The 115,343-nt window shown below is 43.6% G+C and carries 75 protein-coding genes (2 of these 75 running past the window's edge); 21 read left to right on the top strand and 54 right to left on the bottom strand.

Annotated features, from left to right (window positions below; all coding sequences use genetic code 11):
• Window positions 1-564: the start of a Gfo/Idh/MocA family oxidoreductase gene (locus tag NQ564_RS15845; protein ID WP_008156013.1), read on the bottom strand. It extends 873 nt beyond the left edge of the window; the window shows 564 of its 1,437 coding nt (coding positions 1-564); its start codon is at window positions 562-564; its stop codon lies beyond the left edge, outside the window.
• 302 nt (window positions 565-866) lie between these two features.
• Here NQ564_RS15845 and NQ564_RS15840 point away from each other — a divergent pair, with 302 nt between their 5' ends.
• Window positions 867-3,683 (top strand): M16 family metallopeptidase, encoded by a 2,817-nt coding sequence (locus NQ564_RS15840; RefSeq protein WP_129650232.1) that lies wholly within the window; start codon window positions 867-869, stop codon window positions 3,681-3,683.
• A gap of 94 nt (window positions 3,684-3,777) precedes the next feature.
• On the opposite strand, the gene NQ564_RS15835 is transcribed toward NQ564_RS15840, so the two are convergent.
• From NQ564_RS15835 to NQ564_RS15750, 18 genes are all read right to left on the bottom strand, one after another.
• Window positions 3,778-4,677, bottom strand: coding sequence for a YitT family protein (locus NQ564_RS15835; protein ID WP_008146834.1), 900 nt, complete (start codon window positions 4,675-4,677; stop codon window positions 3,778-3,780).
• Between the two features lie 100 nt (window positions 4,678-4,777).
• The gene (locus tag NQ564_RS15830) at window positions 4,778-5,914 is read right to left on the bottom strand and encodes a glycoside hydrolase family 43 protein (RefSeq protein ID WP_039848041.1); all 1,137 of its coding nucleotides are present in this window, start codon (window positions 5,912-5,914) and stop codon (window positions 4,778-4,780) included.
• Between the two features lie 10 nt (window positions 5,915-5,924).
• Window positions 5,925-6,809: a hydroxypyruvate isomerase family protein gene (locus tag NQ564_RS15825; RefSeq protein ID WP_008146832.1), complete on the bottom strand. Its 885-nt coding sequence runs from the start codon at window positions 6,807-6,809 to the stop codon at window positions 5,925-5,927.
• 26 nt (window positions 6,810-6,835) lie between these two features.
• Window positions 6,836-8,611: a hypothetical protein gene (locus tag NQ564_RS15820; RefSeq protein ID WP_008146831.1), complete on the bottom strand. Its 1,776-nt coding sequence runs from the start codon at window positions 8,609-8,611 to the stop codon at window positions 6,836-6,838.
• A gap of 13 nt (window positions 8,612-8,624) precedes the next feature.
• Complete coding sequence (locus NQ564_RS15815) at window positions 8,625-9,437, bottom strand: alpha/beta hydrolase (RefSeq protein ID WP_008146830.1); 813 nt, start codon at window positions 9,435-9,437, stop codon at window positions 8,625-8,627.
• A gap of 223 nt (window positions 9,438-9,660) precedes the next feature.
• Complete coding sequence (locus tag NQ564_RS15810) at window positions 9,661-10,929, bottom strand: polysaccharide pyruvyl transferase family protein (protein WP_008146829.1); 1,269 nt, start codon at window positions 10,927-10,929, stop codon at window positions 9,661-9,663.
• Window positions 10,930-10,935: 6 nt separating this feature from the next.
• Window positions 10,936-12,759 (bottom strand): FAD-dependent oxidoreductase, encoded by a 1,824-nt coding sequence (locus NQ564_RS15805; RefSeq protein WP_129650230.1) that lies wholly within the window; start codon window positions 12,757-12,759, stop codon window positions 10,936-10,938.
• A 70-nt stretch (window positions 12,760-12,829) separates the two neighbouring features.
• On the bottom strand, window positions 12,830-14,515 hold the full coding sequence (locus NQ564_RS15800) for a RagB/SusD family nutrient uptake outer membrane protein (protein WP_008146824.1): 1,686 nt from the start codon (window positions 14,513-14,515) through the stop codon (window positions 12,830-12,832).
• An 18-nt stretch (window positions 14,516-14,533) separates the two neighbouring features.
• The gene (locus NQ564_RS15795; protein WP_008146823.1) at window positions 14,534-17,785 is read right to left on the bottom strand and encodes a TonB-dependent receptor; all 3,252 of its coding nucleotides are present in this window, start codon (window positions 17,783-17,785) and stop codon (window positions 14,534-14,536) included.
• Between the two features lie 183 nt (window positions 17,786-17,968).
• Window positions 17,969-19,018, bottom strand: a complete 1,050-nt coding sequence (locus tag NQ564_RS15790) for a FecR family protein (protein ID WP_008146821.1) — start codon at window positions 19,016-19,018, stop codon at window positions 17,969-17,971.
• A gap of 56 nt (window positions 19,019-19,074) precedes the next feature.
• On the bottom strand, window positions 19,075-19,557 hold the full coding sequence (locus tag NQ564_RS15785) for an RNA polymerase sigma-70 factor (protein WP_008156029.1): 483 nt from the start codon (window positions 19,555-19,557) through the stop codon (window positions 19,075-19,077).
• 280 nt (window positions 19,558-19,837) lie between these two features.
• Window positions 19,838-19,981 (bottom strand): hypothetical protein, encoded by a 144-nt coding sequence (locus tag NQ564_RS15780; RefSeq protein WP_008146818.1) that lies wholly within the window; start codon window positions 19,979-19,981, stop codon window positions 19,838-19,840.
• A gap of 456 nt (window positions 19,982-20,437) precedes the next feature.
• Window positions 20,438-21,460 carry an MBL fold metallo-hydrolase gene (locus NQ564_RS15775; RefSeq protein ID WP_227963171.1) on the bottom strand — a complete coding sequence of 341 codons (1,023 nt, stop codon included), beginning with the start codon at window positions 21,458-21,460 and terminating at the stop codon, window positions 20,438-20,440.
• A gap of 89 nt (window positions 21,461-21,549) precedes the next feature.
• A complete protein-coding gene (locus NQ564_RS15770; protein ID WP_008146812.1) occupies window positions 21,550-22,683 on the bottom strand; it encodes a metallophosphoesterase family protein in 1,134 nt (377 codons plus the stop codon).
• An 87-nt stretch (window positions 22,684-22,770) separates the two neighbouring features.
• The gene (locus tag NQ564_RS15765; protein ID WP_008146811.1) at window positions 22,771-24,663 is read right to left on the bottom strand and encodes a RagB/SusD family nutrient uptake outer membrane protein; all 1,893 of its coding nucleotides are present in this window, start codon (window positions 24,661-24,663) and stop codon (window positions 22,771-22,773) included.
• A gap of 31 nt (window positions 24,664-24,694) precedes the next feature.
• Window positions 24,695-28,111 carry a TonB-dependent receptor gene (locus NQ564_RS15760; protein WP_008146808.1) on the bottom strand — a complete coding sequence of 1,139 codons (3,417 nt, stop codon included), beginning with the start codon at window positions 28,109-28,111 and terminating at the stop codon, window positions 24,695-24,697.
• Between the two features lie 286 nt (window positions 28,112-28,397).
• Window positions 28,398-29,378 (bottom strand): FecR family protein, encoded by a 981-nt coding sequence (locus tag NQ564_RS15755; protein WP_008146806.1) that lies wholly within the window; start codon window positions 29,376-29,378, stop codon window positions 28,398-28,400.
• Window positions 29,379-29,449: 71 nt separating this feature from the next.
• Window positions 29,450-30,034, bottom strand: a complete 585-nt coding sequence (locus tag NQ564_RS15750; RefSeq protein ID WP_021862279.1) for an RNA polymerase sigma-70 factor — start codon at window positions 30,032-30,034, stop codon at window positions 29,450-29,452.
• 543 nt (window positions 30,035-30,577) lie between these two features.
• Here NQ564_RS15750 and NQ564_RS15745 point away from each other — a divergent pair.
• On the top strand, window positions 30,578-31,165 hold the full coding sequence (locus tag NQ564_RS15745) for a DUF417 family protein (protein ID WP_008153470.1): 588 nt from the start codon (window positions 30,578-30,580) through the stop codon (window positions 31,163-31,165).
• A 176-nt stretch (window positions 31,166-31,341) separates the two neighbouring features.
• Here NQ564_RS15745 and NQ564_RS15740 read toward each other — a convergent pair whose 3' ends face one another.
• The 6 genes from NQ564_RS15740 to NQ564_RS15715 form a co-directional block, all read right to left on the bottom strand.
• The gene (locus NQ564_RS15740; protein WP_008146800.1) at window positions 31,342-31,920 is read right to left on the bottom strand and encodes an FKBP-type peptidyl-prolyl cis-trans isomerase; all 579 of its coding nucleotides are present in this window, start codon (window positions 31,918-31,920) and stop codon (window positions 31,342-31,344) included.
• 4 nt (window positions 31,921-31,924) lie between these two features.
• The gene (locus tag NQ564_RS15735) at window positions 31,925-33,469 is read right to left on the bottom strand and encodes a glycine--tRNA ligase (protein ID WP_008146798.1); all 1,545 of its coding nucleotides are present in this window, start codon (window positions 33,467-33,469) and stop codon (window positions 31,925-31,927) included.
• A 519-nt stretch (window positions 33,470-33,988) separates the two neighbouring features.
• Window positions 33,989-35,332, bottom strand: a complete 1,344-nt coding sequence (gene lpdA / locus NQ564_RS15730) for a dihydrolipoyl dehydrogenase (RefSeq protein WP_008146794.1) — start codon at window positions 35,330-35,332, stop codon at window positions 33,989-33,991.
• Between the two features lie 10 nt (window positions 35,333-35,342).
• Window positions 35,343-35,723: a hypothetical protein gene (locus NQ564_RS15725; RefSeq protein WP_008146792.1), complete on the bottom strand. Its 381-nt coding sequence runs from the start codon at window positions 35,721-35,723 to the stop codon at window positions 35,343-35,345.
• A 19-nt stretch (window positions 35,724-35,742) separates the two neighbouring features.
• Window positions 35,743-36,162, bottom strand: coding sequence for a PH domain-containing protein (locus tag NQ564_RS15720; protein WP_008146791.1), 420 nt, complete (start codon window positions 36,160-36,162; stop codon window positions 35,743-35,745).
• A 135-nt stretch (window positions 36,163-36,297) separates the two neighbouring features.
• Complete coding sequence (locus tag NQ564_RS15715; protein ID WP_008146790.1) at window positions 36,298-36,999, bottom strand: TapB family protein; 702 nt, start codon at window positions 36,997-36,999, stop codon at window positions 36,298-36,300.
• 202 nt (window positions 37,000-37,201) lie between these two features.
• Here NQ564_RS15715 and nadB point away from each other — a divergent pair, with 202 nt between their 5' ends.
• Together nadB and NQ564_RS15705 are read left to right on the top strand one after the other, a co-directional pair.
• Entirely contained in the window at window positions 37,202-38,776 is a 1,575-nt protein-coding gene (gene nadB / locus NQ564_RS15710; RefSeq protein WP_008146789.1) for an L-aspartate oxidase, read from the top strand.
• Window positions 38,777-38,884: 108 nt separating this feature from the next.
• Window positions 38,885-40,426: a sulfatase gene (locus NQ564_RS15705; protein WP_008146788.1), complete on the top strand. Its 1,542-nt coding sequence runs from the start codon at window positions 38,885-38,887 to the stop codon at window positions 40,424-40,426.
• 7 nt (window positions 40,427-40,433) lie between these two features.
• On the opposite strand, the gene NQ564_RS15700 is transcribed toward NQ564_RS15705, so the two are convergent.
• The 8 genes from NQ564_RS15700 to rbr all read right to left on the bottom strand — a co-directional run bounded on the left by NQ564_RS15700 (window position 40,434) and on the right by rbr (window position 56,663).
• Complete coding sequence (locus NQ564_RS15700; protein WP_008146787.1) at window positions 40,434-41,147, bottom strand: hypothetical protein; 714 nt, start codon at window positions 41,145-41,147, stop codon at window positions 40,434-40,436.
• A 69-nt stretch (window positions 41,148-41,216) separates the two neighbouring features.
• Entirely contained in the window at window positions 41,217-46,055 is a 4,839-nt protein-coding gene (locus NQ564_RS15695) for an efflux RND transporter permease subunit (protein WP_008146786.1), read from the bottom strand.
• On the bottom strand, window positions 46,052-49,222 hold the full coding sequence (locus NQ564_RS15690; RefSeq protein ID WP_008146785.1) for an efflux RND transporter permease subunit: 3,171 nt from the start codon (window positions 49,220-49,222) through the stop codon (window positions 46,052-46,054). Before NQ564_RS15690 ends, NQ564_RS15695 begins: the two co-directional genes overlap by 4 nt.
• Window positions 49,219-50,277 (bottom strand): efflux RND transporter periplasmic adaptor subunit, encoded by a 1,059-nt coding sequence (locus NQ564_RS15685; RefSeq protein ID WP_008146784.1) that lies wholly within the window; start codon window positions 50,275-50,277, stop codon window positions 49,219-49,221. Before NQ564_RS15685 ends, NQ564_RS15690 begins: the two co-directional genes overlap by 4 nt.
• 1 nt (window position 50,278) lies before the next feature.
• The gene (locus NQ564_RS15680) at window positions 50,279-51,754 is read right to left on the bottom strand and encodes a TolC family protein (protein ID WP_008146783.1); all 1,476 of its coding nucleotides are present in this window, start codon (window positions 51,752-51,754) and stop codon (window positions 50,279-50,281) included.
• A 37-nt stretch (window positions 51,755-51,791) separates the two neighbouring features.
• Entirely contained in the window at window positions 51,792-55,064 is a 3,273-nt protein-coding gene (locus NQ564_RS15675) for a golvesin C-terminal-like domain-containing protein (RefSeq protein WP_008146782.1), read from the bottom strand.
• 16 nt (window positions 55,065-55,080) lie between these two features.
• Entirely contained in the window at window positions 55,081-55,974 is an 894-nt protein-coding gene (locus NQ564_RS15670) for an ABC transporter ATP-binding protein (protein WP_008146780.1), read from the bottom strand.
• Between the two features lie 110 nt (window positions 55,975-56,084).
• The gene (gene rbr, locus NQ564_RS15665; RefSeq protein WP_008146779.1) at window positions 56,085-56,663 is read right to left on the bottom strand and encodes a rubrerythrin; all 579 of its coding nucleotides are present in this window, start codon (window positions 56,661-56,663) and stop codon (window positions 56,085-56,087) included.
• 679 nt (window positions 56,664-57,342) lie between these two features.
• Here rbr and NQ564_RS15660 point away from each other — a divergent pair.
• A complete protein-coding gene (locus NQ564_RS15660; protein WP_008156053.1) occupies window positions 57,343-57,873 on the top strand; it encodes an RNA methyltransferase in 531 nt (176 codons plus the stop codon).
• On the opposite strand, the gene NQ564_RS15655 is transcribed toward NQ564_RS15660, so the two are convergent.
• Window positions 57,865-58,470, bottom strand: coding sequence for a DUF4294 domain-containing protein (locus NQ564_RS15655; protein WP_008146773.1), 606 nt, complete (start codon window positions 58,468-58,470; stop codon window positions 57,865-57,867). The genes NQ564_RS15660 and NQ564_RS15655 overlap by 9 nt on opposite strands.
• Window positions 58,471-58,790: 320 nt before the next feature.
• Here NQ564_RS15655 and NQ564_RS15650 point away from each other — a divergent pair, with 320 nt between their 5' ends.
• From NQ564_RS15650 to NQ564_RS15635, 4 genes are read left to right on the top strand one after another with little or no spacing between them, the layout of a single operon-like run.
• Window positions 58,791-58,970, top strand: a complete 180-nt coding sequence (locus tag NQ564_RS15650) for a hypothetical protein (protein ID WP_008146771.1) — start codon at window positions 58,791-58,793, stop codon at window positions 58,968-58,970.
• Window positions 58,971-59,004: 34 nt separating this feature from the next.
• Window positions 59,005-59,811: a hypothetical protein gene (locus NQ564_RS15645; RefSeq protein WP_008146769.1), complete on the top strand. Its 807-nt coding sequence runs from the start codon at window positions 59,005-59,007 to the stop codon at window positions 59,809-59,811.
• Between the two features lie 12 nt (window positions 59,812-59,823).
• Entirely contained in the window at window positions 59,824-61,851 is a 2,028-nt protein-coding gene (locus tag NQ564_RS15640) for a ComEA family DNA-binding protein (protein ID WP_008146767.1), read from the top strand.
• A gap of 36 nt (window positions 61,852-61,887) precedes the next feature.
• Window positions 61,888-62,667: a radical SAM protein gene (locus NQ564_RS15635; RefSeq protein ID WP_008146765.1), complete on the top strand. Its 780-nt coding sequence runs from the start codon at window positions 61,888-61,890 to the stop codon at window positions 62,665-62,667.
• An 89-nt stretch (window positions 62,668-62,756) separates the two neighbouring features.
• Here the strand turns inward: NQ564_RS15635 and NQ564_RS15630 are convergent, their stop codons facing one another.
• Window positions 62,757-65,558: a T9SS type A sorting domain-containing protein gene (locus NQ564_RS15630; RefSeq protein WP_008146763.1), complete on the bottom strand. Its 2,802-nt coding sequence runs from the start codon at window positions 65,556-65,558 to the stop codon at window positions 62,757-62,759.
• Window positions 65,559-65,734: 176 nt separating this feature from the next.
• On the opposite strand from NQ564_RS15630, the gene NQ564_RS15625 reads away from it, so the two are divergent.
• Window positions 65,735-65,905: a hypothetical protein gene (locus NQ564_RS15625; protein WP_008146760.1), complete on the top strand. Its 171-nt coding sequence runs from the start codon at window positions 65,735-65,737 to the stop codon at window positions 65,903-65,905.
• Between the two features lie 105 nt (window positions 65,906-66,010).
• On the opposite strand, the gene NQ564_RS15620 is transcribed toward NQ564_RS15625, so the two are convergent.
• On the bottom strand, window positions 66,011-67,687 hold the full coding sequence (locus tag NQ564_RS15620; protein ID WP_008156074.1) for a SulP family inorganic anion transporter: 1,677 nt from the start codon (window positions 67,685-67,687) through the stop codon (window positions 66,011-66,013).
• Window positions 67,688-68,284: 597 nt separating this feature from the next.
• Between NQ564_RS15620 and nadA the strand changes: the two genes are divergently transcribed.
• Window positions 68,285-69,271, top strand: coding sequence for a quinolinate synthase NadA (nadA, locus tag NQ564_RS15615; RefSeq protein WP_008146756.1), 987 nt, complete (start codon window positions 68,285-68,287; stop codon window positions 69,269-69,271).
• 102 nt (window positions 69,272-69,373) lie between these two features.
• On the opposite strand, the gene porZ is transcribed toward nadA, so the two are convergent.
• The 4 genes from porZ to leuS all read right to left on the bottom strand — a co-directional run bounded on the left by porZ (window position 69,374) and on the right by leuS (window position 76,108).
• Window positions 69,374-71,701, bottom strand: a complete 2,328-nt coding sequence (gene porZ, locus NQ564_RS15610; RefSeq protein ID WP_008146755.1) for a type IX secretion system anionic LPS delivery protein PorZ — start codon at window positions 71,699-71,701, stop codon at window positions 69,374-69,376.
• A 13-nt stretch (window positions 71,702-71,714) separates the two neighbouring features.
• Window positions 71,715-72,296, bottom strand: coding sequence for a non-canonical purine NTP diphosphatase (locus NQ564_RS15605; RefSeq protein ID WP_008146754.1), 582 nt, complete (start codon window positions 72,294-72,296; stop codon window positions 71,715-71,717).
• Between the two features lie 85 nt (window positions 72,297-72,381).
• Window positions 72,382-73,260: a YitT family protein gene (locus tag NQ564_RS15600; RefSeq protein ID WP_008146753.1), complete on the bottom strand. Its 879-nt coding sequence runs from the start codon at window positions 73,258-73,260 to the stop codon at window positions 72,382-72,384.
• A 10-nt stretch (window positions 73,261-73,270) separates the two neighbouring features.
• Window positions 73,271-76,108, bottom strand: coding sequence for a leucine--tRNA ligase (gene leuS, locus NQ564_RS15595; protein WP_008146752.1), 2,838 nt, complete (start codon window positions 76,106-76,108; stop codon window positions 73,271-73,273).
• A 561-nt stretch (window positions 76,109-76,669) separates the two neighbouring features.
• Between leuS and cas9 the strand changes: the two genes are divergently transcribed.
• From cas9 to cas2, 4 genes are read left to right on the top strand one after another with little or no spacing between them, the layout of a single operon-like run.
• On the top strand, window positions 76,670-80,959 hold the full coding sequence (cas9, locus tag NQ564_RS15590) for a type II CRISPR RNA-guided endonuclease Cas9 (protein ID WP_039848039.1): 4,290 nt from the start codon (window positions 76,670-76,672) through the stop codon (window positions 80,957-80,959).
• Between the two features lie 13 nt (window positions 80,960-80,972).
• Window positions 80,973-81,806 carry a BRO-N domain-containing protein gene (locus NQ564_RS15585; protein WP_008146744.1) on the top strand — a complete coding sequence of 278 codons (834 nt, stop codon included), beginning with the start codon at window positions 80,973-80,975 and terminating at the stop codon, window positions 81,804-81,806.
• A gap of 48 nt (window positions 81,807-81,854) precedes the next feature.
• Window positions 81,855-82,784: a type II CRISPR-associated endonuclease Cas1 gene (gene cas1, locus NQ564_RS15580; RefSeq protein ID WP_008146742.1), complete on the top strand. Its 930-nt coding sequence runs from the start codon at window positions 81,855-81,857 to the stop codon at window positions 82,782-82,784.
• Window positions 82,785-82,786: 2 nt separating this feature from the next.
• Window positions 82,787-83,119 (top strand): CRISPR-associated endonuclease Cas2, encoded by a 333-nt coding sequence (gene cas2, locus NQ564_RS15575; protein ID WP_021862581.1) that lies wholly within the window; start codon window positions 82,787-82,789, stop codon window positions 83,117-83,119.
• A gap of 583 nt (window positions 83,120-83,702) precedes the next feature.
• Here cas2 and NQ564_RS15570 read toward each other — a convergent pair.
• Entirely contained in the window at window positions 83,703-85,148 is a 1,446-nt protein-coding gene (locus NQ564_RS15570) for an arylsulfatase (RefSeq protein WP_008146738.1), read from the bottom strand.
• Window positions 85,149-85,299: 151 nt separating this feature from the next.
• On the opposite strand from NQ564_RS15570, the gene NQ564_RS15565 reads away from it, so the two are divergent.
• Both NQ564_RS15565 and mutS read left to right on the top strand, forming a co-directional pair.
• Complete coding sequence (locus tag NQ564_RS15565; RefSeq protein ID WP_008146736.1) at window positions 85,300-88,086, top strand: glycoside hydrolase family 2 protein; 2,787 nt, start codon at window positions 85,300-85,302, stop codon at window positions 88,084-88,086.
• Between the two features lie 198 nt (window positions 88,087-88,284).
• A complete protein-coding gene (gene mutS, locus NQ564_RS15560; RefSeq protein WP_039848038.1) occupies window positions 88,285-90,924 on the top strand; it encodes a DNA mismatch repair protein MutS in 2,640 nt (879 codons plus the stop codon).
• 235 nt (window positions 90,925-91,159) lie between these two features.
• On the opposite strand, the gene NQ564_RS15555 is transcribed toward mutS, so the two are convergent.
• The 11 genes from NQ564_RS15555 to NQ564_RS15505 form a co-directional block, all read right to left on the bottom strand.
• Window positions 91,160-92,590 (bottom strand): L-fucose/L-arabinose isomerase family protein, encoded by a 1,431-nt coding sequence (locus NQ564_RS15555; RefSeq protein WP_039848037.1) that lies wholly within the window; start codon window positions 92,588-92,590, stop codon window positions 91,160-91,162.
• 11 nt (window positions 92,591-92,601) lie between these two features.
• Window positions 92,602-95,361, bottom strand: coding sequence for a family 78 glycoside hydrolase catalytic domain (locus NQ564_RS15550; protein ID WP_233426960.1), 2,760 nt, complete (start codon window positions 95,359-95,361; stop codon window positions 92,602-92,604).
• 105 nt (window positions 95,362-95,466) lie between these two features.
• Complete coding sequence (locus NQ564_RS15545; protein WP_008146730.1) at window positions 95,467-98,580, bottom strand: glycosyl hydrolase; 3,114 nt, start codon at window positions 98,578-98,580, stop codon at window positions 95,467-95,469.
• 60 nt (window positions 98,581-98,640) lie between these two features.
• Entirely contained in the window at window positions 98,641-100,167 is a 1,527-nt protein-coding gene (locus NQ564_RS15540) for a RagB/SusD family nutrient uptake outer membrane protein (RefSeq protein ID WP_008146729.1), read from the bottom strand.
• Window positions 100,168-100,202: 35 nt separating this feature from the next.
• Window positions 100,203-103,313 (bottom strand): SusC/RagA family TonB-linked outer membrane protein, encoded by a 3,111-nt coding sequence (locus NQ564_RS15535; RefSeq protein WP_008146728.1) that lies wholly within the window; start codon window positions 103,311-103,313, stop codon window positions 100,203-100,205.
• A gap of 414 nt (window positions 103,314-103,727) precedes the next feature.
• The gene (locus tag NQ564_RS15530) at window positions 103,728-104,222 is read right to left on the bottom strand and encodes a DUF4252 domain-containing protein (protein ID WP_008146726.1); all 495 of its coding nucleotides are present in this window, start codon (window positions 104,220-104,222) and stop codon (window positions 103,728-103,730) included.
• Between the two features lie 4 nt (window positions 104,223-104,226).
• Entirely contained in the window at window positions 104,227-104,628 is a 402-nt protein-coding gene (locus NQ564_RS15525) for a hypothetical protein (RefSeq protein WP_008146725.1), read from the bottom strand.
• Window positions 104,618-105,136, bottom strand: coding sequence for an RNA polymerase sigma factor (locus NQ564_RS15520; protein WP_008146724.1), 519 nt, complete (start codon window positions 105,134-105,136; stop codon window positions 104,618-104,620). Before NQ564_RS15520 ends, NQ564_RS15525 begins: the two co-directional genes overlap by 11 nt.
• The gene (locus tag NQ564_RS15515) at window positions 105,126-105,578 is read right to left on the bottom strand and encodes a DUF4252 domain-containing protein (protein WP_008146723.1); all 453 of its coding nucleotides are present in this window, start codon (window positions 105,576-105,578) and stop codon (window positions 105,126-105,128) included. Before NQ564_RS15515 ends, NQ564_RS15520 begins: the two co-directional genes overlap by 11 nt.
• Window positions 105,579-105,701: 123 nt before the next feature.
• A complete protein-coding gene (locus tag NQ564_RS15510) occupies window positions 105,702-106,604 on the bottom strand; it encodes a DMT family transporter (protein WP_008146722.1) in 903 nt (300 codons plus the stop codon).
• Window positions 106,605-106,622: 18 nt separating this feature from the next.
• The gene (locus tag NQ564_RS15505) at window positions 106,623-107,882 is read right to left on the bottom strand and encodes an MFS transporter (RefSeq protein WP_008146720.1); all 1,260 of its coding nucleotides are present in this window, start codon (window positions 107,880-107,882) and stop codon (window positions 106,623-106,625) included.
• A gap of 265 nt (window positions 107,883-108,147) precedes the next feature.
• Here NQ564_RS15505 and NQ564_RS15500 point away from each other — a divergent pair, with 265 nt between their 5' ends.
• Both NQ564_RS15500 and glsA read left to right on the top strand, forming a co-directional pair.
• Window positions 108,148-109,587: a glutamate decarboxylase gene (locus tag NQ564_RS15500; protein ID WP_021862259.1), complete on the top strand. Its 1,440-nt coding sequence runs from the start codon at window positions 108,148-108,150 to the stop codon at window positions 109,585-109,587.
• A gap of 2 nt (window positions 109,588-109,589) precedes the next feature.
• Window positions 109,590-110,555: a glutaminase A gene (glsA, locus tag NQ564_RS15495; RefSeq protein WP_008146716.1), complete on the top strand. Its 966-nt coding sequence runs from the start codon at window positions 109,590-109,592 to the stop codon at window positions 110,553-110,555.
• Window positions 110,556-110,860: 305 nt separating this feature from the next.
• Here the strand turns inward: glsA and NQ564_RS15490 are convergent, their stop codons facing one another.
• Complete coding sequence (locus NQ564_RS15490; protein WP_008146712.1) at window positions 110,861-111,643, bottom strand: potassium channel family protein; 783 nt, start codon at window positions 111,641-111,643, stop codon at window positions 110,861-110,863.
• 235 nt (window positions 111,644-111,878) lie between these two features.
• Between NQ564_RS15490 and gadC the strand changes: the two genes are divergently transcribed.
• Complete coding sequence (gene gadC / locus NQ564_RS15485; RefSeq protein WP_008146710.1) at window positions 111,879-113,465, top strand: putative glutamine/gamma-aminobutyrate antiporter GadC; 1,587 nt, start codon at window positions 111,879-111,881, stop codon at window positions 113,463-113,465.
• A gap of 586 nt (window positions 113,466-114,051) precedes the next feature.
• On the opposite strand, the gene NQ564_RS15480 is transcribed toward gadC, so the two are convergent.
• Window positions 114,052-114,999: a fimbrillin family protein gene (locus NQ564_RS15480; RefSeq protein ID WP_008146709.1), complete on the bottom strand. Its 948-nt coding sequence runs from the start codon at window positions 114,997-114,999 to the stop codon at window positions 114,052-114,054.
• 202 nt (window positions 115,000-115,201) lie between these two features.
• Between NQ564_RS15480 and NQ564_RS15475 the strand changes: the two genes are divergently transcribed.
• Window positions 115,202-115,343 carry the start of a helix-turn-helix transcriptional regulator gene (locus NQ564_RS15475; RefSeq protein ID WP_008146706.1) on the top strand. The gene runs 983 nt beyond the window's last position, so 142 of the gene's 1,125 nt are visible here — the first part of the coding sequence; its start codon is at window positions 115,202-115,204; its stop codon lies off the right edge, out of view.

Genomic DNA, 115,343 nt, shown 5'->3' with positions numbered 1-115,343 from the left:
GGCTTCTTTCCATGCCTTGAACTGGAAGTAGTTGGCTTCCGAGTGTCCCTGGTTACCCATCTGTGTAACAACACCGAATTTCTTTTCGGCACGCATCATCACTTCAATTTCCTGGAAGGTGCGGGCCATCGGTTTTTCTACATATACGTGTTTTCCATGAGCCATTGCCTCGATCGTGATCGGGAAATGGGAATGGTCCGGTGTACCAACTGTAACGGCGTCGATCTTGTCGGCCATCTTGTCGAACATCTGGCGGAAATCCTGGAAACGCGGTACTTTCGGGAACATCGAAATAAGTTTCTGAGTATGAGGTGCACCCATATCTACATCACAAAGTGCAACAACTTCGCACAAACCGGTTTTATACAGTTCGCGTGCAATCTCACCCCCACGGTTACCGATACCGATAAAAGCGATTCTCACCTTTTCGTTGGCACTGACAAAAGGAACACCCGGCATGGCATTGGCCTTGGACGGAATCCAGAAAGAAGGAATTGCTGCCGCAGCTGAAAGAGCGGCTGCCCGTTTCAGGAACGAGCGACGTGAAATATCTTCAGATTTCATGGTAAATATATTAGATAAATTATTAATGTTTGCGTGCACATAACAACTTCACAAAAGTAGATATTTTTTTCTTACACAAAAACTTTCTCAAGGATTTTTACAAGCAAAAAGAAAGAAAGGCACGTTTGCCATTCTGATAGCAAAAGACCGGACTTGCTATCAAACAGTACTGTTAAAATATATTACCCGCAAGGGTAATTCCAAATATATGCCCTACTAATCCTTTTTACATGGGGTAGCAGTGTCATTTTGTAACAAAAACTATATACATTTGTTCTATTAAAAATGAAAACAAAAGTGATATGAAGATCAGACAGATTCTATCCATCGGATGTTTCCTTTGGATACTTGCCACCCTCCGTTTGGCAGCACAGCAACCGGAAATACAGCCGCTACCCATAGACCCAAAAGTAAAATACGGACAACTCAGCAACGGGTTAACCTATTACATCCGACACAATGCGCAACCGAAAGACCGTGCGGATTTCTTTATCGCCCAAAATGTCGGATCGATCCTGGAAGACGAGAACCAACGCGGACTAGCCCATTTCCTCGAACATATGGCGTTCGATGGAACCAGGAACTTCCCCGGACATGGCATGGATGAATTTACCGAGAGCATCGGAATGCGTGGAGGCGAGAACTTCAACGCTTATACAAGTTTCGACGAAACGGTTTATATGATCATGAACGCTCCGGTCACCCGCGAGAGTATCGTCGACTCCTGCCTGCTGATCCTGCATGACTGGTCGGGCTTCATCACGCTCGCAGATACGGCCATCGAAAAGGAACGGGGCGTGATCCGGGAGGAATGGCGCACGCGACAGGATGCCCAGACGCGTATCTGGGAACAGCAGTTGCCGAAAATGTTCCCGGACAACAAATATGCACACAGGATGCCGATCGGCACGATCGACGTGATCGATAACTTCAAACCGGACGAACTCCGGGCTTATTACAAGAAATGGTATCGTCCTGACCTACAAGGCATTATTATTGTAGGAGATATAGATGTAGACAAGGTAGAGGCAGCTGTAAAACGTATCTTTGCCGATATCCCTGCTCCAACCAATCCGGCCAAACGCGAATATACGGAAGTGGCAGACAATGACAAACCGCTTGTTTCCATCGCCACAGACAAGGAGGCTTCCAATATTATCCTTTCCATATTCTATAAGCACGACAAGATGCCGAAAGAGCTGTATGCTACCGGAGCAGGTTTGATGAAGGATTATATGGAGAATGTCGTTGAGACGATGATAAACGAACGCTTTGCCGAAATGATGCAAAAAGCGAATCCTCCCTTTGTCGCTGCCCAGGCTTCGGACGGTGATTTCATGATCGCCAAGACAAAAGGTGCTTTCACTGTTGCCGCCTTAGTAAAAGAAGGCGAGATAAACAAAGCGCTCGATGCACTTGTGACAGAGACGGAACGGGTGAAACGGTACGGTTTCACGGCTTCCGAATATGACCGTGCCCGTATCAATGTCCTGAAACAATACGAATCACTGTTCAACGACCGCGACAAACAAAAGAACCGCTCTTACACGAACGAATATGTCCGCCACTTTACAGACGGAGGTTACATTCCAGGCATCGAAACGGAATATCAGCTAATCAGCCAGATCGCACCACAAATCCCAGTCGAGCAGGTGAATCAATACGCTCAGAGTTTGATCGGCGACAAAAACATCGTAATCGGGCTCACCGGCCCTGACAAGGCTGACATGAAATATCCGACCGAGACTCAATTATTAGAAGACTTTATCAAGGCACAACAATTGCCGGTCGAACCCTATGAAGAGACTGTTTCCAATGAACCGCTGATTTCCAAGTTGCCCGCTCCGGGGAAGATCAGAGAGATGAAGACGGACCCGCTGTTCGGCGCGACGGTCCTGACACTCGACAACGGCATCAAGGTCGTACTGAAACATACGGACTTCAAGAAAGACGAGATTCTGATGACGGCTACCAGTCCCGGCGGCAGCACCTTGTTCGGAGCGAAAGATATCGACAATCTGAAAGTGTTCAATGATGTTATTACGCTTGGCGGAGTCGGCAACTTCCCGGCAACCGATCTGAATAAGGTATTGGCAGGAAAGAAAGTCTCTTGTTCTCCCTCTATCGGCCTGAATACGGAAAATGTAAACGGTTATGCCTCTCCTACCGACCTAAAGACATTGTTCGAACTGGTTTATCTCTATTTCACGGCTCCACGTATGGATGAAGAGGCTTATACTTCCTTCGAGAATCGTATGATCGCACAGTTGAAAAACCTGGAACTGAACCCGATGGTGGCGTTCAGCGACACGCTGACAAAAGCGATTTACGACAATAACCCACGTGCCGCCCGCATCACGGCTGACGACTTCAGGCAGATCAGCTACCCGCGCATCATGGAGATGTACAAAGAACGGTTTGCCGATGCTTCAGACTTTGTCTTTACGTTCGTCGGAAATATCGACACAGACAGCATCCGCCCTTTTGTAGAACAATATCTGGCGACGCTTCCAGCCAAAGGACGCGTTGAAAAAGCCAATCCCGCCGAAGTGCCGGCTATCCGCACGGGCGAATACACGAATATCTTCAAACGCGCTCTGGAAACACCGAAAGCGTCGGTTGTCAACTTCTGGTCCAGCAAGATGGGATATAACCTTGAAAACATCCTCACCGCCACTATGTTGAAGCAAATTCTCGATCTGGTATACATGGAAAAAGTACGCGAGGATGAGGGAGGGACATACGGGGTGCAGACTTCCGCACAGATTTCTTCCTTCCCTGAAGGACAGACATTCCTGCAAGCCTATTTCGACACGGATCCGGCTAAACGGGAAAAGATGAACGCTATCGTCCGTACAGAACTGGATAACATCGTCAAGTCCGGCCCGCGCGATGAAGATTTCAAGAAGAGTCAGGACAATATCCTGAAGCGCCACGCAGAGAACTTGCAAGAGAATGTTTACTGGCTGACGACTTTGGATAATTATTACTTCCGCGGATTCAACGGCGAGACGACATACGAAGAAACGATAAAAGGTATCACCCCCGCCAATATCCAGGCTTTTGCCAAAAAACTGTTAGAACAGGGCAACCGGATCGAGGTAGTGATGGAGCCATAAGGCAAAATATAATTCAGACACAAATTACGCGGATTACGCGGATTTTTCATCTATAAATCCGTGCAATCCGCGTAATCCATGTCAAAAAAGAGATTTAATTCGTTTTCTTCTTCACTTTGAAATGGTCGAATCCTTCCCCGTATACACCAATAACGGCACTCTGCGAAACGAAAGCTCTCGGATCAATATCATTGATGATTTGGAAAATCGTATTAGATTGACTCTTTTTTGCTAAGACAAACATCATCTTCACTTGCTTCCCTGTATAAAGTCCGGTCCCATCGATTACAGTCACTCCCCTGTGCAAAGCATTAATCTCCCTGCCGATCTCTTCATATTTGCTGGAAATAATAAAGAACTGGACCGACTGACGAGAGCTGTTGACCACCTGGTCGATCATATATCCTGTAACAAACAAGGTTACATAACCATAGACCACCTTCTCCAAATCGTGCAGCACAAAATAACTGGATGCAATGATGATCATATCGCAGAGCATCACCATACGCCCTAAGCTGACATCCCGGTACTTATTGACGATAGCTGCCACGATATCCGTCCCTCCTGTACTGCCATTCGAGGCAAAAGCAACACCAATACCTCCTCCACAAAAGATAGCGCCCAAGATACAGGCCATGAAAGGTTGATCCTGCAAAAGCTGGAGTCCAGCCGTCAACTGCTGGATTACGGAAAGGAAAAAGGTCAGGACAAACACGGCAAAAATCGTCTTCACACTAAACTTCCATCCCAATATCTTGAGTGATAACAACAAAAGGAAGCCATTAATGGCAAAATAAGTGTATTGCACCGGCAAACCTGTCCCCCAATAGACAATGGAGGCGATGCCCGGTACCGCCCCGGAAGGCAAATCGTTTGGCAACAGGAATACGGTCCAACCTATACCGTAGAGGATCATCCCCAAAGCGATCCCCAAATAATCTCTTAATTCCCTAACCATAAATAGGTTGGATTTGATAGACAATGTCTGTTTCATTCTTTTTGTGTTTTTATGCGGCTGCAAAAGTACAAAACAATTGACAATTGGGAATTGACAATTGACAATTAAATGTCGCGCACTCCCCAACTGTCAATTGTTACTTGTCCATTGCCCACTCATCCTCCCAGTTGATAACCGGCTGCTCTCCTTCAAAACGGATAGGCAACCAGATATAACGGCCATCTATGGCGTTCTCCGGTGTCCAGCGATCTCCCATATAGATGAACTGGCCGGGCTTGCCGGGAACAGGCAGCACATAAGTACTTTGCGAATGGAAAGAGGTTTCCGAATCGGCTCCCACAAACGGGTTCGCCAACTCTTTCCACGGCCCCCAGATAGAGGATGCAACAGCGGAACGACCCGGATTCGGGGCCCAACCAGTGCAACCGGACATGATCAGATAATACTTGCCGTCTTTCTTGAACATGGCAGGCGCTTCCATAAAGCGGCCGACAAAGAAACGGGCATAATTGCCGGAACAAGCCGTATAATCGTCCGTCAGTTCGGAAATATGCAATGTGCTGTTCTCCTCCGAAGCATAAATATGGTATGCTTTTCCATCGTCGTCGACAAATAGATTCATGTCGCGTGCCATTTGCCCGCTCTCGAAATCACGTCCTAACAGATTCAGCGTGTCGGGATGGGCAGGCAAGCCACCGCCACCGAAACCTTTCTTCGATTCTTCGGGAACCTGGCCTTTATGGATATCCAAAACATTCTTCGGCCAAAAACCAGCGTTCGGCCGATCGGCGGAAAGCAGTTTGTACGGTCCTGTAACCTTTTCGCTGACAGCAACACCGCTTTTGGCTCCCGTATAACCGGCACCTTTCGGTTCGAGATGGAACCACATCACATACCTGCCCGTCTTCTTATTGAAAATCACCTTCGGACGCTCCAGAATGCAACCTTTTACGATCGGACTCGATTCGTCGTCCGAAACAGACAAGGCGATTCCCTCGTCTTTCCAATTATATAAGTCCTTGGAAGAATAACAATGGACGCCAACCTGGGCTACATTTCCCCCTTCACCTTCCGTTTTGTGCTCGCCAAACCAATAATAGGTATCACCTTGCTGCAACATACCCCCGCCATGAGCATTGATGTGCACACCGTTATTGTCCGGCCAGATTTCACCGGGTTTAAAAACATTCTCAACCAGTGAAGTCCCGGTTTTCCCCTTACACCCGCACAAAGCGAAGAGCAACAACAGAGGATAAATAGCAATCCGTTTCATACTTAACTGTTTATACATCACAAATACGAATACATTTCTCAAGCGAGGCAATCTTGTCTTCCTGCTTCGGGACAAATTCCTGCCCGACAAAACCTTTATAACCGGTTTCCACAATCGCTTTCATGATAGCTGGATAGTAAAGTTCCTGTGTTTCGTCAATCTCCGCACGACCGGGAACACCTCCGGTATGGATATGAGAAAAATACTGGTGATATTTCTGGATATGATCAATCACGTTTCCTTCCATGATCTGCATATGATAGATGTCATACAGCAGTTTGAAGTTCGGCGAACCGATACGACGGCACAATTCCGCTCCCCAAACGGTATGGTCGCACAGGTAGTCCTTATGCCCGATACTGTTCAGAAGTTCCATCGTCAGAACGACATTATACTTTTCAGCTATCGGCATCAGACGCTTCAGCCCTTTCTCGCAGTTTTCCCAACCCTGCAAGTCGGTCACACCGTTCCGGCGACCAGAGAAACAGATCAGGTTCGTCAGTCCGGCCTCGGCCACCATTGGAATAACCTGTTCATAACTGGCAACCAGCTCGTCATGCAGCTTGGGATCATTGAACCCCCGATCGATACCTAAACCCGCACCCTGCGCCATCGCAACCGTCAAACCATGTTTCTGCACGACTGGCCAATCTTTCGGGTCGAGCAGTTCAATCGATTCTATTCCTATGTTTTTACAAATCTCACAAAATTCATCCAACGGATAGCTGCCGAAACACCATTTACTCACAGAATGGCGAATATTACCTTTCAGTGGTTCAGGTTTCTCTACCTTCTTCTTCTTTGCGGGAGCTGCTGCCTCCACACCGGACACAACCATAGCTGCGCTTCCTGCCAATACCGTCTTAATGGCAGTTCTTCTCGAAATGTTTTTCATACTATTCTTGTTCTTACGTTAATAAATTATTTAATCAGCTCCCATTTGCCTTGCAAATAAGCTTTGTCGATTACGCTTGCCAATGCCTTGTCGTTCGTCCGCTCGGCCAAATCCTTCAGATCATTGTACAGATAGAACTGCAACCAAAAGCCATAGTGATAGCGTTCGCGAGTGGATTTTGGCTGCAACATCAAAGCATACCATTTAGTATTCAGTTTTTTAGCTTTTGCTACTTCGACCGCTTTCTCGGCATTCTTCCACATGGTATCGGAGACTTTCGATTCGAGATCAACAAAATCTTCGTACTTCATGGAAGCGGTATTAATCACCTGGCAGCGGTCGTCCAGCCCCAGTTCTTTCATGGAAAGGCGTTGTTCGAATACCTTGTCGCCATCCAGGTCAAACTCCATCAGATCGAAAAAGCCGTTATTGTCCGTATCCGTATACTTGACAGTCGGAAACACGGTCGGTTCGGTCTCGATACGTTTCGGCCCATAGCCATCATAGATTCCACCCATTCCCTGATAGTAACGGGCATTCTGGTCGACACGCCAACAGCCCCATTCGGCTCCGTACAGGTGAATCTTTCCATCTATCGGACTGACATACAACTGACCGTGACCGGAATTGTCCTCATCCCATTCGCCCCGGTCACCTGCCGGATCGGCCTGTCCGTTATTGTCAATTCCACCTTGGTTCTTTCCCACCTTGAACGGATCCCGCGGCTGATACAACTCCACGCGCTCCCAACGGTTGCAATCGTCGTCCTCATCGTAGGTAAACCAAACTTTATCCCATTTGCCTTCCTTGAATGTCAGATCCCAGGCGGCATCATGATCCGGATACAACAGCTCCGGAAGCTTACGCCAGCGGGCATCAAGAAAGAACGTATCGGCTTCGGGAAGTCCACGCAGGTTCTTATTGATATGTTTCTGATTTTCATAATTGAATCCGGGACCTGTAAAATGGATGGTCATATCGAAGTCGAATTCATTGCCCGACGCATTGTCGTTATCCGTATCCATCGAAACAGAAACCCAGTCGATATTGCCGGAGAGGACGGAATTTGCCTGTCCGTTCTCTTTCACGATCTTGGGAGAGTCGCAGAAGCGGATCGCCATCTCCGTCAGCCCGTCATTGTCAGGATCATAGAACAAGAATGGGTTTTCCCAGTTCATACGGACATCGTTCACGCGTTCGGTCGTACTGTGTATCTTCATGAAAGTACTCCTCCCGTTATAATCTTCGTAGAAATCCGACAGGCCGTTATGTATCCAGCAGCGGAGAGTGAACGTATTCCAGTCGATATAGTTGAACACGTCGTCCTTATCCGTATCCACTACCCACATATAATGTCCGTTGCCGGTCTTCATCCGGTTTGCTTCGGGGATATTATCGACCACAACCTGCATGGCTGGATTACCGTCTTCATCTTCGCCTACCCAGTCGATGATAAGATCGCCGTAACCTCCGTAGACGCCGTCTTTATTACGGTCTATCATCAGGCAGTCGTTATCGGTATCGCCTTCCAGGTCGCCGTACTGCATATCGTCGTCGTCATCGATCCATTGCACCGGAATGCCGTTGGCCGTCACCGTACGCAGGATATCCGGATCGCCGTCTCCGTCCAGGTCTATATAGGTCGGCTTGTACCCTGCGGGAGCAGGCGGTAGCCGATAAGGGATCAACAGGGTATTTGCGTTCCAATATTCCTTTTTTTCGGAATGATCCGTCTGTGCGGATAACCCTTGTGCACTCAGCAGCAGGGAGCCTGCGGCCAGTAATAATGTAATCGGTTTCATGATATCAGGTAGATTAATCGGTGATTTTTATATAGGTAAGCCATTTCTGTATCAGGTCTTTCACTTCCTGATAATAGGTGAAGTCATACCGGAACCCCCAACCGTGTCCTCCGCTGGGGAACATATAGAGGGAAGTCGGGATATGGTGTTCATTCAGTGCCGTATAATAAAGGATAGAATTCAACGGAGGAACGGTCTGATCGTCATCACTCAGCAGAAGCAAAGTCTTCGGTGTCTTATCGTCCACCTGTTTCTGCAAAGAATAGCGGTCTACCAACTCCTTATTCTCAATATCTTTCCCTAAAAGATTCTTTTTGGAACCACCATGTGTAGTCATATTATCGAAGCTGATCACCGGATAATAAAGGATCGCAAAGTCCGGCCGGTTGGCATCTGCCGCAAGCGTGCTGAGTGAAGCTGCCAAATGTCCGCCTGCTGACGATCCGATCACTCCGACCTTATTCGCATCCAGATTCCATTTGGTTGCATTACCCCTAATGACGGACATCGCTTTCTCCGCATCACTCAACGGGATCGTATGTACGCCTTCCGGCATCCTATATTTCAGAACGACTGCAACAAACCCGTTAGAAGCGTACCATTTCGCCATATCATGCCCTTCATGGTTTATTGCCAGCCCTCTATATCCGCCACCCGGACAAATCAGCACCGCTGGTGCCAGTTTCCCGTTCTTCGCCGGATGATAAACAAAGATTTCCGCCTCGCCCGCTTCCGGCTTATCCGGCCAGAGCTTGAACTGTTCTACCTGCTGCCCCCATACCACGGGTGAAAAGAACGATAAGAGAAGTAAAAGAATGTGTTTCATAAGGTATTAATTCTTAATCATTAACTGAGTTATTAAAAACAGGTGCTAATGTAACGAAAAAAAATAGATTCACCTATAAAGAGGGACAAAAAGAAATAATCCCCCCTATCCAGAAAAACAAAAGACTTACATATTCAAAAACAAAAATGTACATCTTTGCTCTTGAATATGTAAGTCTTTTTAGGGAGGAATATACACTTCAAAAGGATATTCCCAGATCTATTTATAAGAATTGAGAAACGATTTTTATCCCCATATCAAACAGCTTAGAAGCATTATCCATTCCTTGTTTACGATATGCTTGCGCACTGTCGTAGTCAGAATAAACTTCCATCAAACGGTCGGCAATCTGTTTTCCTGTCGTGTCGTTAATCTCAAACACCCAATTATTAAAACCTAAATCATAATACATTTGTCCTTTTATCGTATCTTCCGGCTGTCGGAGATAAAATGCAGGTGTCCCATTCCGCAAAGAGATAATAGGGGAATGGCATTCAAAACTAAGAACACAGAAGGCCTTGCTATACAAAGAAGCAGCCTCATCCGGTAACCAATAACCACGTTTGACGACATTCTTTTGAACATCATCCGGTAACGGATCAATCAAAAGTTCATCCATAATATCAACCTGATAAGTCATTTCCGGGCAAACAAGAACCTTATTCCCTGTTTCCCTCACCCAACGGACGATTGCTTCACGAGCTTTGGCATGGTCGACCTCTTTCCATTTGTCATTCAATACCGTTATTTCTACGATCTGTTCCTCCGTGTAGCTTTTCCTGCGGATCAGCCAGTACGGTGTTTTCCGCAACCGGGGAATCACACAAATAAACTTACGGTCTTCCAGATTATTGGCCATTAAGAAAGAACGGGCATTCTCTTCGTCCTGGATATTCAAAGCGAAAGTAGCATCCGGAACAAAACGGATTTCAGGCTTCGTTACTCTCGCTTCCCTCAATTTTCTTATCGAAGCTGTCTCGCGAGTAAAAACAAACGATGCATCGTTCAACAGATTCTTCAATGAAGGAGATATATCCTGAATCGTTGTTCCGTAGGTTCCGAAAGGTTTATCCGTAATTTTACGCCAAGCCTCCAAACAGTTGGCCGCCACAACCGATGGCCCCGATCCATGAATAAAGACATCAGCACGATTGATAGCCTCCAGAAGCTTACTATCCGTAATCGTAAAATCTTTATCCGGATTGCCGTAAAGAATCTCTATCTCCGGGAAATTCTTCTTCAATAACGCTTCCACCTTCTCGCTTTTGCTCCGTTTCCATAAAGTAATCGTTGCTTCAGGCAAGTGCGTTTGCAAGATATGCAGCAAACCCGGTGTATGGGCGATATCCCCAATATTCACATCCTGCCAGCCGGAAACGACTAATAGGTATGGTTTTTTCTTCTCTTCCTTCACCTTATTCAGACAAGCCGGTAGAAATAGCGCAGCGGAAAAAGCACCAGTCTGCTTTAAGAAAGTTCGTCTGTTCATCATGATATCCTATTTCAATGAGTCCAACAATTCATTCAAATGCTTGGTATATACCTCACGTGGCAAACAATTGTATTTTTTACAAAGCGCTGCTGCTACCGCAACGACTTCCCCCATCATACCGGTCGTATTCTGTACACGGGTAGAAGACAATGCTATATGTGAAACACTTATATTTCTTCCAGCCATAAACAAATTGTCTACATTCACCGAATATAGACAGCGATAAGGAATACGATAAGGAGGTGGAACCTGATCGTCGCGCAGATAACGTCGGGGAGTTCCCAAATCATTAAAATAGTGTTTCATTGTTGAAATAAATTCCTCTCCCGGGAAAAAGAATGTATTTTTAGGAGTCGGAAAATGCTGATCTATCGAATAAGTTCCTATTACAACAGCGTCATCATACTTTACATACTCCTTCTCTATATCTTGTTGTACAAAAAATACATCTCCCACCAGACGGCGTGATTCCCGCTTTCCGGCAATGTAAGTCATCATATCCAGTTCTCGGTTTGCATATTCTTTCCTAAACTTACTATCGTTTTTCAGGAAAGCCCAGTTCCCATAGATAGCACGAAACAGATAATCCCGGATATATTCTGCATCATTTACCTGATCATAACGGAAACCGCTTTCCCACCAGTTACTACCAGAAATAACTTTTTCACAAGATTCATCATTAAACTGTATCGCCCATTCGCATCTCGGAAATGATACTTCAGCCGGCATCACTTTACTTTTCCATGAAATTGTCGCACCCAATACCATATTATCCGGCCTGTCAGGAGCCAATGTTTCTCTTGTTTCCTGCCTCATCTCGCGCCCCACACGATATTCAGCACCCGCCAGATAACCTAAATTTCCATCACCGGAACAATCGACAAATAATGAAGAAAAGAACTCTATCTCTTTTCCATTCTCAATATGTTTAGCGGTCACAGACTTTATCTGCTTGCCTTCTTTGGAAACTGCAAACACATGCATATTTGGAAAATAGGACAACGTTTTCTCTGTTTGTATCATTTCAATAACCTGATCTTCCTTACTATATACATTCCGTATTTCTCTAATTACATTTCCTAAAGCAGTATACGGCTTTACATTCATCTCCCCGCTGGCAACCACTCTTATCTCGGTACTGTTGTTTCCTCCCGGAACGGGACGGTTATTAATCAACGCAACTTTCAAACCTTCCCGCGCTCCCTTGATCGCTGCACTCAATCCAGCTGTACCGGCTCCAACTACGACGAGATCATAATGCCCTCCATCTTCCGGTTTAGCCGGGATATTCAACAGCTGTTTTCTGAATGCCGACAAATCTTCTTTCCGGTTAGGGATAACGACATTTTTGTCCTTTGTAAAAAGGATCGCATCACATCGTCCCTCAAATCCGGTTAAGTCTTTCAATGTAACAGAATTACTCTTATTTTTTATCTCAACACTTCCGGCATATTCCCAATCCCATTGTGTCCCCATTCCCAATTCATTATCCAGAACTGCTCCGTTTACAGCAATTTTAAATCTACCTGGGGCCTCTTTCACCTTCCAGGGAGAACACCAATTCCAGGTACGAGCATATACATGCCAAGTCCCTTTTTTCGGAATCATTACTTCCGTTGAAGCATCTTGCACCGGCTTTCCTATGCCGTGAGCCAACAGGAAAGGAGATCCCATCTGATCCATAAACTGCTGGTCCAATACCCATCCACCTTTTTCATTAAAACTCTCTGCTTCAACCAGTACAAAATCCTTTTTCTGTGCAAGAAGCGAAAAAGAAATAAAAGCCTGGCATATAAGCATCATATAAACAACTCGAAATACTTTTTGCATACCTATTATTATTAATCGTGTTATAAACTATGAGGAAGCAGGAAGACTCCCGTTTCCTCATTTGTATTATTTACTCGGCTGCACCGGGGTAGCCGGGATTTTGCAACAATTTTGCACCCGTATTCGCATCAATTGCTGTTTGAGGAATTGGCCATAATTCATGATAAGGTTCCATATTGTCCTTAACCCTGAAATTATATTTCATCGTTCTTTCATATAATTTATTCAATCGAACCAAAGTCTTTCTACGCGGCTCCTCAACAACTAATTCGCGTATACGTTCGTCCAGAATATAATCTAATGAAATTTGACCTGGTTGAACGGGGTTAGCTTGTGCTCTTCCTCTGACAACATTAATATCATTTGCAGCATTTGCCAAATCTCCTTTATGGAAATAGGCTTCCGCCCTTAACAAATAAGTTTCAGAAAGGCGCATTATGTATCGATCATTAGGTGTCCTTCCAGCCATAGCCCCCCAAGGCATTTCCCCTTCTATCTTACGGAAGTAAGGATAACAAACTCTAAATGTATCGACCGATTTATCCGTTATTGTTCCATCAGATAAAGTAATATACATTTTACCATCATCCTTCTTTGTTAGAACTAATTTTTCCCCATTATACTTAGAATCAGGATTATTCATATAGAACTCTTTCTTAAAGTTATACGGAGAGTAACGTATATCGTTCGGATCATCCCATATTTCATAATTAGTATGATTTAAAGGACGAATAATCCCCTGCATACGTCCTACTGTGTCACAAACCAAAATCTTTTTACCATCAGGATAAGTTACATCTTCTATTTTAGGTCCCCAAAGACGAAGTTGCGCATTGTTAGCTTCTTCAGCTCCCGGAGTTAAGTATTCGAACTGTACGACCCATATCCCCTCTTTGTTGCCAGAAGCTCTATTTTGTTGGTTAGTCCAAAACAAGTCAGAATAATAATCTCCCGGACGACTTGTATCACCAAAACGGGATTTCACGAGTGCGTATTCTCCACAACTACCATCGATAACAGCAGTCGCGGCAGCTATCGATTTATCATAAAATAACTGATCTCCTGTTTCTTGCCCTAAGCTAATGTATACTTCTGATAACAGATGGTTTGCCGCAGCTCGAAAAATACGTCCATCTTGTGAAGCATCAGATGTAACAATCGGTAAATATTGGGCTGCAAATTCCAAGTCCTTCTGGATAAACTCAAGAACTTCTTTTCGTGAAGCACGGGTGTAATCAAAACGAGGACTCAGTTCTTCTTTATCAACAATAGGTACACCTCCAAAAAGATTCACTAAAATATTGTATGTATAAGCTCGGAAAAACTTAGCCTCTGCCACAATTGTGTTTTTTTCGTCCTCTGTCCAAGAGACATTTGGATTTTCCGCTCTGGTAATAATAAGATTAGCATCTTTCAACATTTTCTGATAAGCCCAATTCCAATAGAATTTGGGGGTTGCATGCTCTGGTAAAATCAGGCTATAATCATTAAAAAAACGACCATCTGTAACACCACTGCATGCCACATCTGTCCCAGTATTCATGACATCTTCATTATTCGACTGAAAAAGTCCGCTGCGAGCAAAATTATGCAAGGAATAAATGACTGTCTCAAACCCTTTTTTAGAAGTCAATAAGTTTTCCGGACTAAATTTATCCATCGGCTTCTCTTCCAGGTAGCTATCACTACATGACATCTGCGTTCCCAATAATAAAATAAGCGAAGAGAACAAAACTATGTATTTTGATTTTTTCATTTCTACTACGTTTTTAAATTATAAACTGATCTGAAGTCCCAAAACCCAAGATTTTATCAATGGACCATTCTGGGAAGCTCTTCCTCCTGAAGCATGTTCCGGATCCCATCCATGCCAACCAGTCCAAGTTGCAAGATTCTTTCCACTAACATAAACTTTTACATTATTCAATGTTAACTTTTGAATTAGAGATTTTGGAAGACTGTATGCCAAAGAAACATCCTGTAATCTCAAATAAGTCAACTTTTCATAAAATCCATAACCACGCGGATTAGAGTAACCAACACTGGGGCGATCATTTAAAGGATTTTCCGGAGTCCAATAAGGTAAATCCAACTGATTACAACGATTATAATATTCAGTTCCCGGATTTATCCAATTATTGGCTGCATATCCACCACATCTCAAATCCAATAAAAAGGATAACGTAAAATCTCTATATCTGAACATGTTATTCATACTCATTGTAAATTTCGGACGATTATTATGCAAAACCATACGATCTTCCGGACCAATCGAACCATTGCCACTAATATCCTTAAACTTTATATCGCCCGGTTTAGCAGATTTGTCAATAGAAAAATCATCCCCTTCCTGCCATATCCCATCAAAAACATAATTATAGTTTGATCCCATAGAATATCCGATAAAACGACTTTTCCCTATATCGTCATCTTCTTTTCCGTCACCATCCAAATCTTCCCCTGAGAGATGAAGAATCTTATTTGCGTTAGCTGAAAAATTCAATGAAGTACTCCATGAGAAATCTTTCGTATTAATGTTTTCGGAGTTTAAAGTCACTTCAATTCCTCGATTTTGAGTTTCTCCAATATTAGTCAGATACTTATCATAGCCCGTCATGCTTGGTATACTAACTTCTAACAAAAGATCGGTAGTTTTTGTACTGTACAAATCAATATTACCACTTAAACGATTATTAAACAAAGTAAAATCCAAACCTAAATTATAAGACTGCGAGGTTTCCCATCCTAACAAAGGATTCGCCATAGAAGTAGGATAAAGTCCAACTGAAGTGTTTCCCCCATCACCAAATACATATCTGGCCAAATCCATCGTACTTAATGATTCGTAACTACTAATACCACGATTACCATTCTGGCCCCATGATAAACGTAATTTCAAAAAATCTAACCAGGAAATATTTTTCATAAACTGTTCCTGGGAAAGAGCCCAACCTAAACCAACAGAAGGGAAAGTTCCATATTTACGATCGCTACCAAAAGCAGAATAGCCATCTCGTCTAACAGTCAGGTTTACCATATATTTATCAGCAAAACGATAACCGACACGCGCCATACTTGACACAGCAGCGGATTTTCCGGCTGTCGTACTTACCGTATGATTTTCACCTATACCCAATCCATTAAATCCCAAAGCATCATTAAATATATTATTACTACTTAATTTTGATTTATTTGCACTACTATATTCGTAACCATACATCAACGTTACATCCACATTATGCTTCTCTGCAAACGTATTCGTATATTTGACAATATTCTCAAAAATAAGATCATGAGTAAATTGATGTTCTTTCGAACCACTTCCTAACCAAGAAGAACCATCTCGATTGTAAGCGGGAGTATAATTATTTATATCTTTGAAACGAAGATTATTAGATAAATTCATTTGGTATGTCAGCCCTTTCAATGGTAATTTAATAATCATAAAATTATTATTAAAGATACCATATGATATTTCTTTATTATCTTTCATTTCTACATTCCATAATGGATTTGAAACCATACCATCTCCATATGGCAGTTTACGCAATGTACCATCATCATACCGAATAGACGAATATGGACTTAACCTTGCAGCATCTCCCCAGTTAGCTTCAGCTCCCGAATAGTCTTTTGTTGCAAAGCTTGAATTTGTTCCAATTTCAAGCCAATCCGTAACATGAAGATCAAAATTAGCTCTCACTGATAATCTTTTAAATTGGTCCCCAACTAAAGGTGATTTCTGAGATGTAAAAGAACCTGAAAGATAATAGGTCATTTTTTCTCCTTTTCCAGAAATACTCAATTCATGTTCAGTCATCGGAGCATCCTGCTTAATCACATCCCAAGGATTAATGGTCCGGCCAGCTGCTATATTTTCTTCTTCAATCGTCTGAAAAGGCAACTCTTGGTTCATATAAACCTCGGCATCTTTACGCAATTGCTGATATTGTTCACCACTCATAAGCTTCGGCATATTGGCAAAATCAGAAAAACCGACATAACCATTATAATTCAGTTGAGGTTTCGAGGTTTTACCTCTTTTAGTCGTGATCATAATAACGCCATTAGCACCACGAGAGCCATAAATAGCTGTAGAACTGGCATCTTTCAATACATCAATAGTTTCAATATCGTTAGTATTGATATCAGACAAGCGCCCTCCTGAAAAAGGAACACCATCCAATACTATTAATGGATCATTACTTGCCGTAATAGATGTTGTTCCTCTGACCTGTATAGTTCCATCAGCCCCTGCCATCCCCGTATCGATAACACGAACACCTGCTACACTTCCTCTCAAAGCCTGTACAGGGTTAACATTAGGAATAGTCTCTTTTTCCGTAACATTTACACGAGTTAATGCTCCTGTTACATCCTTTTTACGCGCGGAACCGTAGCCGATTACGACAACTTCTTCCAATGCTTTTGTATCTTCTGCTAACTTGATATTATATGAACTTTTTGATGTTACAGAAATGGTCTGTGTATCATAACCAATATAAGAGACTATTAATACAGATTTATCCGCTACATCCAAAGAGAAACGTCCGTCAATATCTGTAATGGTTCCATTGGTAGTTCCTTTTTCCACAATATTAGCTCCGATAATTGGCTCCCCGTTTTCATCCGTAATTATCCCTGTAATCTTGCGAAGAGCTTGGGAAGTTGTTGTAGCCTTCGTTATAATAATATGTTTACCTGTAATCTTGTAAGTCAGATTATTGTTTTTTGTAATTTCACTAAGTATTTCTGAAACCAGCTTATCCTTAACCTTCAAATTGATTCGCTGATTATTGTCAATTTCCTCACTTTTATAGAAAAACATAAATTCAGACTGCTTTTCTATTTGTGAAACAACATCATAAAATGTCCCGTTTTCCACTGCAACAGAAATACGATGCTCCTGAGCGTATGTTACTGCAGACACCTGAAGAATACCCGCCAAAATAAGTATTGCCGTGATTTTCATAATACGTGTAATTTTTAGTGACAGTAATCGACTGTCATCTCGTTCTTTTTTCATACATTTGGATGTTTTTATTATTAAATTGTCTCGTTCGCAGCGTTTTCCAGACAAGAGCGAAAGAGAACGGTTAACTAATTAAAAATGAATTTTGAATCGGGAAATGTCGCAATCATTTTCCGATTCTGTTTTTAAATAACTGAAACTTTATGCATAGGCTATCAGATTTAATGATTTGACAAATTATTTACTTGTTATGAATATATCCTTTTTCACTCGTTTAAAAGTGAATTGCTTTTCATAATCAATAATTCGGAACACATCCAAGATATCCTGATCCAACGAAAATGTACCCGTATATCTGATTTTTTCTAAACGTTTATCATCCAGATGTATATTCACATTGTAATAATTTTCCAAACGTTTTACGATAGAGGCCAATGGTTCATCCTTAAACTTATATTCTCCATTAATCCAGGCATTTGACAACGATGCATTGACTTCTTGTAAAGAGACTGATCCTGTCGAATTATCAGACAATGCTTTCTGATCAGGTTTTAAATACATACGGCTCATAGATTCTCCTCTTTCGTTGAATGCTTCCAACAAAATCCGGCCTGTCAAAAGTGTCACTTCGCTATACGATTCATGACCATAAGCCTGAACATTAAAAATTGTCCCCAATACTGTTATTTCTTGCTTTTTCAATTTAACGACGAAGGGTTTCTCTGAGTTTTTGGATACTTCAAAATAAGCTTCTCCATCCAAATAAACCTGGCGTTTTTCCCCATCAAAACTGGTAGGATAGCGAAAAGTAGTGGCTGCATTCAAAATAACCTTACTTCCATCCGAGAGAAGCACTGTATTGGCGCGTCCACCTTTTTGGACATGTATTTCATTATATACTAAGTCCTTTTCTGCTAAGTCAGACCGATGTATCTTTCTTTGGAACTCATGAATTCCCCAACCAGCACCAATTGCAAAGATTATAATGGCTGCATATTTTACACATGAAAACCATAAATCACATGTTCGTGATTTGCCAAGGGAAGGGTTCTTCTCTTGGTGTTTTTCTATGCGTGCAAGCATTCGTTGCCAACTTGCCTCATTTACCTCTTCCTTTGAGAAGAAGGAACGTCGACTGGAATCTGATATGCTTTTCAGCCCAAAGAAATAAGATTTATGTTCCGCATCTTCTTCCAGCCAGGACTCTAAATAATGAAGCTCTTCTTCATTTATATCCTGTTGCAAAAAACGGATTATTAATTCTTCTATGTTATATTTTTCAGACATTCCGATGTTCGTTTATATTATACACGATTATCTCTTCAGATCTACTTACGCAATTCTCAAAAATTTGAAAGAAAAATCAAACAGCTAAGCAAAATACCCCGTAAAATCTTCAATGCTTTATAAAGTTGTGCCTCCACCGTACGAGTGGAAATATTAAGCAGTACAGCTATTTCCGAAGTTTTTCGTTCTTCCAGATAGGACATTGTAAAGATTTCACGACACTTATCCGGCAACTTATCCATCTCTTTATAGATAAGCTCCAGGCGCTCGTCTTCCGCAAACAAGGATTGCGGATCGTCATTGTAATATATCTCTTCTATTTTTAATTTGGTAGTGACGGCATTAATATAATCACCTTTTACCTCCTGATGCTTCAGATAATCTAAACAGGCATGTTGAACGGAGCGATACAAATAAGTTTTAATCCCTTCTTTCAGGAACAAAAAAGTCCTCTTTTGCCAGACTTTAAGAAACACATCCTGCACCAGATCCTCTGCAGTAATAGCATTTACATACTTTCCTGCATAAAAAATCAGCATCGGAGCATTTGATTTATATAACTCCTTGAACTGAATCAACTCTCGATCATCCTCCTTCGGTCTATCCATAACACATGCTAACAAAGAAACGTTTCTACAAGTATAGACGATTTATTCGGGAAAACTACTTACGGAAAAGTTATATTTTTACTTATAGGAGGCTTTTTAACGATTGAAAGAAAAAGTTCATTTCGTGTGCTGAACGAATAAATACCTTTCAATTGGCATCTTATCTCCCTCCCCTTATTGTAATTAATGATTTATTTAACATTAGGATAACTCAACGATAGAATAAATTCAGACATCGCTTTTTCTTGGGAAAAGCGAGTTTTTCTCCATCTATTTGCCGTTTATCACCACAAAGACGGTCGCCACCGCCATGATAAAAGACTTCATCGCCATAAAAACGGTTGTCGTTACCCATGAACCAGGCAGTTCACAACTACAAAGACGGTCGTCGTGGTAAATTCCTGCGCACCTCACGGCGAAAAGACGAAAAAAATTTTTTCCACAAATGGCCTATGTCTCGACCTTGCCTGCAAATATTCGATTCTCCGGCAGTTAAGGTTTACCACATTGTTGCGTTTTTTCAGTTCTGGCTGACAAAACGGAGCCAATATTCGGACAATATGCCAACTTCATAACGTTCGCAATCAGCCTTAAGTACCGAAATCAGAGCACAAAGCAAGATGAAAACAAACTGAAACTTCAAGTAAAATAGAAAAAGGACACAAAAAGAGGTTATTGTAATTTATCATATGGCAAATTGCACCTGACTAACGAAAACATGCCAACTTTTAAATAAAAACAGAACCCAAATAGCACCTTATCCGGATTCCTGCATATTCAGAAATCCGGATAATAGTTAATAAAAATCAAGCTATCGTTTATACCAATAGGTCTCTCCCCACGTCATTAAGCAACTGGGCCTTTTAACGTCCTCCAATTTAATAAATGAAGTCCAATAGGACTCACGATGATCAATCGCATGTCCTAATTCATTTTCATGCCCTGTAATCACGAATTTTGGATCGAATCCTTCAATTGTATCGGACAAACGATTCGCCCAACAATTGATCAACAAAACATCCAATGCAGGAATTTTTGTTTTCACATCAAATAACCACGTCAAGTCCTCTTCATTATACTGATCACCTGTATGTGCGAAAGTAAAGCCTTCAGGAGTCGTCACTACATGGATATTGTTAATCAGTTCACTTTGATGCCCTGGTAATATTTTTACATCCAGTTTGCCCCCCTTTGTTTTAAATTCCCTATCGATAATCTGCTCTGAACGAATGTGGGTCACCAATTCATTTCCTACCAAACTATTGTTCGGAGCAATCACCTGTTTTCCCATATCTGTAAACATCTTTACGACAACCGGATCTATATGGTCCGGATGATTATGAGAAAGGAACATAATGTCGCACTGAGCAACAATAGCTTGCATCGTTTTATCCGAAATCAAAGAAGAAGATTCCTTCATCGCTCCCCCACGATACAAGTCAAAAGCAACAGCGATACTTTTTGTCTTTACGATAAATCCGTCATTATAAAGTTTATACACTTTCATACCCTCTTCCAAAGGTTTCTGCATATTTTCCAAAAGTCCACCCAAACGAGATTCCATAAACTGAGAAAGCGTTCCACTACCATCCAAACGCGTATCATGGAATATGCCATCCAATAATTGCAATGCTGCTTTACGAGCCAATGCCGGATTACCAGAAGAAGGAGGATTCTCTTTTAAGAGAGCGTCTACCAGATGGAACGTTTTTTCAGTTTGATTAATCAGGTACACTTCCTGCTTACCCCAAAAAGGTACCGTTTTTTCCTGTGCTTGTAACAACATATACAATGGCAAAACAAACAATGACAATAAAAATACACTCTTTCTCATTTGAATAATTATTTAATTTTCGCTCGTAAAATTTCATCCTACTTTCGCGTCACATTCAATAAAGCCATATCCGGATGAGTACACGTTTATCACCTTAGCACGAAATGTTTACTAATCTTCTTTGAATTACCAGCATAGAAATCGATAGTCACATGCCGGTCAGAAACATTCATTTTATAAGAGCCTGCCGAAATCGAACGGATGTAGGTTTTCAGACCTGGTTTATATTCATTCAACAGTCCACTGTCGTCCTCATATTTGGATCCATCCTCTTTTTTCTTGTATTTAGCCATTTCGTGAATATTACCATAACCCTGCGGCTGATCCGACGTACAAGAATAGGTTCCTAATTCCGGTTTAGACCAGACACTATTGACCGTCATTTGTGTAATACGGCCACCATCCCCATGCCAATCAGCCAGTTCAGTCGTATGAATATGCCCACAGATACACAAGACGTTCCGCTGGGCAAATACTTTACGAAAATGTCTACGCGCAGCAGTCTCTTCAGCCGACTTCCCTCCGTGGAAGAACCATCGGCAACTTCCTCCGTCATAGGGCAGAACCGGACCGTGAGTCAATACGAATGTATGTCGAGCTCCTTCACACTCTTTTAGCATCTGATCAATGAGTGTATCATCCGGATCATTAAAATCCAATACAATATATGCATCATCGCCGATCGTGAAAAAAAAGTTCGTATGCGTAATGGGTTTTCCTAATTCCTCAGACATCCGTTCCGGCATATAAGTATGATAAGCCTCTTTTGCGTTCGTTCCACGGATATCATGATTACCCGTTACAGTCACAAAAGGCAAACCATGAAGTTCTGACTTAAAGCGGTTCATCACGTCATCTAACATTTTTTTGTGAACCTCCGGATTACCGCAATCTCCTTGAATCAAGTCGCCCAATTGAAATACCATTTTGGTGTCAGTGCCAATCAGTTGGGCAGCCCGTTTAAGTAACAAAGGGCAACGCTCTCGCCACATTTCCCCATTACGGGCAAATTCAGCACGCTGTACCCGATTCAACCATTCTACCGGTTCATTATAGTCTGCATGATACACACTGGCCGGTTCCGTATCAAAGTGTGTATCACCTAACAATACGATTGAATATTTTTTCTCCAGGTTCGATTCAGATAAATAGGACAATCGGCTTCCAAATACTAAACCTGCAAGCGATGTTGCACTAGTCGTTAAAAATGCTCTTCGTTTCATGATATAGATATTTTATATGATGTAAATAATAAGAGATATAAACCTTTCATTTTATACCTCTTATTTTCGCTATTCACATTTTACAGATTAATCCTGCCAACCCGGATTCTGCGTAAGATTTGAATTCATCTCTCTTTCCTTTGCTGGGATCGGCCAAATCTTTATCTGTTCACCAACGCTAAGATGCTTGTAAGTAGTCTCGCCCCAAATCTGCATCAAACCATTCGTATTAAGTTCTCCTACCTGTCCGGAAGAATGATCCTTAAACTTCCTGTCGTACCATGTACCCCAACGAAGTTCGTTAAAGAACATAGAGTCTTCACCTCCAAGTTCAACATAAAATTCTTTACGAATGCGTTGCCGCATATTCTCTTGTCCACTCACAACAGTCGCAGGATAAGCCTGATCATTAAGAAGAACATGTCCAACACGCTGTCTTACTTTATTTACAAAAGCAACAGCCTCACTCGTCCTGCCTAACTCATTTAAACATTCAGCCCGCCTAAGAAGAATTTCAGCATAACGGCAAAGTATAATATCTTCGGAATATACCCAACGAGTCGTACATTCATCATTCTCTGTTACATATTTCCTCCAAAGATAATAAAATTTAGAATTTGTGTCTGTACGGATATCATAAGGTTCTCCAGCATCCAGAATGTACGGCCAGCGGAGGGTCCAGGTATGATTTCCTACACCTGCCTGATTCCCGTCGTAAGTCGAGTAAGGAGTTATAATCGATTGCATCAGGCGCGGATCACGATCTTCATATGCCTGACGTATTCTCGCCTCATTCCCTTGATCCAAATATTTGCTCATATCGGCACCATAAGAAACCATATTATTATAAAGAGCCTGATAATTAGAAGTCGCTTCAGTTGTTCCCCATTCTCCTTTACCGGATTGAAGTCCGTCACGCAGAAAGAAAGCAACCCTTTCCTGGGGAGTCATTGAATGCCATCCGGGACAATATTTTTCCCAATCAAATTCGGAGCCGTCCGCACACTCATACATTTCCACAAAAGCAGGATTCGGGAGATAATTGTTCCAAGCAGAACCACCCGTACAACGATTACCATAATTGATTCCTCTCGGGTTTCCCATCCCACTTGTCTCAACACACTGTACTGAAAAAATCATCTCATCGCACTGTTCATTAGCCGGTTTAAAGAGCTGAAAGAAATCTCTGTTTCCTTTTACGCCGTTACTCGGACTGTAAAGTGAATATCCAAGTCCTTCAATTGCTTCAAAGTCTGCAAGAGCTTTAGCATAATCTCCCATAAACTGATAAGCATAACCTCTGAAAGCATAAGCAGCACCTTTTGTTATACGTCCATAACTACTATTACCTTGAGCATATTTACCGGGAAGATTAGGCTCATTAATACAATCCGTAAGATCTGAAAGAACTTGCTTCCATACTTCAGCTTCCGATGAACGCGCTTTGGTTGCTTCCGAACTCTCCACATTTTCCGTATAGATAGGAACACCTCTCCACAAAACATTCAAATGATAATACGCCCAAGCACGCAGAAATTTACATTCGGCTTTCAGTCGCGCTTTCTCGCCGTCCTCCATTTCCGGGACATTATCAATGTTGTTGATAACATCATTAGCCCTATACACAATCGTATAATAATATTTATAATGATTACCGACATTTCCATTCGAAGGCGTACAAGAACCAGAAATCACAAAACAATTATTTTTCCAGTTCATATCGATATCCATTACGGATGACCAGGCATCGAACGGGATACCAATAGAAGGACTATCGTAATTTTTAGAGAATTTCTCATACAGTTCATTATATACACCCATCACAGCCGCACGGGCAAGAATAGGGCTGGTCCACACATTTGAACTCGAAAAACTATAACTTGGAGATGTATCAAGAAGATCGCCGGCACATCCTCCTAAACCAAACAACATACCCCATAAAGTTCCGATGATAGCTATTTTTCTGAATAAATTTTTCATATTTTCAATATATTAGCTGTTTCCAAAATAATTAGAATGTTAAATTAATACCAAATGCATACTGACGCATAGTAGAATATCCCATGCTAACACGCATTTCAGGATCCATACCGGAAAAGCCAGTAATCGCAAAAAGATTCTCTCCGGAAGCATAAACACGAAGTCTTTCAACATAGAACTTTTTAGAAATACTTTTAGGCATTGTATATCCTAAAGTCAAATTTCTAAGTTTAATGAAATTCCCTTTCTCCAAATGAAGCGAAGAACTTGCCGAACTCTGAGCTCCCGATACATTAACTAAACGGGGTTGTTTTGAAGACAGATTGGTTCTCGGATCCGATGGATTTTCAGGATCATAGAAATAATGGTCATTCGCTACCGCATCCGGAATTGCATAACCATAAGTCGTTTCACTTGAATTCCTTGCCTTACCATAGTAATAAATACTAAATCCAGCAGATCCACCCCAAGTCATAGAAAGATCGAAATCTTTCCAATTTGCACTGGCCTGGATACCAAAATTATATTTAGGAGTTGTTGAAGTTCCCTGAAATTCAGAATCATATGAATTACCATAAACTCCATCCCCATTCGCATCTGCATAAATATACTCGCCATACCAAAGTGCATTTTTAGCAATATTATTATAAGGTTGGAAAGTATAACCTGCCGCTTGCATGGCTTGAAGCCATTGCATATCGTTTTCCGTACGGATCATGCCATCTTTAGGACCACCATTTATATTGACTGTACCGTCCGCATTGAAATATGAGCCGTTACCGTTATAAACGTTAGGAAGGTAAAACTCATTAATCTGACGTCCTTCGATAACTCTCGTAGTACTACCAGTAGAAACATCTCCTATATTAGTAGAATATTCCGTATGTTCCTTATTCCATCCTTTTTCCAATTTACCTTTATATTTGCTGACAAAATTTTTATTAAAAGAGAACTGACCTTTAATGCTATAGCTGAAATCCTTGCCGATATTATCCCTCCATCCGAGCTCCAATTCAATACCCCTATTCGTAACTTCCGCAATATTCGCTTTCGGAGCAGTCGCATTTCCCATTACCATATACATATCAGGAGTGTACAGAATTCCGGTAGTCAACTTATTATAAACATCCATATTACCATTCAATTTATTATCAAAGAAACCAAAATCAAGACCGACATTGGTAACAGCTGTCTCTTCCCAAGTAAGAGCGGCATTGGCAATAGAAGTGATGGCAATACCACTTGTCAGAGCTTGACCGGTAGAATAATTTGCTGCCGAATATACAGACTGCCAATCATAATTACCGATTGCATTGTTACCCAACTTACCCCAAGAAGCACGAAGCTTTAAGTTTGTCAGCCACTGTACCGGTTTAAGCCACGACTCCTCATTCATACGCCAACCAGCCGAAAAAGAAGGGAAAGCTCCCCAACGATAATCAGGAGAAAATCTCGACGAGCCATCATAGCGTAAGTTAAACTCAAGCAAATATCTGCTCTTATAAGCATAATTCGCACGTCCGAACACCGAACGGGCAGCATATTCAGTCCCATAACCAGCCGTCGAATAAGGTGTTGTAGCGGCATTAAGGTCATTTACAGCGGCATCTGTAAGTCCCAGCTTACTCACATTCGTCTCCCTGTAATCATACGTTTCTTCCTCATAACCAACCATTGCCGACACATCATGAATGCCAAAAGACTGGTTATAATTAAGTAAATGATTCAACTTCGTACGATTCGTCCTTGTATAATACATACGAGTATAAAGAGTTGACGGGTCATTGGCTCCTGTTGAATAAGCTCCCTTAGAAAAACTGAACTTTCCAATGGAAGCGTCCGATACTTTTCGCTCCCGGCGAAGATCCTGATAATAAAAATCAAAGTTATATGTAAAATATTTCAGAAACTTGACTTGAGCATACCACTCCGTGTAAAGCTGTGAATATTTGTCAAACCCATTCAATACATTATCCCAAAGTCCGTTATGCGACTGCGGATCTTCTTCAGGTCCTTCCGGTGCACCATATTTTCCATCATAATACGGATATATACAAGGAACCATCTTTTCCGTGTTCATAGAATTGATATGGCTACTCCCATTATAACTGGTAACACTGACTTCTTGATCGGTAACATTTCCCGATGTACGAGTTCCAACCCGCAACCAGTCGGTAATATCAGAATACAAGTTCACACGTCCCATATAGCGATTATATCCCGTATTCTTCATGATACCCGGATTATCTATATAGGAAAAGCTCATTGAATAACCTGTTTTCTTCTCCTTGCCATTGAGTGAAATCGTGTGCTTATGCATCCATTGCTTCGTATAAATCTCATCCCACCAGTCAGTATTGGGATAGGCGACATAGTTCGGATAACCCGAAGCAGAAATTCCGTTAGGATCAGCTTTAGCGGCTTCCCAAAGATCAATAGAACTCTGAGAAAACATATCGGAGTTTCCCAAGTTATTAGATGATTCATTCATCAATTTCATATACAGAACATAATCCGAAATTGTATGAACAATTTTGAAAGGTTCATTATATGAGACTGTACCATCATACGTCACACTAATTTTACCATCCGTGCCGTTTTTGGTCGTGATAAGGATAACACCGTTAGCACCACGGTTTCCATATATAGCACAAGAAGCTGCATCTTTAAGGATAGAGACATTGGCTATATCAGAAGGATTAACCATACTAATGCTTTGTTCCATTCCATCAACAAGAATAAGAGGGCTGGAAGAATTCAATGTTCCGACACCGCGAATGTTATAAGAAAAACTCTCTGCATTAGGTTGCCCAGAACTTTGCATGATTTGAAGACCTGGTGAAGCACTACTAAGAGCTTGAGAGGCATCGGTTACAGGCCTCGATGACATTTCTTCAAAATTAACAGTGGAAACCGAACCGGTCAAGTTTACTTTCTTTTGGGTACTATAACCAACGACAACTACCTCTTCCAATGCTTGCGTATCCTCCGATAATGTAATATCGACAACAGAACGATCTTTAACTTGAATTTCAATTCTATTATATCCTATATAAGAAGCTACCAACACAGAATTTCCAGATACAGATAAAGCGAAATTTCCATCAACATCGGTAATAGTTCCATTAGTAGGATTTCCTTTTTCAATGATATTGACGCCCGGTATCGGTTCTCCGTTTTTATCCGTTACCACACCTTTTATATTTTTCTTTGTTTGTAAAGTAACTTGCCTTTCGTTTCCTTTATATAAAGCAATATGCTTATCGTTTATCACATAATGGATATTTTCTTTTGCAAATAGCTCATTCAAGACTTCGGGAATTGTCTTATCTTTAAAGTTGACAGTAACCTTACGAGTTACTTTTACCTGTTCTAAATTATAAGTGAAATAGAAACCACTTTTTTGTTCAATAGTAGCGAGAACTTCCTGTATGGTCGTATTTTCCATATTCAATGATAATTTCACCGACTGTGAATAGCTTAAATTAGCAAAAGACTGTAAGGTTCCCAATAGTATGAATAATATAACACATCTCATAATATTTAGACTTTTTCGAAGCCATGACGATTTATATACACCGCATGGCGTATTTTTCATAATATAATACATACATTTGTAAATGATTAGTTAGTAATAAATTTTAGGTTCACTAAAGCGTTACTCGCTTAATCCTGGCTGAAAATACGGCAATATTTTCAGCCTTCGTTTTTATAAATCCTTTCCCATAGGCTTTTCATTTTAATGGTTTGAAAATCCGTATTTGTTCCCCTTCAAATGAATAATCCAATCTCCGAGTTTCTTTCAGTAAATGTAAAACCTGTTCAACCGTAGCTGTATCCTTAAAGCGGCAAGTAAAAACCTCAGAACTTAAAGAACGATCTGTTATAACTATTTCCACATCAAATTTCCGTTCTAAATCACGGACAATATTATCAAGTCGACATTGGATGAAAGCACCTTCTCCTTTCACCCATAATTTAACCGTATTCGTATTGATATTTTTTTCCAATGCCAAACCGGAACTATCCGAATAGGAAACCTGCTCGTTTGGTTTTAGAGTCAATTTATTTTTACGGTCATTTGTTTCCACCTCAACCTTTCCCTCTGCTAATGTAACAACGGATTTTTCGTCGAAGTAAGCTTTTACATTAAATTTCGTACCCAATACCTTTATTGCCAGCAAAGGTGAATGCACAACAAAAGGAAGGTGCTCCTTATGGGCCACATCGAAAAAAGCCTCCCCTTCAAGTCGAACATTCCTTTCCCTATCAGAGAATTGAGTCGGGTAAATAAGTTTACTTTGGGAATTCAACCAGACCTTTGTTCCATCGGAAAGCATTAGAGATGCTCTTTGTCCTTTCGGTACTTCAACCGTATTTTCGCCTACAGTTGATGACGACTGAACCATTTCATAGAGATTTAATCCTAATAATCCGATGATGAGGATAGCTGCCACATATTTTAATATTGGATATATGTAAAAATGCTGAACAGCATTTTTACTTTTTCCCTGGGAAAAAGTAAAACGATTATACGCCTCTTCTATCTCCCTCCTATCCGAGAATCGCAGCTCATCCTTCAAATTCCATATGCGTTCCATTTCGAACAGCCAGTCTGCATTGGGCTTGCCGGATGCGATCCATTGGTCGACTAAGCGGGTGTCTTCTGGGGTACAAGTATGTGTGAGGAATCGTATGAGTAATTGTTCGTCCATCTTCTTTTATCGTGTTTATATAAAAGACAATCGAGGTGGAACAAACTACGTGATCAAAAACAAAGAAAAATTCAATTTATGTTGCAGAGCAGGAATATAAGTAGGAAAAGCCCTTTCAGATCTTCCCGTAGGAAAGCAAGCGCTTGCCGGATATGCCCTTCGACTGTACGTGGAGAAATACCCATAATTTCGGCTATCTCTTTATGGCTGATATCATGGAAGTATGCCAACCGGAAAGCCTGTGCGCATTTTGGAGGCAGTTTATTGACCGAGAGTTCTATTATTTCGCGCAAATCCTGATTGATGACAGACTTCAGAACATCGTTGGAGTCGCTGGCCTCGCCCAGGAAAGCGATACGTGCCTCAGCGATACGAACACGTGATTCGTATTCGTCAACAATCATCTGGTGCTTGATATGGTTCAAGCAGCTATTTTGCAACCATTTAAAAAGGAAAGATTGGATATTGTCCGATTGAATAACCTTTTTTCGTTCCCAATAGGAAGTGAAAACTTCTTGTACCAAATCTTTGGCAACTTGCTCATCTACAAAACGACAAGCGAGCGCCATCAATTTTGGATAGAAACATTCAAAGAAAGCTTTAAAAGCAACATGGTCTCCCTTTCTTACTTTTTCAATGTCAATTTTCGCTTCCATATAATATTGTCTCCTTTCTATTCGTGGTAAATATTGTCTCATCCGGTTAGGAGCTCTGGTAAGCTTGTACAACAAATAAGCAATAGCCCACGCCCTATGGGAGCGCGAGCGTTTTTGCCTATTATTCTTTTTGTACAATGAATTTACCAGATTCCTAACCAAAGAATAATACGAAACGCTTCTACGTTTTTCTTCAATAATTTCAGACAAAGATAATTTTATTTTCAATAAAAGACTTATCCGCCGGCAATTAATTTTTATTGGAAGTTTGATAACACTATTTAGCATCTCAGTTCTTGACAAGTTCGGACAAACCCGTATCTTTGCATTGTGGTTTTTTCATAATAGTATTAGATTTAAGGTTAACAAAGTTTGGTTAGGGGTTGTCGTGAGACAGCCTTTAATTGTTTATAGGGGTCTGCTATTTCCTGAAATAGCCAGATCGGGGAAAATTGATAAGTCATCCGGCAGAATTGCCATTTACCGCCAGCCACAATAGACCGATCTTTGCATTATACAACAAACATATAAAATAGCAAAGACATGACGACTAAATTAAGTAACCTATTTTACGCTTTCCTGAACATCGCAGCCTCCACTCAAAAGCTAGGTATTAATCTGATCCGCGTAGCGATCCTGATTATATTTGTATGGATCGGAGGATTGAAATTCTATAATTACGAAGCAGAAGGTATCGTACCGTTTGTAGCGAACAGTCCTTTTATGAGCTTCTTCTATACGAAAAGTGCTCCCGAATATAAAGAATATAAATTGAAAGAAGGGGAATTCAACGAAGCAAAGCATCAGTGGCATGTGGAAAACAACACGTACGGCTTCTCGCACGGATTGGGCATCCTGATCATGGCTATCGGTATCCTGACATTCTTAGGTATTTTCTCCCCAAAAATCGGCCTGGTAGGTGCAGGACTCGCCATTATCATGACGGTCGGAACGCTTTCTTTCCTAGTGACGACGCCGGAAGTATGGGTGCCGGATTTGGGAAGTGGAGAACATGGATTTCCGCTGCTAAGCGGGGCAGGCAGACTGGTGATAAAAGATACGGCGATCATTGCCGGAGCAATCGTCGTGCTTTCGGACTGCGCACAGAGGATATTGAAACAGAAGAAATAAAAAACAAGAAGGAGATGTGTCAAAACTATCCTGTTCCCGCGCCCCGCGCGGGATCGCATTAAAACCGACCCTATAAAAATCTGATTGATAAGGTCTGTCCTTTTGCGACCCCGCATCAAGTGCGGGGAGAAGGAGATTTCGACACACCTCCTTTTATCTTTCTTATGCTTCAACTTTTAACTTGCTGAAGCAGCCTGCTCATCAACCGATACCAGTTCGATTTCGAATATCAAAGTCGAATAAGCCGGGATATCGCCGCTTTCGCTTGCTCCATAGGCTAACTGCTGCGGAATCCAAACCTCATATTTATCTCCTTCCACCATATGCTGCAAAGCGACTGTCCAGCCGGAAATAACCGAACCATACTTGGTCTGGCTATTCGTAACCGGATCTGTAACCGTCTTAGCATAGTAAGGACTCACTGCACAAGGAAATGGTATTCCGTCATCAAAAAGTTGCTGGTCGAAAACAGTGCCATCCGTCAAAGAACCTTTATAATATACGGATACAAGGCTATTGAAATAGGCTTGCTTACCATCCCCCTTTTTAATCAGTTTGGCAAAAACATAGCCATCACCGGCTTCCGAATTCCATTTTTCAAAACCGGTTTCATTCACTTTTGCCTGGAAGGCAATGTCCTGTTCCAATTTATAAGCTTCTCTTTCAACAGCTTCAGTATCATCGTCATCATCCTTACAAGAAGATACAACGAAGACACACAACAACATCAACGCGATATGCAGGTATTTCTTCATGCGTTTATTCCATTATCTTTTTTAATAAATTCTTCATGCTTACCTTCTCGGAGATAATGTCATGCAACTTGTCGATGCTTACACGTTCCTGTTCCATCGTATCGCGGAAACGGATCGTGACACAATTATCCTTCAAAGTATCGTGGTCAACTGTAATACAGTACGGAGTTCCGATAGCATCCTGGCGACGATAGCGCTTGCCGATAGAATCTTTTTCATCATACTGGCAACGGAAATCGAAGCGCAACATCTTCATGATCTCCTCGGCCTTTTCAGGTAGACCGTCTTTCTTCACCAACGGCAATACAGCGAGCTTGATAGGCGCCAACGCTGCGGGCAACTTCAACACAACACGTGTTTCGCCGCTTTCCAATGTTTCTTCGCAGTAAGAACCGGCCATCACACTCAGGAATACGCGGTCTACACCGATAGAGGTCTCGATCACATACGGAGTATAGCTCTGGTTCAGTTCGGGGTCGAAATACTGGACTTTCTTGCCGGAGAACTTTTCATGCTGGCTCAGGTCGAAATTCGTACGGCTATGGATACCTTCCACTTCTTTGAAACCGAACGGCATTTCGAATTCGATATCGGTAGCAGCATTTGCATAGTGGGCCAGCTTTTCGTGATCGTGGTAGCGATATTTTTCGTTACCCAATCCCATCGCCTGATGCCATTTCAGACGGGTAGCCTTCCACTGCTTGAACCATTCCATCTCTTCGCCCGGACGAACGAAGAACTGCATTTCCATCTGTTCGAACTCGCGCATACGGAAAATGAACTGACGGGCAACGATCTCGTTACGGAAAGCCTTACCGATCTGGGCGATACCGAAAGGTATTTTCATGCGGCCGGTCTTCTGTACGTTCAGGAAGTTGACGAAAATACCCTGTGCCGTTTCCGGGCGCAGATATACTTTCATGGCACCATCGGCAGTCGATCCCATCTCCGTAGAGAACATCAGGTTAAACTGGCGGACATCGGTCCAGTTGCGGGTTCCGGAGATCGGGCAGACGATTTCGCAATCCAAGATCAGCTGGCGCAAGTCTTCGAAATTAGAATCGTTCATATCTTTCGAGTAGCGTTCGTGGATCTCGTTCCACTTAGCCTGGTATTCAAGCATACGTCCGTTCGTCGCACGGAACTGAGCTTCGTCAAAAGCTTCGCCGAACTTCTTTGCAGCCTTGGCCACTTCCTTATTCATCTTCTCCTCTATCTTTGCCAGGTGATCTTCGATCAGAACATCAGCACGATATCGTTTCTTGGAATCTTTGTTATCGATCAAGGGATCATTGAAGGCATCGACATGGCCGGATGCTTTCCAGATAGTAGGATGCATAAAGATAGCAGAGTCGATACCGACTACATTTTCGTGCAACAGCGTCATACTGTCCCACCAGTATTTCTTTATGTTATTTTTCAGTTCTACGCCATACTGTCCGTAATCGTACACTGCACCTAAACCGTCATAAATCTCTGAAGAGGGGAATACAAATCCGTATTCTTTACAGTGCGAAACTAATTTCTTAAATACATCTTCTTGTGCCATAATAATAATTTGCCTATTAATTAATGTGCCAATGTGCCAATTTTTTCGGTAGATCGGCACACTATCAAAGATGCAAAGTAAGTGATTTTTTCGGTAAGCTGTAGCATTTTCAGCATCTTATAAGAATATTTTTGAAGAAACTTCGGAAAAAAGAAGCTCCGGAAGCGTTTTCACCTCCGGAGCTTCTTTTGTTTATAGCGTTCGCCCTTCACAGGGTTACAGGACAAAACAATACCGCCCCGACCTATTACAAAGTGGACCTATCGGGATTGTAGGCCGGAACTTTTGTTTCAGCAAGTTTATATCTCTGAAACTTTTGTTTCACTTGCGGGAAAATTTATTTTCATGCGGGAGAAAATTTATTTTCACGCTTATGGAACTAAAATTCCATGCAAGGGGAAAATGCGAAATGTGCCACTCTCCCAGTCGATCAAAGTAGGATTTCCAACAAAAAGATCCCGACCCACCGGACGGTTTGCCGGGATGGGTCGGGATCGGACCTATATGAGAAAATAATTTTCAGAGTGCTTCTTTAAGGATCTCGCCTACGGTCGGATGCGGGAAGACAATAGCTTTCAGCTCGTCAGCCTTCATGCCTTTCTCGATGGCGATACCAGCAATGACGATCAACTCGGAAGCCGGATTTCCCAAAAGATGAGCGCCGACGATCGTTTCGTCTTCAGCCAGAATCAGTTTGCAAACACCGTTGCCTTGCTCGTTTTCGGCAACAAAACGGCCGGAAAACGCCATCGGTATCTTCTTGACAGTGTAGGGTGTACCTTCAGCCTGCAATTCTTCTTCAGTCTTGCCGACGCCTGCGATTTCAGGATTAGTATAGACAACGCCCGGAATGGCTTTATAACTCATGCAGCGGTTCTTGCCTAAAATGTGATCGACAGCCACTTCCGCTTCGCTGACAGCCGTATGGGCCAACAGGGAGAAAGCAGTGATATCGCCACAAGCATACACATTCGGGATGGAAGTCTGCATAAATTCGTTCACTTTGATACCGCCGCGGAAAGGTTCGGGAGCCAGTGTTTCCAAACCGAAACCTTTAGTTACGGGACGGCGGCCTACGCTCAACAGGACTTTTTCACCCTGGACAACGAAAGTCTCGCCATCTTTCTCGACCGTCACATCACCACCGTTTACGGCAATCACCTTATGTCCCAAATAGAACTTGATGCCCCGTTTGGCATATTCGGCCTGCAACATCTCGGACAATTCCCTGTCCATCGGACCGAGAATCTTATCCAACATCTCGACCACATGTACTTCCGTTCCCATGCTGTTAAAGAAAGAGGCGAACTCCATTCCGATCACACCACCTCCTATGATCACCAACGAAGCCGGCAGCTCTTTGGATAGCAATGCTTCACGACTTGTCCAATATTCCGTTTCCGACAATCCGGGAATGGGAGGTATGACGGTTTCCGAACCGGTGCAGATGAGCAGGTTGGCCGCTTCATAAACAGCTTCGCCCGAAGCGATAGAAATCGTTCCATCGGCTGCCCGACCTTTGATTTCGGCTTCGCCGCCCACCACTTCCACACCGTTCTCCTTCATCTTCATGCGGATGCCAGCTGTCAGCTTCTTTACTACTTTATTTTTTCGGGCGATGATCTTCGGGAAGTCGAAAGCAGGATTCTCTGCGCTTACCGCATATTTGGGAGCGTGTTTGATCGTATCATACACTTTCGCAGAGTAAAGCAATGTCTTTGTCGGCACACATCCTTCGTTCAGACACACACCACCCAGCGCGTTCTTTTCAAAAAGCACAGTGGACAAACCACCCGCAGCCGCCTTTTCGGCAGCCGTATAACCGGCAGGACCGCCTCCGATTATGGCAACATCGTATTTCATGTTCTCAGATTTAATTAAGTTTTATATTGGGATTAATTTGTTGTAATATCGAAATAAATTCTTCCTTGTCTGCCGGATAAAAAGAGGAACGTCTTTCGATGCCCCCTTCCATTCGGGAGTAATAGACGACAACTTCATTTCCGCAGCATTCGAGCCGGGAGATCAGTTTCACATCGATTTGTCCGTTTCCGTACAACATATCCCGATCCGTTATTTGGTACGGACGTGATTGAAGTATGGCAAGCGGCAAAAGACAAAGAACCAACGGTAGTTGGTCAAACTCATTCCCGCTGAAAGCATCCACAATAAACAACAATGCAAATGCTCCTAATATGATCCAGAAGATGTATATATGCCAATCTTTCTGGTTTTTCCGAATCTGTGCTTTCATGGTAATCTGTTTTTAAGTGTTAGATAACCGGATCTTTTATCCGGATATCGGGATTATGCTTCTTCAACAACTTAACGAAATCCTGCTTGTTGACCGGCGAAACCAATAACCACTGCGTGTCACCTTTATAGATGATCAGACGGTCCAACGACAGGGCATAGCTCGAAACAGGCATTACTGTCACTTCGACGGCGCTAATCTCCGAGATAGGGATCTTTTTCTCCGGAAAGATACTGCAATGAGCTATCAAGTAGCCATCCGCCGTTATTTTATACCAGGTCGACAACAGCATGTGAATGCATTCTAATGTGAACAACAGCAGCATGACCATCGTTACGGGAGACTTGCCCCCCACGAATGCAAAAACAGTGCTCGCCACCATCACCAACAATACCAAATGGTACCACCAACCGACTTTTGATTTAAAGACTCTGTCCATATTCTGAATTTTGCCGAAAGATAGTCATTTTATTTCTTTTGGCGATTCAGGGAAAAGAAAATGCGCTGCAACTTCTCAGTAACAGCGCATCCACTTAAACCGGTCAAACAATTCCAGAAAGGAATATTTCTTTCATTACTTTACAACTTCGAGGACAGTATAGTATTGCAACTGATTGTTGTTGTTATACTGTTCGTTCTTTACGACACCTACATTCGGAGCATACCATTCATATCCGTATCCCTCGATCGTTTCCTTCGGGGAGCGGGATTTGATTTTATATTTTACTTTCGTGCAGTCGAACGTGCCGGCGGGAGTCGACACCTGTTCGGTCGTCACATATTCGCGGTCATAGATAGACACGTTCTTGCGATCCTTCCGGTTCTTCTTCGAATAGATCTGGATATAGGCATCGTCAAAATACATATCGTCTCCGTTACCGGAAGGTGCGTTCGAGACGCTCGGATAATTGATGACAGCATCAGTGGCAGCCACATCCGATTGCACGGTCGAGACAAAAGACGGGTTGGACAATACTTCTTTCATTTCCATAAAGAACTCCCCGTCCTTGCAGAATGCTTCCAGGTCACCCTTGTCATAAACCGTCCCCGCACTATTTTTGAACACATAATCGGCTTCCACTTCCAAACCGGACGGAATGTTTTTCACTTCATCGACCGTATAGGTCATCACGCTTTGCAGGTTTCCTTTTGCATCATAGCCTTTTTTTACAAGCTGCGTACCTTTGGTCTGCGGGAAAAAGAACGTACAATCCTGAGCCATCGCACCAGCCGCAAACAACAAGGCCAGAGCGCTCAATACAACTTTAGATTTCATATTTTAAAACGTTTAAGTGTTAATAATTAGCAGGATATCCAATGCCCCAATAGAACAGGGTTCCATTCTGAGATGTTTACGACGAGAAGTTTAAAATATCCAAAGAATCAGTAATGCGGACTATTTTACACGAAAGCAGGCTGTATAAGGTACAACCAAATAAGTTAATTCCTAACTTTGTCAGCCACAAAGGATATAAACTATGGTACAACAATTCGATTTCTTAGTGATCGGTTCCGGTATCGCCGGCATGAGCCTCGCTTTGAAGGTAGCCGATAAAGGGAAAGTAGCCATCATCTGCAAGACAGAGCTGGAAGAAGCGAACACCTATTTCGCGCAGGGAGGCATTGCTTCGGTAACCAACCTGCTGGTAGACAATTTCGACAAACATATTGAAGATACAATGATTGCCGGCGACTGGATCAACGACCGGGAAGCAGTGGAGATGGTCGTACGAGGCGCACCGGACCAGATCAAGGAACTCATAGGCTGGGGCGTAAACTTCGACAAGAAGGAGAACGGCGAGTTCGACCTTCACCGCGAAGGAGGGCATTCCGAATTCCGCATCCTGCATCACAAGGACAACACCGGCGCTGAGATCCAACTAAGCCTTATCGAAGCGATCAAGAGACATCCCAACATCACGATATTCAACCATCACTTTGCGGTAGAGATCATCACGCAGCATCACTTGGGTATCATCGTCACCCGTCATACGCCGGGTATCAAATGCTATGGCGCTTATGTGCTAAACGAAGACACCGGCAAGGTAGACACGTTCCTGTCCAAAGTGACGGTTATGGCAACAGGAGGTTGCGAAGCTGTCTACCGCAATACGACCAACCCGCTGATCGCTACGGGTGACGGTATCGCAATGGTGTATCGCGCGAAAGGAGCTGTCAGCAACATGGAGTTCATCCAGTTCCACCCGACCGCCCTCTTCCATCCGGGAGACCGCCCTTGCTTCCTGATCACCGAAGCGATGCGAGGGTATGGCGGTGTCCTGCGTACGCTGGACGGAAAAGAATTTATGCAGAAATACGACAAACGTTTGTCTCTCGCCCCGCGTGACATCGTGGCACGTGCGATCGATAACGAGATGAAACTCCGAGGTGAAGATCACGTTTATTTGGATGTGACCCATAAAGATCCGGAGGAAACAAAAAAGCATTTCCCCAATATCTATAAGAAATGCCTCAGCATCGGTATCGATATCACGAAGGATTATATCCCGGTAGCTCCGGCAGCCCATTATCTGTGCGGTGGTATCCGTGTCGACCTGAACGGACAGTCCAGTATCCGCCGTCTCTATGCCATCGGCGAATGTTCCTGCACCGGCCTGCACGGTGGAAACCGTCTGGCTTCCAATTCGCTGATCGAAGCAGTCGTATATGCGGATGCGGCAGCCAAACATATCCTGAGTGTCCTCGAACGCTACGACTTCAACACCGACATCCCCGAATGGAACGACGAAGGTACGATCTCCACCGAAGAACGCGTGTTGATCACCCAAAGCATGAAGGAGGTAAACCAGATCATGGAGGCATACGTCGGCATCGTCCGCAGCAATACGCGTCTGACTCGCGCCTGGAACCGCCTGGACATCCTGTACGAAGAGACAGAAAGCCTCTTCAAACGTTGCAAGGCCTCCAAAGAGCTGTGCGAACTGCGTAACATGATCAACGTCGGTTACCTGATCACCCGCCAGGCAATGGAGCGCAAGGAAAGCCGCGGATTGCATTATACGATCGACTATCCGCCGGTAAAGAAAGATTAAAAGAACGATACTCATCAGGCCGGACGATTTTCACAGCCGGCCTGTTTCGTTTCCATACGAAACAATCAAATTGTCATACAAGCAACTCAACTGAAAAACACAAAAAAGATGGACAAACGAATCTTGTTGCCTTTAGCTATCCTTCCTGCTTTCCAGGCGGAAAATATACAGGCTGCCGACCAGCTTGTCAAACGGCCGAATATCATCCTTTTTATGGTTGACGATATGGGATGGGAAGACACTTCCTTGCCTTTCTGGAAAGAAAAGACACATTATAACGAAGTGTACGAGACTCCCAACATGGAGCGTCTTGCCCGCCAGGGAGTCATGTTCACACAGGCATATGCCAGCAGTATCAGTTCTCCGTCCCGTTGCAGCCTGATCACCGGGACGAATGCTGCCCGCCACCGTGTCACCAACTGGACACTCCAGAAAGATAAGACAACCGACCGCAAAGACAGCCTGCTTGCCATACCGGATTGGAACTATAACGGTGTCAGCCAGGTTCCGGGGACCAGCAACACCTTCGTCGGAACCTCTTTCGTCCAGCTCCTGAAGAACAGCGGATACCACACGATCCACTGCGGGAAGGCCCATTTCGGCGCGATCGACACTCCGGGAGAAGATCCGCACCACTGGGGATTCGAGGTCAATATTGCCGGTCATGCCGCCGGTGGCCTGGCAAGCTATTTAGGCGAAGAGAATTACGGCCATACGAAAGACGGCAAACCAACTTCTTTGATGTCCATCCCCGGCCTCGAGAAATATTGGGGCACGGAAACTTTCGCCACCGAAGCACTGACACAGGAGGCGATCAAGGCACTGGACAAGGCGAAGAAATACAATCAGCCATTCTATCTCTACATGTCACACTATGCCATCCATATCCCGCTGAATAAGGACATGCGCTTCTACGAGAAATACAAGAAGAAGGGAATGACAGACCATGAGGCTGCCTATGCCACCCTAATCGAAGGGATGGACAAGAGTCTGGGCGATCTGATGGACTGGTTGGAAAAGAACGGGGAGGCAGACAATACGATCATCATCTTCATGAGCGATAACGGTGGCCTTGCCTCTACTTCCGAATGGCGCGACGGCCCATTGTACACACAAAACTACCCACTGCATAGTGGCAAAGGTTCCCTTTGCGAAGGAGGCATCCGCGAACCGATGATCGTCAGTTGGCCGGGCATAGCCAAACCTAATACCCGCTGCGACAAATATCTGCTGATAGAAGACTTCTACCCGACTATTCTGGAAATGGCAGGAGTAAAGGACTATAAGACAGTACAACCGATCGACGGCATCAGTTTCGTCCCTCTGCTTACCGGGACGGACGATCCTTCCAAAGGACGCTCTCTCTTCTGGAATATGCCGAACAACTGGGGGAACGACGGTCCGGGCATCAACTTCAACTGTGCTGTCCGCAATGGCGACTGGAAGTTGATTTACTATTACGGTACTGGCAAGAAAGAGTTGTTCAACATCTCCGACGATATCGGTGAGAAAAATGACCTTAGCACCCGTCACCCTGAAATTGTCAAACGCCTCTCCAAAGAGCTCGGCGACCACCTTCGTAAAGTAGATGCCCAACGACCGTCTTTCAAGGCAACAGGAAAGGAATGCCCGTGGCCGGATGAGGTATAGCTCCGTATCAGACGAACTTCTCCCTCTTCTGCAAGTTCAGAAACCCGACCAGCATCCAAACGATGCTGGCGGCCAGAAGAAAAATGCGGCTTTTTATGATGATGCCTTCCCAAATGATCGGCAGGAAGTTGTGAGGGATAGAGAAGGGGTTGAGGAGGATGTTCCAGAAGGAACGCTCGATAAGAGGCGTGTTGCTAAAGATCAGCAGGGCGATGCCGATGACAATCATCAGAACGGCAGTCCCGTTGCCGCTGCGGGTGATGGTGGAAAACATAAAGGCAAGGTTCCCGAAAAAAAGGACCGGGAACATTAACTGCGCTGACATCTCAATGGGATTGACAGGATAGAGCAAGAGCGTAGCCAGCCAGGAAAAGACGACCAGGATCACGAAAATTGCCACATAGATCATCAACAAACGGACACCCCATACCTTATATTTATAGTCGGGGATGCCGAAAAGGATTTCCAGTATCCAGCTGTCCTCATCGTTCTGGATGCCGAAAACAGAAGGATAGAACACCAACAGGACACAGGGAAACATCAGGAGATTATAGACCACCCCTTCATTGACCTCCGACCGGCTCCAGGCAATCTGGAACAGGAAATAGGCAAAGAACAGAAATGCCGCCAGAAGAAACCAGATGAATTTCCCGGCAAAGATGATCTTCAGGTTATATTTGATCAGGCGGGGCAAGAGGGATATGAATTGTTTCAGTGTCATGATGATTTATGATTTATGATTTGAGATTTATAATTTATGATTTATGCGTCGATGATAAATCATAAATTCTTAAATTCCTTTCAGCAGGCAAAGATAAGCATCTTCCAGGTTCGGTTCCACCTGTACCGCCTCATCATGCGGAGAAGTGACCGAAAGATAACGGACCCGGATACGGTCGTCTTTCTGAATATGGTTAACGATCCGGGACTTATCCAATGCCTGTTCAAATTCTGTCTTATCTATATCGAACTGCCAGACTTTTCCGGCCGCCATGCCGACCATATCGACCGGATCTCCGAAATACTTCAAGCTGCCCTTGTTGATCACGGCCACCTGGCTGCACGAACTGGATATGTCTTCGATGATATGGGTGGAGAAGATCACGATACGATCTTTACTCAATTCCACCAACAGGTTACGGAAACGGATACGCTCGCGCGGGTCGAGTCCGGCAGTCGGTTCGTCTACCACTAAGATACGAGGCAGGTGCAGCAGGATTAGGGCGATACCGATACGCTGTTTCATACCACCGGAGAAAGAGCCGATCTTCTCGTCCTTGCGGTCGAACATATGGACGGCCCGAAGGACATACTCCAACCGCTCCCGGCGCAGACCGGGATCGACGAGGCCTTTCAGGATCGCCTGGTAGTCAAGAAATTCCCAAGACGACATATTCTCGTATGTCCCGAACTCTTGCGGCAGGAAACCGATCAGGCTCTGCAACTCCTCCCGGTAGATACGTGTATCCAGTTCGTTAATCCAAATACTACCATAGCTCTGTTCCAGAATGCCGCAAATGATGCGCATCAAGGTGGATTTGCCTGCCCCGTTAGGACCCAAGAGACCGAACATACCCGTACGGATCTCGAACGATACACCCCGGAGAGCCTTGAACGGCCGGCGGCGTTTCCCGATCAGCGGAATACCTTTCACCAGGCGGAACCACGAACGGCGCAGCCCGGCGAAACGCCCTTTTACACGTTCGATATTGATTTCCTTCTCATATAGGTAGCCGGAAGTCACATAGACAGCTATGCAGAACGCCCACAACACTCCGACCGTCCCCACCAGGTTCGGATTATCCAGCCTTCGGAACAGGGCGAAGAGGATCAACGGAGGAAGACTCCAGAAAATGATCCGGTTGGCATACTTCACCACTCGGCTCCCTTCAAACCGGACATACAGGTATTCACGTATCTTGCGCCACAGGTAAAGCGTTGCGGCATAGACCACAAAGGAAAGGAAGAAAACCCACAGCCTGTTCCCGACAAAGAACCAAGTAAACCAGACGCCGAAACCCAGTAAGGCGAACTGCCAGCCCAATTCAATAAAAACGGGGTAGCCATCCGGCTGTCCGGCAGGTATAAGGTAGCTTTTCTCCAAACCCAACCGGCGGCGGATCAGCAGGCCGCTCTTCCACTGGCGGCTGACGCGTCCCGGCCAGTCGTATATCTTCACTAAGTTGCGGACAGATATATGGATATCCGCCTCCGGATCAATCACCTTCGAACGGGCACGGCGGAGGCTTGCCTGCATAAAATAGGTCGCTCCCGGAATACCGGCCAACAGCAATACCCCATAGACAGACTGCCACAGGAGACTGCCGCCATAGAGCCAGATACAACCGGCTCCCGCCATAAAGAGCAATCCGTGCAGCACCCACACTTTCAGGGACAGCCCTCTGTACCATTGCAACGTGTTTTCCAATCCCATGCAAACGGTCGGGATCAGGATCAGTGTCAGCAATGCCGAGAAAGAAAGACCGCCGATCACGGTAATGGCAAACGGCGCACCAATCGCTCCGGCATACTCCGAGTTGCCCATCGCCATCGGAAACATGGCTACGATCGTCGTGATGGAAGTAATCAGGATGGGACGGATACGCGACAGCCCGGCCGTCATCAACGCCCTATTACGGCGGTAACCGCGCCGGCGGAGAATATTGGCATAGTCGATCAGGATAATGCCGTTATTCACCACCACTCCCAACAGGATCAGGAACCCGATCATCACGTTCGCATTATTCAGCAGGCTGTTACCCGTCAGCAACAACGCCAATAGCGAACCGATCGCCGCTAACGGGATAGAAAACAGTAGTACGAACGGTGTCGTCAGAGATTCGAAGACCGAAGCCAATATCATAAAAATCAGGATAAACGCTGCCAACAGCAGGAACTTGAAGTCGGCAAACATATCTTCTTCGTGGAATACCTCGACCGCCACACCCGAAGGCAGATTATAGCTCGACACCAACTGGTCGATATCCGACCGGTAACCTTCGAGAAGGTCTTTCGACTCTTCGACGTCGCGCGAGAAGGAATAGAATAACTCGATCTGCTTGTCCTGGTTCACACGAGTGATACGGGCACGTCCGCGGCCATAATTGACGGAGGCGATATCTTCCAGCCTGTGCAGGCCGCCGGAAGCGCTCGGTATGCGCACTTCGCGCAAATCATCCACCGTCCTGTCCCGGTTCTTGCCGGCCTCTTCCTCTTCTTCCGTCCGGCTCGTCCGGTTGCGGATGATGATATCATAGGTGTCCTCTCCTACCTTAAAAGAGGTCCCGGACGAAATCTCCGGGTTCAGCGACGTGAGGCCGGAGACTATGTTCTGGTGGGAGATATCGTAGGAGGTCAGCAGGATCGGGTCGAAACCGAGACGGATCTCCAGTTGCCGGCGGCTGTAGGAGACACGGGTATTGCGGATGAACTCTTGTTCGTCGAGATAATAGCGGAAGTCCTCCGCCACCCGCTGCATAAGGTCGAAGTCGGAGCCTTTGATCACGATCCGTTCCCGGTTCTCACCAATACCTAAAAGGCGCATGAAGCTACCCACGCCGCCCATCATATCCCCGGAACCACTCCCTCCTCTGCTTCCACCTCCTCCGGCTTCGGAAAGGGATATTTCGGCACCGTTGATGGCACGAAGGCGGGTTTGCACGTCGGATTTGATATCAGCGATGCTACGTTTCCCGATCTGGCGATAATCTTCTTTGAGGACAAGCGTCAGCTCGGCATCCGTTTCCCGGATACGGCTGATCAGGTCTTGTTTCTCCGGAAAACCGGCAAGGCGTTCCTCGATGACATGGACGACCTGGTCGGCATTCTCCAGCGTGCTGCCGGTCGGCATCGTCACATAGATACTGAAGCGGTCGCTCTCCACCTCTTTCCGCTCCTGGATATTCAGGGAGATAGAGAGAACCAGGCAAAAGAACAGCAAGATGACGGCTCCGAAGATCGTCACCCCCGGATTTCGCATACAGGTCTTCAGGAGCACGAGATATATTTGCACCGGACGCTGCGTGACGGATACTTTTTCGTAGAAGACAGTATCTTTGTCCCCGCGCCCGCCATGGGGTCGCATCGACTCGAACCATTTGCGGAAACCATTGAGGCTACCTGCCTTTTTGCGGCTCCGCGTCAAGCGTGGAGACAGGGGAGCTCTCCTCAACACCGTATAGGTGGCCATCGGGATAAAAAGGAGGGCGACAGCGAGAGAAATCAGAAGGGTCGAGATGATGGAAACGCCGATATGGTGTCCCATCAGCTTAATCAGGAAATTATCGGAAAAGACGAAGGGCAGAAAGACCGTGACCGTCGTCAGGGTAGCGGCGAGGATGGAACGCCAGACCTCGCGCGTACCTTGCGTCACAGAGTGTTCGGGCGTACCTCCGGCGGCAGAAAGGCGGTAGATATTCTCCAAGACCACCACGCTATTATCCAACAGCATACCGATCGCCAGCGCCATACCGACCAGTGTAAGGCTGTTGATCGTAATTCCCGCCCCGTAGAAGAAATTGAACGCCGTATAGACGGAGATCGGGATAGACAGGGCGATGAAGAACACCAACTGGAGGTTCTTCAAGAAGAGCCAGAGGATGACGACGGCAAGCAGGCCACCCACAATCGCGAGGTGAATGATCTGGTCGATGTTGTCCTCCATCGTTTTTGCCTGATTGTTCTCAACCACGATCGAGAGGTCAAGCGGGGCAAGTTGCTCGTTCAGGCGGTCGATCACTTCGACCGTACGGTGGGAAAGCTGGATCAGATTGGCTTGCGAGTCGGCAAGCAGGGAGACGGAGACGGCATCTTTACCGTTAACCCGACTGTAGCTTGTCTCCTCTTTCATATCGAAGAAAATGGTGGCGATGTCTTTCAGCAGTACGGGGCCGGGAGCGACAACGATATTTTCGAGGTCGGAAACTTCGGTATAAGGCGAGTTGACATGGACGAAATATTTCCCGTCCGGCTCGTTAGCATAACCGACAAACGCTTTCTCCTCGGTATTCTGTGTCAGGAGGCTGCTGATACCGGAAGGAGTCAGATCGAGGGCTTTGCAGGCATCGGGATCGAGCTGCACCTCAATGGCCTTCTCGCGCCCACCGTAGATATTGACGGAAGCGATGCCGTCGATGTTTTCCAAGTCGGGCCGTATCTCTTTCTCCACTAAATTACGGACCCGGTCCGTACCTCCCGACCCGCGTACCTGAAGTGACATGAAGCCTCCGGTAAGCATCGAGACATCTACCTTTTGCACCTGCACCGTAAAACCTTCAGGAAGCGAGGAGGCAGTCTCGTTCATCTTTTCCTGTAGCTTCAGGGTGGTGATCTTGAAGTTGATATTCGGCTTGAAATCGATCTTGATGGAAGATTGACGGCTGTCGATCTGGGATTCGATCTGCTCTACTCCGCCTATGGTTCCGATGGCTCCTTCAAGGGGGATCACGACCTCCGACTCAACATACGACGGGTCCATATCCTGTGTCGAGGTAACCTGCACGAACAGCATCGGAAGCTCCGCATTAGGCAACAGCTCGACCGGCAATTGCTTGTACGACACATAGCCCAGTCCCGTCAAAGCGATGAACAGCATACAGATCGCAATCTTCCTATGTAGTAAAAAATTCATCTTCCCCTTTTCATTTTTTCAAATACATAATATACACACGGGATGACCATCAGACTCATGACAGTCGAAGTCACCAACCCACCGATCACCGCGATTGCCATAGGTGAACGAAGTGAAGCACCTTCACCGAAACCGAACGTCATCGGCAAGAGGGCAAGAATCGTTGTGAGTGTTGTCATCAGGATCGGGCGGATACGTTGCTGGCCGGATTCCACAATGGCATCCGTCAGTTCCATTCCGGACTGTTTCAACTGGTTGATACGGTCAACCAAGATAATCGAATTGTTCACCGCGATACCGACCAGCATCACGATGCCGATCACTCCCATCATGTTGATCGTCGTCCCTGTCAGGAAGAACAACAAGATCGCTCCCACCACTGCCAACGGAATCGTCAACAAAATTGTAAAGGGATGCAACAGCGACTCGAACTGTGAAGCGAGCACCATATAAACCAGAATCACCGAAAGAGCCAGGGCAAACATCAGGCTGTCCATAGACTCCTGACGCTTTTCTTCCTCGCCGGTGACGGTAATCGAATAATTGGCAGGCAGATCGATATCTTTCATAGCAAAGCGTATATTGTCCGCCACCCTGTCGAGCGAATAGCCTGCATCGAGATTGGCCGTCACCTTGCTGATACGGTTCTGCCCGCGACGAAAAATCTCTTTCGGAGCCTGCGAATGGGTGATCGTAGCGATCTCCTGCAAGCGGAACTCTTTCTCGCCACTTCGTATGACAATTCCACCGAGGTCATGCAAGGTGATATCGGGAACCTTGATCAGGATATCCCGCATTTCTCCCCGGTATTCCATCTTGCCGGATTCGAGACCGCCGAGCTGCTGCTTCAACTGTTCGATAACAGTCGAGACGCTGACATTATGGATACCGGCAACCGTACGGTCGACAGAGATCGTTACCTCCGGAGCACCGTCTTCGACAGACGACCGGATGTTATAGATTCCGGGAATACCGGTTATCCGTTCCATTACTTCACCGGAGATAGCACTGATCTCGTCCAACTCCTCTCCCTTCACCTCGACCACAATAGGAGCTCCTTCGCTTCCTAAAAGTGAACTGAGGGAGTTCTCTTCTTGTTTCAGGATGACCTCTAACCCTTCGGTGTTTTCAGTCGTCCGGACGAACTGTGCCATCACTTCTTCGGGTGGAACCGGACAAGCGGGAGAAAGGATCACTTTCATGACAGCCGTATTCTCTCCTTCGAATATATCATTCTCCGAACCGCTACCTGATCCGACATGACTGTAGATCGTACACAAGGAATCCCGCGAGATAACGTGCATCAGCTCCTCCAAATTTTCGACAGCCGAAACAGTACGCTCCAACGGAGTTCCCTCCGGCAACTTGATAACGGCAGAGAAAGCCTTGCTCTCGGCTCTCGGCATAAACTCTGTACCGATAAAAGGCACCAAGGCTACCGCCAGCAACAGCAACATCAGAGCACAGCCGATCACCACCCAACGGTGACGAAGCAGGATACGCAACAGAGGACTGTAACCAGTAATCCGAATGCCCTGTCCCCGCGTTTGACACGGGGATGCAGATGAACCGGCACTATCACAGTCGGTTTCTTTACGATCGCGCCCTAAGCGCGGGAAGGGGTTAGGGCGTCCGGTAATCCGGTCGTATAACATCGGGATCACCAATATAGCCACGAATAACGACGATACCAGCGAGAACGTCACCGTCCAAGCCTGGTCCTTAAACAGTTCTCCGGAGGCACCATGCAGATAGACAATCGGCAGAAAGACAACGATCGTCGTCAGTGTCGAGGCAATGACCGCACCGGCTACTTCGGAAGTACCCGTTATGGCAGCTTCACGGATCGTCATCCCTTTTTCTTGGTTACGGAAAATACTTTCGATCACTACGATCGCATTATCCACCAGCATACCGGCTCCAAGGGCCAATCCGCCAAGTGTCATGATATTCAGCGTAAGATGATTGAAGAACATCAGGTTGAAAGTGGCGATAATGGAAATCGGGATAGCCAGGCTGACAATCAACGTCGTCCCTAGGCGGCGAAGGAAGACGAACAGGATCACCACCGCAAGTATAATCCCTAAGACGGCACTGCTCTTCACCTCTCCGATCGCATTCTTGATAAAGGTTCCCTGGTTCGTGATCACCTGGAAACGATATCCCGGCAACGCCTGCTCGATAACCGCCAACTGGCGGATCACACCATCGACTACTTTCACTGTATTGAAACGCATCTCCTTATAAACGGATAACCCGATACTGCGCTCACCATTGATGCGGACAATATTTTCCGGACGAGCATTCTCGAAGCTGACGGTAGCGACTTCGCGCAAGAAGATCGGAGCTTTGTCCGTAGACGATGAAACAGACGCACCGGAAGTTCCCGAAACTGCTGTCCCATCTGTCTCGACCGTAACCGGCCTATAACCGACAATCAGATTCTCAAAATCACTCTCCGTCGTAAACAGACTCGAACTCTTAACCAGGTATTGCAGACCCAACTCGCTGACACGACCGCCGGATATGCTTTGGTTATTCGCCTCTATTTTGGAAGACAGATCATTTATCGTCAACTTAAAGGCATCTAACTTATAAGGATCCGTGCGGATCACCAGGGTACTGATCTCGTCACCCGACAGCGTAACATCTGCAACTCCTTCCAGACGGATCAATTCGTTACGGATATAGCTCTCCGCCACCTTCCGGAGCTCCGCCATATCGGTAATGCTACGGTGTGAAAGTCCGATTAGGACGACAGGGGACTGGTTCGGATCGTGCTGCGTGATCTTAAGTTCGGTGATATCCTTATGCTGGGCAAAAGGGTTCATGGCTTTCTGCAAGTCGAGAAAAGCCTCGTCCATATCTTTCTTCCAAGTGTACTCGACCGTAATACGGGCGGAACCAGCACGGATCACGGATGAAACCTGTGTCACGTCGCTCTGCCGGATCGCCATCGACTCCATATTCTTAATAAACTGCTTCTCGATCTCCTCCGGCGGACGTTCGCCTGCCTTCAGCTCGATAAAGAGACGGGGATTATTGAGGTCGGGCAACAGGTCGACCGCCAACTGGTCATAGGAAATCTTACCCAGCAGCAGGATCGCCAGTACCAGCATACAGATCGTAACCGGATTGCTTACCGCAAATTTGATAATACTTTTCATTTCTGGACTTTTACCTTTGCATTCTCTTTTAATGTCTCGAAACCTTTCACTACTAAGTTATCGTTCTCTTTCAGTCCTTCCAATACCTGGATATTCTTGTCATCCTCCAGCCCGGTCTTAAGCTCGCGGAGCAGAGCCGTGTTCTTCTCAACAATATAAACGTATTTGATACGACGGTTGGACTGGATCACACTTTTTGGTATGATGATGGCACTGTCCGCCTTATTCACCACAATATCTGCTTTGACAAACATACCGGGACGAAGTTTCAACCCCTCGTTCTGAATTAGTATCTTTCCTTTGAAAGTACGGGTTTCAGAACTGATGGCAGGCGACAGTTCGCTGATTACTCCCCGGATCGTATCTTCGGGCAACGTATAATGGGTGATATAGACCGGCTGATCCGCCTTCACATACCCGATAGCACTTTCCGGCAGGTTGATATCCATGTACATACGGGCATAGTCCATGATGCCGACCACCGGTTTCCCCTGTTCGATACGGACATCGGATGTATAATGGGGCAAGTCCACGATCACACCGTCGAAAGGTGCTTTGACATTCATTTTCTCCAAATTGAGCTTACCGTTCTCGTAGTCGTAGCGGGCGTTCGTCACTTTCACTTCCGTATTACGCATTTCGCTAAGCGTCACACCACCTTTCTCATAAAGAGCTTTCTGTTTCACCTGCTCCTGTTCGGCTATTTCGAGACTCAACTCTTTAGCGTCAATAGCGATGCCGTTTTCGTATTCCCGGTCTTCCAGGCGGACAATCAGTTGTCCTTTGGAGACGATATCACCCAATTTAAAGGGTTTGCCTGTACGGGGATTGGTTTGTAGTTTATACAGACCGCTCATTTCGGAATTGAGCGTTACTCCATAGGTAGGCTGTGCCGTCCCGGTCGTATTGACCAGTTTGCTGATAGAGCCTTTCTTCAATTCCGTTACCGACACGGGCGTAGCAATATCGTTCTGTGTATTCTGCGGCTGATTATTACAACCGGTCGCCAACAAGACAAACAATAAGAGAGATGTGACTATATATTTCATATTCATATTACTTTTTCGTTACTAAATCTTCCATCGGGACAATAGGCATGTCGTGCTCGAAGTCGTAGAGGGAAAGTATCTTGAGGTTCAACAATTCGATCTTATAATTGATAAGCGCCTGCGTATAGGCGATCTTTTTATTTGAAAGCTGAGTTTGGAACTGGTTCATATCCATACCAGTGATATCACCCTCCCGATAACGGGTCAGATTCAGGTCATAGGTACGCTGTGCATTTGCAACGTTCTGCTCGGCTATCTTGATCTGCGAAAGCAAATTCTCCAGGCTGCGCCAGGTCTGACGGATATTCAATTCGATATTAACTTTGTCTTCATGAAACTCCAGCCGGTTGATCTTCTGGGCTACTTCCTGCGCCTTGACACGGGCTTTCTTCTCTCCCCAATCAAAAATCGGGACACTGAAGCTGATGGCAACACGTGGATTCTGTGTCGGGTTATTATAAATCTTTTCCAGATGTCGGTTATCACCGATCAAACCGAAAGAAAGAGCAATATCTCCCTTGAACTCATTCAGAGCCTTCGTCTTGATCATATCGAAAGCCAGTTCTTTACTCTCGATCTCACGCTGCCGCAGTTCCAGGCGCGATTCGAGGCCATGCTGTATCGCCTTTTCCAGATTCACTTCCACCGGCTTGATCTGTACTTCGGCAAAAACCATGATATCCTCGTTCAGGTCCATCCCTAACGTCTGCTTCAACTGGTCTTTCGAGTTTTCCAGCGACACCTGCTGTTCTTCCAGGGAAGAGCGTGCGGAGGCGAGATTCACTTCCGCCTGGAACAACTCATCACGGGCAGCCAGGTCGGCTTCCACCTTATTCTTTATAATTTCGTAGCTTTGCTGTGCATTGGTCAGTTCCTCCTTAGTAATGGCCAACTGGCTTTGTGCCATATAAACAGAATAGAACTGCTGGGTAATATCCTTCTCCGTACTCAACCGTTGCAGTGCATAGCTGATATTGGCATTTTCATAATCGTATTCGATCTGTTGCAATTCCATCTTACGTTTATTATAAGTAAAAATAGATTGCGAGAGTTGCAGGTAGAGGTCGTTGCTGAATGCCTTGTTGCTGGTCTTCGTACCGTCGATATTAGAGTTGTTATCCTGCCAGCCGAAACGGTTGATCAACGAGAGGACACCATCCGTCCACAAGATCGGCTGATCCACCTGAAACGTTCCGGTCGTACTGAACCGCTCGTTCGTGTACCACTGAGACAGGCGATTATCGAAACTGCGACTCTTACTATAATCCACCGGATTAAGATTCAACGAGAATTTCGATTTCAGGGAAGCTCGCTGTGCAACCAGGTTCTGCTGATAGCGTTCCAGGTTCATGTGGGAACGGCGTAGGGAAGGACTATGCTCTTCCGCTATATCCATCGCCTTCTCGATCGTCAGAGATACCTGCCCCTGCGACGGGACAGATACCCCCAAGCAAACGGCGGCCGTCAGCATTATCTTTTTCATGGATAGTAATTCTCTTCGTATCATGTATCTAATTCTATTAATATCGTTTTACTATTTTAACTGCATCAGCTGTTACACTCCGTAGTTTGCACTCATTCGTCAGGACGACCCGGACCGTATCGGAACTGAAGTAGTAGGTACCTATAGGCTCCCACCCTTCATTCGCTTTTCTCAGATCGATATAAGCATCTTCATTTTCCTCATCATACTCCACCTTAAAATGGTATTCCCCGCCGGCCTGTTTATTATATTTCAGTTCATTGTCTTTAGAAACATAATAGTAGACATCGTATTGCCCGGCAGAAGGAACCGGAACTTTCCAAGTGGCCGTCTGACTACCGTTACCGCTCTTGATCACATAGGCTGACCGGATATAACGGCCATAATAGGCTGCATTCGTCGTAGCCGTCCACTGCAACGGGGCACGCCAAGGAGAAACACCGGCATACTTGAAAGAGGTATCTTCCACCTTGTCGAGCCATTTGGGCAGAAGCCCGACGACAGCAGGTTCAGACAGAGAGAAAAGAGCATCTTCATTATCCACAATCACCTCTCCTTCCACTTCGGGAGAAAAGTCTGCAACAATGAAATCCCCTTCGGCATCAACCCCCCTCTCCCGTTCTTCCCGGATGTTGGAAACAGGCAGGTTCAATATATTTGGCAGGTTTCCCGCTATCAGCGTATTCACATCCACCTGGCGAGGTGCTTCTTCCCAGACCGTTACCAACAGCTTGGTCTGGTGGGCGGCAAGAGGCAGTTTACGACTCGTACGCGGATCGATATTCGGGCCATACCCCCCAGCCTGTATATCAAGTTGAAGCATACCGTCTCTATCGGAATTATTGCTGACTAATTGCTTCAGGACGAAACTCTCCTGTCCCTTGTTCGTAATCTTGATCACTTCGGGCTGACCGATCGTATAGAAAGGAAGAGGCGTCGGACGATCCCACCCGGAAATACCCGCACGAATATCGGCCCCACTGATCATCCCCAACGTATCCAACAGGTTCTCGAAGCGCATATTACGAAATTCATTCCGTTCCAACAGGGCATACAGGGAATCCCTGAACAGGCTTACCCCCATATTCACTTCGGCAGGAGCAAACAAGCAATACCCCTTCAGACTGATCGTATTATTCAGCAAATCGCGATGTTCCACATCAGACAAAAGCTCTTTAAACGAATATCTCTCCATCAGTAAATTCGCTTTCTCGTTATTGCTGATCCCGTTTATCTCACGTTCCCATCCGTTATTATCGGACTTCCTTTGCAGATAAAGTTCGACCAGCCGGTTCGTGACAGGCCATTCGGAAGAATAGATATTATACCGGAAATTATAGAGTTCGGGAAACAGGAAATACGGATTACTCTGGGAAGATATATTGAATTTGCCCCGGCTACCGGAAGAATAGTTATAGTTACCTTCCGTCTGCGAGAAAATCCACAGGAAACTGTTCATCACCCGAATCTCCGCTTCCTCCTCACCGATCTCACGTCCTCCCCGCTTCGACCACTTCAACTGGTTTTTCTTACTTCTGACGAAGTCCATCTGACCAAACATACAGCCCAGTTCCGGGAAAAGAACCATTTCCGGCTGCACCACTTCTTGTGCTTGCGACCAGGAACGGACATAACTGTAGAACTGTGCCGGAACTTCCACTACTGAAAACCTGTCGAACGGGTAACTCAACTTATACGTGCGTTCGAGGTTCTCCCGCAGGTTGCGGATCAATCCCGGAATCGTATCGCGGATCGAATCGAACGCCGCCTCGTAATAATCGTGTCCTTTTATATGCCAGACACTATAGAGCGTACTGTCACTTTCCACACTCTTCTGCTCGTATTTCCCGATAATCAAGGAAATGGACTGATAAGGATTGTTTGCCGACTGCGAAATAGAGACCAGCCCGGGAAGCGGCTTCACATCCAGTCGAAAACGGCTGAAATAGGTCTGTTGCCAGTCAGGACTCTTGTCGCTATACCCCGTTCCAGGACGTGGATACCAATAGGTTTCAGGCGTAAACAGCACATAATCGGGTGTCTGGAAACTATATTTCTTATCAAGCTTAAGCATTTCCTTATCATACGGTTGTTGTAAGACCTCCTCCGGGATATCCAAATAGCAGAAATCATCCTTTATCCTCCCCTCGTAACAGATCGAAAGCGAAATGGTATCTCCCTTTTCTATCTTCCTCCCGAAATCTACCGCTAAAATCTGTTCCTCCCGCTTGAAATCCAATGGCTTTTCCCCTTCCTTTACCTCCCCGACTTTCAATCCGGGATTCAGGCAGAAGGTAAATATTTCCGACGTAGCGAGCGCCGTCCCTTTCATCCCGACAACAGAACAGATCGTTTCAGGCTTCTGCTCCACCGAAATATCGTACCAATCGATCGCTATCTTCGGCTCATGAACATATTTATTATTGATGCTTGTGTATAAGGCACGTATCTCCCCTTCCCTAAGAATAGAACGTACATGCCGGTAACCCGCCGTCCCCGCCAGCAAGAACATACAAAGCGAAAGAAACAGCCACGGATAATGGCTCCTTCTGGCATTCGGCAACCGCTTGAACAGGAAGATCGTAAAGAAGATGAATCCCAAACCGGCAAAGAAATAAATCGCCCGGTGATTCAAGATCAACTCCAAGCTGCTGAATCCGACAATCGTCGATTTGAACAACGGCAAGTTATACACCATATAATCGAACAGGTAGTAGAACTTATCCTGTATATAAAACAACGTCAGTCCGATATATCCTAACAACAAGATGAAAGTAAGCGCCTGATTCCTCAACACCAGCATCAGAAAAATGGAAAGGCCAATAATAAAGATCAGTGTCGGCAGGCTGATCAGAAGGAAATACACCCCATAGGCCTGCCAATCGACAGTTATGCCGGAAGCCATAAAGTTAAAAGCCAGCACAATAGCCAAGACCAGCAGGTTCAGGAGCAGGAACACCCTGAGATTCCCCCATATCTTCCCGATCACATATTCGGCATTACTGAGCGGCCGGACATAAAAGACTTCGGAAGTATCGAGCTTCTTGTCCCGTTTTAGAAATTCGGAAGAAAGGAAGACAGCGACCACTGCCTGCCCCGTGTTCAACAGCAACAAGTTCAGATAGGGAATATTGGATGAAACCGATTTTGCGAACCACAGGCCAAAATTATCCTCCATCAACATCATGGCAAAGTTGAAAAAACCTAAAAACACCACGGCAAGCAGAGTGAAGATACGGAAGAACCAACTCCTCACCAATATCTTGCTCTCGTATTTAGCTACGGATCGTATGTTTGTGATAAATGACATAGGCAAGCGATCTCTTTTAATCGTTTCTCCAACGGTTCAACTTGTTTTCCATATAGTAGACATAAGCATGTTCCAGATTCGGCGGATAGGATTCTGCGTCATATCCTTGTACCTCATCAGCCACGACCTGCACTTCCCAACCCGTACCGGAGGGAATCGTCGAGATAACCGGATACAGTTTATCCACCTCATGCAGTTCGTCACCGGTCACCCGTATACGCCATACTTTTCCTTCCGCCTGCCTCAACATCTCCTGCGGGGAACCATAGAAGGAAACTTCTCCCTTATTCATAAGCGCCATACAATTGCATGTGCTCGATATATCGCCTACGATATGGGTGGAAAGGATAATTGTCACGTCGTTTTCACTGACTTCCGACAGGAGGTTGCGGAAACGGATCCGTTCTTCGGGGTCGAGTCCCGTCGTAGGTTCGTCTACGATAATCACTTTCGGATGATGAATCAATGCTTGCGCAATCCCCAAACGGCGCTTCATACCTCCCGACAGCTTATTGGCATACCGATCGCGCACGTCAAAAAGCCCGACATTTTCCAGCATCTCGTCCACCGCATTTTTCCGCAAAGACTTACGGTTTATGCCGGAAAGACGCGCGGCATAGTCTAAAAACTCGTACGTTTTATATTTGGCAAAAAAACGGAAATCCTGTGGCAGATATCCCAATATGCCCCGTATCTCCTTGCGTTGCCGCATCAGGTCATACCCACAGATATTCACCTCGCCCGAAGTCGGTTCCATAAGAGCCACTAAAATACGCATCAAAGTAGATTTGCCTGCCCCATTCGGACCCAGAAGTCCGAACATACCGGTCGGTATTTCCAGACAGACATCTTTCAACGCATGATTTCCGTTCGGATACACTTTATTGAGGTTTCTTATCGATATGCTCATCAACAGGTAAATTCAGATTAACGCCAATAATGGGGCTAAAGGTAAAAGTTATAAAATAAAAAAAGGCACGAATCCGGAAAATTCGTGCCTGATAGGATCAAAAACTCTGATTAATAGTTCTGTTTCATCGGTTCGAAGTAAGCCTGCGGATGTGCACAAGCCGGACATTTCGCCGGAGCTTTCTTGCCTTCGAATACGAAACCACAGTTGCGACACTGCCACATAATAGCTTCGTCTTTTTCGAATACCTTGTTTGCTTCCACATTCGCCAACAACTGACGGTAACGTCTTTCGTGTTCTGCTTCTACCTTTGCGATCATACGGAAAGCAACAGCGATTTCCTTGAAACCTTCTTCGTCAGCAATGTCAGCGAAAGCAGGGTAAAGGTCTACCCATTCTTCGTTTTCGCCAGCAGCAGCGGCAGCCAGGTTTTCAGCAGTCGTTCCGATCATTCCGGCAGGATAAGAAGCCGTGATTTCAACCATACCGCCTTCGAGGAATTTGAAGAAACGTTTGGCGTGTTCCTTTTCCTGTTCGGCTGTTTCCATAAACACGCCTGCAATTTGTTCATAACCTTCTTTTTTAGCTACACTTGCAAAGAATGTGTAACGACTTCTTGCCTGAGATTCGCCGGCAAATGATTTCAGCAGATTCTGCTCGGTACGAGTACCCTTAATACTTTTTTCCATAATGCTAATTTATGTATATATAAAATGAGTTCGTATAATCATCCTGAATAAATAACGCTCAAAGGTAGGAAAATGTTCAGGCAAACGGCAAATTTACATATACAAAATATTTCTATTGCTCAATAGATAATATTTATAGGGCAAGATAGAGTCAGCCAGACAAGTCACAAAGACTCCCAGCCGTTTTCTCTATCCCTTTCTTCCCTCTTTCCCGAGTTATCCACAATCATATTATTATAATCTTATTTATTCTTTATTTTAAATCTAAATATGATGAATATAATAGCCTGTTGAAATAGTTAATACAATTATGCTACAATACTTGCCCGATTTGTTATTAAACGATGTAAACGACTTATTAAATAGATACTAACATCCTATTTATTGTTTTACATACTGATATCCTTTACTTTATAGACTTTATTAGTTTTTAGTTGAAAACTACCTGTGTGTAAAAGTTTATGACGATTGAGGACTGTTGATACGTGTATAACCACTGTTGATAGGGCGTAATAAATAATCTGTTATTTTTATTGCATAATAGAAACAAGAGGATGTATAGCGAACAAATTGAATAATGCAAGAACTATTTTTCATTTTGTGTCCACCACTTATCAATAGCTTTTCAACGGCATATCCACATTAATTCACTACTTTTGCAAGCAAAGAAATGATAGCTATGCGCAAGTTAAAGATAACAGAGTTGAACCGCTTGACTCCGGAAGCATTCAAAGATAGTGAAAAGATTCCGTTGGTCGTTGTGCTCGATCATGTAAGAAGCTTAAACAATGTGGGATCCGTGTTTCGTACGTCTGATGCTTTCAGAGTAGAAAGCATTTATTTGTGCGGTATTACGGCTTGTCCGCCTCATGCAGAGATTCATAAGACGGCTCTGGGAGCGGAAGAGACTGTCGGTTGGGAATATTTCGAAGATACGATGGACGCTGTTGATAAACTGAAGCAACAAGGGTATACTGTCTGTGCGGTTGAACAGGCCGAGGGGAGTACGATGTTGGATAAATTGTTGTTGGACAAGAATAAAAAGTATGCTGTTATCATGGGAAACGAAGTGAAAGGTGTTCAACAATGTGTCGTTGATAACTGTGATATGTGTATTGAAATACCGCAGTACGGGACCAAGCATTCTTTGAATGTTTCGGTGACTACCGGTATCATTATCTGGGATTTCTTTAAACAGTTGTCAGATTAATCCGTTTTCGACAAGTACGACTACCCGTTCCGTCATGGCGTCTTTTCCTTTGGGATCGTATTCGGTTTTCAGGCTGGCACCGAACATGCCGGCGAATATGTTCCAAAAGCCTGCCCGGAAACTGCCTAAATAGGCTTTCAACAGGTTATAACTTGACTGGTTACATTCTCTGTCAATCAGTTTGATAAGTAGTTTTCCTTGTGAGAAGGTCAGTTTTTTCAACTGAGGTTTATATTCCTGGAAAAGTTCTTTTTCCATTCGCTTCAGGTGGGCCTGCCGAGATTTTTCGTCGGGGAGCGTCTCTATATATTCATAGGTTTCAATCAATGTTTCATACACCATTTTGGCATAAGGTAATGTGCGCTTCACATCACGGACCAGCTTGGTATAACGTGCTTGTTCACGTTTGTTTTTAAACTTTACCGGCGGATAAATATAAATTTCCCGAAGATTAACGACAGGTACCGTATCCTTTCCATCCAGATAAGCCTTTTGCAATCCTTTGGGAACGGTATTGATCTTCAATCTTTGTGCATGGGCTCCTACTGCACACAATATGAATATTATCAATATTTTATACTTGCCTTTTCTTAACATCGTTCACAAAAGTAATGGATTTACGGATAGTATTTACCGGTTTTACAGAATTTGACTAATCATGTAATATAAGAAAGGATAGCATGAAAATAAATTTTCACTTGCGGGAAAATTTATTTTCATGCTGTGAGAAATATTGAAAATTTATTTTCATCTTTTTATAAGTGGTGAAAGTTTTTCATTTCTCACCGAGAAATCATTATCTTTGTGACAATACAAACAACTAAAATCAACAGACTATGAAACATTCCGCCATCTTTCCATATTTATCGATCCTGAATGTATAGTCCATAATAATCATCATTTAAACAACTTGTATTATGAAAAAAGAAGAGATCAAGAAGTTATTGGATCAGTTCGAAGCGGCTGCAAATATCGTAGAAGGCATAGAATGTTGGAGTGCCAGGGAGCTGAAACCTTTGTTGGGTTATGCAAAATGGAATAACTTTATCAATAATGTAGTAGTAAAAGTTAAAGAAGAAAGTTTTGAAAAAAAGTAATCCGGAAAGTTGACGATTTAAACAAAACCTTACTATGAAATCAATAAGTTTACTCGTTTTGTTTTTTGTACCTATCAACATTCATGCTGTTGATAACCTTCGTATCCCCGATATCCGTTGCTTGGGAATGGGAGGAAACGGAGTTACACAATCTGTTTTGTTTAATCCGGCACTGGTGGCTTTGCATACTGATAAAGTTCTTTATTTCGAATATTTTAATCGTTATGGTGTAAAGGAGTTGGGAACGATGGGAGTTGGCTTTGTCTATCCTAATCCGTTGTTGTCGGCAGGTGTTGATATCTCTTCTTTCGGATATGATCAGTATAGGGAAACTCTTTTTCGTTTGTTGGTCGGAAAACGATTGAATGATCGGTGGAGAATTGGTATTAGTTTCCAATATAAGATGTTACAGACCGAGTTGTGGGAAGAAGTACCGAAGCAACTTTCCACAGATGTTGGAATCTTGTTTACTCCCGTTGACAAACTGTTGATTGGAGTGTTGATAATGAATTTTCCTGCCATTGCTATTCATAAATATACAGCTGAAATAAAATGTTTTACTGGTTATTCTGTACAAATAGGTTTTCAATGGGAGATAATTAACAGCTTGTTGATAGTAGGAACCATCGAAAGCAATAAAGAGCATACATGGATCGGAAATGCGGGTATTGAATATGCTCCGTTCAAAAATTTTCGTATACGGGCGGGAGTACAGACTACTCCTCTCCTGCCTGCTTTGGGTATCGGATACCGTCTGGCTGGATTTACAGTAGATGTCGCGACTGTTTATCATCCGGTTTTGGGAGTCAGTACCGGACTGGGGTTGAGTTATTCTTTTTAATCAGGTTTGACAATGAAACGAATGTTTATAAACCTGTTGGTATATCTGTTAATAAGCAGTTATCAACTTAAAAGCCAGACATTATATTCTGTTGATAAGTGGATGGAATATATAGAAGAAATGGCTTCGGAAACAGAAGATGAAGAGCGTATTGAAGCGCTTTATACTGATCTTTCCTATCTTGTCGAACATCCTTTCGAACTCAATACAGTGACGGAAGGAGAATTGAAACGTCTCCCTTTTCTATCTGATCTACAAATACGGGAATTGCTGGAATATCGTTCCCGTTATGGAAAAATGTTAACCCTTTATGAACTTAAAAATGTGGAAGCATTCGATTTAGAGACGATTTCTCTGTTTATCCCGTTTGTTTATATCGGTGAAATAATAGTTGATAAACGTCCCATTACAGTGAAAAATCTGTTGAAAAGAAGTACTAATAACTTACAAATCAGATATGATAGATGTTTTCAACAAAAGAAAGGCTATCGTTCATATCCTGACAGTATGCTACAACAATATCCGAATCGGAAGTATTTAGGAGAGCCGTTCTACCATTCTGTTCGTTATTCGTACGCATTCGATGAACGTATCCAGTTCGGTCTGGTTGCAGAAAAAGATGCGGGAGAACCTTTTTGGAATGAATATCATAAAGGGTATGACTATTATTCGATGCATCTTTTTCTGAAAGATATGAATAAATGGTTGAAAAGTTTGGCTATAGGCGATTACAAAATATCTTTCGGACAAGGTCTGGTGATCAGCAATGATTTTTCTCCCAGTCGGAATGCCCTTGTCTCACAAGCGGAAAGAAGGACGAACGGATTCCGCCGTCATTTTTCAACCAATGAAAATGACTTTTTCCAGGGAGCTGCTGCTACTGTCAATTGGAAGAATTTAGATATCAGCCTGTTCTATTCGTATCGGAAGTTGGATGGAAGCGTGGATAGTACGATCGTTACTTCGTTTAAAACGGATGGTCTGCATCGTTTGGTACGGGACAGGGAGAAGATGCGTAAAGTTGCCATGCAGACGTATGGGGGGAATATACGGTATGCAACTCCCGATTTATGTATAGGTTTGACTGCTCTTTCTTATTCTTTTGGAAACTATTCGATACAACCCGATCCGAAACCTTACAACCTTTTCTATTTTCGCGGTAACCGGAATCTGAATATCAGTGTGGATTACCTGTTGAAAAATAGGTGGATCAAGTTTTATGGCGAAACGGCCATGAGTCGGAATGGGACGGTTGCCTCCCTGAATGCCTTGCAGTTGACGCCTGCCTCTTATTTTTCCCTGCTGTTACTGTATCGTTATTATGATAAACGCTATCAGGCTTTTTTCGGGAATGCTTTTTCACAAAATTCGGCCGTCCAAAATGAACAAGGAGTGTATATGGGGATGCAATGGACACCTTTCAGTCGTTGGAAGTTATCCGCGTATGCAGATATATTCCGGTTTCCCTGGCTGAAATATGGAGTGGATGCACCATCGACAGGAAAGGAATATATGCTTCAACTCGATTATACACCGAGCCGGAACTTGTCCGTATACGTCCGTTATAAATACAAACAAAAGGAAGATATAGAACCTTACTTTCAACAACGTTTGCGTATGCAAGTCTTGTATGCTATTTCTTCGTCCGTCTCGCTACGGACATCTGCTGACGGTATTTGTTATACAGAAACGAGCAAAAAGAGCAAAGGATGGATGATTACCCAGAGCGTAGGTTGGAAATCGGTTGATATCCCTGTTCAGACAGATTTTTATGTAGCCGGATTCCATACGGATAATTATCGGACCCGGATATTTTCTTATGAGAAAAATATATTGTATGCTTTCAATATGCCTTCTTTTTATGGAAAAGGAGTCCGGTTGGCACTTTCTTTCCGGTGGGATATCGTGAAGCAACTTTCTTTTTCTGCTAAATTCGGATACACATATTATGCTGATCGCGATGTGATCGGTACCGACCTGGAAGAGATCGAGGGACATATGAAAGCAGATGTATATACGTCGTTGCGCTGGAAATTCTGATAACTTTTGTAGCTTTGTACTCAAATATAAATCAGTATGTCTACAATTCTTTTTGATAAAATAGTATTTGGACCGATACATAGCCGTCGGTTAGGTGTTTCTTTGGGTATGAACCTGCTTCCTACAGACGGGAAACTTTGTTCGTTTAATTGCATCTATTGTGAATGCGGACTGAACGAGAACCATCGTACACGTAGTAAACTGCCAACCCGTGCAGAGGTAAAGGAAGCTTTGATACATAAATTGTCTTCCATGCAGGCAGAGGGGGTTGCTCCCGATGTAATTACTTTTGCCGGGAATGGAGAACCTACCATGCACCCGGAATTTGCCGGTATTATCGACGATACGATTGAAACCCGTAACTGTTTTTTCCCGAAGGCTAAGATTGCCGTGCTCTCGAACTCGACCATGCTTTATAAGGAGGATGTTTTCCAGGCATTGAATAAGATTGAAGATAATATATTGAAGCTCGATTCCATTTCGGACAGTCGTATCGGGCAGTTGAATGTTCCCAATTCCCCGGCTTTTACTTTTGACTGGTTGTTGGAACAACTTTGCCGTTTTAATGGTAACTTGATCATCCAAACCATGTTCCTGAAAGGAGAGGTGAACGGAGAAAGCGTGACAAATACAACCGAGCACGAAATATCTGGCTGGCTGGAAGCTTTAAAACAAATCAAACCTAAACAGGTCATGATCTATACAATCGACCGCGAAACTCCTGTAAAGAACTTAAAAAAGGTGACAAAAGACGAATTGGAAGCTATTGCTGACCGTGCCCGTCAGGAGGGGTTTGAAGTAATGGTATCAGCGTGAAGCTTAAAAAGTAAAAATTAGGAAGTGGAAAATGGAGGATTGAAAAGTATAGGAATTCATACTGTTTTTCAACCCTCCATTTTTTATTTTCAATTTATTTTCCGTGCTTTTATTGTCTTAACTTTTCCATCTGTATGGATGCGGAAGATATAAATGCCGGAGGAAAGAGAGCCAGTGTAAACAATCTTTCCGGGATTCCTTTGGTGGATGACCGTTTTACCGTTTGACGTGATGATTTCTAACAACTCCACTTTCTCATTTCCTAGTAGTTCTATCTGATCTGTAAACGCAGTAGGAGAGATCGTCATCTCCGAAAGGATGATCTTTTCATTGTCCACATTTATTTCTTTGTCGGCATTTGCTTTCTTGCTTTCGTCTTTTCCGTATAGAGTGGAAACCTGATATAGGGTACTACCTATTGGTGCTTGTTTGTCTGTATATTGGGTGATAGATTTATTGGGCACGTTACCGATTTTGCTTCCGTTGCGATAAATATTATAACCTGTTATTTCCGGAAATGCACTTGCTTGGCTGCTCCGGAGTGAGGAGCCTGCTTCAGATGTCCGGGCGAACATAGGTATTGCTGATGACTTACTTAACACTATTGTATCATCGGATGTGGCTTTTGTAGCCGGTATTTCCTTTGTTTCTGAACTGACGGTGGCGGCAAGAAAGAAGTTGAAATCATAATTTTCATCTTCATTTTCAGAAGGTTCATACAGATATTCCCATGTTTCCCCGTCAAATGAAACCAAATTGCCTTTTCCATTGATTGCTGGTCCTTCGTCCATGATTGCTGGATAGGCGGTGGATAGTTTCGCTTCTGCATGGAAAGCAATGATTAGTTCTTGGGAAGCATCAATGACAAACGGTTCTTTAAGCGTGATTTCAATCAATTTGTCAAAAGACAAATTAGTCAACTTTTGCACATATTTCCGTTTCCCTTGTATGATGTTCAACGTATAAGATGAACCTGCGGTAGGTATGAAGGAAACAGATTTAACAAGGTTTCCGTGCAGAGGCTTCAGATCTTCTTTATTCCATCTTTGTCCGAAATAGAAAGGTTGTCCGAAACCTAACGAAAGGTAGGCTGTCCCATTTCCCCAGTAGATCATTTGCTGGTAGATAGGTTCTTTCCATTTGACAAGGATATTCTTTCCATCGGCCGAGGCTGTTACATCGGTCGGTATCTTTAGTTCGTAGACATAAATCAATGTGGTGGCTACAGCAGACTCTTTGCCGTCTATATACGATGCGGAAACGCTGTAAGATTGGGTACCGACTTCCGGTTCTTTGTCTATATAAGATGTAGAAGAGGTACGTCCGATCAATGTATTGTTCCGATAAACGTTATATTGTTCTGGTTTGTCGCTGGCAGAGGTAGGTGCTTTCCATTTCAATTGAACTTCTCCGTTTTGGTAGGCCGATGTCAGATCTGTTGGCATTGCTTTTGGAGCTGTCGCATATCGGCCGGACAGTTGTGTTTTACCGGTATGGCTGGGATCTAAATAAATATCCATACGGGCTGTATCGGCTTTGCTATACTGGTCCCAGTGATAATAAAGTTTGCCATAGGTATTGATCCCATCCGGTTTTTCGCAAGAAGATGAACCGCCGCTCAATGTACCGACGATCAGTTTGTTTTGGTTGAAAAGTGGAGAGCCGGAAGATCCTCCTTCCGTTACGGAATGACCGTTGGTCGTTTGTTCGAAAACGGTACTCCAATGTGCGTTTGGTGCACCTTCGATGTTGTCTACGCCGTACCATGTCGAGGTTTTTGCTGTTTTACTGAAAGTTGATATTTTCATATAGTCTCCTGATGGGTGGTGGATGCCTACACCTGATTTAGCGGCCGTGTTGCTTCTGTCCCAACCATTGTAATAGACATTATAATGTTCCGGAATATTTTGGTTCAGCAATAAGAGCAGGCCATCTGAACCGCCGTCTAGTGGGATTCCGGCGACTTTCTTGCAACCTGTTATTGTTTTGTAGGAGGCAATACTGGAGTTATTTTCACATCCCGTGCGTTCGAAATGGAAATAGAAAATGTATTTGTTTAAATTTTCTTCTGTGACGGGTACATCTAAATCAATGCAATGGAAAGCGGAAAGGATGTAAGGTTTCAAATCTTCAGCAGTGTTGTTTACCAAAGATCCGGAGCAGATGTAGATGTAATTTCCAATAGGTAATGTCATTTGGCAAACACCATTTTTTTCTGTTTGCCAAGCTTCTCCCTCTTCGCAATTGATATTTACCATACAAGATCCGGAGGCATTGGGACCTATATCGGCCATCGTGCGTGAAACATGCAAATGGTTATATCCGTACCCTACAGCATCTATTGCAATGCGGGGACGTTCGTTGTCCGATATATCTGTTTCATATTCGAGTATGATTTTGTCACCGGCCAAAAATTCGGTGGCGTATTCTTTCGTCGGTGGGTTGGTATGATGAGTAAAAGCACCGATCAGGTGTGTTTTATCAGAGCTGTAAATAAAGAGTTTTCCATTTTCAGGAATATAAAAATCTTTGAAACTGAGCATTAAGGCTATGGCATCTTTTGCCTGTACTTGCAGCCGCCATACTTTTTTGCCGTCAGGTAGGGTACTCCAGTCACCGGCATTGTCGATTGTCAGGTCTGTCGGGATCAAGACTCCTACTTTTAGCGGCGCCCCCTGGCTAACCTGCCATCTGTCGACCGTTTTCATGTCTTCTACGCTGAAATTGATGGGGATCTGGACGGTTGGCAGATCGCTTTTCAGTGTGTTTTGATACTTGAAGGAAGCGGGTGTTCCACCTTCGCTGATTTGTGCATGGGCAGATCCGGGCAGGACTATTCCTGTTACCAACAGGAATAAACCGATTAGCGGGAATAGGGCCTTTTTGTTCATATATTTTATAATTTGATATAAATCTGTTTGTATATAACCAATATCCTGGTATCCAGTTTAAGGGTACAAACAGATTTAAATGTATGATTGGCAAATGTAATATTTATTTCTGATCCGGATGGGGGTTTTTTCATATTCTGTGTCTTATGGATAAAGTTAGATAAATATATAAAACAATGGAATCACCGAATAGTAAAAAGAATGTGCCACAGCTCTGGTATTGGAGCCAGCCGGAAAATGGGTTTAGTTTTGAAGATGCGGAAACGATTGCAAAAGAATTTGTGTTTGAGGCGAAGAAGGATAAATATAAATCGGGAGACCGTTTTCTTCATATAGCATTTATGTGATGTAAGTCGTACGGAAATTACCTTTTGTCTCCTATCTGAAAAAAATAGCTCCCGTCCGAAAAAAGAAGGGCGGGAGCTGATTGGTTTTTTTATTTTGGTTTGCGATTATCTTATTGCTTCGCGTGCTTTTGCTACAGCCTCGTTTATATTGCTGCAAATATTTTCCGTTCCGATCTTTTTGTCAAAACCCGATTTGACAAGTACACGGCGTACATGCTCGTTCACCCCTGAAAGGATCATATGTATATGTTCGGCTTGTGACAGGCGGAACAGGTTCTCTAAGTTATGTAATCCTGTCGAGTCCATAAAAGGAACCTTACGCATACGGATGATACGTATCTTCGGTTTGTCTCCCATATTGTGCATAATATCGTCGAACTTGCTGGCCACCCCGAAGAAGAACGGGCCGTCGATTTCATATACTTCCACACCTTTGGGAAGGGAAAGGACTTCTTCGTCATGGTGGATTTCTCCATCGTCCGAGAGATCGATCTCATCTTTTACTACCGACACATGAGTCGTTTCAGCCACACGTTTCATAAAGAGGAACATGGCGATAAGCAATCCAACTTCGATCGCGATTGTCAAATCGAAGATAACCGTCAGGAAGAAAGTCACCAGCAACACCGACACATCGCTTTTCGGATTCTTCATCAGCGAACGGAACGTCCGCCATTCGCTCATATTATACGAAACGATAATCAATACGCCTGCCAAGCAAGCCATCGGGATATGTTTGGTCAGCGGACCTAAAAAAAGCAAAATCAGCAACAATACGATTGCATGGATGATGCCGGCAACCGGAGTACGTCCGCCATTGTTGATATTCGTCATGGTACGGGCAATCGCACCGGTAACGGGAATACCACCGAAGATAGGCACAATGATATTGGCAGCCCCTTGTGCAATCAGTTCGGTATTGGAGTTATGCTTGTCTCCTGTCACACCATCGGCCACCGTAGCGGACAGCAACGATTCGATCGCTCCTAACATCGCGATGGTGAATGCGGAAGGAAGCAAAAGGTTGATCGTTTCCATATTGAAGTTGATCGTTTCCGGGCCGGGCAGGGAAGCATTGATTGTAAAACGGTCTCCGATCGTTTCGATCCCCGTGATTCCTAAATGATAGCGCATGACATAGACAACAACCGTCATCAGAATAATGGCAATCAGCGAACCCGGAATCTTTTTAGAAAATTTCGGTGTGACGGCGATAATCACGATACTGGCAAGCCCGATCAGCAACGACCAGAGATTTATCGTGTCGAAATGTTCGAAATAGGCGATCCATTTAGAAATGAAATCCGCAGGGACCTTATCCATTGTCAGCCCGAAAAGGTCTTTCATTTGCGTGGTAAAAATAGTGAGAGCGATACCACTGGTAAAACCGACGACGATCGGGTAAGGGATGAACTTGATAACCGTCCCTAACTTCAACGCACCCATGATCACCAGGATAATACCAGCGACTACTGTGGCGATAGCCAGTCCTTCGATCCCGAAATTCTGGATAATGCCGTATACGATTACGATAAACGCACCTGTTGGCCCGCCGATCTGCACATTGCATCCTCCTAACAACGATACGAAAAATCCGCCGAGAATAGCGGTGATCAACCCTTTTTCCGGGCTTACTCCCGAAGCGATACCGAAAGCGATAGCGAGTGGCAATGCCACGATCCCGACAATAATACCGGCCATCAGGTCGGTCATAAATTTCTCCTTAGAGTAGTTTTTCAGCGTCGATACTAACTTGGGCTGAAAATCAAACTTGTTCTTCATCTTTCTGCCTGATTGATTAAAAGTGCTGCAAAGTTACAAAAAAAAGTGAATATGTTTTTAGCTTTTTTATAGGTTTATATGAATCTGTTGTTGCGGTGGAACTTTCTGCCTCTTGCCAAGCAATCTGCAATTAGATGCTTAAGTAATTTATTTTCGACATTGTCAATAATGTTTTCGACGTTGTCGTATATATACTCGACAATGTCGTGTATATATACGACAACGTCGAAAACAGATTAGACTTGCATGAAATTAAAAAGTATATACTGCATCTTCGTGTTTCCGTACGACTGCACCAGATATCAAAGTCCTGCGTACATCAACTCCGTCGTGCATTTTTTCTCGTTTTTTACGAACGCTAAAATAGGAATAATTTTGGTGCGGTTGCTCTATAAATTTATTTGTTTTATATATGTTTCCTATGGGAAAATCAATAAAGTTTTTACCTTTGCATATTATCAACTTATAGTTGATAATAGGAGTAAAATAAAGATTATCAGTTATAAAGAATGATGATAACTTTGTTGATAGACTGTAAATAGCGGTTTATGCTCATTAGCGATTATTGAATATTACAATCATTTAATACAGGTAACTATGTTGACAAACCAATCGATCGGATATATGAACGCACCCATTCCAAAGGGGTTGGACTTGAAGGAAGAAATAAATAGGATGCGTAAAGAAAAAAACGCCGTTATCCTTGCTCATTATTATCAGACGGGTGATATCCAAGATATAGCAGATTTTGTAGGAGACAGTTTGGCTTTGGCGCAGCAGGCAGCCAAGACAACGGCCGATATCATTGTTTTCTGTGGTGTTCATTTTATGGGGGAAACGGCGAAGGTGTTGTGCCCGGACAAGAAGGTGTTGGTCCCGGACCTGAATGCCGGTTGCTCATTGGCAGATAGCTGTCCGGCTACCGATTTTGCAGAATTTGTCAAACAGCATCCCGATCATGTGGTTATTTCGTATGTAAATACGACTGCTGCTGTAAAGGCCGTGACGGATGTTGTGGTGACGTCTACCAATGCACACCAGATCGTTGAAAGTTTTCCGGAAGATACGAAGATTATCTTTGGTCCGGACCGGAACTTAGGTAATTACATAAACGGTATTACCGGACGTAGGATGCTACTTTGGGATGGTGCCTGCCATGTGCATGAACAGTTTTCACTGGAAAAGATATTGGAATTAAAAAAACAATATCCTGATGCGGAAGTCATTACTCATCCGGAGTGCAAGCAGCCCGTTGTACAAGTCTCGGACTTCGTAGGATCGACTGCGGCTCTTTTGAAGCATACTGTCAAGTCGGATAAAAAACAATTCATTGTAGCGACGGAAAGCGGCGTTATTCACGAAATGCGGAAACAAAGTCCCGGTAAAGAGTTTATCCCGGCTCCTCCTGCCGATAGTACATGTGCCTGCAACGAATGTAATTTTATGCGTCTGAACACGATGGAGAAACTTTACAACTGTTTAAAATACGAACTTCCTGAAATCTTTGTCGACGAACAAGTACAGGAGAAAGCCATCCGTCCGATCAAGAAAATGTTGGAGATATCGGAGAGGTTGGGGTTGTAAGATTGTTTGGTAAACAAAACTCAATAAAATGGGAGAGGGGATAAAATTGTCTTGTTCCCGTGCCAAACGCAGGAACAAGGCAATTTAACATACCACTCTCTTTTATTTAATAACTGCAATTTTAGTAACTACGCTTTCTTTTGAATCTTCGGTAGCAGAAAGTACTAAATATATACCTGAAGCAACACGGACACCTTTGGTATTCTGGCAGTTCCAAATAACTTGTCCACCTAAAGATTTAGTCTGATAGACTAGGTTGCCATTCAGATCGGTGATTTTTACGATCGAGTTATCCATCAATCCCGTGATGGTTACTTTGTCCCTGTATTCAGGTCGTACGGGATTCGGATATGCATACACATCTGAATAGTCATCTTTACCTTTTGTCGCTTCTCCTTTGTAGGAAACCAAGCCTTTGTCGGAACCGATGAACACTTCGCCAGTGTTTTCATTAATTTCTATGGAATATATTTTGTCAGATAGTAGCGGACTGTTGGATGTATTGAACTGATGGACAATTTCCTGATTGTCTTCGCTCAATACATAAACACCGTTGCCATCCGTTCCGATCCATTTTCGATTTCCGTTGTCTACTTTAATGGTCGTTATTATCGTATTATCGAGAAAATAATAAGGAGTTCCTTCTTCATTGATTAGTTTTATACGTGTGCAACGTATAGATTGGTTGTTTTCTGTCGTTGCCAACTTAGGATTTGTTAAGTATATAGCTCCTTTATTGGTTCCTATCCATATATATCCGTTTTTGTCCTCTGCCATACAAGTATAATTATTGGGAGAAAAGTCATTACCATCTGTATCAATGAAGTTTTTAAATTCATATGACGTTGCTTCATCTAAAGAGCTACTGTTGGTTACGACTGTTAGACAGGCTTGGTTGGCAGGACGGGAAATATTAATCCATTTATCGTTATTCGAGGTGACGAGTATGTCATTTATTGTGTATTTCCCGTTTAACGATTCGACAGACAGGCTGTGCCATTTTCCTTCTTTATCCAATATCTTGATAGCTTTGCTGACTTCTGAATTAGTCATCCATAGGTTTTCTTCCTTATCAAAAGCAAGTCCGTCTACACGACAATAAAAACCTTCATTACCATGTGCATTTTCAAGCGGGCTGTTTGTTTTGTTGTAAACGATAGAAGGCTCTCTGTCAATGAACTGAAAAACGCCATAACCGAAAGAAGACACGTAAATAATCTCTTTTTCAGCATCATTTGTGACGACAATGCTGGTATAGTCTTTAGGCCATGTATTGAGTTTATTCTGAACGTCGGAAGGTTCTAATACACTCCATTTTTCATAGTCGTATATCATGATTGAGCCGGCTTTGTTAAAGGAATTATCCCCAGTCAGATTTTTTCCACCAGGTATAATATATATTTTATCGTTTTTTGATACGATATCATAAGAGCTGTTGGAGTACGGGCCATCCAAAGTTATGGCTTCATTTACAGCTTCGAACTGGTTGGCCCCTTTTCTTTTGATGGAACGTAGACCTTTGCTTCCTTCGGCTATCCAATATTTATCAGTCTGATAAGTGCTGATATCTTTGATGGATAGGTTGTTGATTTGGTCAAAAGTGTTTGTATCTGTGAAAATATAAACTTGGGATGTAGCTATGCAAGCCAGTTTTTCTCCTATAATTTTCATATTGTTTATTTGTGCATTGCTGACCAAAGGAACTGTAGTTCCATTTGATTCATAGTAGATACCTTTATTTTTAGACAGGTAGAATAGCTTATTCTTAAATAAGGATATTTTGTCTATGGAGTTTTCAGATGGGAATCTCGGAATCGAATATGTTTTCCAGTTTGATCCGTCTAACAGATTATCATTCAAAGATGCATATATGACTGTAGACTTTTGATCTTCTTTTGTAGAAGCATATATATTATTGTCGGAAATAGCACAGGATGTTATATTCTTAGATAAGTTATAGGTATCGGTTATTTCCTTCTTATCCATGTTGACAACTACTATGCCAGACTGTATGGATAAATAGGCATATTCGTTATAAATCATAACGGAATTAAGTGATTTATCTCTTAAAGAAGTTGTCGTGTACAGATAAGGTATGTTTTTTACTGAACCTTCTTCCAGAATGTCTATATTGCAGTTTTTATAAACAATCAACAGTGATTTTGTTTGTTTGTTGTAGGAAATAGACTGGATATCTGTGTCACTCAGTCCATTTCCTTTGTAATATTGTTTGATGCTGTTATCTTCCTTCCCATATATGTATAAAGCACCTTCTGCTATGACAAATACTTGGTCAGCGGATTCTTCCACACAATTGGTATTATTGTAGGAAAGGTATGTTTTCCATCCAAGCATGTTGTCATTATCATTAACTGATAAAGCAGAGAATGATAATAAGAAAAGTAAGATGACAGTTAATATATTTCTCATATTAATTGCAATATTAAAATGTGTAATCTGATAAAAAAGCAGTCAATTTTTTGACAGCCTCGGCACGATGGCTGATCTGGTTTTTTATATCATTGCCCATTTCAGCAAATGTTTCAGAATAGGTATCAGGAACAAATATGGGATCATATCCAAAACCACTTCCACCTCTTTTTTCATTTATGATCGTACCGTTGACAATACCTTCAAACAAATATTCTTTTCCATTCAAAATAAGGGCGATTACCGTACGGAAACGGGCTTTCCGGTTTTCTTTGTTTTCCATTTCATGGAGAAGTTTGTTCATATTGGCTTCCGAATCATGTCCAGGGCCGGCGTAACGTGCCGAATATACTCCGGGAGCGTTGTGTAGAGCTTCTACTTCAAGTCCGGTGTCGTCAGCAAAACAGTCATATCCGAAATGTTTTTTTATGTAACGGGCTTTTTGCAAGGCATTGCCTTCTAATGTGTCTGCTGTTTCGGGTATATCCTCATGGCAGTCAATATCTGAGAGGCTAATTATTTCGGTATATCCAGATATAATTTTCCGGACTTCATCCAGCTTATGCCGGTTGTTTGTTGCGAATACAAGTTTCATGTTTGTTGAGTATGAATAAAAAAGCACTTCTATACGATATTATATATAACGTATGGAAGTGCTTTAAATTGTTTGGATGATTGTTTTATGTTTTTATCTGGTCAAACCCTTCCCCGTATACTCCTCTGACGATGCTTTGGGAGATGAAGGCCTGATGGTCGATTTGTTTTACCAGGCGGAAGATGGAGACGGATTCTGATTTTTTGGCCAGCAATACAACAACCTTGACCGGTTTGCGGGAATATCCTCCTACGCCGTCGAGGATGGTGCAACCACGGCCTAAATCATTGATGATGTGTTCGGCTATTTCGTCATATTTTTGGGAAAAAATCAGGAATTGGACGGATTGGCGGTTTCCGTTCAGGACGACGTCGATTATATAATTGCTTACAAACATTTCAACGAAACCGAAGACGATTTTTTCTACATCGTGGAACAGGAAAAATGAAGAACCGATGATGATAAAATCGCAGAACAGCAAGGCTCGCCCGATCGATATATTCTTGTATTTGTTTACAATAGCTCCAACGATATCCGTTCCTCCCGTACTACCGTTTGCCGAGAAGACAAGTCCGAGACCGGATCCGCAAAGGAATGCGCCGATGATGATGGACATAAACGGTTGATCATGTAAGAGTGGCTCTCCTTTCAGAAGCCATTCGAAAAATGATAAAGAAGCCGACAAGGAGAACACTCCGAAAATCGTTTTTATCAGGAATTTGAATCCTAAAATTTTCAGTGCCGCTAACAGCAATACGATGTTTATGACAAAGTAAGAAACTGAAACAGGGATTAATTCATTGCTGGCAAAAAAGATCAAGGCACAAATACCACTGACTCCACCGGTGATAATTTCATTCGACAGAATGAAAGCGTTGAAGCCGAAGCCGTACAAGAGAGTACCTAACAGGATCATCAGGTAATCTTGTACAGCAAAATAGACTTTGTTGTTTATAAGCTTCATATAAATAAATTTAGATTACGATGTTTACAATCTTTCCGGGAACAACGATAATCTTTTTCGGAGTCTTGCCTTCCATCCACTTAGCAGAATTTTCATGGGCAAGAGCGGCTTTTTCTATCTCTTCGCGGGGCATATCGGCCGGAAGTTCCATACTGAAACGGGCTTTGCCGTTGAAGGAGATAGCATAAGTGAGCGAGTTTTCTTTCAAGTATTCTTCGTTGTAGACAGGCCATTCGGCATCGCATACGGTGGTATCGTGACCGCAGGTATGCCATAATTCTTCAGCAGTATGAGGAGCGAATGGAGCGAGCAGAACGATTAACTGTTCCAGGATTGTCCGTTTGTTGCATTTCAGGCTGCTGAGTTCGTTTACACAGATCATAAAGGCACTGATGGAAGTGTTGTACGAGAAATGTTCAATATCGTATGTCACTTTCTTGATCAGTTTATGTAATGATTTCAATTCATCGGCTGTCGGTTCTGCATCCGTGATCTGCAAGGTGTCCGTATTGCCGAAGAACAGTCCCCAGAGTTTTTTCAAGAAGCGGTGTACGCCGTCGATGCCATTCGTATCCCACGGTTTGGACTGTTCCAACGGACCTAAGAACATTTCATACAAGCGAAGCGTGTCGGCGCCATATTTCTCGACAATCATATCTGGGTTGACCACGTTGAACATGGATTTCGACATCTTTTCAACAGCCCATCCGCAGATGTATTTGCCATCTTCCAATACGAATTCTGCATCGTTATATTCCGGACGCCAGTTTTTGAAGGCTTCGATATCCAATATATCGTTTGATACGATGTTTACGTCTACATGGATAGGAGTGACCTCATACTGGTCTTTCAGGTTCAGGGATACGAATTTGTTGGTGCCGTTGATACGGTATACGAAATTGGAACGCCCTTGGATCATACCCTGATTGATCAGTTTCTTGAACGGTTCCTCTTCACAAACGACACCTAAGTCAAACAGAAATTTATTCCAAAAACGGCTGTAGATCAGGTGTCCGGTAGCATGTTCGGTACCACCGATATACAGGTCTACGTTGCGCCAGTATTCGTCTACGTCTTTAGCAACTAAAGCCTGGTCGTTGTGCGGGTCCATGTAGCGTAGGTAATAGGCGGATGAACCGGCGAATCCCGGCATCGTACAAAGTTCCAACGGGAAGATAGTTTCGTTGTCTATTTTGGAAACTTCCGTAACTTCCTGTTTTACGGTGTCCCATGCCCATTTTACGGCATGTCCTAAAGGAGGTTCGCCTGTTTCGGTCGGCAAAAATTTGTCTACTTCAGGCAATTCCAGCGGCAACTTGTCTACCGGCAACATCTGAGGCATACCATCTGCATCATAGTAGACAGGGAACGGTTCACCCCAATAACGCTGGCGGCTGAAAATAGCGTCGCGTAAACGATAGTTCACTTTTACGCGTCCTAATTTATGTTCTACCACATATTTCTTAGTGGCGGCAATTGCTTCTTTTACGGTCAGGCCGTTCAATGACAGGTCGCAATAAGGCGCTACATCCGGTCTTGGTGAGTTGCAGACGATTCCTTCTTTTGCATCGAAACTTTCTTCGCTTACGTCACAGCCTTCGATCAATGGGACAACCGGCAGATTGAAATGTTTGGCAAAGGCATAGTCACGGCTGTCGTGTGCGGGAACGGCCATGATAGCGCCGGTTCCGTAGCCAGCCAATACATAGTCGCTGATCCAGACGGGCACAGCGTCACCGGTGAACGGGTTGATTGCATATGAACCGCTGAATACACCGGTGACAGAACGGTCGGCAATACGTTCGCGTTCCGTACGTTTTTTTGTACGGTCCAGATAAGCATCGACTTCTTGCTTTTGTTGGGGAGTCGTCAATTGTGCGACCAGTTCGCTTTCGGGAGCCAGAACCATAAAAGTAACACCGAACATGGTATCAGCGCGGGTTGTAAAGATGGTAAACTCAAGGTCGCTGTCTTTTACTTTGAACTGGATCTCGGCACCTTCGCTACGACCGATCCAGTTGCGCTGTGTTTCTTTTAACGAATCTGTCCAGTCAATTGTGTCCAGTCCGTCCAGAAGCCGTTGTGCATAAGCGGATACGCGTAGACACCACTGACGCATGATCTTTTGTTCCACCGGATAGCCACCACGTTCGGAAACACCGTTCACTACTTCGTCGTTGGCCAATACGGTGCCCAGTGCAGCGCACCAGTTTACCATTGTTTCTCCCCGGTAAGCAATCCGGTAGTTAAGCAGGATTTCCTGTTTTTCTTTTTCGCTTTTGGCTTTCCATTCATTGGCGGTGAAATGCAATTCTTCGCTGCAAGCGACATTCAAGTCTTCCGTTCCGGACTGTTCGAAAGCTGCAACCAATTCACTGATAGGACGTGCCTGTTTTTTGTTGTTGCAGTAATAACTGTTGAACATCTGGATAAATGCCCATTGCGTCCATTTATAATATTCGGGATCACAAGTACGGATTTCGCGGCTCCAGTCATAGCTGAAACCTATTTTGTCCATCTGTTCCCGATAACGGGCAATGTTTTTCTTAGTCGTTACTTCTGGATGTTGTCCGGTCTGGATGGCATATTGTTCTGCAGGCAGTCCGTAGGCATCGTAGCCCATCGGATGTAAAACATTGAAACCCTGCAAGCGTTTGTAACGGGAATAAATATCAGAAGCGATGTAACCGAGTGGGTGGCCTACGTGCAGTCCTGCTCCTGACGGATAAGGGAACATGTCCAAAACGTAATACTTTGGTTTGTCGGTATTCTTTTCGACTTTATAAACCTTATTGGCAATCCAGTATTCGTGCCACTTTTTCTCAATTTCTCTGAAATTGTACTCCATGATCGTTTATCGTTTATTTTATCGTTTTCTATTTAAAGCCACAAAGTTAGTGAATTTTGTAATACATAGAGGTTTGAAGCAGCAAATTGCAAGAATGGACAGAGTGAAATTTCACTCCGGGAATTGTAGATACCCATCTAGAAATTACAATATCTCCCTTTAGATCTAAAAGATACAATAAATTGTTGGTTTATAGCAAAATGATAAAAATGTCTGTTTCTTAAAAAATATTACCCTATAAGGAAATTTGAATTAGATGGGGTAGAAAATCGAATTAGATGAGGTAGTAGTTTCGATTTGGACGAATGGCTTTTTACGGAATAATACAATAAGGGGGAAGGAGGATGAAAAATTTGTTGGATAGAATAGACCTGAAAGTGTAGAGTGACTTACAAAAAAATCCCCCGCAGAAGGGCGAGGGAACCTAATGTTTTCACAACGGAATAATCCTTATTGTGATTTGCTTCATTTTAGTGTCACAAATATATGAAATGAAAGGTTTGTGTGCAATGTTTTTTGATGATAAAGTTATTATATTTGGAAAAATTAAAACAGTATACCATGAAAAAGATTTTAGGGCTGGATTTAGGTACGAGTAGTATAGGGTGGGCATTAGTAAACGAAGCCGAAAATAGTGATGAAGTATCGTCTATTATTAAATTAGGAGTAAGGGTAAATCCTTTGACAGTGGATGAAATGCAAAACTTTGAAAAAGGGAAAAGTATCACTACGAATGCTGATAGAACTTTAAAAAGAAGTATGCGCCGTAATCTGCAACGGTATAAATTACGTCGGGATGCGTTGATTGAACTTCTGAAAAAAGTAGGTTTTATTACAGATAAAACGATACTTTCGGAACAAGGAAACAGAACTACGTTTGAAACCTATCGTTTACGAGCTAAAGCAGCTGAAGAGGAGATATCTTTGAAAGAATTGGCACGTGTATTGTTGATGATTAATAAGAAGCGTGGTTATAAAAGTAGCCGGAAAGCAAAGGGAGAAGAAGAGGGGGCTTTGATTGACGGAATGGAGATTGCTAAGAAATTGTATGATGAAGATCTGACTCCAGGGCAGCTTTGTTTACAATTACTTGAATCAGGAAAAAAGTTTTTCCCTGATTTTTATCGTTCAGATCTGCAAGAAGAATTTAACAAGATATGGGATTTCCAAAAGCAATTCAATCTCTTTTCTTTTTGTGATGTTGCCAAAGAAGAAGTCAAAGGGAAGAATAAAAGTCAGACGTGGGCTATCTTGGCAAAATATTTTGTAGAAACGAAAAAGGTAAACGTTTGGAATGAACATGAGGCTCAAACAGAGAATAGAGAAGAAGTGTATAAACTTGTTGGCCTTAAGCGGACGGTAAAAGGGGAGGAACTGAAAAAGGAAAATTATCGTTGGCGTGTGCAAGCCCTTACTGAGCAATTGGACTTAGAAAAAATAGCCGTAGTATTGCAAGAAATCAATGGCCAGATAAGTGCGTCAAGCGGTTATTTGGGAGCTATCAGTGACCGTAGTAAAGTGCTTTATTTCAATCGTCAGACGGTAGGACAGTATCAGATGGCAGAACTCAATAAGAATCCCAATATGAGTTTACGAAATATGGTATTTTATCGGCAAGATTATTTGGATGAGTTCAATGTTATTTGGGAGAAGCAAGCCGAATTTCATAAAGAACTGACACCTGAATTGAAGAAGGAGATACGTGACATCATTATTTTCTATCAAAGGCGGTTGAAAAGCCAGAAGGGATTGATTAGTTTTTGTGAGTTTGAAAATCGGGAAGTCGTTGTTGAAAAAGAGGGTAAGAAGCAGACAAAGATTATTGGTTGCAAGGTTATCCCCCGTTCGCATCCGTTGTTTCAGGAGTTTAAGATTTGGCAGACATTAAATAATATAGAGGTGTTTGTTGGTGAAAAAAAAGGGAAGCGGAAGAAATCGAATGTTTCGTCTGATTTGTTTGGTGATACGGAGGATGCCTTGATAACAGAAGGTAGACGGTTTCTGTATCAAGAAGAAAAAAAGATATTAGCTAAAGAACTCTCTATAAAAAAGGGTTTGACAAAAGCGGAAATATTAAGACTCTTATTTGAAAATCCACAAGAACTGGATATAAATTTCAAACAGATAGATGGCAATCAAACGGGATTTGCCCTTTTCTCTGCCTATAGTAACATGATCGAGAAGTATGGCTATGAACCATTGGATTTTAAGAAACCGGCAGAAGATCTGATAAGTCAACTGAAAACTGTTTTTACCGATTTGGGATGGAATACGGATTTGCTTTTTATAGACTTGGATAAGGAAAATAAAGAATGGGAAAAACAACCTTATTTCAGGCTTTGGCATTTATTGTATTCATTTGAAGGAGATAATACACCGACGGGGAATGGCAAGTTGATAGAAAAAATCATGCAACTTTGTGGGATAGAGAAAGAGTATGCCATAGAACTTGCGAATGTCTCGTTACAAGATGATTATGGTAGTTTGAGTGCCAAGGCCATAAAAAAGATTTTGCTTTACTTGAAGGAGGGGAACCAATATGATATGGCTTGTGAATATGCCGGTTATCGTCATTCCAAATCGTCTCTGACTAAGGAAGAAATTGAAAATAAGGTTTTAAAGGATAAGTTGGAAATTCTTCCTAAGAACAGTTTACGCAATCCTGTAGTGGAAAAGATTCTGAATCAAATGGTAAATGTGATCAATACCGTCATGGAGGTTTATGGAAGACCGGATGAGATTCGGGTGGAACTGGCGCGGGAATTGAAAAAGAGTGCCAAGGAGCGAGAGGAGCTGACAAAGGCTGTCGCAAAGAATACCCGTGAACATGAAGAGATACGCAAGGTGTTACAATCGGAATTCGGTATGATAAATGTGAGCCGTAATGATATTATCCGGTATAAACTTTATGAAGAATTGAAAGATAATGGATATAAGACGTTGTATTCCAATCAATATATCCCGAGAGAAAAACTTTTCAGCAAAGAAATAGACATCGAACATATCATTCCCCAATCCCGGCTTTTTGATGACTCGTTGTCCAATAAGACATTGGAATATAAGTCAATCAATATAGAGAAAGGGAATAAAACTGCCTACGACTTTGTAAAAGAAAAATATGGAGAGGAAGGTTTGCAACAATATCTCAATCGTTGTGAGAATCTATGTAAGGATAAGAAAGCCAAACTCCGGAAGTTGAAGATGGAGCTGAATGAAATTCCGGATGGATTTATAGATAGAGATTTGAGGAATACGCAATATATAGCCAAAAAGGCTCTGTCCATGTTGACGGAAATTTGTCGTAGGGTGGTTGCTACAACCGGATCTATTACGGATAAGTTGCGTGAAGATTGGCAACTGGTAGATGTGATGAAAGAGTTGAACTTACCTAAATATGAAGCCTTAGGATTGGTGGAAGTTTATGAAGACAAAGATGGAAGAAAGATTAAGCGAATAAAAGATTGGACAAAAAGGAATGACCATCGACATCATGCGATGGATGCATTGACGGTAGCTTTTACTAAAGATGTGTTTATCCAGTATTTCAATAACAAAAATGCTGCATGGGAATCCGACAGCAAAGAACATACTAATATAGTAGGTATAAAGACGCGCTATTTTGAGTCAGGAAAGGCAGTGCCACCTATACCGCTGGGACAGTTCCGGGTAGAGGCAAAATGCCATTTGGAGAATCTGTTAGTTTCTATCAAGGCCAAGAATAAAGTCGTTACTACCAATGTGAATTGTATAAAAAAGAAAGGTGGTACATATAAAAATACACAACAAACACCACGTGGACAGTTGCATTTGGAAACAATTTATGGGAGTCATAATCAGTATGTTACGAAGATAGAAAAAGTAAATGCGTCATTTGATGCCGTAAAGATTGCAACCGTAAGTAAACAGGATTATCGGAATGCGTTACTCAAACGTTTGGAGGTTTTTGGTAATGATCCCAAGAAAGCATTTACAGGTAAGAACTCGTTGGAAAAGAATCCGATTTATCTTGATAGAGCACAAACCATACAAGTTCCGGATAAAGTACAAACAGTTGAACTGGAAACGGCTTATACGATACGCAAACCGGTTGATCCTACCTTGAATGTAGATAAAGTTGTAGATAAAAAGATACGTCTCATTTTGGAACAACGCCTGAAAGAATATGGAGGAGATGCTAAGAAGGCGTTTGTCAATCTGGATGAGAATCCAATATGGTTAAATGAAGAGAAAGGGATTAGTATCAAACGAGTTACTATCCGTGGAATCAGCAAAGCCCAAGCTTTGCATGATAAAAAAGATAAAGATGGCAATTTCATTTTAGATGAAACAGGAAAGAGGATACCGGTTGATTTTGTGAATACAGGTAACAATCATCACGTTGCGATTTATCGTAAACCTGTTTTAGACAAAAAAGGCCAAGTGATATTTGATGATGAAGGCAATCCAATGTATGAACTAGATGAAGATGTTGTTCCTTTCTTTGAAGCTGTAACACGGGCAAATTTAGGAATACCTATTATTGATAAGGACTATAAAAAGAGTGAAGGTTGGCAATTTTTGTTTAGCATGAAACAAAATGAATATTTCGTGTTCCCTAATGAGAAGACGGGTTTTAATCCTAAAGAGGTGGATTTGTTGGATCCAGACAACTATGCGATGATTAGTCCGAATTTGTTTAGGGTACAGAAGATAGGTTTAAATGACTATACTTTTAGACACCACTTAGAGACAACGATACAAAATGATTTAAAATTCATAACTTGGATTAGATGTGGAAAAAGTGGTATTAAGGATATTGTGAAAGTTCGAATCAATCACATTGGACAAATCGTTTCAGTAGGAGAATATTGAAAAAATTTATATTATGAGCAACATCAAACTTTTCCAAAATAAAAAGATTCGTTCTGTATGGGATGAAGAAGAACAGCAATGGTACTTTTCAGTAGTGGATGTTGTTGGAGCACTTACAGATAGTGTGAATCCAACTGACTACCTGAAAAAGATGCGTAAACGAGATGAAGCACTGGCTACCTACCTGGGGACAAATTGTCCCCAGGTAGAAATGATGACGGAAACAGGTAAAAAAAGAAGGACATTGGCTGCTAATGTGCAAGCTTTGTTTCGTATCATCCAATCTATTCCTTCCCCTAAAGCAGAACCATTCAAGTTGTGGTTAGCACAAGTCGGTTATGAACGTGTGCAGGAAATTGAAAATCCGGAACTGGCTCAAGAACGTATGAAAGAACTTTACGAACAGAAAGGTTATCCTAAGGATTGGATAGACAAACGTTTGAGGGGAATCGCTATCCGGCAAAACTTGACGGATGAATGGAAAGAGAGAGGGATTACGGAGCAGAGTGATTATGCAATCTTGACAGCTGAAATTTCCAAAGCAACGTTTGGTATGGCTCCTTTCGATTATAAAATGTATAATGGATTGACAAAAAAGAATCAGAACTTACGCGACCATATGACTGATTTGGAACTAATCTTCACCATGCTTGGCGAACGAGTCATTACAGAAATATCTCAAAAAGAAAAAACTGATACATTTCAGAAAAATAAGCAGGTCGCGAAGCGGGGAGGAAATGTAGCTGGTGTGGCGCGTGAACAAGCCGAAAAAGAATTAGGAAGGAGTATTCTTACTCCGGAAAACTTTTTACCTAAATTAGGCGAAAAAGGCAATGATCTTCAATAATTCCCTTTTGAAGAAAATGATGAGTAATTAATTAAAATCAAATGGCTTATGATCAAGAAAACGCTCTATTTCGGAAATCCGGTTTATCTGTCTTTAAAAAATGCCCAGTTGGTGATAAAGCTACCGGAAGTGGTTAAAAATGATACGTTGCCCGAAAGCTTTAAACGTACGTCGGAAGTGACAAAACCTATTGAGGATATTGGAGTAGTCGTGTTGGACCATAAGCAAATTACCATTACGTCAGGTGTGTTGGAGGCTTTGCTTGAAAATAATTGTGCCATCATAACCTGTGATAGTAAAAGTATGCCGATAGGCTTGATGCTTCCTCTATATGGAAACACGACACAAAATGAAAGATTCCGTCAACAGTTGGATGCTTCTTTGCCGTTGATGAAACAACTTTGGCAGCAGACAATAAAAGCAAAGATTGAAAACCAAGCAGTGGTATTGAAAGAATACTCCGATGTTGAAACAAAATGTATGAACGTGTGGGCAGCTGATGTGAAAAGTGGAGATTCGAACAACTTGGAGGCCCGTGCTGCTGCCTATTATTGGAAAAATCTGTTTCAAATAGAAGGTTTCACAAGAGATCGGGATGGTATTCCACCTAACAATCTGTTGAATTATGGGTATGCCATTTTACGAGCAGTTGTGGCTCGCGGGTTGGTGGTGAGCGGACTTTTGCCTACGTTGGGGATTCATCATCATAATCGTTATAATGCTTATTGTTTGGCTGATGACGTGATGGAGCCTTATCGTCCGTATGTGGATCGATTGGTTTGTGGCATGATCAAACAAGGTGTAGATTATACGGAATTGACTAAAGAGTTGAAAGGACAGTTACTAACAATTCCTGTATTAGAAACTCATATTGCCGGAAAGCGTAGTCCGTTGATGGTGGCTGTGGGGCAAACGACAGCTTCCTTGTATAAGTGCTTCAGTGGAGAGTTGCGCAAAATTTCTTATCCGGAAATGTAGTTATGAACCGATTTAGCGAATATCGTGTTATGTGGGTACTTGTATTATTTGATTTGCCTACTGAAACGAAGAAGGAGAAAAAGGCATATGCTGATTTCAGAAAGAATCTGCAAAGGGATGGATTTACAATGTTTCAGTTTTCTATCTATGTCCGTCATTGTGCCAGTAGCGAGAATGCAACTGTGCATATAAAAAAGGTTAAATCGTTTATTCCAGAGTATGGAAGTGTCGGAATTATGTGTATTACGGATAAGCAGTTTGGAAATATCGAACTGTTTTATGGTAAAAAGACAATGGAGGTGAGTACTCCAGGGCAGCAATTAGAACTGTTTTAAAAAGAAAAATCCCGCTTAATAGTGGGATTTTATCTTTGAAACAACATCCATTTTTTTATTCTAATTTGCTGTGTAATTTGTTGATTAACAATTGATAATGATAAATCAGTTGTTTCTAATGGTTCAAAGATACTAAAATGAAAACAAATTACAACTAGATACTTGTACCACATCTTACGAAGCACGTTGTTTCTAATGGTTCAAAGATACTAAAATGAAAACAAATTACAACAAGGACTTTTCTCCGAAATAAATTTGAACGTTGTTTCTAATGGTTCAAAGATACTAAAATGAAAACAAATTACAACTTTGGAGATGTAGATGCAAAGTATATAATACTCTACAAATATGAATATGTTTATAATTAGCCATATTATGAAATTTTTTCTATACCAACATATACTTAAGGACTATGATTCCTAAGATCCCAACCATTAATTCTAATATCAGATACTTTAAGATTTTTTTTACTATATACTAAGATCTGATATGTTGTCTCTTACCTACTTATCGAGTAAATAGTAATCTACTCGTTAAGCAGGAAGAGGTCATTTTTGTTATTGGAAACAAACTTTTTGGAAGGTTATTTTTCACTCGGTAATAGCGGCCAGTTTGGGTCCGATCTGTGTTCACGAACCATGATATTTTTCAGTTCCGCTACTTTTTCAGGATACTGATCCAGTATATTATGCCGTTCCGATGGATCGGAAGCTAAGTTATACAATTCATAATAGGGCTTGTCACCACGGATATTCATGTGGACCAATTTCCACGGTCCTTTGCGTACAGCTTGGCGACCGTTCAGTTCCTGGAATTCAAAATACAGGAATTCATGTTCTTTCTGTCCCTTCCGGTTTTCCAGAAGGGGAAGCATGCTGACACCATCCATCTCCTTCTGTTTGGCTTTCGGATGGATGATTTCTTCGAAGGTCGGTAATACATCCCAGAAAGAACACATAAAGTCGGTTTCTGTATTCGGTTGGACATGTCCCGGCCAGGAAATGATCATTGGAACGCGAATGCCACCTTCGTACAAATCCCGTTTATATCCACGGTAAATGCCGTTGCTGTTGAAGAAGTCGGGATCGGCACCCCCTTCCATATGCGGTCCGTTGTCGCTCGCAAAGATAATGATTGTATTATCATATAAGCCTTTATCTTTTAACTTTTGGATGATCTGCCCGACATAGAGGTCCAGACGGTAAACCATAGCGGCAAAAGTGGCATGGGGATGGAACTGCGAACAGTAACCTCCTTTGCGGAAGGCGGGACTGCCCGGTTCGGCCCCTTTGTAAGGTTTTTCCGGATACATACCGCGAAATTTCTGTATGATACTGTCTTCCGGCACGATCAATTCCGCATGCGGAATGATGGTCGGATACCACATGAAGAACGGTTCGTCCGGATTCATATTGTCCAGATATTCCAGAGCCTTTCCATGAATAAGGTCTTGCGAGTAAGTACCTTTTCCGTACTGTATATTCAGATTGTTGTCTTCGAGTTCCACCCGTTTGTCGTTATCCCAAAGATGGTCGGGATAATAACTGTGTGCCAGCAACTGGCAATTATATCCGTAGAAAGTGTCGCAACCCTGATTTTTAGGATCGCCGGTCGAACCGATATAACCCAGTCCCCATTTGCCGAAAGCGGATGTCTTATATCCTGCATCTTTCATAACCTCGAAGATGGTACGGGCATCTGCGGGAAGTGGAAACTGTCCTTCCGGATCGAGTTCGAGGTTACCGCGGACAGGTGTATGCCCGCTGTGCGTGCCTGTCAACAGGCAGGAGCGGGAAGGGGCGCTGACGGTTGTCCCTGAATAACATTGCGTAAAACGCATTCCACTTTGTGCCAGCTTATCAATGTTGGGTGTTTCGAACTTTTCCTGTCCGTAACAACTTAGATCTCCATAACCCAAATCGTCTGCAAGGATAAAAACGACATTCGGTTTTTTATCCTTATTCTTCTCTGCATGGATGGAAGGAGCAGCTAGCAAAAGGCCGGTCGAAATTAGAATTGCTTGTTTCATATTTTTCGATGATATATATATATGTTTTACTATTTACAAATGTATGGCTTTTTAGAAATTAATGTTTGGCAAATAGAAAATAAATAGAAAATAAATAGATAATTTTGCAAAGCACACATATACAAAAGAGGTATAAACGGACATTTATGTTATGATAAATTTTAAAATTATTGTCGCAATTGTTTTATTGTTTTTTTTGCAAGTCGAAAAAACGATTGCTCAACAAGAGATAGATCTTGCGGGTAGTTGGGGCTTTGAGACAGATGTTATGGATTTTCGCCGTTCCGGTGTGGAGATACGTGGCGATGGGGAGTTGCATGATACAATTATTTTGCCCGGTATTACAGATCAATATCATATAGGGAACCGTACGACTTACAAATATTATGACCGTTTGACGCGCAAGTATGAATATATGGCACCGGCTTGGTATCGTAAGCAGATACAAATCCCCGAATCATGGAGTGGTAAACGTATACATCTCTATTTGGAACGCGCTCATTGGCTGACTGCCATTTATAGTGGAAGGACGGAGGTGAACAGGAATGACTATATCAGTGTACCTCATATACATGATCTTACCGGCTATCTGAAGCCTGGACAGGAAAATATTATTGATTTAATGATCGACAATCGTTATCAGTATAATATGCATAAATGGGATCATGCCCATACCGAATTTACACAGATTAATTGGAATGGTGTGATTGGGGATATGAAACTTGTTGCTTTGGATCCGGTTTATATGGATGATCTACAGCTCTATCCTGATGTGCAGCGACAGCAGGTCACGGTTTGTCTCAGTCTTGTGAATACAACCGGAAAGCCTTTTACGGGTAAAGCCTTGCTGGAAGTGACTGGACATGGGCTGGAGGTGAAGAAAGAGGTGGAAGTTGCTTCGGCCGATTCTATCATTAGTTTGGAAACAACATTGGTATTGGGCAAAAAGGTGAAATTGTGGGATGAATTTTCGCCTGACCTGTATCAATTGCAGTGTTCTTTGCTCTCTTCTGGAAGTGAAGAAGTGAAACAACAGAAGCAGCTCTCTTTCGGTATGAGAGAGGTAAAAGCTGTAGGAGATGATATTTTGCTTAATGGGCATCGTTTGCATTTGCGTGGTACGGTAAACAATGCTGAGTTCCCGCTTACAGGTCATGTTCCTATGGATGATGCTTCATGGGAACACATTTTTGACATACTCAAATCGTATGGAATGAACCACATGCGTTTCCATTCATGGTGTCCGCCTGCCGCTTGTTTCCGTATGGCCGACAAGATGGGGGTCTATTTGGAAGTGGAGATGCCAATGTGGGGAGCTGATGCCAAGCCCGGAGATGAGGCACGTAATGATTTCTTCCGCCGTGAACTCAAAGCTATACTTAAAGAATATGGGAATCATCCTTCTTTCTTGTTGTATTGTAACGGAAATGAACTGGAGGGTGACTTTGATTTTTTGAACGAACTGACCGAATACGGACGTAGTCATGATAACCGCCGTCTATTTAGTGGATCTACTGCTCGCAAGCATGTTAAGGCAGAACAGTTTTATGTGTCCCATCGTTCCGATAAAGGAAGTGTGACTATTTACGAAGGTCGTCCGATGACTGACTGGGATATTAATGCCGGACATGGTACCGGACAGCCTATTATCAGTCATGAAACGGGGCAGCGTTGTGTATATCCTGATTTTAGTGAGATTTCGGCTTATACAGGCCCTGTGGAAGCACGTAACCTGGAACGTTATCGTGATTCACTGGCTGCTCATGGAATGGAGAATCTTGCCGCAGACTTTTTCCGAGTGTCGGGACAACAGACCCGGATTGAATATAAAGATGTGATCGAGGGGCAGCTGCGCAGTTCGCTTTCATCGGGATTTCAGTTGTTGAGCTTGATTGACTTTCCTGGACAAGGTTATGCTCCGGTAGGAATTCTCAATGCCTTTTGGAAGAGTAAGGGAATCATTACACCAGAAAAATTTCGGGAATTTTGTGCTCCCAGCGTAGCTTTACTACGTTTTCAGAAGCGTGCTTTTTTCAATGATGAAATCTTTAGTGGCAAAGCCGAGTTGTACAATTATTCTCCTTCCCGTTTCCGTCGTCCTGATGTCCGCTGGCATGTGACGGACAGTCGTGGAACTACGCTTTATAGTGGCCGGATCAGTTGTAAGGAGATTTCCAATTATGGCGTTTATCCTCTCGGTGAGTTTGAGTTTCCGTTGAACCGGATTACAAGTAACGAAAAGTTGACTGTACATCTTTGTGTGGACAAGAAGATTACCAACAGTTGGGATATATGGGTTTATCCTCGGAAGCAAGTCAAAGAAATTCTGAAGTCTGACAATCAGGTGCTTTTTACGACCTCCTATACGGCAGAAGCCCGACGTTATCTGCAAGCTGGCAAAAGTGTGGTTCTGTTGCCTCGTCCGGAGGCTGTGAAAGGGCGGAAGTCAAATTTCCATAATCATTTTTGGAATCCGATCATGTTTAAGTGGCAACCTCTTACGTTGGGGTGTCTGATTCATAAAGAACAGCCAATGTTTGCCGATTTCGTAACAGATGAGTTTGTGGACTGGCAATGGTGGGATATTTTGTGCCATGCGAAAGTGATTGAAATGAATGCAGCTCCCAATGCCTTGCTTCCTTTTATCCAAAACATTGACACTTATCAGCACAACCATAAACTCGGAATCGGATTCGAGGCCAAGTTGCATGGAGGCAAGTTGCTTGTACTGGTAATAGATACGGAAAATAAGATCGATCAACGTCCTGCTTCTCTTCAATTGTTGCAAAGCATCAGTAACTATGTCCGGAGTGAGGCGTTCCGGCCGGTGGTGGATATTGATGAAGCGTTTGTCGCTTCTTTCCTTACTCCACAACTTGACAATGAAATAAAAGAGGCTGTGCAGGATGAATTTCTTAATTCTTTCCAGAACAAGTGATAATCTGTTTGCTCTCTACCTGCCTGTTTTTGTCAGTGATGGTTAGGGTCTGGAATTTTAAGTTGTTTTCGATATTGGGAATGTGGGGTCGAGGGATAATCCTTGCGGGGTATTTGTAAATGAAAAAGCAATCCGTGAATTTTTTGAAAGATGAAAAATCGTACCTTTGTACGGTTAACAGATAAAAAGAAAAGAACAGTGGCAAAGATAGTGGAAACACCCTTGATGAAGCAGTATTTCGATATAAAGGCGAAACATCCTGATGCAATCCTGCTATTCCGTGTCGGCGACTTTTACGAAATGTATGGTGAAGACGCTGTGACCGGAGCTGAAATACTGGGTATCGTACAGACGAAAAAAGCGAACGGACCGGGGCAAACGATCGAGATGGCCGGTTTCCCTCACCATGCACTGGACAGTTATCTGCCTAAACTGGTGCGTGCCGGCAAGCGCGTAGCCATCTGCGACCAGCTGGAAGATCCGAAGCTTACGAAAAAACTGGTGAAACGCGGCATCACTGAATTGGTGACTCCGGGTGTCTCTATCAATGACAATATCCTCAACCATAAAGAAAACAACTTCCTTGCCGCCATCCATTTTGGAAAGGATGTTTGTGGAATCGCGTTTCTCGATATCTCTACCGGCGAGTTCTTGACGGCCGAGGGATCTATCGATTATGTGGATAAACTGCTGAACAACTTTTCTCCGAAAGAAGTCTTGGTCGAACGAGGCAGCCGTAAACGTTTTGAAGAGGCTTTCGGTCCCCGGTTCTTTATTTTCGAACTGGATGATTGGGTGTTTACTTCGGAAGCTGCTAATGACCGCCTGTTGAAACATTTCGAAACGAAGAATTTGAAAGGTTTCGGTGTCCAACACTTGAAATTAGGAATCGTAGCCTCGGGTGCCATCCTGTATTATTTGGATCAGACGCAACACACCCATATTTCTCATATCACTTCCCTTTCCCGTATTGAAGAAGACCGTTATGTGCGCCTCGATAAGTTTACGGTACGCAGCCTGGAGTTGGTCAGTACGATGAACGAGGAGGGGACGAGTTTGCTGGATGTGTTGGACAAGACCGTTTCTCCGATGGGATCACGTATGTTACGCCGTTGGATCTTGTTCCCCTTGAAGGATGTGAAACCGATTCATGAGCGTCAGGACGTAGTGGAATATTTTTTTCGGCATCCTGAAGTGAAAGAACTGTTGGAAGAAAAACTCGAACAGATCGGCGATTTGGAACGTATTATTTCTAAAGTAGCGGTCGGTCGCGTCTCTCCCCGCGAAGTGGTGCAGTTGAAAGTTGCCCTTCGTGCCATCGAGCCGATCAAGGAGGCTTGTATGGCAAGCGATGAGCCGAGTCTTTGCCGTATCGGCGAACAGTTGAATGCCTGTGCCCTGATCCGTGACCGGATAGAAAAGGAGATCAATAACGATCCGCCTTCTTTGTTGAACCGGGGCGGTGTGATTGCGACAGGCGTGAACGCTGAGCTCGACGAATTGCGTGCAATCGCTTATTCGGGAAAAGATTATCTCTTGAAGGTACAAGCACGGGAAATAGAGCTGACAGGCATATCGAGCCTTAAAATCGGTTTCAATAACGTCTTCGGGTATTATATCGAGGTGCGTAATGCCTATAAGGACAAAGTTCCTGCCGAATGGATACGCAAACAGACCTTGGTGAATGCCGAGCGTTATATTACCGAAGAATTGAAAGAATACGAAGAAAAGATATTAGGGGCGGAAGAGAAGATACTTTCGCTGGAAGCCCGTCTCTTTAACGAACTGGTACTTTGTCTTTCCGAATATATTCCGCCTATCCAGATGAATGCAAATCTGATCGGTCGTCTGGATTGCCTGCTCTCGTTTGCCAAAGTGGCGGAAATCAACTGCTATATCCGTCCGGATGTGAATGATTCGCAGGTGATAGATATTAAGGCAGGCCGCCATCCGGTGATTGAAAAACAGTTGCCTATAGGAGAACCTTATATTGCCAATGATGTCTATCTAGACGATGAAAAACAGCAGATTATCATTATCACTGGACCGAACATGGCCGGTAAGTCCGCTTTGCTTCGCCAGACAGCTTTGATCACGTTGATGTCCCAGATCGGTTGTTTTGTTCCTGCTGAATGCGCTCATATTGGGATTGTGGACAAGATATTTACGCGTGTGGGAGCTTCGGATAACATTTCGGTTGGAGAATCCACTTTCATGGTGGAGATGAACGAGGCTTCGGATATCCTCAACAATATGTCTTCCCGCAGTCTTGTCCTGTTTGACGAATTGGGGCGCGGAACAAGTACATACGATGGTATTTCTATTGCCTGGGCGATTGTCGAATATATCCACGAACATCCCAATGCCCGTGCGAAGACGCTGTTTGCTACGCATTACCATGAACTGAATGAGATGGAAACCTCTTTCAAGCGTATCAAGAACTATAATGTTTCGGTGAAGGAGGTCAATAATAAAGTGATTTTCTTGCGCAAATTGGTTCCCGGAGGAAGTGAGCACAGTTTCGGTATCCATGTGGCCAAGATGGCTGGTATGCCGAAAAGCATCGTAAAGCGTTCCAATGAGATCCTGAAACAGCTGGAAACGGAAAACCGTCAGGAGGGGATTGCTACGGAAAAGCGCAAAGGCGGCATTAAAAGCAAGCCTGTAAAAGGAATCGCTTCATCGGCAGATGGCTATCAACTCAGCTTTTTCCAATTGGACGATCCGGTACTCAGTCAGGTGCGGGATGAGATCAAAAATTTGGATGTCAATAATCTGACACCACTGGAAGCCCTGAACAAGCTGAGCGAGATACGAAGGATTATTACTGGAAAATAAAACGACTACTGGTGTTTATCTGGGGGATCTCTCACCATAAAAGAGAAGGTCTCTCTTATGTCGCATAGGGTGTCTATCTGAGAGGTATGTCGAAACAAAATCCTGCATACTAATAGCCATAATTTAAGCACGGATTACACGGAAATAAAAAATTTATCCGTGTAATCCGTGTCTAAAAGATCGTGATAGAGGTGTTTTGACTCTTTTTAAAGAGCCTCTCTCTTTTTCTTGTTTTTTAACAAATCTGGATAATAGGTATGTCTAATAGGAAAGCTATCTTTTTTAGTTTATCTGCAACATGTCCGATACCGATTGCACAGTGGTGTGAAGGACCCGCCTTACTCCATCGGTTCATAAAAGTTCGGGCTCCGCAACTGAACCTGTAACGGCTGTTCGTATTTCCTATGTGCAGGGTGGATCCGTTGGTTGATTCTCCCTCTGCGACAAGTAGAAATACACCATCATTATTTTCACATACGGATAGAAAAGTGACAGGTCCTTGCTTGACGCGCATCTGAATGGATAATCCTTTGCCTGGTTTGCCATGATATATGGGTAACGGTACAAGGCTGACCTTTCCCTCAGCAATGGCGAAATGGGCAGGCCCGTCATGTCCCCATAAAACAACATCATCATTGAAGTCCATAGCATACGGCTCAGAGAATGAACCTCCAGCATCTAAAAGAGAAAGGAGCTTCATGGCTTGTACATTCTTTACTTCGCATTCGCCTGCTACCGGGATGCCACGTCCCGTAAGTAGGGTATTGCCGGCTATTACGGAAGTCACGATATTTTCATAATCGTTTCCTTTCCAGCCTTCGTAGTAGTAGGCCATTGAACCGAGGTTATGGGATTCGACCAGTTTATCGAGTGCGATAGAAGTACGGGCTGCGCAATCCAATTCGTATTCTTCACAATGCGGATCGACTTTAAACTTCATAGAAAATTCCAGACGTTTTGCTGTTAGTTCATCTTTCGTTACAGCATCCCGGTAAGCTTTGAGTTCGCACATTTCGATAAGTTCTATGTGAGTGCCGAAAGTGAAGGATTGCCGGGTAATGTCGGTGTAAACGTCCAGCATACCGCAATAATAGTGTCCGAGAATACCCATCTGGTTGTTGCGCATCCCTTGTACGGCCCTTGCCGCATCGATCCAGTTTTTGATTTCGTTCCATACGTATGGTTCTTCGAGGTAACCGGTCAGAATGTCGTATTTGATGCCGGCACGGTTGAATACACAGGCAAATTCAGGAGTGGAACAGGCTTGGCAGTGAGCCAGCCATTCGCCGGTCATTTTTCCACGGTCGCCTAATCCGTTGATATAATTGTAATTTATGGTGGCTACGGGTTGTATGTTGAGCAGGATAACCGGAATCTTGATGCGCTGGGCGATCGGAAGAATAGTCGATGAAAGGGCATAGGTCGAAATAAAGATGAAGAGGATTTCTATGTCTTCACTTTTTAAAACTTCTGCTGTCCGGGTTGCCTTTTCCGGGCTGTCTACTATTCCCCCGTCAATCACGGTTGCCTGTAAGCCGGACATGCGTTCTTTTATCATTCTTTGGTAATCCGTCAATCGGGAGAGAAGCCCTTCGAATTGATTCCAATAGGTGTTCAATCCGACCCCGATCAGTCCGACTTTAACTTCCTTTTTTGTTGTATTCATGGTATTCTTCATTATTTATTTTTCTTCACTTTGAAAGTATAAATACCGGAACCTGTTGTTGCCACGACATACCGGTTCCCCTCTTGTTTGCAATTGATTTCGGGGACATCTTCTAATCGTACACCGCTTTCGGTTATTTGTTTCGTATCGGCAGCCGGAAGATAGATAGAGGCCTTGCTGTTTGCCGGTACTTCCACTCGGATGATAAATTCTTTATCGTTGTCTTTCCAGTCGGAAACAATCTGTCCGTAAGGTGATTTGTAGGAAACCTGTGCGTCGCGGACATCACCGACCGGTTCGGGTTTGATGACAATATGCTTAAACCCGAAGGAATCTTCTTTCTGGCGGATGCCTCCTAAGCCGCTGAATAACCATTCCATCAGGTGTCCCAGCATAAAATGATTATTCGATACGAAGCCGTATGCCTGCCAGGATTCGGTGAGAGCGGTGGCTCCGTGTGCTAGTTGCCAACCGTATCCCGGTGTGTCGTACTTGCAGTTCATGTCGTAAATGACATCTGAAGCACCACCGGCTTCAAGGGCACGCAAGACATAGCGGTAGCCAACGTCGCCTGCCGTCAGGGCGTTGTTGCGTCTGCGGATATCGGCAATCAGGTTATCGAATACTTGCTGCCTGTTTTCCGACGTTGTCAGTTCCATGTAGAGTGCGACGGCGTTTGCTGCCTGGCTGTTGCGGTCGTAGGTACGGGTGGACGGATTCCAGAAAGTCTGGTTGAAGGCTTGTTTGATTTGGGCTGCTAAATCCTGATACTTGCATGCATCGTCCGGCTTCCCTAAAAGGTTTGCCATTTTCTCCATCAGAGTGACGTCGTAATAGTAGATGGCCGTTGCCGTTACGCCATTGGAGGTCAGTTGCGATTCTCCCGGACTTTTCGGACCGATGTCGAACCAGTCTCCTAAACCGTAAGAGATGATGTGGTTATCGGCTTTCGAGGAAAGGTAGTCGATGTAGCGTTGCATATCCGGATAATAGGTTTCGATCGGGCGCGTATCGCCATACCATTGGTAAATGTACCAAGGGCTGATGACAAATGTGCTTCCCCATTCCGGCGTATCCTTGAAGCCTCCTTCGAATTCGACCAGTTCGGGAGCAATGGTCGGTATCATGCCGTTGGCTGCTTGTGTAGAGCGCATATCGTTGAATGTCTTTTCGTACAGGCGTGCCAGGTTGTAGCGGTATTGTACGGAGTATTGCATCAGGTGAGCTTCTTCCAGCCAACCCAACTTCTCACGATGCGGGCAGTCGGTCAGCACGCTTGCCATATTGCTGCGGATCGCCCAGTCGATCAGTTCATATGTCTGGTTGAACAACGGCTTGGAACAATGGAAACTTCCTACATTTTCGGCCGAATTGCAAGTATGAAGACCTGTGATTTCCATTATTTCAGGTAGTTCGTCCGGATTGGGTTGGCCGGCAGGAACAGCACCTTCGACCTGCACGTAACGAAAACCGTAATAAGTAAACTGGGGTTGCCAGCTTTCAAAACCTTTTCCTTTCGGTGTGTAACCAAACCAGAAAGGAGCACCGGATGCGCTTTGGTTTACGGTACTGTCCGGGTTCAGCAGTTCTGCCGGATAGAGCTTAACCGGGTGTGTGTCCTTTGAATGCAGGGAAAGCCGTATGATGCCGGAAAAGTTTTGTCCCAAATCGTATACCCATTGTCCTTGTCTGGTCTTGAAAAGGCGGACGGTTGGGATCCGGTCACGTACGGTCAGCGGTGTGGAGCGTTGAGAGAGGAGCCGGGTTTTCCAGCCTGTGTCGAGGGCTTTGTTCCAGGTACGGTCGTCGAAACCGGGTTGCATCCATCCGGCCTGTTCTTTCGTGGCATCGTAGTCTTCACCGCCGTAAATACTACTGTAGGTAACGGGGCTTTCGGTTGTTTTCCAGTCTGTACCGGTTACGATGGTCTGCGTACTGCCGTCTGCATATTCGATTTGTATTTTCATCAAAAGGCGTGGGGCACCATATGAAGCAAGCAGTTTGAAATAACGTTCCCGCGGGATATTGAAAAAGCCGTTTCCTAACATGACGCCTATTACGTTTCCGCCTTGCTTTAGTTGTCCGGACAGATCGAAAGTGACATACAGCGCACATTTATCATATTTTGTCCATCCAGGATCGAGAAAGTTGTTACCCACCTTTTCTCCATTCAGGAACATATCGAAATGTCCGAGCCCGGAGACATAGGCGGTTGCTCGTTTCACCGGTTTTTGAACTGTAAATTCTTTTCGGAATTGGGGGAGGCGGTACATACCGATCTTTTTGCCTTTGAGTTCCCGGTCCACGTTGGCCAGTCCATGCAGCCCTGTCGTGATGATTTCGTCTTTCCTGTCTTTTTCCAGTGCAATCCATTTGGCATTGCTCCAGTCTTTTTCCGAAAGAAGTCCCATGCCGAAGGTATGTGTACAGCTCCAACGGGAAGGGCTGTCCTCCTTATCCCAACTCCTTACTTTCCAGTAGTAGGTCTGCCCTGCTTTCAATTCTTTTCCTTTGAAAGGAACGAGGATCGAGGCGGAAGAAAGCGTTTTTCCGCTATCCCAGATATTTCCGTTACCAGCTTGTAGTTTTTCCGGAGAATCGGCCACTAATATCTGCCAGGCCGATTGTTCGAAGTTCCGTTGTTGTGTCTGTATCTGCCAGCTGAAACAAGGTTGTCCTGTTTCGATTCCTAACGGGTTTTCTTCCTGTTCGCATCGCAGGTTGTAAATGGAATGTGTGTCCGCTGCCTGTAGAAGGAGAGGAAAAAACATATATAAGATACAAATGTTTAAAAGTCTATTTTTCATGCTACCGTCCTTTGTTTTTAAAGGTGCCATGCTTTTCCGGAAAAGCATGCACCCTTTTTTCGTGTATGTTTAATGAATTAATTCAAAATCTTCCATCAGCCCGTAATCCACCATCTGATATTCATTTCCGGGTATCGGTTTGTCTACATTTTTCCAATGCCAGGGAGATGCCAAACCGGGAGCCGGATTCCGGTAATGTGGACCTAAAAGGTTTTTTAAGCTGCCGATCACATGTACATCAATCGTATTGCTGCCTTCTTTCAGGTAAGACGTTACATCCAGTTGCCAGGGGGCGAAAGCAATTGTACCGGCTTTCTGTCCGTTGACATATACTTCTGCTATCGTACCGTTCCATTTGTTCAGTTTGATAGCATATCTATCTGTAAGGTTATTGAGGGTATATTCTTTGCTATAGCTCATCTCCCATGAATAGAACGGTTGCTTCTGTTCTTTCCAGCTACCCAGTGTGAACGATTCTTGTGGCGCACCTATGCTCCATCCTTCTTGTTCGGGTACGACCGAGAAGTTTCCGATGATGTAGACCGGTTCTATCTCTGCAAAAATACGCATCGGGTTGATGCTGAGTTCTACCGTATTGCTACCTTTTTTCACCTGTCCGCCTATCGGATAAACGCCAAAAGAACGGTCTAGCCACCATTCATCAGGAAGAACGTTCACAAGATTTCCGTTGATTTTGACGGTAAATAATTCGGGGCGTTCAGAAACCAGCTTGATACCGGAATAGTCGAAATCGTCGTTTACTGTAAAATGATAGGAGGCTGTGAAACCGCCATCCTTAAAGTTGTCGCGGTCGAGGATATTCCGTTTGTATTGTACGGAGGTGTTCCAAGGATTACCGTTGGTGAATCCATGTGCTTTGAAGGCTATATCGGCAGCACGGGAGAAATGTTGTTTCTTATGTGTTTCTCCTTTTACTGTAACGTCGCAAAAGTCAATTGTCAGAGCATTGTCGCGTAAACGGCTGACGGTGGTTCGGCTTGTTGCCGTCACCAGGCGGCTTCCCACTTTTTCGGGGCGTTCCGGATAGTTTTTCGGGTTCTTGTCAGAACAGTAAAGCAAGAGGCTTCCTGCCGGTTCGATTCGGAAAGATATACTTAGTATGTCTCTTTCTTTTGAAGACGGATATGTATAGATTTCCCCGTTCAGGGCATCCATTTCCAGCATGGCTTTTCCCTGCGTCGAAAGGGTGCCGTCAACAACTTCATCCATAGAAGAGTTAACGAGAAAAACTAATTCTCCGTCTGCAAACCGGCGACGGTGGTGATATAGGTTACCACTGTTGAAAGTAATCCTGAAGTTATCGGAAGAGAAATACTGGGCAATTACATCTTTGGACAGTTTCGGGAGTGATGTGACAGTTGCACTGGTCAACAGTCTGGGCAGTTCGTCATTAACAGCCCCGTCTATCCGGGTGGGGGCGGAGAAGGTAATAATCCGACCGTCTTGCTCTATAAACTGTTGTAAGAGCTTGAAGGTCGGTTTATTTAGTGTTTCCACCATAGGTGGTAAAACGATGGTCGAGTAGGAGGCATTGCCAACGATGAAACGCCCGTTTTCTACCTTCCCAAGGTCTTTGATGATATTTTCAGAGCCGAGATCATATTCTACTTGATTCTTTTCCAAAGTTGTAACAAAAGCCTGGAAATCGGTTCCTATCTCCATGAGTTTTGGAGAACTTCCTGCATGGACGTAATAGCACCATAAGGTCGAGGTGGGTTCCAACACCAAAATATCATTCTTTTGGACTCCTTTACTCATGACAAATGAAAGGCGTCCGTAATAGTCGTTCAGTTCGCGATAGTCGGGCCACCAAGGAGAATGATAGGTGAATACCGGCGGATAATCGTATTTGCGTGCTCCTGTTAGTGTCATATGGGCTAAATGTTGGTTCATGAAGTTGACCCCGAGTGCATACTCCCAATCGCCTAACCGTTTGAAGTCTTTGAAAGTTTCGTCCCAACCTCCACCACCATAAGTTTCGCTGAGGGTACGGTTACAGCCTGTTTGGTTGGCGGCACTGCGCAATTCTTTTACTGCACGGATATTGCCGAATTGTGCTTGTGGGTTAGTTTCGTCGAACTGGTTGAACAGCATGTCAATAGCGGGTATCTGATGCCAGGCGTACATTGCCATATTGTCCGGTCCGTCGTTCATCTGCGGCCAACCGTGTTCCCAATAGTGTCCGGTCCATTTCAGGTTGTTCGTCTCGCAGTAGTTATGCCAAGGTTTGGACCAGCGGTCGACAAACATTTGCAACAGGGTTTCCATATAGTTATGACGTACCTGTTTCCAATTGCCCGTCTCTTCGTTCAGAAGGGGAAGGAGTGGTTTTAGATCGTATCCCCACTGTTTCCGGAATACTTCGAACAAGTCTGGCGTCCAGCGCAAGCCTCCGGGACTGCTGATGTTGGGCTCATCTGTGAAGATACCGAAAACAGATTTTCCGAATTCGTCCTTTATTGTTTTTTCGTATCCTTTCATCGTGAGGTCGATGAACTTTTCAGTTACACCGGGTACGAGCAGGTCTACATAAGAATACCCTCCGTACCAGTCCGATTTGCCTAAATATGTCTTTTTGTAGAGGTAATATTCTCCTTTTGCTTTTTTATGCTGGCTCAGGGCGTTCGTGATATCCGCCCATTTGTCCCCTTCTTTTTTGAGAATAATGAAATATTCGTCTGTCTTGTCAGGCAGAAGATCTGTTTTTGTCAACGCAAGTCCTTGTCCTTGGTTGTAGGATTCGGGCATCTCTTCGGGAACATGTCCTCCGGCAAAGCCGCTGGGATAGGAATTTTCATCGTAGATCCAAATGTCCAATCCTATCTCTTTCCCTTTATCGACGGCATAGCGGTAGAGGGAATGCCATTCGTCCGACATATATTCCGTGATCATGCCTGGACGAGGGTGAATAAATGCTCCTCCGCAGCCGGCATCTTTAAAATCTTTCAGCATGCGGTCTATTTCAGTTTTTGTAACTTTTCCGTTCCAAACCATAAAGGGGGCTGTACGGTACTCGGATGAAGGATTGAGAAACTGGGCTTCCAGAGTGGAAAAACTGTCTGTTGTTTCCATTTTGTTACCATTGCAACTAGCTATTCCAAGAGACAGGATACCTCCTGCGACGGTATATATAAAGTTTCTGATAATACGTTGTGTATTCATAGTGCTAATAGTAAAAAGACCTCTACTACAAAAGTAAAGGTCTTTTTGTTAATATGATAATTAATAACCTGGATTTTGTTTGAGCTGGTCATTTAATTGCAACTCGTTGTAAGGTATCGGATAAAGCAAATATTCCGGCTTTATCTGATAGGTACGTTCAGGAAGTTCCGTATCAATCGTTTTGATATATTTTCCGTAGGCGGTCATTACTTCAATAGCTTTTCCTGTTCTCAATAAATCATACCAACGATGGTTTTCAAATGCGAGTTCGTGACGTCGCTCATTGGCAACCACCTCGGCATTGATTGTTGTAACAGCAGGTAAACCTGCACGTGCACGTACTTGATTGACATAGGGTGCTGCGTCTCCTGCACGTCCTTGTTCTACCAGACATTCAGCTAACAATAACAGACAGTCCGCATAACGGTAAACAGGCCAGTTATCGTCTGTATTTTCTATTTTGGAGTGTGCGTGACGGTATTTATTGATAAACGGATAATTAACTGGGTAATCATTGATTTTGGGATCACCGACTTTTAGTACATCAGCTACGACTAAAGCGTTTGCCGCATCCAGTGTACCGACTGCAACTGCGATAGATGGGTCGACACGCAGGTCTCCAGGTTCGTAAGAAGCGATCATTTCTGGTGTCGGAACATTCCAGCCTCCTGTCAGTAACGTACTACAATCCGGAACGCCTGTAATAATTTCCGCATTCGTTGTTTTGGGAATAAAGTAGTATAACCAATCACTTTGCTGTCCCTGATCTCCCATTTGATACTGGATTTCGAAGATCGATTCTTTTCCGTTCTTTTTGGATGTGTCGTATATATCGGCATAATTGGGAAGTAATTCATATCCCATATTCATGACATCTTTCAACTGCGCTTCCGCTGTTGCATAATCCCGATCTGGTTTTGTCATTAATACATAAGCATAGAGCATTTTGGCAGCTCCTTTGGTTGCAGCACCGTTTTGCGGAAATTTGACTGTCGGAAGTTTCTCTATGGCATCTTTCACATCATCAACGATGGCTGTATAGATATCGTTAACAGATGAACGAGGTAAGAATGCGTTGTCCGCTCCTGTCACTTCTTCCAGATGCAAAGGGACGTCTCCATAGCATTGCACCAATTGGAAATACATGAAGGCACGGATGAATTTAGCTTCTCCGATCGTTTTATTTTTGAAATCATCGGGAAAAGTCGTCCCTTCAATGCGGTTCAGAATGGTGTTGGCTCTTGAAATGCCCGTATAACATGCATAATACATTTCATTTGTCCATTGGTTCTGGTCATCTACAATAAAATCCGCTATGTTTTCACGATACAAGATGTGTAGACCACGGTCTGCTTTATAGCGGGTGTAATGTGTATTGTCGGAACGCATTTCTCCCATCAGGTATCCTTGTCTTGCCGATACTCCCCGTAGAGCGGAATAGGCTCCGTTCACTGCTTGAGTGAATTGCTCCTGAGTTTTAAAGAATGTCGCATCATTTGGATAATATTGAGGTGTCAGATTCAGGAAATCTTCCGAACAAGAAGCCAAAGTCAACAATGCAACAACTAAACTAAATATCTTTTTCATGATCTTTCGTTTTAAATTTATAATTTGTTTTCCTATCAGAATGAGATATTACATCCGATACTGAATGTTCTTGGAACTGGGTAAGTCGTACGGTCTACTCCTAAGCCACTCCATCCCATATCTTCATTCATGGCTATTTCCGGGTTCATACCAGGGTATTTAGTGAATGTTACTAACTGCTGGGCTGTTACATATACTCGGAGTTTAGAGAGGTACTGGCTAGGTTTGATTGGAATCGTGTAGCCTAGAGTGATATTCTTTATGGTCAAATAGGAAGCATCATATACCCAACTGCTATTATTGAAGCGGAATAATTCCGTGGTACCGGCTTTTGTTCTTGGAACCTGTCCGTCACCTGGATTTTCTGGAGAGCGCCAACGGTTGGCAACTTTTTTCAATACATTGAAACAACCGTCGATATTCAAAGTATGCTCGTAGTTTGAATTGATGATGTCACCACCTACCTGTCCACTGATCAGAATACTCAGATCGAAGTTCTTCCAGGAAAATTCATTTGTCATACCATAAATGAAATCCGGGTTCGGATCACCGATTTTTACACGGTCATTGTTGTCGATTATACCATCAGGAACACCGTTAGGACCACTGACATCTTTCATGCGGACCGTTCCGATCTCAGATGAAGCGTGCTTTGGCTGGGAATTAAACTCTTCTTCGGTCATATATACGCCGTCAAATACATATCCCATGAATATACCGATAGGTTCTCCTACTGCTAAGCGGTTGAAATCTTCCTGATTGGAGTATCCACCTTTTGGGGTGTTGTTTGTTCCCATTTTGGTTATTTCATTCCGGTTGAAGGCTATATTCAAGTTGGTAGTCCATTTGAAATCACCGACAAGATTACGAGATTGCAAAGTGATTTCATGTCCCCATGCTTTGTAATCACCGATATTGGAATAAATGTTGGAAAAGCCGGAAGCTCTTGGGATATCGACCTGATACAAAAGTCCATCGACTTTTTTATTATAATAGTCATACATCAAATAGATACGATCGTTTAGGAAACCGATATCGACACCTAAGTCCAGTTGCTTTGTTTCTTCCCAAGTAAGAGCATTGTTCCCTAAATTACCTAATCCTTTTCCCGGAGCTAAAGAGCCACCCAAGACATAGTTATAAGTGCTAACTCCTGCAATATATCGGTAATTACCAATATTATAGTTACCGGTTAGTCCATAACTGGCCCTTATTTTCAGGTAATTCATAACATTGGTTATCGGTTCCATGAAGGCTTCGTCAGATACAATCCATCCGGCGGATATGGAAGGAAAATTTGCATATTTATTGCCTGCCCCAAAACGGGAGCAACCATCCCGGCGGAATGTCGCCTGGAGTAAATAGCGGTCTTTGAAGCTATAATTCGCGCGTGCAATGACAGAGGCTAACGCCCATTGCTCGATGTTGTTGTCACCGTTTTTTGTAGCACCGGCACCCATCCAAGGAATATCATCACTTGGAAAGTCGGTTGCTGTCAGTTGGTTATATTCGTTGGAATATTTTTGTGCACTATAACCGACCAGTGCATCTATGTTGTGGTCTCCGAATTTATGGTTATACATCAACATATTTTCAATAGTCCAACTATAGTGGAAGTTGGTGTTATATTGTCCGCTTGCTTTCTGAGGGGGAGCAGTAAACATGGCTCCACCGGCTGTCGAAGGTGTAAAATCTCTATAGTTTTTGGCACCTAAATCGAAACCAGCCTGGAATTTATATTTGATACCATTCCATATATCCAGTTCAGCAAAAGCATTGCTTAATAAAGCCAAATCCTGTGTTTTACTTGTTTTTTCATGTAAAACACGTATCCAGTTAGGTTGAGGGAACATTCCCGGAGAGTTTAGAGAAAGAATAGGTTCTCCGTTTTCATCGTAGGGATTTACAGTCGGGTCAGCCAAGAACGCAGCACTTAGTATCTGCCAACCTCCGTCTGTATTTTGGTTATTTTTGATTTGTAAGGTGGGAGCTATGTTCAGTCCTAATTTTAAGCGGTCATTTACTTGATAATCGTTGTTCGCACGTAAAGAGTAACGTTCGAAATTAGAGTTGTACATGACACCATCCTGGCGGAAGTAGCCTAATACGATAGCTGTATTGAACTTGTCTTTATTGGCTGTCACACTGATACTGTAATTCTGTGTAGCGGCGTTTCGTGTTAGTAAGTCATACCAGTTAGTTCCGGCACCGTATTGGGATGGATTTTGATATTGTTCCGGAACTCCACCGGTATAACCTTCATATCTGGCTGCATCTTCGTAGTATTCTTTTTTGTATTGAGCAAATTCTTCCCCATTCATAACATCCGGAGTCTTTAATCCCTTTAAAGTCTGGATACCGAATGAAGCATTCACATCCACTTGAGTTTTGCCTTGTTTTCCTCTTTTTGTTGTGATCAGTACGACGCCATTGGCTGCACGTGATCCATACAAAGAAGTGGCAGCAGCATCTTTCAGGATGGAAAAGGTTTCGATTTCATCTGGATTTATACTGCTTAGGTCCATATTGACAGGGATTCCATCGACCACGAATAAAGGGGAACTGCCACCATTGATAGAAGCTGCACCACGGATACGGAATCCCATGCCTTTACCCGGTTGTCCTGTAGATTGGTTGATTTGTACACCTGCTACCTGTCCTTGAAGTTTTTGAGCAAATTGTCCTACAGGAAAACTTTCTAATTCTCCTGCATCTATCTTGGAAACAGATCCGGTTAAATCCCTTTTTTTCTGTGTACCGTAGCTAACGACAACAAGTTCGTCCAGCTGGTTTACTGTTTCTTTCAAGACAACATTTAATGTTTTCTGGTTGGAGACAGGGATTGTTTTTGTTTCATATCCGATGAAACTGATGGTGAGTATTTGATTAGGGTTAACATCTATAGAAAAATTACCGTCCATGTCTGTAATGGTACCGATGGTGGTACCTTTGACGGAAATGTTTGCACCTGGTATAGGTTCTCCTTTTGCGTCGATAACCCGTCCGGACAGTTTACCGTCCGTTTGTTCTATACCACCGATGGAATCTGTGTTTGCATGAACTTTTGAAATCACATATCCGGGACTTAAAAATACTGATAATAGTACAGCTTTAGGCAGTAAGTTGCTGCATATTGATTTGGTCATAATATTAAAATTTAATTTAACAATTGAAATACTCTAATTTTCTCTACAAAAACTTTTTAGGTGTGTTATTTACTTCTCTCCATAGGCTAATGATTTAAGATTGCAATTGAATTTGTTCTGGTAGAACTATGAACTATACAGTACGGATAGTTGTAAAAAAGTAGACTTGATTATCGGTTTTGGCTTATCTGTAGAGGTTATTGGAGTCTTCTGGAAGGGAAAAAGGAGAATATTTTTTTTGAAAGAATATCAATTTGACTAATTTTAATATCATTTTTGAAAACATCCAGTAGTTTTATATACCTAATTTTGTCACGGTAGCAAACAACAGACAAGAACAGCCTTAGTTCTACCAGAACTAAGGTATTCACAAAAGCATGATTATTTTTTTTGGATATTTATACTTTTCTGGTTTTAGTTGTAACTGATCGTTACCTCTTTTTTATCGTTTTTGGAAAAACTTTTTGCCACCTCCTGTATATCCTCCAATGTGAATTTGCCTGTTATCCGGATGACCACATAGTCCGAATCTGTGTCGGCCAGCATGATCATTTCGTTGATTAGCTCACCGTTCTGGACGATGTAGAAAGAGGCACGTGTATCGTTGTCCTTGACTCGCATCAGTTCTTCATGCGATTTGCTGATGAGGCTGCTGAATTCTTTTCGCATCTGGTCCCGGACTTCACGCTTGTCGGAAGTGACGATTTGGAGGTTGTTTATTTTTCCTTTCAGATTCATCAGGTTAAGGCCGCCACTTTCTACATTAGGGATCATGTCGAACATTTTCTTGGAGATGAAGACGGATGTAACATTATCCATATCGGCATATTTTTCGAATAATTTATCTTGGGCGAAGCACAAGCTTGTGCAGCACAGAAACAGGATTAGGAATATATTCTTGGATTTCATAAGATTAATCGTTTAAATGTTTGTTTAAAATATTGTTTACTTTATCGATTTCCTGCCCTGCGTCGTTTACCCGGCTGATACCTTTATTGAGATTGTGCGACAGCAGGAGCAAAGCCTTTTCGGCGGCGACGGCGGCATCTTCCGGATTCGTATAAGTGTCATGAAGCCGATCCGGAGCATAAGACGGTACCTCGTATTGGAAAAAGCCGATGCAGAGCAGGATAGAGGCTGCGACTCCGCTTAACCAGTATAACGTTCGTCTACGGGTCGATGAACGAGTCTTTTTTTCCTCTGTGGCAGCCCAGGCGTCGATCTGCTCTTCCAGCCTGCGGGAAAGTCCTTCGGGTAAAGCCTGCTCTTCCTGGAGGGCTTTATTGATCAGTTCGTCTATATTTTTATCGTTCATATTCGTATGCATAATATTTTTCAAATTGTTCCCGGATTATTTTTCGTGCCCGGGAAAGTAGCACCCGTATGTTGACGGCACTCAGGCCGGTGATCTGTTCTATCTCATCTATCGAGCAGTCTTCGATTCCTCTCAACCGGAGGACTTGCCGCTGATTTTCCGGCAGACGGTTGATGAGATGGCGGACTTGCTCCACTTTATCTTGCATTTCCAGTTCTTTGTCCGGAGAAGAATCTGTCGAGAGGGTGACGGCTTCGGTGACATCTTCATCATGCCTGCCCGCACGGGGAGAACGAAGGAAATCGAGACAAAGATTTTTGACCAGCGTCACGCAGAAGGCTTCCGGATTCCGGACATCGGCCAGTTCATTCCGACGGCTCCACAATTTATAGTAGGCATCTTGCAGAATATCTTCGGCATCGGACTTGTTTTCGACTAATGCGTAAGCGATCCGGAAGAGCTTGGGATGGAGAGGAAGGAACAGCCTTTTAAAGCTTTCAACATCCATCTTTGTGGTCGTTTATTACTTTTTCGATATCGGATGGTTTGATTTTCCCTTTGATACGGATCAGGGCATCATCGCCTCCGTCGGTTGTCAGAATTACCAGTTCACGGATGATATCTTTGTCAATGCGTACCATTACTTTCGTACGGCTACCTCCTTCGTTGGAATTGACCATCGTTTCGTAATTCGGGTCTTTCAGTTTTTTGATGGCGGTGCGGAGATCGTTTTTGACGGTACTACCACATTCCTCGAAAGAAAGGACTTCGATGCTTTTCACACCCATCGTCTCGGTGAACAAGCTGCTTATTTTCATCAAGAACGGGCCGATTGTGACGCGGGTTACGTTTTTCTGATTGGCAAAGTCGTTGAACAGTTTGTCCATGCTTTGGCTGTATCCTGCCTGGCAGGATAGAATGAGGATCAGGATTGCAATGTATTTTTTCATCTTTCTTATGTATTAACCATTATTTAATTCCGTTATTTCCGACTCTTTCAATGCGCGCTATTGAAGAGCGTTCATTAAATAGACGGGAACGGAAAAGAAGTTGTTACAAAGAACGGAAAAAAATTATTTTTTTTCTTTGTTCTCTGCTATTTCGACAAAGTAAACGCTGGAACAGATGAGTAATATGGCTACCAGTTGTGTCCAGCTGAAACGGTCCTGCCCCAGCGTGAGTGATACGATGGTGGCGACAATCAAAATTAGATAACCATAGAGGGCTACCAGAGTCGTACTCAGATATTTCAGGCCGATAGGGATGAGTAAATAGCTGATGACGGTCGGAAAGATCAGGATGAACATCAGAATAAGGAAAGGTGTCCAATGCAAAGGTAATTCCAGTACCCTAGCATCGAAACCGGTTACCGTCGACACAATAAGGGCCGAAAAAGCAGCTCCTGTAAACGTATATCGCAACATAGTTATCACCCCGACCTTGCTCAATATCCGGTTACTGATAATCAGGTAGGCGGCATACGCGAACGAACTCATCAGGCAAAGCATATTTCCGGTAAAAGCGTCGGTTGCCAGGTCGTCACTCTTTTGTGTCAGGATGCAAAGTAGGGCACCTCCCAGCCCGATCAATATCCCGATAACCTTCATCTTCGTTATCTTCTCTTTGAAAAAGATTACGGCAAGAATGAATACCCAGATTGGTTCGAGGCTGGTGAAAATGGAGCTGGAAACCGGAGTTGTCTTACTCAGTCCGATCAGGTAGAAGAACATAAAGCCATAGATACCTAACGCCCCTAACAGGAAAAGGGATATCTTTTCTTTCCGCGTAGAGGTTTCCGGCTTTGTAAACATTCCGATAATCCAGAAAGCGACTGCTGCAAAAGTGCATCGTATCGTAACACCCGAAAGCGGCGTCATCCAGAGCGGCAGCAGATATTTCAGTGCATTCATGTTCAGACCACTGAAGGTCTTGGATATTACCATGCTGACGTTGGCTTCTGTAATTTTATTCTTCATGCTCGATACGGTTTGATATTATACGGATTTAAAATTGTCGTTGAATAGGAAAGAATCCTGTTTGATATATGCCCATGCGGCAGCTATCAGCGCGATCACCATGTTGAAGATAAAAGCGAATTGCTGGGTTTCGATATGGAAAAGGTCTTTAAAAACATTGATGATAAACGGGCAAAGCAGGATTGCCAGGTAATTCATCGCCATCACAAAAGCCAGCGCAAGCGTTACTTTGGACGGGATCGCCGTACGGGTTGTCTTATCGTAAGCGACAGGTTGTATGACGCCGTAGCCGAAGCCGGTAAAGATACAACCTAACCCGATCAACCATTCCGTTCGGGAGACCAGGATGAGTGCCATCCCGATCGCAATGGAAAGCATACAGGCGAACTTTGTCTTTTTCCCGAAATAGGACACAATCTGGTTAAGTATGAATCCCGGTGCCATGATAGCTAAGAAAAAAAGAGAGATCATGATACCCGAATTCCCGCTGGTGAAATGATACTCTTTCATCAGGAACGGTAGGTTGAAACTGATGATAATCACCAGATAGGTGGCCAGCCCGTAGAATGCCATAATCTGCATCAGATGCCGTATCTGTATGCCGAATTTACCGAAACTGTTGTCGGTAGTACCGTACGCGGGTTTCATTTCGGCCTGTGAAGCTACCGGCTTTACGGTTGCATGCATACTTGTATCGGGATAGGGTGAAATATTCTTTTTCAGATAGAACGAAAGAACGATCGAGATCAGCGGAAACAGATAGACGATGAACGGAAGATGCCAATTTACTTCCGCCAGATACCCGGTCAGAATCGTTGCTAATACTAAGGTCACATTCGTGATCGCGGAACTGAGGCCAAACTGTTTCGTTCGGTATACCCCTGTGAAAAAGCGGGAGATCAAACCTGTGGAAAGCGGTACGATCAACCCCGAACCGATTCCTAAAAGCGCGCTGACGGCGATTAGTTGCCACATCTTTGTGGAGAGCAAATACAGAATCCCGCTCAACGAAAAGACTACCAGGCCAACTTGCAGTAGGAGGATATTATTGATCTTTTCCGTCAGTTTACCCGACAGGATGATAAAAGGGATGATCAGTAGAGAAGGAAGCGACGAAAGCATCTGTATGTCCAGCTCAGTGGAATGCGGAAAGATAGCAGAAAGTTTCCCTAAGATAGGGGAGACAGCCAGGCCGGGCAATGCATTCAGTGCCGATATCGACCATATACCTATTAGTGTAATAAGGGGAATCGTCCCCTGTCCGGTCTGTATTCGCATAATCGTTTTATTTATTGTATTGAAACAATCCCGAATAGCGAATGTTCACTTTTGGACCTCATCTACTTATAAAATCCTTTTACAAAGTCGTTTTAGGTTAAAATACGAGTAGATTTTGGCACTCTTATATAACATTATTTTAATAAACTCCAAATATCGTATGTTTAACCAAAAACGCAGAACAATTGCGGATAGTAGCTGTTTTTGCCATACAATCGGCTGAAACAAGTCGATGACGCCATTAATAATTAAAAACAAAAAAGACATGGAAGATTCTAATTTCAGAAAAGGTGATGCCAAGACAGCAATCTTTGGCTCGGAAAAGATGTTACAAGCCTCTCCAGTAGACAAAATCCCAGATGGCCCTACCACCCCGGAAATCGCGTATCAAATGGTTAAAGACGAGACGTTTGCCCAGACACAGCCTCGCTTGAACTTGGCGACATTCGTAACTACCTACATGGACGACTATGCAACCAAACTGATGAACGAGGCAATCAACATCAACTACATTGATGAAACGGAATATCCGCGTATTGCCGTTATGAATGCCAAATGTATCAATATCGTAGCGAATTTGTGGAATACCCCCGAACAGGCAAAATGGAAAGCCGGTGCATTGGCTATCGGTTCGTCCGAAGCATGTATGTTAGGTGGTGTTGCAGCCTGGCTACGCTGGCGTAAGAAAAGATTGGCTGCCGGTAAGCCTGTAGACAAACCGAACTTTGTTATCTCTACCGGATTTCAGGTTGTATGGGAAAAATTCGCCCAACTTTGGCAGATCGAAATGCGCCAAGTGCCTCTGACATTGGAGAAGACTACGCTCGATCCCGAAGAAGCATTGAAGATGTGTGATGAAAATACGATCTGTATCGTGCCGATTCAAGGAGTTACATGGACAGGTCTGAACGATGATGTGGAAGCTCTGGACAAAGCTCTCGACGCCTACAATGCAAAGACTGGCTACGATATTCCTATTCATGTGGATGCTGCTTCCGGCGGCTTTATCCTCCCGTTCCTGAAACCGGAATTGAAGTGGGACTTCCGTTTGAAATGGGTTCTTTCCATCAGTACGTCCGGACATAAGTTCGGTCTGGTTTATCCGGGTCTGGGTTGGGTTGTCTGGAAAGACAAGTCATATTTGCCTGATTCCATGTCGTTCAGCGTAAATTATCTGGGTGCCAACATTACCCAGGTCGGTTTGAATTTCTCCCGTCCTGCTGCCCAGATCCTCGGACAATACTACCAGTTCATCCGTCTCGGATTTGAAGGATATAAGGCTGTCCAGGAAAATAGCATGGCAGTTACCCAGTACCTACATGATCAGATTGGCAAGATGGCTCCGTTCGTAAACTACAGCAACGAAGTCGTGAATCCGCTGTTCATCTGGTATCTCAAACCGGATTATGCGAAGAAGGCGAAATGGACACTGTACGACTTGCAGGATAAACTGAAACAAAGCGGTTGGATGGTTCCCGCCTATACATTGCCAAACAATCTTGAAAATTATGTCGTGATGCGTATCGTTGCCCGCCAGGGATTCAGCCGTGACATGGCTGACCAGTTGCTGAACGATATTACGGGAGCCGTAACGGAACTTGAAAAACTCGAATATCCGACTCCTACCCGTATTGCACAGGATAAGAACCAGGAAGTGAAAGGTTCTGTATTTACTCATACAGGTGTACCTCATAAAAAGAAGTAATCATGAATAAAACAATTTCTGTTTCACAAATAAAAGAAGCTGCACAGGAGGCTTACGAGCAATTCAAGGATAATACAGGTGGTAAGAATGCCGATTACATCCCTTATCTGGCTAATATCGACAAGAACCTGTTCGGTATTAGTATCTGCCTGTTGGACGGTAAGATCATTACATTAGGAGATTCTTCCTACCGTTTCGGGATCGAGTCTGTCTCGAAAGTGCATACGGCTATCCTGGCACTTCGCCAGTACGGAGCCGAGAAAGTACTGAAGATGATCGGTGCCGATGCTACCGGCCTTCCTTTCAACTCCATCATGGCGATCTTGTTGGAAAATGACCATCCTTCCACTCCGCTGGTAAATGCCGGTGCGATCACGGCTTGCAGTATGGTGCAACCGGTCGGTAATTCCGACAAGAAGTGGGAAGCCATCGTTTCCAACATCACCGACCTTTGCGGGAGTGCTCCGCAACTGATCGATGAACTGTACAAGTCAGAGACTGCCACCAACTTCAATAACCGTTCTATCGCCTGGTTACTGAAGAACTACAACCGTATCTATGACGATCCGGATATGTCGCTCGACCTGTACACCCGCCAGTGTTCGTTAGGTATCACAGCCGAACAGCTTTCCATTGCCGCAGCAACCGTTGCCAACAACGGCGTGAATCCAGTTACCAAGAAGCCTGTTTTTGACGCCTCCTTGTCGCCAAAAATCACTTCTTTAGTGGCTACAGTCGGTTTTTATGAACGTACGGGAGACTGGTTGTATACTTCCGGTATTCCGGCCAAAACGGGTGTAGGCGGTGGCGTGATGGGTATCATGCCCGGGCACTTCGGCATCTCTGCCTTTGCACCTCCTTTGGACAGTTCCGGCAACTCTGTAAAGGCACAGTTGGCAATAAAATACATAATGAATAAATTGGGCATCTCCATTTTTGGCAGTACCCGGTTTACAATCACCGATTAAAACGGTTTATTCTTTTAGTTGACGAGCCTCCACGCCCCTGTATTTAACAGGGAGACGGGAGGCTCGTTTTTTGTGGAAATAATTTTATCATTTTATTATCTTTATTCGGTAAAGTAGCGCATTCTGTAATGTTAAAAAATATTACCCGCAATAGTAATTCCAAAAACATGGGGTAGTAATCCGATTTGGATGGGGTAGTAGTGACATTTTGATAATTCTAAATTCGTGTTTTTTATCATGTCGGATGTGTTTCAATGCAATCTCCCTGTGAGTTGCGCAGAATTTTGGCATGACGACTGTTTTCGTTACTGTGGGTTATCGGATTTATGAGTAATGACGACCGGCTGGGTATCAACTGCTTGTCCGGAGGGAGTGAGATGCGTTTTATTATAATAATCTTCTTTTTTCTTATTTGCAGACTGTACCAGACTCGTGACATAGACCGTGAAGATCGGGAACATCATCATGCCGAGAGCAGCCAGCAGGACCGACAGGATGCGTCCTGTAGGGGTGATCGCGATGATGTTCGAACCTACGGTCGTCACGTCCATGAAAGCCCACCAGAGAGCGTCACTGTAATCCTTGACTTCGGGATTCACTTTCTGTTCGATCACGAAAAAGATCAGGCTGGAGAAATAGACCATTGCCAGCAACATCGTCAGGTAGGAGACGAAGAGGCCGGAAGCCCGGTTCGAAGTCAGCCAGCCGACGACGATCGCCAGTGCCCATCCGCTGCGTACGAGCGGGATGAAACGCAGGAAATAGGTCACCTCGGCCGAGAAAGTAAAGCCATAGTAATCTATTATATTAAGATAAGGAATCGAAACCAGCAGGAAGAGAAAATGGGTTTGCAAATAATGAATTTTATCTTTTGATAAGAAAAACTCCAATATGAAATCGGCAATGAAGAACATACAGATCCAGAACTGCGTTTTCAGATACGAGGTTTGCGAGATGAACGGTATATTATTGAACGTGTCGATCGAAATATCTACGATGAGGAATAGCGATAGCAGCAATATCATCACATGAAGTACTCCGTAGATACCTCGTTTTTCATAAAAAAAATCATTGAATGCAGTTCTCATTGTCTTTAGATATTATTTACTAAATGGTGATTTGTTAGTTACTTTTGGATCAAGCCAAAAGTAATAGATATTTTATCGGATGAAACAACAAAATGACACCTTTTGTTTTTAACACTTGTCTGTTAATTAACCAAGTTTGACATCTTGTTGACAAACTAACACAAAAAGGAGTTGTTATACTGTCAATACAAGCGAAACTAAACTAAACAAAATTCACATTTTAATAGTAAAATTCATGGCAAATATTGGAAAAGCAGCAAAACTTGGAGTATTTACTCTTGCGATTATGAATGTTACGGCAGTCGTCTCACTTCGCGGACTGCCGGCTGAGGCTGTGTATGGACTAAGTTCAGCCTTTTATTATCTGTTTGCAGCAATCGTGTTCTTAATTCCTACCTCGTTGGTGGCAGCCGAATTAGCCGCCATGTTCCAGGATAAGCAGGGTGGAGTGTTCCGATGGGTAGGAGAGGCCTATGGTAAGAAATGGGGGTTCCTGGCTATCTGGGTACAATGGATTGAAAGTACGATCTGGTATCCGACCGTATTGACTTTCGGGGCCGTTTCTATTGCGTTTATCGGGATGAACGATGCGCATGACATGACGCTGGCTTCAAACAAAGTGTACACGCTGGTTGTGGTATTGATTATTTACTGGCTTGCCACTTTCATCTCTTTGAAAGGTTTGAGCTGGGTAGGTAAAGTGGCTAAAGTGGGTGGTATCGTTGGTACGATTATCCCGGCTGCCTTATTGATTATCTTAGGTATCGTGTATCTGGCTTCCGGCGGTCATTCCAATATGGACTTCCACAGCAATTTCTTCCCCGACTTCACGAAGTTCGATAATTTGGTACTTGCGTCCAGTATATTCCTTTTTTATGCTGGTATGGAAATGGGGGGTATCCATGTGAAAGATGTCGAAAATCCTTCCGTCAATTATCCGAAGGCTGTGTTTATCGGTGCGTTGATTACCGTGTTGATCTTCGTGTTGGGAACATTCGCATTGGGTATCATTATCCCGCAGAAAGATATTAATCTGACGCAGAGTTTGCTGGTTGGTTTTGACAACTATTTTAAATTTATCCATGCTTCCTGGTTGTCGCCCGTTATTGCCGTTGCGTTGGCTTTCGGTGTGTTGGCAGGTGTATTGACATGGGTTGCCGGTCCCTCAAAAGGTATCTTTGCCGTTGGTAAAGCCGGTTATCTGCCTCCGTTCTTCCAGAAAACAAACAAGTTGGGTGTACAGAAAAATATTTTGTTGGTTCAAGGTTTGGCTGTTACATTCCTAAGTTTGTTGTTCGTGGTTATGCCTTCCGTACAGAGCTTCTATCAGATTTTGTCACAGTTGACGGTTATTCTTTATCTGATTATGTATATGCTGATGTTCTCCGGTGCAATCGCATTGCGTTACCGGATGAAGAAAGCGGGTCGTCCGTTCCGTATCGGTAAGAATGGTAACGGACTGATGTGGTTTATCGGCGGTCTTGGTTTTTGCGGTTCATTGCTCGCCTTCGTACTGAGCTTTATCCCGCCCAGCCAGATTTCGACAGGTAACAATACTGTCTGGTTTGCCGTACTGATTATCGGTGCTATTGTGGTAGTAGCCGCTCCGTTCATTATCTATGCTGCCAAGAAACCGTCTTGGGTGGATCCGAATACTGCGTTCGAACCGTTCCATTGGGAAGTCGACAAACAGGTACAGGGAGCTGCTACGACTGTCACTACTACAGGTGCCGCTTCTGCAACAATCGCCTCCGCTTCTAAAGAACCGGACAACCGCACTACAACCGGTACATCGTCTTCTGGGATGTCAGGCAAGGTGTAAATGTATACTTGTTACTTTTGGCTTGACCCAAAAGTAACCAAAAAGTCAAGGCCGAACCTGGCTCGCTACTCCGTTCCCTTCGTTCGCTGTCGCGTCTGAAACTCGCTTCGCTCAAACAGCAGACGCTCCAGACGCTCACTGCGGTCTCTGCGCTTAACGCTCACCAGCTTAGGCCGGAGGTAGAGCCTGACGGCTCTTTGGGGATGGCCGATTTCGACAGTTCTTTTGCGGCCCCGTGCGGGGCACGGGGACAAGCCTGTTCCCGCATCAAGTGCGGGATCGCAGAGAAGCAGGCGAGAGAAGCAGGCGGTATCGGCCATCCCAAGAGAAAGCGCAGCTTTCTATAAAAGGCCTAAGCGGACAGGCGTCAAGCGGAGGGTAAAGGCGGAGCGTCCGGAGCCTGCGCTGTTTGAGCGAAGCGAGTTTCGCAGGCGACAGCGTAGCCTTTGCCCGGAGTAGCCTGGACGGTTAAGCCTTGATCTTTTGGTTACTTTTGGATCAAGCCAAAAGTAACAGATAAATATTGATTTATAGAATGAAACAAGGGTAGTTCACAATGTATGGACTACCCTTGTTTATTTGAGGACTAATACCAGGTGATGTTATCAACCGGAAGCCATTCGCTGGCACTTACATTTTCGAGCGTGATGTCTTTACCGTTGAAGAGAAGGTTGTATATATATCTTTTTCCTTTTTCCCACTTCGTATTGGCGGGAACTTTATATTTGAATGTTGTTTCGTTGATGGTGAAGAGTACTTCCACATCTCCGTCTGTCCTGATACGCGATGTGGGGATTACCATCAGTTGTTGCGGCTCGTCCGATATCTTTTTCAACATGAGCGGAGTATTCAGTTTCAGTCGGGTGGAGGCATTTGTTCCGGCACATCCGCCGATATTTCCGGTTTTAATGTTCATCTTACCCCCGAAGCAGAGAGCCGTGCCGCCGGCTTTGTTTCCGATCTGTATCGCATGGAGTAGGAAGCAGCCTTCCGCTTCCGGTGTCATTCGCAATTGGAAACTTAGGAGTGAAAGCGTATGATTCATGTTGAGCAACGCGACTGGAGAAATCTGGTTGACCGCCCGTTGCCCGCTGGCCTGTATCCCGTACATGTAATCTTTCGTCAGGGAAGCATCCGGCGATATGCGGACCGGGATATTCTCCGGATCGAAATCAACCTGCGACTGATACGGGTAATAGGCATAAACGGTGACCGGTTCCTCGTTCAGGTAAATCTCGGGTGACTGGCGCCAGTCCAACTTGTTGTGTATCAGAAAGGCTTCAGCCCGCACGTTTTTGTAGTCCGGATTACTATCGTAGATGTTACCGGTGTTTTCCGAGACGACATGTAACCCGATGACTGATCCTCTTGTAAATTCTTGTATAAAATTAGGAGACTTTGTAGTCAGTACCTTTGTGATTATTTTTAAAGGTTGTTTTTTCATGCCTAAATTTTCAATGAGTACCGGATCGTAGTCGTTTGTGCAGCTAAAAATACAAACTGTCGCCATTATAAATAGTAGTAATTTATTCATTCTTTGTATTATTTTTGTGAAGTGATTACAGGTGCAAAGATCAGTCAGTTTGGAGAGGTAGAGAGTGCATTCGGTATAAAACCACGATGAAATCGTATAAAACCACAAGGTGCAAATTATCTACAGGCGTCAAATTGTCTACTAATGGTTCAGATCAACTATTTAATGCTTCAATTTGTTTACTTGATACGAGGGATATATTATGTTGGACAAAATTCAGTTTTTATTAAGCTTGCAGATCATAGGATTCTGTATTTTCGGCGGACTCACCCTGCTGCTTCGGGCCAGTGATAACCGGGCAAAAAAGATATTGGGATGGGGTATGTTTTTGTGGGCTTTCCTGG

The sequence above is a fragment of the Parabacteroides johnsonii DSM 18315 genome (genome assembly GCF_025151045.1).
Taxonomy (GTDB): domain Bacteria; phylum Bacteroidota; class Bacteroidia; order Bacteroidales; family Tannerellaceae; genus Parabacteroides; species Parabacteroides johnsonii.
This window is presented reverse-complemented; position numbering and strand designations above follow the sequence as displayed.

What these genes read in the sequence shown, in the direction of transcription:
- NQ564_RS15840 (WP_129650232.1), top strand. Translation starts at nt 867, where the DNA reads ATGAAGATCAGACAGATTCTATCCATCGGATGTTTCCTTTGGATACTT.
- NQ564_RS15835 (WP_008146834.1), bottom strand. Translation starts at nt 4,677, where the DNA reads ATGAAACAGACATTGTCTATCAAATCCAACCTATTTATGGTTAGGGAA.
- NQ564_RS15830 (WP_039848041.1), bottom strand. Translation starts at nt 5,914, where the DNA reads ATGAAACGGATTGCTATTTATCCTCTGTTGTTGCTCTTCGCTTTGTGC.
- NQ564_RS15825 (WP_008146832.1), bottom strand. Translation starts at nt 6,809, where the DNA reads ATGAAAAACATTTCGAGAAGAACTGCCATTAAGACGGTATTGGCAGGA.
- NQ564_RS15820 (WP_008146831.1), bottom strand. Translation starts at nt 8,611, where the DNA reads ATGAAACCGATTACATTATTACTGGCCGCAGGCTCCCTGCTGCTGAGT.
- NQ564_RS15815 (WP_008146830.1), bottom strand. Translation starts at nt 9,437, where the DNA reads ATGAAACACATTCTTTTACTTCTCTTATCGTTCTTTTCACCCGTGGTA.
- NQ564_RS15810 (WP_008146829.1), bottom strand. Translation starts at nt 10,929, where the DNA reads ATGATGAACAGACGAACTTTCTTAAAGCAGACTGGTGCTTTTTCCGCT.
- NQ564_RS15805 (WP_129650230.1), bottom strand. Translation starts at nt 12,759, where the DNA reads ATGCAAAAAGTATTTCGAGTTGTTTATATGATGCTTATATGCCAGGCT.
- NQ564_RS15800 (WP_008146824.1), bottom strand. Translation starts at nt 14,515, where the DNA reads ATGAAAAAATCAAAATACATAGTTTTGTTCTCTTCGCTTATTTTATTA.
- NQ564_RS15795 (WP_008146823.1), bottom strand. Translation starts at nt 17,785, where the DNA reads ATGAAAAAAGAACGAGATGACAGTCGATTACTGTCACTAAAAATTACA.
- NQ564_RS15790 (WP_008146821.1), bottom strand. Translation starts at nt 19,018, where the DNA reads ATGTCTGAAAAATATAACATAGAAGAATTAATAATCCGTTTTTTGCAA.
- NQ564_RS15785 (WP_008156029.1), bottom strand. Translation starts at nt 19,557, where the DNA reads ATGCTGATTTTTTATGCAGGAAAGTATGTAAATGCTATTACTGCAGAG.
- NQ564_RS15780 (WP_008146818.1), bottom strand. Translation starts at nt 19,981, where the DNA reads ATGGGTAACGACAACCGTTTTTATGGCGATGAAGTCTTTTATCATGGC.
- NQ564_RS15775 (WP_227963171.1), bottom strand. Translation starts at nt 21,460, where the DNA reads ATGAGAAAGAGTGTATTTTTATTGTCATTGTTTGTTTTGCCATTGTAT.
- NQ564_RS15770 (WP_008146812.1), bottom strand. Translation starts at nt 22,683, where the DNA reads ATGAAACGAAGAGCATTTTTAACGACTAGTGCAACATCGCTTGCAGGT.
- NQ564_RS15765 (WP_008146811.1), bottom strand. Translation starts at nt 24,663, where the DNA reads ATGAAAAATTTATTCAGAAAAATAGCTATCATCGGAACTTTATGGGGT.
- NQ564_RS15760 (WP_008146808.1), bottom strand. Translation starts at nt 28,111, where the DNA reads ATGGAAAATACGACCATACAGGAAGTTCTCGCTACTATTGAACAAAAA.
- NQ564_RS15755 (WP_008146806.1), bottom strand. Translation starts at nt 29,378, where the DNA reads ATGGACGAACAATTACTCATACGATTCCTCACACATACTTGTACCCCA.
- NQ564_RS15750 (WP_021862279.1), bottom strand. Translation starts at nt 30,034, where the DNA reads ATGGAAGCGAAAATTGACATTGAAAAAGTAAGAAAGGGAGACCATGTT.
- NQ564_RS15745 (WP_008153470.1), top strand. Translation starts at nt 30,578, where the DNA reads ATGACGACTAAATTAAGTAACCTATTTTACGCTTTCCTGAACATCGCA.
- NQ564_RS15740 (WP_008146800.1), bottom strand. Translation starts at nt 31,920, where the DNA reads ATGAAGAAATACCTGCATATCGCGTTGATGTTGTTGTGTGTCTTCGTT.
- NQ564_RS15735 (WP_008146798.1), bottom strand. Translation starts at nt 33,469, where the DNA reads ATGGCACAAGAAGATGTATTTAAGAAATTAGTTTCGCACTGTAAAGAA.
- lpdA (WP_008146794.1), bottom strand. Translation starts at nt 35,332, where the DNA reads ATGAAATACGATGTTGCCATAATCGGAGGCGGTCCTGCCGGTTATACG.
- NQ564_RS15725 (WP_008146792.1), bottom strand. Translation starts at nt 35,723, where the DNA reads ATGAAAGCACAGATTCGGAAAAACCAGAAAGATTGGCATATATACATC.
- NQ564_RS15720 (WP_008146791.1), bottom strand. Translation starts at nt 36,162, where the DNA reads ATGGACAGAGTCTTTAAATCAAAAGTCGGTTGGTGGTACCATTTGGTA.
- NQ564_RS15715 (WP_008146790.1), bottom strand. Translation starts at nt 36,999, where the DNA reads ATGAAATCTAAAGTTGTATTGAGCGCTCTGGCCTTGTTGTTTGCGGCT.
- nadB (WP_008146789.1), top strand. Translation starts at nt 37,202, where the DNA reads ATGGTACAACAATTCGATTTCTTAGTGATCGGTTCCGGTATCGCCGGC.
- NQ564_RS15705 (WP_008146788.1), top strand. Translation starts at nt 38,885, where the DNA reads ATGGACAAACGAATCTTGTTGCCTTTAGCTATCCTTCCTGCTTTCCAG.
- NQ564_RS15700 (WP_008146787.1), bottom strand. Translation starts at nt 41,147, where the DNA reads ATGACACTGAAACAATTCATATCCCTCTTGCCCCGCCTGATCAAATAT.
- NQ564_RS15695 (WP_008146786.1), bottom strand. Translation starts at nt 46,055, where the DNA reads ATGAATTTTTTACTACATAGGAAGATTGCGATCTGTATGCTGTTCATC.
- NQ564_RS15690 (WP_008146785.1), bottom strand. Translation starts at nt 49,222, where the DNA reads ATGAAAAGTATTATCAAATTTGCGGTAAGCAATCCGGTTACGATCTGT.
- NQ564_RS15685 (WP_008146784.1), bottom strand. Translation starts at nt 50,277, where the DNA reads ATGAATATGAAATATATAGTCACATCTCTCTTATTGTTTGTCTTGTTG.
- NQ564_RS15680 (WP_008146783.1), bottom strand. Translation starts at nt 51,754, where the DNA reads ATGAAAAAGATAATGCTGACGGCCGCCGTTTGCTTGGGGGTATCTGTC.
- NQ564_RS15675 (WP_008146782.1), bottom strand. Translation starts at nt 55,064, where the DNA reads ATGTCATTTATCACAAACATACGATCCGTAGCTAAATACGAGAGCAAG.
- NQ564_RS15670 (WP_008146780.1), bottom strand. Translation starts at nt 55,974, where the DNA reads ATGAGCATATCGATAAGAAACCTCAATAAAGTGTATCCGAACGGAAAT.
- rbr (WP_008146779.1), bottom strand. Translation starts at nt 56,663, where the DNA reads ATGGAAAAAAGTATTAAGGGTACTCGTACCGAGCAGAATCTGCTGAAA.
- NQ564_RS15660 (WP_008156053.1), top strand. Translation starts at nt 57,343, where the DNA reads ATGCGCAAGTTAAAGATAACAGAGTTGAACCGCTTGACTCCGGAAGCA.
- NQ564_RS15655 (WP_008146773.1), bottom strand. Translation starts at nt 58,470, where the DNA reads ATGTTAAGAAAAGGCAAGTATAAAATATTGATAATATTCATATTGTGT.
- NQ564_RS15650 (WP_008146771.1), top strand. Translation starts at nt 58,791, where the DNA reads ATGAAAAAAGAAGAGATCAAGAAGTTATTGGATCAGTTCGAAGCGGCT.
- NQ564_RS15645 (WP_008146769.1), top strand. Translation starts at nt 59,005, where the DNA reads ATGAAATCAATAAGTTTACTCGTTTTGTTTTTTGTACCTATCAACATT.
- NQ564_RS15640 (WP_008146767.1), top strand. Translation starts at nt 59,824, where the DNA reads ATGAAACGAATGTTTATAAACCTGTTGGTATATCTGTTAATAAGCAGT.
- NQ564_RS15635 (WP_008146765.1), top strand. Translation starts at nt 61,888, where the DNA reads ATGTCTACAATTCTTTTTGATAAAATAGTATTTGGACCGATACATAGC.
- NQ564_RS15630 (WP_008146763.1), bottom strand. Translation starts at nt 65,558, where the DNA reads ATGAACAAAAAGGCCCTATTCCCGCTAATCGGTTTATTCCTGTTGGTA.
- NQ564_RS15625 (WP_008146760.1), top strand. Translation starts at nt 65,735, where the DNA reads ATGGAATCACCGAATAGTAAAAAGAATGTGCCACAGCTCTGGTATTGG.
- NQ564_RS15620 (WP_008156074.1), bottom strand. Translation starts at nt 67,687, where the DNA reads ATGAAGAACAAGTTTGATTTTCAGCCCAAGTTAGTATCGACGCTGAAA.
- nadA (WP_008146756.1), top strand. Translation starts at nt 68,285, where the DNA reads ATGTTGACAAACCAATCGATCGGATATATGAACGCACCCATTCCAAAG.
- porZ (WP_008146755.1), bottom strand. Translation starts at nt 71,701, where the DNA reads ATGAGAAATATATTAACTGTCATCTTACTTTTCTTATTATCATTCTCT.
- NQ564_RS15605 (WP_008146754.1), bottom strand. Translation starts at nt 72,296, where the DNA reads ATGAAACTTGTATTCGCAACAAACAACCGGCATAAGCTGGATGAAGTC.
- NQ564_RS15600 (WP_008146753.1), bottom strand. Translation starts at nt 73,260, where the DNA reads ATGAAGCTTATAAACAACAAAGTCTATTTTGCTGTACAAGATTACCTG.
- leuS (WP_008146752.1), bottom strand. Translation starts at nt 76,108, where the DNA reads ATGGAGTACAATTTCAGAGAAATTGAGAAAAAGTGGCACGAATACTGG.
- cas9 (WP_039848039.1), top strand. Translation starts at nt 76,670, where the DNA reads ATGAAAAAGATTTTAGGGCTGGATTTAGGTACGAGTAGTATAGGGTGG.
- NQ564_RS15585 (WP_008146744.1), top strand. Translation starts at nt 80,973, where the DNA reads ATGAGCAACATCAAACTTTTCCAAAATAAAAAGATTCGTTCTGTATGG.
- cas1 (WP_008146742.1), top strand. Translation starts at nt 81,855, where the DNA reads ATGATCAAGAAAACGCTCTATTTCGGAAATCCGGTTTATCTGTCTTTA.
- cas2 (WP_021862581.1), top strand. Translation starts at nt 82,787, where the DNA reads ATGAACCGATTTAGCGAATATCGTGTTATGTGGGTACTTGTATTATTT.
- NQ564_RS15570 (WP_008146738.1), bottom strand. Translation starts at nt 85,148, where the DNA reads ATGAAACAAGCAATTCTAATTTCGACCGGCCTTTTGCTAGCTGCTCCT.
- NQ564_RS15565 (WP_008146736.1), top strand. Translation starts at nt 85,300, where the DNA reads ATGATAAATTTTAAAATTATTGTCGCAATTGTTTTATTGTTTTTTTTG.
- NQ564_RS15555 (WP_039848037.1), bottom strand. Translation starts at nt 92,590, where the DNA reads ATGAATACAACAAAAAAGGAAGTTAAAGTCGGACTGATCGGGGTCGGA.
- NQ564_RS15550 (WP_233426960.1), bottom strand. Translation starts at nt 95,361, where the DNA reads ATGTTTTTTCCTCTCCTTCTACAGGCAGCGGACACACATTCCATTTAC.
- NQ564_RS15545 (WP_008146730.1), bottom strand. Translation starts at nt 98,580, where the DNA reads ATGAATACACAACGTATTATCAGAAACTTTATATATACCGTCGCAGGA.
- NQ564_RS15540 (WP_008146729.1), bottom strand. Translation starts at nt 100,167, where the DNA reads ATGAAAAAGATATTTAGTTTAGTTGTTGCATTGTTGACTTTGGCTTCT.
- NQ564_RS15535 (WP_008146728.1), bottom strand. Translation starts at nt 103,313, where the DNA reads ATGACCAAATCAATATGCAGCAACTTACTGCCTAAAGCTGTACTATTA.
- NQ564_RS15530 (WP_008146726.1), bottom strand. Translation starts at nt 104,222, where the DNA reads ATGAAATCCAAGAATATATTCCTAATCCTGTTTCTGTGCTGCACAAGC.
- NQ564_RS15525 (WP_008146725.1), bottom strand. Translation starts at nt 104,628, where the DNA reads ATGAACGATAAAAATATAGACGAACTGATCAATAAAGCCCTCCAGGAA.
- NQ564_RS15520 (WP_008146724.1), bottom strand. Translation starts at nt 105,136, where the DNA reads ATGGATGTTGAAAGCTTTAAAAGGCTGTTCCTTCCTCTCCATCCCAAG.
- NQ564_RS15515 (WP_008146723.1), bottom strand. Translation starts at nt 105,578, where the DNA reads ATGAAAAAATACATTGCAATCCTGATCCTCATTCTATCCTGCCAGGCA.
- NQ564_RS15510 (WP_008146722.1), bottom strand. Translation starts at nt 106,604, where the DNA reads ATGAAGAATAAAATTACAGAAGCCAACGTCAGCATGGTAATATCCAAG.
- NQ564_RS15505 (WP_008146720.1), bottom strand. Translation starts at nt 107,882, where the DNA reads ATGCGAATACAGACCGGACAGGGGACGATTCCCCTTATTACACTAATA.
- NQ564_RS15500 (WP_021862259.1), top strand. Translation starts at nt 108,148, where the DNA reads ATGGAAGATTCTAATTTCAGAAAAGGTGATGCCAAGACAGCAATCTTT.
- glsA (WP_008146716.1), top strand. Translation starts at nt 109,590, where the DNA reads ATGAATAAAACAATTTCTGTTTCACAAATAAAAGAAGCTGCACAGGAG.
- NQ564_RS15490 (WP_008146712.1), bottom strand. Translation starts at nt 111,643, where the DNA reads ATGAGAACTGCATTCAATGATTTTTTTTATGAAAAACGAGGTATCTAC.
- gadC (WP_008146710.1), top strand. Translation starts at nt 111,879, where the DNA reads ATGGCAAATATTGGAAAAGCAGCAAAACTTGGAGTATTTACTCTTGCG.
- NQ564_RS15480 (WP_008146709.1), bottom strand. Translation starts at nt 114,999, where the DNA reads ATGAATAAATTACTACTATTTATAATGGCGACAGTTTGTATTTTTAGC.